Raw genomic sequence first — 108,806 nt, 5'->3', positions numbered from 1 at the left:
GCGGCCGGTTGTACCGATCTGCAAGGCTTCTATTTTTCCCGCCCGATGGCGGGCGTAGATTTTGACCGGATCATTGCCAGAAACGAAGATGGCAATACCAGGGCCGCAAATACCGGGTGATCCTTCCGAGCACTGTGTTTCCCGGCACCGTACCCGCTAAACGCGCAAGCCAAGCTGTCAGTAATCATATACTCCAGTCGACCGTTCGTAATTCTGAGCGCCAGGCCTTCGTTCCGTTTAGCAACCCTACTCTTGCGATTCAAATCACATATTCCATCTTCTCGATCAGCTGACCTCGTGACAGGCTGGCCGGCCACTTGCCTTGTGACCGTTTCGCATTTTAATGACTGCAACAGTAACCCATATGAAAACAATCGCAGATGATGATGAGCGACGCGGAGTTGACGATGGAGAAATCGCAGAGGAAAGACACAGGTCCCATTCTCGCGACCGAGCTTGAGGTCAGGCGGGCCGAAGCCATCATCGAGATGCTCGTACGCACCATCGATATTCTGCCGTCGGAACCCGGCGACCCTGTCCGGCCATTCGCAATTGGTCTTTTCGACGAGATCAGGGGCTTGCTCAAGCCCGACAGGACCGTATCGAAGCTTCGGCGCGTCACCTCTGGCTATGTTCACTCGAAACGATACTACCTTGCCTGCGCTCGGCCGAACGCTGAGCGTTTCGATCTGGCAGGTGTTGCCGTCGGCAACGTGAGTGAGGCAGACCGGGAAAGTGCGCTGCAGAGCCTTGTTGCTTTGCAGTCAGCCCATGCAAAGCCTACCACCGCGCCAACGCAAGAGGACAGGGCCTCCAGAATTCGTGGGGGTCTCCTGCCACGAAAGTGGGAGTAGCCCACATCGCGCGCCAACGCGTAATCCGCCCGCCGATTTCCAACGACAACGCCGTTTCCGGCGGCCATCACTTGGACAGAGGTTTGGGATGTCGGCAAGGCTCTGAGTCTACCGGACAACATCATCAAAGCCTTGGCTTCGGCTTCTTAACGCCTGATAGCGGAGGTGCGGACATCGTGATTCACATCTCGGCACTTCAGGTTTCAGGCATCCAGTCGCTTCGGGAAGGCCAGAAGGTATCTTTCGACACCGAACCGGATAAAAGGCAAGGGACCGAAGGCTATGAACTCGAGCTTGAGACCGCAGAAACCTGGAAACCGGCAGTCTTGTCTGGCGGTCATAGTGCCGCCACAGAGTTCGGTGCAATCATCTGGTAAACATCGGGTGGTGCGAATGAGACTGCTGGCCTTCCTATTCTCGTTTTTCGTGCTAACAGCGGCTCACGCTAAGGCCCAGGTCTATGCGTCATACGATGGCTATGATGAATACAGCGGCTATAGCTACGACGATCCATACAGTCCCTATCCACCGCCTCCCTATTACGAGGACGAACCGCAGTATCAAGAGCCCGAGTTTCGGGAGCCGCACTATCGTCTACCAGACAGGGAGCGTCGCCAGCCTTTCCTACGTGCCGCGAGGGGAACCATCACCATCTCAACACGCCAGCACGTGCTTTCCTACACGACCTCGCAGGGACAGAAGTTCGTCTATCCGATCGCTGTAGGCCGCGAGGGCAAACAATGGTTCGGAACGACGAGGGTCGTTTCCAAGCGCCAACACCCCGAATGGCGTCCGACCGCCAGCATGCGTGCGAAGAACCCCAGGCTCCCGGCAGTGGTGAAGGCCGGGCCACAAAACCCGCTGGGTACACGCGCCATCTACCTTGCCGACGGTCTACTCCGAATTCATGGCACCAACGACCCCTCGTCTATCGGTACCAATGCCTCAAGTGGATGTTTCCGCATGTACCGGCAGGATGTCGAGGAGCTTTACGAGATGGTGCAACCTGGGACGCAGGTCATCGTGGGGAGATGATCCGTGGGCCGTAGCCGACCGTGAGTGCGCCACAAACGAAAAAGCGCCCACCGAATACCGGCAGGCGCTCGGGAACTGGTTGTGCGTTTACCGGCTAGAGGAAGCGGCACGGGCGATGTTGCGGATGTCGCCGCGATCAATGCCGAGATCGTGAAGTTCGCGATTGGTCATACGGCCCAGCTCGGAGACCGTCTGACGATACTTGCGCCAATTGTTCAGAGTGCGTGCTACGTTCATGATTATCCCCTTTCGTGGGCTTTCGAAACACAGCTGCCGGTGCTTGGCGCTTCGTTTGTTTCGATGACCTTTATGTAATGGAGTGACGGCTGATTTTGCAGCGCTAAGGCGCGATCCCAGCTATGCAGAGAACACATGACCTGACTAAAAAGTCATCAAGCCGCCACGTGATTGGCTAAACCATCGCTGAAGCCTCGCTGCCACTGCCGGAGTTAGCTTCGATCTGCGTCCCGCATGACCGGTCCGGATACAGCACGCAGCCAGATAACCACAGCCACCGCACCTGCATCAGGGTTCCCGATCGCACGCTCACCGAGATAGCTTGCCCTTCCTAGTTTAGGATGCATGGAACTGGTTAACCTCATACCTTCGGCTCCGGCGTCAACAGCGGAACGCCATGCAATATCGGCAGGGATGCCGGCTGCGACTTGGGTTGTGAACGTGCGAGCCATCGGGTGCAAGGCATCGACCATCGTACGATCGCCCGGCTTTGCTCCACCGAGATCCATAATCGCTTGGACCGCGTCCGAGAATGCGTCAGCGATGTCGAAGGCCGTCGGATCGGCAATGCCCTGAAGCCGGCGTGCAGCGCGCATCAACGCGGTGGCATAAAACGGCCCCGAGCTACCAGCGATGGCCTTCCTGATACGATCGGCGGCATCACTGAGGGCCGTACTGGCGGTGGAGAAGGAGCCGTTCGGAATGGCGCGCAATGCATCGGCGCCGCGGCGCATACTTGCTCCCAGGTCGCCATCACCGGAAACCCCGTCCAGCCGCGCAAGCTCGGGTTCCGCGCCGGTCAAAGCGTCCGCTATCCGGGCAAAGATTTCGCGTAGATGACCGGCGGCCTTGTTACCGATCGAGCCAGTTTCGGAGACAGTCGCCGGGCTGAACCTATCCCCAGTCGCAGTCACTGCAGGGTTCCTGTTGACCTTTCCGCCACCCGGCCAAGCAAGTGTGTCAACCGGATGATCGAGTAAGGCGAGGTCATCGCCAGAGACCGGCAGGACCGAGATCGAAAAGCCGGGCATGTCGAGGGCTGAGAGGAAGGTGCCAGCCCAGGCGCGGACAACATTGACACCTTCAGCTCGAAGCTTCGCCATTCCTGCCCGTGCCAGGATGGCGAGCTCCAGTGGCGGTGTCGATCCAAGACCGTTGATCAAGATCACTGCATCGTCACCCGACTTAGTCCTGCCGTCTGCCAGTATGGCATCAACGACGATAGCCACGAGCTCATCGGCGGGAGCAATATCCATTCTGCGAACTCCGGGCTCGCCATGAATGCCGAGGCCAACTTCAATTTCGTTCTCGCCAAGCACAAAGCCCGGCTTGCCGACGGAGGGAAGCGTGCATGACCCGAGCGAAATTCCCATTGACGAAACGCGAGTTGCCGCAGAGTTCGCCACCGCCACAACCTCTGCAAGCGGCAAGCCAATGGCTGCCGCCGCGCCCGCGATCTTGTGAACCAGGACAGTGCCGGCGATTCCCCGTCGGCGGTCCTCGGTCACGGTGTCACGAAGAGCGACGTCATCTGCCACGACGATGATCTCGACCGGAATACCACTTGCTCGGGCCATTTCCGCGGCCATTCCGAAATTAAGCCTGTCACCTGTGTAGCTTCAATGCCTACATCTCACTCAACGAACGCGCTGCGCGCTCGGCGCTCCTCGATATCCAGAAGGCGCTGGCTCCGTTCCGCAACGAGCGCGTGGTCGCGGCCACCAGTATCACCGACATCGACATCGCCTCTCTGCAGCGGCGACCGGTCACAATCTATCTCGCACCCAACATCACCGATATGACCATCCTTCGACCACTGCTGACACTCTTCGTTCAGCAGATCATGGATCTCCTGACCCGCGAACATAATCCGGCTGCCGTGCCCGTCTACTTTCTTCTCGACGAATTCCGGCAGTTGAAACGAATGGACGAGATTCTCAACAAACTGCCCTATGTCGCGGGCTACAATATCAAGTTAGCCTTCATCATTCAGGACCTGAAGAATATCGACGAAATCTACGGTGAAACCGCGCGGCACTCGCTGCTCGGCAATTGCGGCCTTCAACTCATCCTCGGCGCCAACGACCAGGCAACTGCGGATTATACCTCTCGTGCACTTGGGAAGCGGACGATCCGCTATCAGTCAGAATCGAGGACGGTCGAGTTGATGGGGCTTCCGCGCCGCACCAAGGTCGAGCAGATTCGCGAGCGCGACCTGATGATGCCGCAGGAGATCAGACAAATGCCGGAGGAGAACGCGATCCTGCTGGTCGAAGGTCAACGGCCAATCCAGACCAAAAAGATCCGCTACTACAAGGTCGAACCGTTCAAAACCGCTGCTGCTGCTCCGTATCGCATGGTCGAAATTCCTGAGGTCGAACTCACAGCGATGCCGATGGTGCCGGCCGTGCTGCAGGACGACGGACAGTCCCCGACTGAAAACCTTGAAAAGCCTGAACTCCCACAAGCAACCGACAAAGAAGCGTCTCCTTCGATAACGCCGAGATGGAGCGGCACTGCTGATCAGATTTCGAACGGCAGCATCCCGATGCAACAGGCGCCTGAAAAACTCGTGACAGCAGAGCTGCGTCTCATGAAGACGGCACAAAAATTGAAGGCCGCGGTCGAAAGAGTAGTCGATGACAATCCCAATCTGTCGCCAAAGCAGCGCAAGAGCATAGACGACATCCTTGCAAACACAGTCCCTGATCTGGAGGAGATTGGCACCTAGCAACAGCACGCAGCCTAGTACGGAACCTGCGCTGGCTCGCCGCTGGCACCATCATGCGTGAGAGCGCCGATTGCGCTACACCTTGGGAACGCTGCCGTTAGCTGTCTTGCGCCATAGGTTTGTCCCGTTAACGGTAAAAAAGGCACGCGGAAAGTCTGGCATCAGCTCTTTTACTTGAGTTCGACAAGACATCCCGCATCACGTCGGGCCTCCTGCCTAGCCGGTCGTCAGCGTAGCTCTGCATCAATCTGTTGAGCCAGGAGTGATTGAGACGAGACGTGACCCCTTATCTGCCATCGAAGCGCGAGAGCATGTCTCTCAATTGGTCGTTCTGTGTTTCCAGTTTTTCGGCAAGTGTGGCCCTGAGCTGTTTGATATCATCATCCAAGCTGAACGCTGCGGTGACATATTCCCCACGCTCGTCACGTGGCGGCGGCTCAACCAGTTTGGCTGGGGCTTTGGCCCCTGCGGACTTCAAGGAGACCCGAGAGGCCTTGGCCGCTTTCTTCTTAAATCGAAGATCGTAGGTAGGTCGAGTATTGCTGATCGTTAGCGCATCCTCGAAAACTTGATGCGCATCTCCGGGCTCTTGCGCTATCTCGGTGTGCGTCAGCTGTTCAGTCACCGCAGAGTTTTCGGAGGATACGTGGTGGGCCGAGACCCTGACGACAACGCGCTCATGCTCGCGTACCATTGCATCTGCAACCGGGGCGGCCTGTGTGGTCCTCACCTCGTCAGAGGCAACGCTCGACGAGGCCTCTTCGCGAGGGGGAATTGCCGGCTCATGAGCTGGTTTTGCAGCTTGAGCCGGGGGCTTAGACCTAAATTTCGAGATAATGTTCCATGGCGACATAGACGTTCCCTCTCGCTTGACGCGCCAATATACGCGGCGCAGAGACCGGATCGGAAAGTCCGATCGGGCGAACGATTCTCTACATGGAGTTTAACCGATGGCGGATGCGAAGCAAACCATCCGCCATCGACAGGTGATCACTTCAGTCCAAGACGGCTGCGAAGATCAGCGTTCTCACCGCGAAGCTTTTCTGCCAGCGATTTGCGGAGGCGCTGATTTTCTTCCTCGAGCTGGAGAAGTTCCGCGAAGTCGTCTGCCAGAGGAGATGTGGCCGCTGTTGGCTTCGCAGAACGGTTTGGCCCGCGTTTGCCTGTCGTTGGGCTTGCTGCTGCGCGCTTACCGCGGGTCGCTGTGGCGCTGGCAGCTGCCGGCGATGCGGCAACTTCGCTTCGCTTGGGACGACCACCACGGTTTTTCTTAACGGGCTCCGCAACCGTTGCAGCGGCCTTGGCATCCACCTTTTTGGCACGCGGTGCACGTTTTTTCTTTGCCGGGGCTTCCGGCGCTACAGCGGCTGCGTCTGGAGCGATGCTTGGATTGTTTTCGTCGGCCATTGGCGTGTCTCCTTGTTTGGCAGTCTCGTTGTCGTTTGTAGATTCGAGGCTGTCAATATCGCATGCGATACTTCAGCATTCGAGCATCATGCCTAATGGAGTTTGCAATTGTCTTGATGGCACTTTGGCGATCTCACATCGGCACCGGATGTCGGGTGACAATGTTGAGTGCGATGACACAGGACACTACGCCGCCTCACGCAGACCATACGAACCTCAGTGGAACTGGCCCGCAAAGTAAAGCCCTGGCTTAGGCTATCCGCCTCCGCTCGGCCTCCGCTTTGATAGCGGCGTCCTTTGCCATTTTGATAAGGTAGACGACAAACGGTTGATCGCTGAGTTCAGCGAGTTTTTTGGCTGCTTCCAGATGATCAATCAGATGAACCTGCGACATATAAACCTCCGTTGCAAAGCGCATATTCAGCATTGCTAATGAAACTTAACCAAGGCTTACTATGCGAGGTTTGGTCCGGCACCGTACAACTACAGAGGCTGTGGGTAACGTCTGCACTGCTAGGACCGGCGGCCGCTCTGACGGCCCTACTTTGATGCAACGACCGCGGATGAAGATACATTCGAACTGCAAACATCTTTGTGCGCGCAAACCTGTTGGCGTAACGGCTCGTGCGCTACCTAGATACTGCGGTCTGTTTTCCAGCGCGCTTGCTGCGTCAGAACCAACATGGGCTGCTGTCGACGTCCGAACTCAGAGCGCCAAATAGTGCGGATGATGTTTTTCGCCGGCGACACACATTTCGGCGATCCGCGTGTCCTCCGTCTGGATCGAGGGCCTCTCTCCAACAAGGAGGAACACGACGCAGCGCACATCCGGAACTGGAATGAGAGGGTCGGGTCCGCCGAGGCCTGGCATCTTGGAGACGTCGTGTCGGCGAAGGCCCGCAGTTTGCAACTAACTCCTAAGGAAGTTCAACGGCAGCAAGCACCTGACCGTCGGCAACAACGATCCTGAGACGACGCCGCAGTCGCGAGAAGGGGATAGCGCGCAACACTATGCCGAGCTCCAGCAGGGCGGTCACCACCTGATCCTTTGCCACTATGCTTTCCGGACATGGAAGCAGATCGGAAAGCAGTCTATAGATCTGCTCGGCCACTCACATGGGCGGTTGAAGCCCCTTCCCCGCCAATCGACGTCGGAGTTGGCGCACAAGGGCTGCGTCCAGTCACCCTCGATGTGATCCTTCGGAGAAGTCGGTGGCCGACGAGGAGTGAGATATCGTTGAGGACGATTAGCACGCGAGACGTCGGAGGACGAAAGCTGCCGGCGACCATTTTTACAGGCTATGGCGCCATTACGGCGAGTTATCGTCTGGCTCCGGTTGAAGACGGAACATTCAACGCGCGTGCTCGTTCGCTCCTAACCAAAAGAGGAGGAGCATTCATGACCAACGTTTACAACGAAAGCGCGCCCGTATATGCGGGTGACCTGGCCAAAAGTACTTTGACTGCATTCTTTGACAGCCGGAGCAACGCCGAGACTGCCATCGAAAAGCTGAGGTCGGCAGGCGTTGCCGACGTCCGTCTAATGCCGGGCTACGAGGCTGACGGCGAAAACGTTGCAAGCGAAAGGGAAGGTTCCGGGTTCTGGGCCGGGCTGGCCGACTGGTTCTTTCCCGACAATGACCGCGACGTCTATGCCGAGGGCCTTCGTCGCGGCGGCTTTCTCGTCTCCGCTTCAGTCGACGACAGCAACTACGTCACGGCCCACGACATACTTGACGACGAGGGATCGATCGACATGGACGAGCGGGCCGACCTGTGGCGCGCCGAAGGCTGGTCGGCCGGCGGATATAACCAGCAGGCTGTAGCGTCCAAGGAGGACGTGTTCCAGGCCGATGCGACCGCAGGCAGCGCGACCGGCATCGGCCGATACAGCAGGAGTTCCAAAGCGACTTCGCCAAGGGTTCGCGGATATGATCTGGCTGAAGACATTTCGAGCGACGTTGTCGACGACGTTATCCCGACCGGCCACCAACGCGACGTGTCAGAGGGCGACCGCAATGCTAACGAACGGATGTCGCAGAGCCAGTCGATCGACGACTTACGGCAGAGCCAGAGCCTGCCAGGCAGTCGCTGACGCCGAAGACTTTCGAAGCCGCGCACGGTCAGCGCGGCCTCGTATCACTGTATCTGTAAGTGCGTTCGATTTCCGCTGCCTTTGATGCCAGCGAGCGGCGGCTATGCGGCGAGCCCGATCAAGGTTTGAGCCAACTCCTTCCGATTGTATGGCTTTGTGAAGAAAATTCCGCGCTCCGGCATCTGGTGGAGGAGCGGTTTCGTCATCGCTGATACAACAAGTATCTCAATCGGCGGATATCGTTCACGTACGGCCTTTGCGAACACGAGGCCATTCATTGAGCCGCGGATGTCGATATCCGTCCAAATTATTCGAATACCAGGCTCCGCTTCCAATAGCCGAAGAGCGTCGTCGGCGTTGTTTGCTTCGAAAACCTCGAAACCAATATCTTCGACAAGGTCCAGCGCCATCATCAAAAGAAGCGGCTCGTCTTCAACGACTAATACTTGGATCACCGGATCCTCCCCATTAAGTAGTGCGAACTGCCAGCCCGCAAGGGAGTTCCATAGCTTAATGACTATAATCGAAGGATGGCATTATCGAACCTGAGGTCGCTGTCTGCGGCGTTCCGCGAGCTTGAAGCTCTGGGCCGCTCAACATCCACGTACGATGCGACGGTTTTGCTTGCCACTGGATGAAAGTAGACCGTTGCTGCCGAACAAGCCTCAGGTCGTCTCAAATTCAGTGAAACCCGCGCAGAAACCCTGCACACGAGCGCTTTCAAAAGTGTTGGGGAACACCATATTCGCAGTATTATTAGTGTTGGGGCGGGCAGGTGAACGAAAACTTCCAAAAGGACATCGATAAAGTCCAGCGAATTTCCGCGGTTCCATCGATACTCGATGTCGTTTGCCGATCGACCGGAATGGGGTTTGCTGCCGTAGCCCGCGTGACGGAAGAGCGATGGATCGCATGTCAGGTCTTGGACAATGCCGATTTCGGGTTGCCGGCGGGTGGTGAGCTGAAGGTGGAGACCACTCTCTGTCATGAGATCCGGCAGCATCATGAAGTCGTCGCCATCGACGATGTGGCTGAAGACCCGATCTACAGTGACCACCACACACCGCGGATCTACGGCCTCCAAAGCTACATCTCGGTGCCGATCATCCTTCCCGACGGAACTTTCTTCGGCACTCTGTGCGCTATCCACTCCAAGACAGCGAAGGTCAACAACCCCGAGACAATAGGTACCTTTAAGCTGTTCGCAGAACTGATCGCCTACCATCTTGACGCCAGTGACAGGCTAGATGCCGCACAAATTGATCTTGACCACGAAAGAAAGCAGTCCGAGCTGCGGGAACAATTCATCGCCGTGCTCGGCCACGATCTTCGCAACCCGATCGCCGGCGTGGACGCCGGGATCAATCGGCTTCTACGTCATGGCTGGACCGATAAGTCGCCACAACTCTTACGCATGATGAAGGCAAGCCTGGTGCGCATGGCGGGACTGGTAGACAATGTCATGGACCTGGCGCGCGCGAGGCTCGGCGGCGGGATCAATCTTGACTTCGATCCCGACCGAACCATTGAGGACACGATCGAGCACGTCGTTCAAGAGTTCAAAATCGCGCATCCCGAAAGAGAGATCGAGGTGTCGGTGGAAATCGAAGCTCCGCTGCGGATCGACCATGCGCGAATAGGACAGATGTTCTCCAATCTCCTTGGAAACGCCCTAACGCACGGTGCGCCAGACCATCCCGTGCGGGTGAAGGCAATCACCACGGATGACAAATTCGAGTTAAGCGTCGAAAATCGTGGCGAGCCAATTCCGCAGCAATCTCTCAATAAGCTTTTCCAACCTTTTGAAAGAGCAGAGGGTTCGAAGGGCCAGGGGTTGGGGTTGGGCCTCTTTATTGCTTCAGAAATTGCCCGCGCCCACGGAGGGACGCTGGGGGTTCTGTCCGACGAGAAGATGACTCGCTTCAGCTTCTCCATGCCCAACGAGTTTGATCTCGTTGCAAGATCGGCTCCGAAATGAGCGCCGTTGGACACCAGGGCATTGCTGGCACCGTTCAGGCTGCTCGCCGCCGCCGGACAGATACCGCGCCCACTTCCCTTTCTGGACGTTAGACCCCGAAACAGATCGCATTGGCCATGCATCGGGACGATGCTAGCCCACCGTACCTTCCTCGCAAGTGCAAACCTCGGATTTAATCACCGCTGTATCGAGGCAAGGACCGAATATCTTGGGCCCAAGAAAGCTCCGATGAGCACCAAAACTGTGCGCGTGGTCTGAGATCTTGCCGCTGCGTTATGGTCCCAAGCCGGATTCCAACCTGATTGGCATCCTCGAGTTCGCCGGTCGTATAGATCGGCGAGCCGCAGTTGGAGCAAAAGTATTGCATTCTTCTGCGGCCGTTAGCGGCGGTCTTCACGTACAGCGTTGGATGGCCAGAAGTTAGGCGGAAGTTATCACGTAGGGCCGTTACGGTCACGCGGTACGCCGCACCCGTAAGCCGCTGGCAGTCGTTACAATGGCAAATCGTGACGTCCTGGGCTTGGACCTTAGCGACGTACATGACCTGTCCACACTGGCACGCGCCGTCGATGTCGATATGCATCTCATCTTCAACCACTCATATCTTTGACGAAATAGGGGTTGAATGCCAGATGTCGATGTGACTGTGTCAGATTTCCAGACCCCTCACTGATAAAAATCGGAGTTCTTTGGAGCACTTGCAATCCCAACGAAACTCAGCGGGTCCGAAAGGCGTGGCGGACACCTTGGCAGTATCAAAACACGCACTATATGCGTCGTGGGCATGATGACTTCTTCCCTCTTCGTTGTCTTGTCCGCTCCTATGCTCAATTCCCGAGCACAATTCAGCGCCACCTCCCAGCGGCGCTATTTTTTTCCTTGAATTCTGGGCTATTCGGATCCCCGTGTGGAATTGCCAGTGTCGAGCGGCCGATCCTGAGCGGACAGGTTTATGGGGCCCCCTGAGAAACAGGACAGCGCCAATGCACCGGTTTATGAGTTCACAACCGAGGAATTAGCAAGCCGCTTCGCGAGCAAACCGGTATCGACTTGGTCTTCACTTCACGTCGTCCCCCGATTAGTCAGCCCGCTCGACAAAAATATGGACTTAACATAATGATACGGGATACCTCTTGACGTTGGACCGACACAATCGGCAGACCCGCAGCGGTCTTCCCACGGAAGCTAAACTCATAGAGGCCTTGGCCGCGGGAGATCTGCCATCCATCATGCCGCCTGACTAGCTTGTTGCAACCATGCAAATGGATATCGAGGGAACGGCATCGCAATCCACGCGTCCACTTTGGACGCCATCAACATGTGGAAGCTTGAACTGAGGGTGGTCGCGTGATGATGGTCGGTGCGGCCCAATTTAGCCGCACCGCGTAGAAGGCAAATCGCCGTGCATATCTGGCTTCAGAAGCCCCAAGACGCGGTCTACCAGTCTGCAGCGACGTTCAAAGCCGTCTTTGATTTGGTGTCTGCCTTCGCCAAGCTCTGGAGAATTCGCTCGTCGGAAAACGGCTTCCCGATTACATCGACTGCGCCGTCAAGACCGTGACCGACCTCTCGGGGCGTTCCGGTCACGAAGATCACTTTCGTTCCATAGCGGTCGATCAACCTTCTGGCCAAGGCGGCTCCACTCAACCCATCCGCTAGACCAAGGTCGACCAATGCGGCCTCGACACGAGGGGCGTGAGCGAGCGCCTGTTCCACTGTGGAAACTGGACCAACCGTAGAATGCCCGGCGTCCGTAACAATCCGCTCAAGCTCCATAGCAATGAGCGCCTCATCTTCAACAATCAAAACCCGCATATTCTCCTCCTGAACATCCGACGAGTTAGGTCACATTTCATGCCCGTCGAGGTTTGTTCACGGGTTTTTGACGGCGAGCCAGCAGCCCGATGAGGAGATGTGTGACCGCTCGCAATGGTAGGACCCGACCCTCCATATGCTACGGCGCTCTAAGCCCTACCTTTCAGCAAGGCTGTCGCCGTAGCCTTCCCGGCCAACTGCCCGTCATCAGCCCCGCCTGGAGCAAGGTTGCTTGCATAAGAGGTAGCTCATAAACTTGGAGCCGCGCGATGCAAATTGTCATAGACACCATGTCGGGCGTTGATCGTAGAAGCGATCGATTGCGACGGCGTTGTGCTGACTGTTCGGCGCAACGCGAGGGATATCCGAATTCCACTCTCCGCTATCGCAGACTGGAGCCCGATAGGCGGTGAACAAGGATCGCTTCCGCTTGATCGCTGGATCAAACGACGATCCGATGTCGTTTGCTTCTGACGTTGTTTTTATGGTTGCAGGCTTCCAAAAGCCATTGCATGTTGCTGCCCGTAAAAATGCCAAGGGGAACAAAAATGGCAACAGGTACAGTCAAATTTTTTAACATGGACAAGGGGTTCGGCTTCCTCACCCCGGATGGCGGCGGTGCGGATATCTTCGTCCACATCTCCGCGCTTCAGGCGTCCGGCATCCAATCCCTGCGCGATGGCCAGAAGGTTTCGTTCGATACGGAGCCTGACAAGAGGGGTAAGGGCCCCAGAGCCGTCAATGTGCAGCTTGAGACCGCATGAGGCTGTATGCCTCTGCGGTGCTGCCACAGAATTCTGTCGCAAGTAAACGGTGCCTTAGAACGATAATCTTGGTCGGTTTCGGCACTCTACAACTACGCTTCGGAATTGAAAGCCGGGGGATTGGGCGTCTTCAAGCCAAGGCGAACGCTTTGGCCTGATGCCCACGAAAGTGCAAAATGAATGCCTGAAAAATCCTGCTCGGTGACCTTGCCAAGCTCGGTCACCCGAACGATGTATCTGTCTCCCCGAAGGATGAGATCAACAGCCGACTGTTTCATTTTTTCGTCCCATGATCAGTGGAAATACAGTGTCGTGCGTCGGGATCGTGCGAACCACTAAGGTTGACGCGCTTCGCCCAACGCAGCCAGCAACTCGCTTTTGGTTGTGTATCCGGCCTGCAAAAGGTCGAAGAGGCGCGATACCAACGAGCATCCCTCCTGGCTGTTCGGACTGACGCGGTGAGTTTCACACCACTCAGCCATGGCCTCAAATACCGGTGTCACGTCATCACTGAACGAAATCGCGCGGAATAGCTCCGACATAGATCGCCCTCCTTGTTAGAGGGGCGAGAGTTCGTATTAACTCCCAAGCGGCCGTTGCCATTGCATTCCAGCCGACGAACAAACATACGCTTATCGGTCGATGCCGCCAATTAATTTTGACATGGTACGGTCTCACAAATTGCCCAACCTCAGAAAAGACCCTGAACTCTGCCGTGACGTCATGGTCAATGCGCTCGTTTGGGGATCTTCATACATTGGAGGGCAAAAAGTGAAACGGATCGAGCCTCGGCGTACAATTTTGTCGCAATATCGCCCATCGATAGTGAAAAGCTAACTAACCGAAACCAAGTCCGGAGTTGCCGATGTCCGACAAATCCTGCCCAGTCCCAACGCCCGAAGAGCGAAAATACATTGAGATCAAGGACGCCGCAGAGCGCGCGATGCTCGACAAGGTTTTCGCGGCTATCAATGACGCTACCGCGGAGGTCGCGGACAGATTTAGAGAGGCCGGACTGGCGTTCGAGCCAACAAGCGCCGACTATTTTAAGTTCACGGTCCAGCAGGTCATGTTCGTGAGCTTGAGCGGGGGAGATCCCGACACTTTGGAGGGCGGCGATGTCGAGATCGGCCAGCGCATTGTCAACAACGGTCAGCATATTATCGACCACTACTGGCGGAGCGCTGGCGAGATAACTAACGACGGCTAGAGCCTTGGCGTCATCCGTTCCGGCATGAAAGCCATATCCTCTTCGTCTGAGCTACCGCGCCGCTTCTCCACGAGGGGCCTGATGTCCTCGGTAGCCACGTAACGGAGCCTGTCGATACCGTCAGTCGCAGCGTCGTATATGACATTCGCAACCTGTTGCTCGTCGCCAAGCCACGCTTCTGGGCCTCAGCAATTGCTGGCCTCTTGGTCGACCTGCAGATGATTGACTTTGGTCTCACCGAATACCGCCGCAGAACTGATCTCTACCCCACGGTCACCTTGGAGCCGGGATCGCTGATGGTCGTTCACACGGAAGGCGAGCAAGCATACGCTGACATGGTAAGAGGCAATCCTCCGACCTTCAACCGTTCAGGGCGGGCGGCAGTCGATCGACTGAGATCAAGATGTTCTGTCAGCGCGGACCACGGTGGTCGCTTGAATGACGCTCTGAACGGCGCTCACTGCCATCATCGATTGTAGGACTTGGCTGGAACCGTACATCCGCAGGCAGGTCGCTGCGTGAAACATCCACCCTTTATGACGTCACCGCGATGCCAACGCGGTGGATCGGGCTAACCAGCATCTTCGCGAGGTCAATGCCGCTCAGTCCGCCGGGCATATCGACATCGGTGAAAACCGCGTCGATATCGAGCACGTCTGCCAAGAAGAGGCGGATGAGCGGCTCATGTTCTACGACGCGTTACAGCTTATTCATCTCGGTTCCCCGTGGTTGTTCAGGGAGGTAACGCGATACGGGGCTCGGCTCCCAGGGGATAACAGTTTGGTGGTCCCGTTGTTTTCTAGCAACGTCGTCTGATGCCCCCGAGAGCGCGCGCGCTCCTCGCCCCAATAGCGTCTGTCGCAGTCTGCTACCTTTTCGCATGACCTGTTTCCGGACCCTACCCCCAACGCTCCCCGCCCCGCACCGCGCCTCTTAGACGATTGCCCGACGGTGCCAGTGGGCAGACGTAACGGCTGGAGTACGAGCAGGACGGGAAATAAGCAAAGTTGAAGTCGAGAATGGCGCTTCCGTCCGGGCGCAACGTACCGAGGTCTGCGCCCTTGATCGTATCGAGAAGGTAGCGCCCGCCTCCGTAAGTTTCGTTGCCTGAGGTGGCGTCAGTGAAAGGTAGGAATACGCCGCCGCCGTAGCCCTCGATCCAGTAAAGCGTCAGTTCTCCTCCGAGCACATCCTGTAACCCGCCGGTACGTGCGAAGGCGCGCATGGTCAACTCGCCATCAGCGCCCGTCGCAACGGTGATCCGCTCCTCGCGTGTCTCCTCGAGGCGAACAGTCAGGCGCAGCGAAGGATCATAGGGAAACACAGCAGGCCCCTGATAACCTTGTCGGTCCTGGGCCTCGATGGGTGATTGGGGATGCCCCCGGAACAGTTGGGAACGGGTGTCGCACCACGTTTGCCAGGCGATCGCGGGGTCTTCGCTCGTTCGGATATTACAGTAGAGATCCGCAATGGTTTGCCGCCACTCCCACAGTTGCTCGATCGAGTTCACCGGACGCTCCTTTTGTAAAACCTTGCCTTCGCCGCCCGACCCGGTGGTCGTCGCGATCACTTGGGACTCGGCTTCATCAAACATAGGAACGGCCATCCGAAAGCCAACCGGATTCCCGCTAACTTCCGGTCTGGTCGAGACCAAAAAAATAGGACTCATAAAGCGGGAGAGGTTTGCCGGCGGCTTTGGCGAAGGCGCGACCGCTATCGCCCCCTGAATCCCGTGATGCTACGCGAAACCTTAGAGCCAGCGCAAACACCTCGATGGCTATTCCTTTTGGCAGTAGTTCGGAATCTCTAGTTACAACGTGGCGGTGTTCTCAAAAGAAGGCGTGTCCACACGAAAATCCGAATAGCCGATCAGCGGCGATCAAGGTCATCGGGCGATTGCTTTCGTCTTCGGCTATGATCGTAATCGTGTCATGCGCGTCCGTCGACGCTCTTTACACTTCGCTACGCTTCAAAAGGTAGTCCAGGCCGCCGGATCGATACCAACGGAAGCCGTACGGCTCGAGCACCATTCGATGCTTTCCGCCTTGGTCGATATGGCTATCGTGGCCGTCGAGAATGTCGATCAGCACCGAAGCGTCCTCGTTGTCTTCGATCCGGAAACTGATCTCGACAGGCTTGTCGTGGAAGCTGTGGATGATCGCCAATACGTTCCTCCTCCATTCGTAACGCAGGATCAGGACACCGGGATCACCGCAGTCGATGACTGCGAATTCGCCCCAGCCGATCTCCGGTGCCTCTTTCCGCATGCGGATCATCCGCTCGGTCCAGTTCAGCATGGATTCGCTGTCTCGGCGCTGAAACGCGACATTGACGTGATCGTATCCATATGGCCCATCGGAAATCACCGGTAGGACCGGCTTCTCGCCTTTGGTGAAACCTCCTTGCGGTTCGTTGGACCACTGCATCGGGGTGCGCGCGCAATTCCGCTCGGGAAGCGTCAGGTCATCGCCCATTCCGATTTCGTCGCCATATCGGAGGACGGGTGTGCCAGGTAGCGAATACATCAGGCTGTACGCCAGCTTGAGCCGGCGGACGTCTCCCCCAAGCATGGGCGCAAGCCTGCGCCGAATGCCGCGGTCGTATAGCTGCATGTCCTTCTCTGGCCCGAACGCGGAAAACACTGTTTGCCGCTGACTTTCCGTGAGCCTGCCGAGGTCAAGTTCGTCATGGTTCCTCAAGAACACGCCCCACTGCCCGGTCTTCGGCAGGTCTCCAGTGTCACGCATCGCTTTGACGAGCGGTCGAGTATCAGCACTTGCCATTGCATAGAATAGCGCTTGGTTGACATGGAAGTTGAACATCATCTGCATTCGGTCGCCGTCATCGCCGAAATATTCAAGGTTTTCCTTTGGCACGACATTGGCCTCGGCGAGGATGATGCTGTCCCCCTTCCGCCACTGAAGAAATTCACGGAACGCTCGGAGCATTTCGAACTGCTCCCTGGGTTTCTTGACGTCTGCGCCCTTCTCGGCGATGACGAAAGGCACGGCGTCCATGCGAAAGCCCGAAACGCCGAGCTGAATCCAAAAACCCATGATTTTCAGAATTTCAGCCTGGACGAGCGGGTTCGCGGTATTCAGGTCGGGTTGGAAATCGTAGAAGCGGTGGAAATAGTACTCGCCGGATTGCTTGTCCCGCGTCCACGTTGACTTCTGGACTCCTGGAAACACCATCCCTTCGTCGGCGTTTTCCGGCTTCGTCTTCGACCAAACATACCAGTCTCGGTAACGGGAGTCCTTATCCGCCCTTGCCTCCTTGAACCAGGGGTGCTCGTCGGACGTATGGTTGACGACGAGATCGATAAGAACGCGAATGCCCCGTTGTTTTGCGCCATGCGTGAACTCGACAAAATCACCGAGCGTGCCGTAACGAGGATCGACGTTATAGTAGTCGGACACGTCGTAGCCGTCATCTCGTCCTGGTGACGTTTGGAACGGCATGAGCCATATCGCTGTGATGCCAAGGCCCGCCAAATAGTCGAGACGGCGCTGCAGCCCCTGGAAATCGCCGACGCCGTCACCGTTCGAGTCCATGAACGTTTCGACCGACAAGCAGTAGACAACGGCGTTCTTGTACCAAAGATCGTTAATCATGCGTGTTGCTCCCGCCACCGAAGATGGTGACGGAAGCGCTTTAGAGCCCGAAAGGTTCCGAGCGCGCGCGCGGAGCGGTTCCTATCGGTGAGTGTCTGGCGACTACATCTTTGAAGATGCGACCTTCTGCCTCGTTACTCGCCGAAGGTCACGAGGCCGTCGATGTCGCATGCGTGGCCGTCGGCGTCGTCGACGTACCTACGAAAGCCCCGTGGCCGGGCGCGTCAACTTTGCGGATGAGCGTTCCCCCAGCCTGCACCAACTTTCGAGGAGCGGCTCTACTTCGTCCTGTCTGGGGACGTTGTGCGAAAGCGATGTTGCTGCTGGACCGGGACCAGCCTTGCGAGAGATGTCGTCCTTCAACGACGATCTGCGGAAAGTCCGAGGACGAACCCGTTTTTTGGTAGAAGACTATTTCGTGGTTCTCAAATATCGGCTTCCAGCCGAAGCCCTCCGAGAAAATCGGTGGGAGCGTTTGAGGTTGGGAACACAAAGCGCGAAATAGCGGAAATTTTCTGTTGCATGACCAACACCTCTCATTCGTGGCGCACACCGTCGATTCACGGGCAGAATCCGTGGCTTACGACCTCTCATTCACGGAATATAGGAAGATCGGACCAGCTGTGGCGGGAGGTCTGTTTCCCAGTCAGCCAGGTGAAACCGGCGATCGCCAGCTAAGCGACGTGCCGATCGGCGCTCGGCTTCAGCTCGAAAAGGTCACACCCTTAACAGCTGGTCAGCGACAGCGGCGACATCTTCGCCGAGAGGGCGGTCTTCCTCAGCGAACGGCGACAAAATGCGAACGAACGAATGCGTCTTTGCCGTCTCTCGACCACACCGATGATGCGGACGCAGGTCGACGGCCTGAGCGGCGGCGAGTAATTCGCAGGCAATGACAAGCCGCCACAGGTCGAGCATCTTGCCGAATTTTCGAACGGCAAGCGCCGATTGCGTCGCATGGTCTTCCACGCCCTCGGACACGGTGAGGAAATCGAGCATCACCGGGTTGGCCTTGTGCCGGATATCAGCCATCAGCGCCGCGACCGTCTTCTGCAAAGGCACGAAACCGGCCGATGGTCCGCCGGCGAGAGAAAGGTAGCGCGGCAAGCCATTTCGGGCCGAACCGGTCAGCTGGATGAAACGGCCTGCGGAGGCCGAAGCCGCTTGAGCGACCGCGAGGCCAAGTGTCTCGAAAGCCAGTGCAAGCGATGGTGTATGAAAATTTCCGCTCGACAGAACCCGCTTTTCGTCGATCAGCACCACCGGGTTGTCGGCCGCCGCGTTAAGCTCGGTCTCGACAGTGGCCCTGGCTGCAGAGAGCGCCGTCGCCAGGGAACCATGAATGGGTGCGAGGCAGCGAAGGCTGAGAGGGTCCTGCAGGGCCGTTGTTGTCTCGAACAGTGTCGATCCTTCGAGCGCGCTCAGCAGGCGCGCCGCTTCCTCTGCCTGCCCGGCTGCCGGACGGGCGGACTGTATTCCCGGAGACAGGATAAGCGGATTTCCACCAAGCGCCTCGAATGTCAGGCTGGCTGCCTTCCGCTGGGCGTCGAAAATGCGTTCCGCATCGAAGAGAAACAGAGCGCCTGTTCCGACGGATAAGGCGGATGCGTTGATGAGGGAAATCCCATCCTTCGGCAGCAGCCGGGCAGGCGAAAGGCCGGCCAGCCGCAAAGCCTCCTTCGCAGGGTGGAGCGTCCCCAGGAACTCAGCCTCGCCCTCACCCACAAGCGAGCGGGCCATGGCAGAAAGGACGACGAGATCGCCCGCGCCGATCGAACCCAGCGACGGCATGACAGGATGCACCCTGGCATTCAGCATCGCAAGCAGCGCCTCGAAGGCCTCAAGCGAAATGCCCGAGCCGCCAACTGCCAGCGTGGCGATCCGCGTGGCCAACACCGCGCGCGTCGCGTCGCGTTTCAGCGGCTCGCCGACGGCCATCCCCCGTCCACGAATGAGGGTCAGCTGGAAAGCCTCGAAATCGCCAGTGACCGCCGTCTTGAGGTTTGCCCCTAGGCCGGTATTCATCCCGTAGATTTGTTGCCCGGCTGCTGCCGCCTCCTCGAGGATGCGGCGAGCGGTCAGCAGACGGCCGCGAACGGTTGAGGATGCGGCGACCTCCTGATCATCTCTGGCAATCGCGGCGATATCCTCGATCGTGACATCTGCGCCGGAGAACTCGATCGTCATGCGAATCTGAGCCTCTGGCCGATGCCTTCCCTATGGGCCTTCATCAACAATGCATGCCCAAGGGCTATATCGCTCAGCGACAGGCCACGATGCCAAAGTAGGATCGTTTCGTCGTCGTTCGCGCGCCCCGTCTTTAACCCGGCGACGACCTGGCCAAGCTCGGCATGCAATGTTTGTTCCGAGAGGCGGCCGGTCTCCACGTGAGCCCTCAGCGAGCCGAATTTGCCGGATTTGCATTGGCCCCAGTCATCAACGACCAGCTTGTCCATAATATCCGTCAGCGATAGTTCGACCGCGCTCATCGTCCCATACGGGACGACGAAAGCACCCTTCTTGATCCATTCCGTCTTCAGCATCGGCTCTGGTTCGGAAAGACGCGATGCCTCGACGACGATGTCGGCGTCCTCCACGCAGTCGCGCCAGTTGTCTACGACGGTTATCTTCTTCCCGAGATCGGCTTCCAGCTTAGCACCGAAGGCTTCGCGGCTTTCAGTTCGTCGCGAATGAACGCGAATTTCGTCGAAATCGAAGAGATGGTCGAGAAGACGGACATTCCAGTAGGCCGTACCCCGCGCACCGATATGACCAAGCACCTTGGAGTTCTTTTTCGCGAGGTGTCGTGCGCCGATCGCAGTAACCGCCCCCGTGCGCATATCGGTAATGACAGTCGCGTCGAGGATGGCTTTCGGCACGCCCGTGCGCGGGTCGAAGAGGTTGAGCACGCCGAATTCGGAGGGATAGCCAAGTTTATAGTTGTCGACGTAATCGCCGACGACCTTGACCCCTGCAAGGCCGATCGGTGCAACATAGCCGCGCAACACGTTGAAATGTCCGTGGAAACTCGCGTCGGGCTCGAGGTGGACCCGTGGCTCGATGACGGTCTGGCCATTGCCCTGGGCTTTGAGCGATGTCTCGATGGCGGCGAGGATTTCAGCGTCCGTCAATGCCAGTGCTTCGATGTCGAAGGCGTTCAGGTAGTCGATATAGATCGGGTCCATTGTCATCTCTTTTATCGTTTGGACGGGGCACCGACGCCGAGGTTTTGGCGCAGGGTGCTGCCTTCATAAGTTTCGCGGAAGACGCCACGGCGGCGTAGTTCCGGCACAACATGGGTAACGAAATCCTCAAGCCCCGAAGGAAACAGCGGTGCCATGACATTGAAACCGTCAGCAGCCCCTGCCCTGAAACGCTCTTCCATCGCGTCGGCGATCTGTTCGGGTGTCCCAACGACCTGCCAGTGGCCGCGCGCACCGGCGAAATGGCGAGCCAATTCGCGAATGGAGAGGTTCTCGCGCCGTCCGAGATCGATGATCAACTGCTGCCGGCTCTGGATCAGATTGGTCGGTGGCATGTCGGGTAGAGGCCCGTCGAGCGGATAGGCCAAGAGGTCCTGGATACTGAGATAGCTCGCCAGCAAAGCGACGCCGACCGCGTCCGGGATCAGTTCCTGGAGCTCGCGATATTTGGCCTTCGCCTCGCCTTCGGTGGACCCAATGATCGGCGAGATGCCCGGCATGATCTTGATGTCGTCGGGCTGGCGGCCGTATTTGGCCATCCGCGCTTTGACGTCGTCGTAGCAAGCCTTGGCCTCCCCCAGCGTCTGCGACGCGGCGAACACCACATCGGCAGTACGCGCCGCCAGTTCCTTGCCGACGTCGGAAGCTCCTGCCTGAACCATGATGGGGCGGCCCTGCGGCGACCTTTGGCTCTGGAGCACCCCCCCGACGGTGAAGTGCTTTCCGCGATGGGAGAGCGGATGGAGCCTGTCGTGGTCGAAGAACCTCCCTTCCCCCCGCGGAAGATACGCCCCCTGGTCGACGCCATCCCACAGAGCGAGCGCCGCGTTGGCGAACTCTTCGGCACGCTCATACCGCTCCGAATGCGGACGCAAGCCGCTGCTTGCGAAATTCTCGGCCTCCAGCTCGCTCGCCGACGTCACGAGGTTCCACCCCGCCCGACCGCCGCTCAATTGATCGAGCGAGGCGAAGGTCCGGGCGAGCCCGTAGGGATCGTTGTAGGTGGTCGACGCGGTCGCGACGAGGCCGACATGCGAGGTGTTGACGGCAAGGGCGGCCAGCAGGCTCAAGGGCTCGAACCCGGTGGAGCGGGCCGCCTGGCTCGCCATATCCGGATTGCGCTCGCGGATTGCGGCTGCGTCCTCCACGAAGATCATGTCGAACTTGCCACGTTCCGCTGTGCGCGCAAGCTCGATGAAATGGGCAATATCGACACCAGCGGGCGCGTGAGCGTCGGGATGACGCCAGGCAGAGATATGATGGCCGCCGGCCATCAGAAAGGCCCCAAGACGCATCTTGCGATCGCTGCTCATGATGCGCTCTCTTCAGTGGCAGGATGGGGAGGACGTGGAAGTCCAAGCTGCGACCGCAACGTCTTGCCTGTTTTTGCCTCGATCAGCCCTCGCCTGCGCAATTCCGGCACAACGTCGGCAGTGAAAGCGTCCGCGGCCGACAATGTCGGCGGCAGGATCGTGAAACCATCGACCTTCGCCGCTATTTGCCACGTCTGAAGCGCGTCGGCGATTTCGGTGAAGCTGCCGATCGGAACAAGCCCCGCGGGCACGTCGAGATTCGTGCTCTGCAGCCTATCGTATTGCGCTTGCGCGATCTCGCGGGTGGCAGCGGCGAAGGGAACGACGTTCGACAGCAGCCGCACATCGCCGCGCGAGCGACCAGCCGCCTCCAGCGCGGCCTCGAACAATTGAACAGCTTCGACTGTGCCTTCTCCCGATGTCTCCTGAAGCAGCACCACTTCGCCGAACTCGGCAGCAAGGGCATAGTCCGCAGTCGTCAAAAGGTGCGCGATAACCGGCCGGCCCTGAGGCGACCTGTTGACGTTGAGCGGTCCCCGGACCGAGAAATGTTCGCCCTGATGATTGAGAACATGCATCTTGGTGGGATCGAAGAAGCGGGCATTCTGCTTATCGTACACGAACGCGTCGTCCTCGAAACTGTCCCAGAGAGCCCGGACGAGATCGATATACTCACGGTCGCGCGCGGGCTCACCCGCTGACGGGATGTTAAACCAGCCGCTGCGGCCCTGGCTGATCTGATCGAGCGATGCAAAGCGGCGTGCAAGATTGTAGGGCTCGTGCTGAAATGTGGCCGCTGCTGCGAGCAACCCGAGGCGCTCAAGCTTGGTGGCAAACGCGGCAACGAGCGTCGTGGGCTCGAAGGGTGTCGCGATAGAAGACAGCGCATCCAGCGGCCTAGCACCATGGAGGTCCGCGATCAGCGCGAAGTCGAAGCCGGCGTTCTCGACCTTTACCAGCTGCGACAGAAGCGCCTCAAATGAAAGCTCTTTGACGTCCGCACCGTCGCGCCACGCCGACAAGTGATGTCCGAAAGGGGTAAGCGAAAATCCGAGAAGCATGGACATCTCCATTTTCAAATCGAAAAGATCGCATCGCGCGTCAGTCTCCCGATGACCTCGTCACCGTCGACGACCGCCAGCTGGTCGCAATCTGCTGCAACCATGAGCGACAGGGCTTCGCGCAGATTGGCGTTACTTGGAACACTGGGGGCCGTCATCGGTGACGGTCCCGCCGTCATCGCGTCTTCAACTGAAAACAGACTGAGACGTTTGATCGCCCTGTCGATGCCGACGAAACTCGATACGAAAGCGTTTGCCGGGCGCGAGAGGATAGCGTCCGGCGTATCGTATTGGACGATCTTGCCCGACTTCATGATGGCGATACGATCACCCAGTCGAATCGCCTCGTCGAGATCGTGGGTCACGAGCACCACGGTCTTGCGAACGCGTTTCAGGATTTGGCGAAACTCGTCCTGGAGGCGTGTGCGGGCGATCGGATCGATCGCTCCAAAGGGCTCGTCCATGAGCAGCACGGATGGATCGGCCGCAAGAGCGCGGGCAACACCGATACGCTGCCTCTGGCCGCCCGAAAGCTGACGCGGATAACGCTTGAGCATTTCCGCGGGATCGAGCCCTACCAGATCGAGTAATTCATCGACGCGCTTGGCGGTTCGGGCTTGTTCCCACCCTAGCAGGTTCGGAACCGCGGCGACGTTCTCGCCTATCGTCATGTGGGGAAAAAGCCCGACGTTCTGGATGACGTAACCGATATGCCGGCGCAGTTTCACGGGATCAGCCTCCGTGACGTTTTCGCCGTTTACGAAAATCCGTCCTTCCGTCGGCTCGATCAGGCGGTTGATCATCCGCATCGTCGTCGTCTTGCCGCAACCGGACGGGCCGATCAACGCGACTGTCGAGCCCTCGGGCACGTCGAGCGTCAGGTTATCGACCGACGGCGCAGTGCTTTCGCCGTAGCGCTTGGTGACGTTCTCCATGCGGATCATACGGCAGCTCTCTCTGAAAAAAGCAGTTTCTCGACGCGCCCCAGCACGAATTCGGTCGTCAGCGCGAGTATGGCGATCGGCACAGCGCCGACCAGAAGGCGGGACATGTCCATCACGCCGATGCCGGTAGCGATGAAATCGCCGAGCCCGCCACCGCCGATGAAAGGAGCAAGCGTCGCACCTGCCAGAACCTGGACGGCAGCAGTGCGGGCACCGGCAAACATCGCGGGCGCAGCAAGCGGAATGCGGATCTTTCGCAATAGCTGGCTGCGGCTCATTCCCATGCCGATTGCAGCTTCGACCGCGTCCGCGTCGACGTCGCGCAGGCCAACAAAGGAGTTCAGGAGGATAGGTGGCAGCGCGAGCACAGTGAGAGCCACGATTGACGGCATGAGGCCAATGCCCAGAAGCGGCAGCATGATCGCCAGGATCGCCAGGCTCGGGACCGTCCTCAAGCCGTTGATGACATTGATCACGGCGAACGCCAGTCGGCCATAGGTCACGATCAGTACCGCGAGCGGCAACGCAATCACCAGCGCGATGGCAAGTGAAATGCCCGACATCAGGAGGTGCTGCCCAAGGGCGCGGAAAAACTCCGTCTGATGGTCGACAATCCAGAAGAAGGCCGTGCTCAGCATCGCCAACCTCACTGCCAGCCAACGAGCCGCTTTTCAGCGCGCGTCAGAAGGAAATCGAAGATGATCGCGAGAAGCGCCGTCAGAATGCCACCAACAAATATTTTCTCGGGATACTCCTGGTCGATGCCGATCAGGATGATGGTTCCAAGCCCGCCACCGTCGATGAACGCCGCAACCGTGGCAATGCCTATCACCGTGACAAGCGCGATGCGCGTCCCTGATATGATCAGCGGCATCGCAAGCGGCAGCTCGACCCGAAAAAGCCTCTGCCAGCGGCCGTAGCCCATGCCGTCTGCAGCCTCGAGCACGTCGGCCGGAACGCCGCGAATGCCTGTAACGACGTTTCGCAGGAGGATCAGCAGACAGTAGGAGGACAACCCGATAAGCGCCGGCTCCATGCCAAGCCCGACGAATGGGATCAAGAGTGCAAACAGCGCAAGGCTTGGAATAACGAAGATGATATTCGTCACGGTCAGTGCAAAGGCGTAGAGCCTTGGACGCCTCGCGCAAGCAATTCCGAGCACAAGCGCAATCACCATGCCGATCAGCACCGACGTGATCGACAGGAGAAGGTGCTGCCAGACGGCAAGCGCTATCTCGGGAATGTGCTTAGGTGCCCAGTTCAAATGGAAACGATCCTGCCTGCTGTCACGCCGATACGGCCAAGCAGAGAACTTGGCCGCATTTTGCTTCCGGGGGAATGAAAACCTTCACCGCAATCAGATGCCCTGCGACTTCAAGAATTCCGCGGCGACGTCTGCCGGTTCTTCCTTGTCGCGGTCGACCTTGGCGTTGAGACCACGCATCGTGTCATTGTTGAGCAGCGGGCTGATCTTGTTCAGTACCTCGGCAATCTTGGGGTTCTTAGCGAGAGCGTCCTGGCGGACCACAGGCACGAGATAGTAAGGCGGGAAGAGGTTCTTGTCGTCGTCAAGGATGACGAGCTTGTTGTCTGAGATCTGCCAATCCGTCGCGAAACCGTAGGAGACATCGAGGTCCTTGCTGGTCAAGGCGCTGTAACGAATTCCGAGCTTTGCGAATATCTTGAACTCCTTGAATTCGATACCGTAGGTCTGCTTCAAGCCCGGCAGACCGTCCTTGCGTTCGCTGAACCCGCCCTCTGCGCCGAAGGTCAGGTCCTTGGAAACAGGGCCGAGGTCGCTCAAGGTCTTGAGCTTGTACTTCTCGGCCGTCTCCGGCAGCGTAATAATCGCGTAGCCGTTATTGATCTTTGTCGGCTCGAGAAGCGTCAGCTTCAGGTTCTTCTCGTAGTAGCCCTTGACGTCGGAATAGATCTTGTCGGCGGAGCCCGACAGGTCGCCCTTGACGACTGCCGCGAGAGCGGTGCCGGTATATTCCGGATAGAGATCGATTTCGCCGTTGGTCAAAGCGGTGTGCGCAACAAGCGTCGCGCCAAGATTCAGATGACGATCCACTTCAACGCCCGCCTTCTCCAAAGCCTGGGCATAGATTTCAGCGACGACGAACTGCTCGGTAAAATTCTTGCTGCCGATCTTAACCGCATCGGCATGGGCTGGTGCGATGGCTGCGACAGCAACGAAAGTGCCCGCAATCATCGCTGCCAAGGTCTTCGAAATCATTGCATTCCCCTCTTCGTTGAACTTCACCACGTGTTTTAAAAGCTCTGAATGACTTCGGCGCGCAAACGCGTGCCAATTTCTGCCTATCTAGGAGAAAATTGCCTTTGGGCCAGAGCTCGGCTTTCATCCGCGGTGACCGACCCGTGGGGGTTCAAATTTGGTTCTGCCGGCAGAATTGCTTCGCAAAAATCATGATATGGTAGAATCGACTACATCTTGCGTGTTGATGACGGGTGGACGGACTCGGCGGCGGCGATCTTCATGAAAGCCTACTCCCATAAGGGTTTCGCTGTAGCCCATTCGTCGCTAGGACAATTTTATGACTGCACACTAGACGCTTCGCTGGTCCAACTAGCGAATGCAACACTAATCCAGGTGATTTCGAGACAGTGACCGGTCGGATTTGTCGTCTCATTGTGCCCGAAGGACTGCCTATCCGGTTCTGCGTCTGATCCCATATTCCAACACATACAAATAACCAATCACTGAGGGACTGAACCTATGCTCTCCAACGATCAGAAGCTTTCTTTCGCAGAGCTCTTCACGAGCCGCCGTCCGACGACCGAAGGCGAGGCAGATGCCTATCTTGAGGTGGAAAGCTTTCAGATGTTCGCCCCCCTTCATGACGGTAGCCATTTGGCCCGGCTTGCCTTGTCCAGTACAGAGACCATGGACATCGCGGTCAATCCGATCTGTGCAGTTCGACTAGCGGCGACCCTTCTTGATCAGCTTGCCAAGTCAGGAGACTTTGTCGTCGATCTTTCGATTTACGATGCCGAGACGGGAGATCAGTTGGCACGTGTTCGCCCTTCAGGCTCCATCATTTCGTGAGCTTCGCCACATGTGAGACACGTCCACTTGAGAAGTTTCTATTTTGGGATGGAAGACAGACATGCTGCCTGTGCAAAAAGTGATAATCGGACGACTGGGCGTCTCCAGAGTATTCAGCCTGGATGCGGAAGCGGCAAAACGCATATCTTTCCTGGAGAACTACATGCGGGCATCGGCATGCCGCGTTTATGTCCTGGGTATCAGTGGAGGCGTCGACTCCCTCACCGCCGGGTTGTTGGCACAGCGCGCAGTCACGAATCTCCGAGCTTCTGGCTACGATGCGCGGTTCGCCGCTGTGAGGCTGCCTTACGGCGACCAGGCAGACGAGGTCGACGCGCAACTGTCGTTGGATACCATCAAACCCGACAGGATCGTCACCATTGATGTCAAGCCGGCCGCCGACGCTATGATGGCGGCCATATCAAAAGACGCAGGTGACCTTCTGGAGGTTGACCGCTTCCACTTCCATTTGGGGAACGTTAAAGCTCGCCAGCGCATGATCGCCCAGTACGCTCTAGCGGGTGCCACGCGCGGCCTCGTAATCGGCACCGACCATGCAGCGGAAGCATTGACGGGCTTCTACACGAAGTTCGGAGACGGAGCGGCCGACATCCTACCCTTGTCGGGCCTCAACAAGCGTCGTGTTCGTGCCCTCGCCCAACATCTCGGCGCACCCGAGCAACTCGTGTTCAAAACACCCACGGCCGACCTAGAGAGCGATGCTCCGTTGAGGCCCGACGAAGATGCCTACGGTGTAACCTACGACGAGATCGACGATTTTCTGGAAGGCAAGGAAATCAAACAAAGCTCGCTGGACCGCATCGTGACGATGTATCGTGCGTCGGAACACAAACGCGCCCTGCCCGCTGCACCATCGGAGTAAGCGCTAGACGATGGCAGTCCAAGGGGGCCAATCGCTATTTCGGATAAATTTTGGCGGCCATTGCGTGTCCCAAACGGTTTTGGCTGTGACAGGATCATTCGCGATCGCCGCCGTCTGAGCACTGACTGGCAATCGTGCCCACCCATGGAGCCCAGATAGATAGCGGCTCCACGCCCCTGGCGAAATCTAGGGATACCGGAGCCCGCTCGTTCCGTTACGTTAGGCGACGACAGTGTCCGCTGTCAGTCGGCCGATGGCGACCTCCATTGACCGATCTCCTGATATTTACGGCCCTCTTCACCCCCCGTGAGAGGGCCTTTTTTTCGGCTATTGGCCTTCTCCGAAACCAAAGGGTCCGAGGGCGCTCGACCTTCAGGAAAGGGAGCGACCCTCTCACCCCGCGCGCAAGCCTCACGCATGCGCCGGCGGACGCTGCTTCGGAGGCTCGTGTGACGTGGGGTGGCCGATCTAAAATGGGGTCTTGGCGCTCCCTTCTCAAGACCGTGACGTGACGCGTCCGTTACTGGACAAAGCGTGTTGATGCGTTTGAAGGAGCGGCCACACCTTCCCATATGGACGAAATCCCCAAAGGAAAAATTATCATGGTGAGCAGGATCAGAAAGACACTGACTGTGGAACAACGGGCGGCAGCTTTCGAACATACCAACAAGATTGCTACGGACTTCGCCGACGAAGAGCGCCGACTTCGCCACGAAAAGAGCGAGCGTCTAAGACGGATGAGGCTCGCCGCGAACCAAAATCCGACCTCGAAATAGTTCGGCGGAACCAGAATTCTGCTTCGCCGTTAAATGCGGCGAGAAGGAGCATTAAAATGGATCAAATTTCGCAGATACCGCAGTCGACAGCTGCCAGCCTGAAGGCGTCTCGTATAGCCAAAAACTACAGCTTGGAGGACCTCGCGATCGCCACTGGACTGACCGTATCCGAGATTTCAGTCGCCGAGGATGAGCTGGGCACAGCTCCATCATCTCATGTTGAGCGCATCAAACACGCGTTGGCATGAACTTATGGCGCCAACTCGATTGGCGCTATCCGCCCCACACCCTTATGGGACACCCAAGGGGAAGTCTTATGCCCGGCACTTTTTCTTCCATCAGCGTATTCGCATTCGACCTCGATGACCGCGGCCAGGCCGTACAGGCTTGGGAGACTGTTGTTGACGCCTCCGACACTGAAGGGATCGAGGAGGCGAAACAGATGGCGTCCAGCCACGCTGGCGTCCTTGTCGTTCGTCGTGATGGAAATCCGGTCGTCGGCGAAGAAGGCGACCCGGTTGTCGTGTATCGCTCCGGAAAGACGGACGGTTTCGACTGACGGTCTACGGCCGCTGCTCTTGAGGGCAACGACACCTTCGTACTCAATGTCATGAAAAGGCAGCCATATTGGACCAAACTGGGAACCGTCGATGGGGATTGCCGATAGGCAGTCTCGAACCATGGAGAATAAGATGGCACAGGAAACTACTCTCGGAAATCCAATCCCTGTCGGAGTTATCAGCTCTGGCGCTGATGACACCCAGCCTGCACTTCCCGCTCCTAGAGGACTGGAGGGCCTTGCTTGGCCGGAGTTTTTGGCCGCCGACACACTGTGGCTCACGCCGTTGAAAATCGGCCTCGCGACGACGCTGGCCGCGACGGCATTTGCCCTCAACCCGTTCTTCGCTTTCAATGTCGGTGATTCCGATAAAATCGCACCATGAGCTGTGGCGGGCAGGAATGGATGGTATCTGGGCAGGAGGCCGTATCCTCGCGACCTTCGAGCGGAATCGAATAATCGTTCACCAAGATAATTACGTTGTTGGAGTTCATTAGACTAGCTGCAATTTATTTCCGCAAAGACAGCGAGTACCGGGTATGCCGACGTTCGCCGGTACGCGTCAGCGCACCGATCTCCACGAGCTGCTGAAGATCGCGTGTTGCTGTAGCGCGGGATGTAGCTGTGATCGAGATGTAGTTTTCGGCACTTAGCCCCCCCTTGAAGCCTGCCGTGCCTTCCTTGAAGATGCGCGCGACTACCTTTTCCTGGCGCTCGTTGAGCCGGCCCCGGAAACGATCATAGAACTGTGCTTTCTGAATGAAGAAATCGATGCGCTCAAGCGTCGCCCGTTGAGCATCCAGGATCGTTTTCGAGAAGAAAATGATCCAGTCTGTGATATCAAGTTTGCGTTGGTGCCGCTCAAGCTCTGAGTAGTAGGCCTTCCGGCTCTTCTCGATTGTGAAGGCGAGTGAAATGAGGCTTGGCTGCCCTATGTTTTGCGCCAGGGATTTCTCGGCGAGCGCGCGCCCAATTCGGCCGTTGCCATCCTCGAATGGATGTATGCTTTCAAAGTAAAGATGGCCTACTGCTGCGCGCGTCAAAGCTTGAAGCGACATGTGGCCATCTGGCCCGGATTGATTGAACCATGCGATGAAGGTCTCCATCTCAGTGGTAACCTGGCGGGACGGGGGAGCCTCGAAGTGGATTGTGGGCTTCTCGAATGGACCTGACACGATCTGCATAGCGTCTTCATGCTTGCGATAAGCGCCAACCGTTTCAATATATCGATTTCCGGCCATCAGCATTGAATGCCACTGGAACAGTCCCTCACGACGCAGCGGCCTACGCCAACTTCGATAGACATCCGCCATCATCTCGGCGATCCCCCGCTCTTGTGGGCGGATCTGTCTGCCATCAGTGTCTAGCCCGAACTGCCAACGGAGCGATGACTGAACACTCGCGCGGTCCAGAAATTCCCCCTCAATCTCTGAGGTCTTGACCGCTTCGTCGCTCAGCAACTCAATGCGAAGTTGGTTGCTGTCGTCATCGTTGAAATGTCGAACAGCACCGATAACCTCGCCGGCGGATTGCAAGAATTTCTGCTCCAATGGTACCAGGCTTGCGGTATCGTACCTGAAGTTTGGCCAATCGGGGTTCTGCCAGTTCCATTTCATGAGTTATAGCCGCCTTCTCTATAACTCATAATTATTGCCATAGGTGAGTTATTGCAAGCCTATCTATGCCTCAGCACAAAAATCTGCAGCGCCCCATTCAAGAGCCAGCGATCGACAGGTAACCACTTGCCCTAAACATATTTTGTCAACGGGCGCCCCTATTTCCGCTTGGTGTCGACAGAAACGGAATGAGCATGACAAAACACGACCCGTCATCACGTCAGTGAAAAAGTTCGGAATTCTGCGAGCTTCGCATCGCCCCAATCACATCAAGGCGAGTGTTGGTGAATATACGGCCATCTCTGGCCAGATTGATCACCTACCGGAAATCGCCCCCGCTTCTGAATGGCCGTATCGACTGGACGATGTTCATTCAGGCCTGTGGGATCGAAGCAGGGTTGACGGCAGAACTGAAAAAGTAGCTCCGGCCAGGCCCAGATGCAATCATCCACGGACCATCCAATAAAAGGTGGGTCCCTGGATACTAAGCATGCCGGGCCTTGCGGGCGGCATAACGTCTGTCGCGCTCGGCTTTGCGAGCGGCCTCATCTTGAACAACCCGTGATATCCGGGCATTCTCTGCCGCCTGTCGCGCCTCGATCTCTGCCGCAGCTGCTGCCTCGATCGCCGCCTGTTCTTGAGCCGCAAGGGTCTCGACCCGGGTAAGCTCCTCATGCTTTAGCCGATCCCGTTCCGCACGGCGCGCCTCGCGCGCTTCAACAAGAGAGATGCGCTCGGCCTGTCTGGCGGCCTGTGACGGCTCAGCCGCCGTCTTTGCAGCTCGGTAGCTCGTGAGAAGAGCTGTCTTGGCGTCCGCAGCAGCGGAGCGTCGGTCGGTAAGTTCGTTGTTTCTGGCGTGTCTCAAATTTTTATCCTGATAGTTGTCGTTGGGATGATCAGCCGGCCTTGGCTCGTTTGGCAAGCAGCGCAGATGTTGCAGATATCCGGTCGGCTTGCTCCTTGGCGAGGCGCGCTTCGCGCAGCCTGAACGTCTTGGCATCGCGCGCCTGGGCCACGGATTCAAGCTCTTCCGCCGCATTGTTCTTGGCGAAGAACTCCGTCTGAAGATGGCCGAAGGCGGTCTCGGCCTGCTGGCGAGATTTACTATATGTCTCTGTCATTGAATGTCCTCGATGTCAGCTATGACGCCAAAACGAAAAAGGCCAGGCGAATTGCCTGGCCTCAAACTGATAGTTGCCTCCGGCGATGCCAGTACATCCGTGGTCAAAGGGAAGCAGATATCTATTAAGCGTTCTGCAGATTGCAGGCCGACATCTTGCCCGACTTGTTGTCGCGCTCGAGTTCAAAGCCGATCTTCTGGCCTTCGACCAGCTCACGCATTCCTGCGCGTTCGACGGCAGAGATGTGGACAAAAGCGTCAGCGCCGCCATTGTCAGGCTGGATGAAGCCGAAGCCCTTGGTTGAATTGAACCATTTTACTGTGCCAGTGGTCATGATGAACCCTTTCAAAGCATAGAGTGAGGAACCGCGAAGCTTATGCCACGCAGACGAAAACCGACTATTTTTGAAAGGGAAGTTCGCTTAAAACGCGGTGCCAATCGCGCGGTAGACAAAGCTCGGCAAGCAAAAGATCGATAAGCTATCTTATACGACAGGGGAGCGGGTTCGTCAACGGTTAGTTTTCGAGGACCGTGCTATTCGTCTTCTGGTTGAGCTTTCGCGCGCAAGACCCACGCCTAGTCGGGCGATAGACCGACGTTCCTCTTCTTAGCAGTTCCTTCAGATTTCGTTCAGCTTTTCCTTCTTCAAGGTCCAGAGTTATACGCCAGTGTGCATCATGCAAAATGGTCGACGCTGTTTGGCCAGAAAATGAAAGATCGACCTTTGCCAAGCACTGCAATGCTCTTAATCGTGCTGCAGTGTGAAAACTGGTCAGACAAATGGGATCGAGGCTTCCAGTGAGGCTGCAACGAAGGCCTGCCGGGAGAGCTCCAGATCCCCCTCCGTCTCAAGCGCGGCGTGACACCGGTTTATGGCGCGTTCGAAAAACCAGCCGCCCCCTGCCGGCCACTCCCGTAGCGACCGTAAGGCATCTGCCGGGCCGTATATCAATCGCGCTGCCCCGTCACCGAGGCCAAGTTGGACGGGCCGCGCCCAAGATAAGACTTGCTGCATTGCACAATTCCTTTCTGTCAAGAACATTCCGGCCGGGCGAATGTTCCGTGAACGGCTTCCAGTTAGATGAAGGGTGGTGCTTCCTGGACGGAAGCAAATCCGTTTTCGGTATGACGAAGGCTTGCTCTGATCACCGCGACGACGTTTGAGCCAAGTTCGAAATCTCAGTTGATGCCCTGGTTCGCACAGCCCGAGAACTCATCGGTAGCGCTTGCGACGGAAAATCCGGATACCCGGTTGAATGACCAATTTCTCTCCGGGAACTTAACGACAGGCGGAAGGTTTGGGTGCCTCTGAAGGTCTGCCGATTTGCAGGACAAGCGCATCGGAAGCGTTCAGAAGAATCTACGCGCACGCGCACAGCAGACTAAGGAAGATGGCGCGTAAACGCGTTATCCCGCACTGTATGCGGACGTCAGGTCGCTCTGTCAGAGGCCGCAATAAGCACGAAAGGTATATCCTATGACGAAGACAATAATACCGCCGGAGACTGATGACGCCCGAGCTTTTGACAGCGCGGATGCCGACCGGCGCCGCGAGAAGCTTGGGAAGGAGGCTGGAAAGGGTCTGCGCATAGCCATGCCAGACAAGCGCGACCGGGACACGGAAAAGATCAAGACACCTGTCAAAACCGCTGCTTCCTCCGCGATCGGCACGCCAGCCGAGGGAATGGTCGAAGATGGGGAGGGGTAATCTCCCAACAGTGCCGGGTCCCAGTCGTCAGGAGGGTGCCGGCGATGACAGAAAGCCATCATGGGCTTGCTGGTAAAGCGAAACAGGCGGGTGAGAATCCTATCGGAAAAGAGGATGGAGGGATACCGATAGTGACAAGTGAGCCGGATGGGAGATCAGAAGCGAGAGCTTCCCGACCGTTGAAAGTCGAAGCGCTGTTACAAATCCTGACTCACTGAGTCCATCGATGACCAACCTTTTGAACTCAGTCTACAAATGCGCCAGTGCTTAATACTGCACTCTGGATTTTCCCAAAACCCACGAAGGAGCGGAAAATGCCCAACCGATCTGCGTTCGAAGTAGCAGGACAAAACATAACCGAGGACAAGCGCAATATAGCCGCTTCTGAGGCCGAAATCGCCGAGGGTTTAATTCGCGGCGAAACTACCGCGATCGCTCGTGCCGACCTCTTAAAATGGCGGCAGTCTCTTCGATATCACTTGTTTGCGCGCGATCTAATGCAGGCAACCACCAAATCAAAGCTTCGCCGGCCGCCTGAAACCTGATTGTCGCTGTCACGCAGGTTGAACCACCTGCCAACTGACCTTTAGCACCACTCTAATTCTAGTGATGCAGGCCTGCTGTAGGTTTGTTTCAGCGTCACTGTCGCCGACTCTAACTCTCGAACCACCGCTGGCGATTTCGTCCATTTACCTGGCTTCTTCGCCGACGGCATGGCCCCAGCAGATCATAGACGTCGTCTTCGGCTTCATAATGAATTTTTGCCAATGCAGCGCGCCAGATACCATGACTGGCGCCTTCGTTTCGGGAATGACCTGGGCAACCTTTGCAATGACGAGATGGAGCGCTGTTGCTTTTCAGGCGGGAGCATCTTGACCGTTTTATCTGGTCCACCTCGCGTCAGGAAGATATTCGTCGAACCGCTCGTTTGCCGACCATATCGGGAGACACGAGACCGAAAATACTTGAACTCCGTGACGGTATTGGGGGCCCCAGCGCGCTTTCCCTACGCGGTACGACGAAGCATGCGCGCGAGTGCGATCAGGATACAGGCGCCGATGAAGCCAGCGATCAGGTAACCAAGCCAGCCGCCTAGCGCGACACCGAAGAGCGACAGGAGAAAGTTGGCGACGATCGCGCCGACAATGCCCAGGATGACGTTCATCAGGACGCCCATGTTCGACTTCATGAACATCTCGGCGAGCCAGCCTGCGAGGCCGCCGATAATGATGGCCGCGATCCAGCCGATTTGTGCGTTTTCCATGTTGATCTCCGATGATTTCGAATGCCGCCGGCCGCGAAATTGCTGATCGGTCAGCACCGAAACACACGCAACCACCGTTTGTTCCGCCCGAGGGCGTTTCAGTCGCAGTGGGCCAGTCGTTTGCAGTGTCGACTCCGTCGCGCTACCTCGTTGCCATACCCGGAGTTCAAGTTTGAGGTGACCGGTCTGCGCGCTACCCGGAAAAGCACCGGGTTTGGAGAACGGCATGACAATCGCGCTCAAGGGCCAAGTCGTTTCGCCCGGTGACGCCACCGTGGTCGAACTCCGCGCGGTCTCCGCCGTTGCTTCCGTTGGAAGTCGTCTGAGCCCCGAGGGTGACGTCTCGCTACCGGGTCTCGCCTTCGTTCATGTTGGCTGGATCATAGTTGATGTCCCAGTCCTTGACGGGCTTCTTACCTGGCGGCGTCTTATGCTCCGTCGCGTCTTCCGATCCGGTGACGACGGTTGGCTTGGCGCTGGCCACACCGGTTGCCTTTCGATTACCGACCGACTTCGCATATTGGCCGTTCGCATCCTTTTCAACGTCCGTCATCTCATTCGCCCTTCTGCTTGAGGCCGTGGGAAACTTTCTTGACCACTGGATTGGCATTGGTTTCCCCATTGGCATCTTCGGCGCGGTCCGGATCGTCCTTCGCGGGCATGTATCCTCGCGGCGTGTTTTCCTGTGGGCCCTCCCAACGAGGAGACTGGTCGGTGGTGCCTGGCGCACCGTCTTTCGGCTTATTCATTCCCATGATGCTTACTCCTTCTGCGAGGCTAACCTTCATCGCGAACGGATGTTCCGCTCTCGCACCTAGGTCGGACTTTCTAAAAGAATGGCCAGACCACGATTTCTTTCCGAAGCGACGGCGGCGATGGAACCTCAGCTCTTGGGCGGACTTCCTGAGCAGACAGAAGAATGACGATGCCCGACCGAAAAATTCCCCAGCAGTGCAGTCTATTGAAATCGAACAGGCCGAAGAGCGCGACGCGTCTTGAAGGAATGGTTGAAGAGCCCCTCCGATCATCCGGGAGCGCCGTCACTCGGATCGCTTCTACGAGAGTCGCGATGCTCTTGGTGCGCTTCAACGAGATGTAGATCGCATGGCGGGCGGCCCTGCAACAGAGATGGCGTCCGGCGCGACATCTCCCGCCATGTCGGAGGCTCGCACGTTTGTGAAGAGCGTCGAGGACAAGATCCGCAAGAGGCCGATCGCAGCAGTCGCCGTCGTATCAGCCCTCGCGTTCGTGTTCGGTGCGGCGCCTAGAAGCGACTCGCATCACAGCGAACGGATGTTATTCATGCGGCCGGGACCTGCCTCAGGGCTTTATAGAGGAGGCAGCGATGGCGGACGATCTACAGCTGGCGCGGCGCACGTGGTTTAAGACGCTCAAATTCGTGCGCTCCCGCAGGAGATCGTCTCGCTCCGGGTGGATCGTAGATCGCGGCCTTTCCCTGTAATACTGCTGGGAAGGACCAAGCTCGTGCCACTGTCAGCAAGTTCTGCGCGCTCGCGCGACGACGGCGTCGCATAATCGGCGCGTGGTCGACGGCGAGGAGCCACAGCGGCGGTCGGTGACGGCGGCGACCGCCGCTATTTCTTCCGGCTGAGGAATGTCGACACTTCGAGCGCTGGTGTCGGCGCTTGAAAAACGGGCGGCATCTTCTGTAGACCCCAGACCGCCACTACACCGTCGTTGGCGGGATACTTTGGCGAAGGGCAAAACTTCGTCTCCTAGAGAAAGAACGGAAACGCTTTATGTCAGAGCTGATCTCGGCGCGCAGCGCAGTGAAGGTAGCCGCAGGCGTGGACGAGCGGGTGCGAGCCGCGCGGAAGGCCGTGGACGCGGCGAAGATAGTCGTGGAGAGCGCGGGCCAGGGTGATGGACCGACGGAGCGCTGGATCTCAAGTGGCATCTGGCGCGCACGACTGAGTATGCGGACTAGTACTCGAAACAGCATATCAGTGGCTGTTAGACGAACAAAAAGTGGTCTTCGAAGGTCTCTGCGCGTTTATTCGAGGGGGGTCTCCGCCCTCATCGTCGTCGGTGGTCGCTCGCTTAGCCTTGGCAGGCTCAGCGGGTCCACTTTTGAAGACATCATTTGAAGGCCTTCTCTTGCATTTTTTGCTAAGTCGTCTGGGCGCTTGTTAGATTCCGGGGTATCCGACGATCTGGTATCGTCGGTTTTCCCGGTTCGCGGTCTTTTCGGTCACGATGCCTTTTTTGGTGAGGCTCGGCCCTTTATTTGGAGGTAAGGCCTTGGACGCGAACGAGATGCATCCGCAGATCGGGCAAAATCTTTCCCGCGGTGTTCTTAAGCTGTCCATCCGGACCAGATTTTGAGTATTGTTCGAAGAGTTTGACGGCGTCCTGATGGGCCGTAAGCTGAGTCGAGAGATAGGCCTGATCGAGATTTGCACTGTCGGCAGACGCCAGGGCATCCACCTTCTTTTTGCTGTCGGCATCGATCGAGGTGGGGACGGTTACGCCGTCGGCCTTCGCGGCGGCTTCCAACTCCGGGCCGGCCTTCCCGTAGGTCCTTGAGCATGTCCGCAGCAAACTGCTTTGCGGGGCCGTCCTTGCCTTTTGCGGCTTCGACTTTCGCAGCCTCGATTTCGAACATGTTGGCGGAGGCTGCTTTCGTGGCGAACTCCTGAGCTGCCTGCTTCGGTCGTTCAGCCGCGAGGCAGGCCGTGCCTGCGAGGGTTGCTGCAATCATGACGGGTGCGATCTTCGAGATATTCATGGTGCTTTACACTCCGTTGCGCTCCTAAACCTCCAGTAGAGAGCGATGTTCCCGCCGCCAGGCATTCTTTGGTCTGCGCCCCCGGCCATTAGAAAAAGGGCCGGTACCTTGAAGTTTTGAAGGTTTATCGTGGAACCAGAGGATGGAGGAGCTTGCTGCCCTAGCCTCCCGGCCCGGCAGGCGGGCCTCACCGCGCGCCGAGACCCAGCGAACGTTGGATGCCTCCGTTAATATCCGAAAATCGATTTTGTAGGGGCCGAAGAGCGCTCTGGTCGCAACGAACGCGGCGCGCACGGGGGTCGCGGTCTGCCGGATGAATCTTTTCAAACAAATGCACGAACGTCAGCTCCCCGTTTCCTATAGCCGGCACCCCTTTTCATCCATCACCAGCGTGTCGTCGTTGACGTCTCACGTCCACAGCGCGACTCCCGCGGCTTTGGCGCCGCGAAGCTGAGAGAGTTCGATTCGTTACTGTTTGTTACGGACACTCTTCTTGTGGGAGTACGCCTTCATTGGGAGTGGCACGAACGTAAAGAAAACACCTTTTGCGCGTACCGTTGAATATCGGTTGCTGACGTCTGGCGCGACCGGCTGGGAGACCGTTTTGCTCTTGCCTCATCAGGAAGAGCGATATGCAAAATCCCAACTCGTCCCCTTATCGAAACAACCTGCTGATCCGAATGAACCCAGAAGACTTGTCGCGCATAGCGCCGCACCTTCAGTTCCTGGATCTGCCCCGGAGCCTGGCCCTCGCCGAACCTGGTAAAGCGGGGGACTTCACGTATTTTCCCGAGAGTGGGATCGGATCTGTCGTCGTTCCATCAACGACCGAACCAGAAGCCGAAATCGGTCTGTTTGGCCGGGAGGGCCTGACACCTGCCGCCGGCGTCTCCGGTGTTCTTTCCAGTCCGTACCACGTCTTCATGCAAGTCCCGGGCGCCGGACACCGTATCGAGAACGTGCGCCTCCAAGCAGCAATGGCCGAAAGCGTCACCCTGCGGAATCTCCTCACCCGCTATCTGCATTCGGCGTCCGTACAGGTCGCCGATACGGCCTTCTCCAACGCCACCCAGCATATTGAGGCGCGTCTGGCCCGATGGCTGCTGATGTGCCACGACCGATCCGAGGGCGACGATATCGAACTGACCCACGAGTTCATCGGCATCATGCTGGCGGTGCGCAGACAGAGTGTGACGACGACTATCCATATTCTCGAAGGCAAACGCCTGATCACGGCCTCCAGAGCGTCCATAACCATTCGCGACAGAGCCGGTCTGAAAATGCTTGCGGGGGACGCCTATGGTATACCGGAGCGCGACTACGAGGCGAATGTGGGCGGCCTCGTGACGAAGGAGTGAGCGCGTCAGCCTCGATTAGACTTCGTTTCCGTTGACGTCCGGCTAGAAACAGCTCTATCGGCCTCCTGCTGTCGTCTGAAGATGCGTGCGACGATCATGACAACCTCCGTCGTGGACGTTCCCTTTTCCATTTCGGCCCCGATACGGGCCATAACGAGCCGGTGATTGTCGGTCATGCTCTGACACCCGTCATCGCCACGCCTATCGCCTTGACAATGTCGGCCGAAATCGACGGCTTCGAGAGCCAGTATCCCCTTGCGAAAGCCGGTTCCTCTTCCACTAGGGAATGGTCGTCGCCCGAGTGGACGACGAAGGGTATTTTGCTCTCGGCCAGCAGCCACACCTCGGCGTTGCAGAAGCAATCGCGGAGACCGAGATCGATGATCACGACGACCGGTGCCCTTGGCCAGCCAGGTGGTGGCGTCGCCAGACGACGATATGATCCGCACGACATTAACCGGCCTCGTTGAGGACGTCCTCGACGTCGAGCGCAATCGTTGGCTCGTCCCTCAAGCAGCAGGACGGTGCCTGCGCTGCACTGCAACTGCTGATGCATCGATTAAACTGACTGGCACACGGTGCCTGCTGGGAAACGTTCGCACGACGCTTGGGACGCCGTCGTCAAGTCAGCATTCAACCGCCTCGGTGCACCCCATCGGTGCGGGGAGGCAAGCTCGAAAGACCGCTTTCGATCTTCTCTCGGCCACCGGAGGATGCTCGATCAAACGCACGGTACCGGACATTGCTTTGAATGTCACTGACAATCGGTCGAGCAACCACCCTGCTAGCGTCCTGCGCCGCCGTGGAGGACGTTCACCTTACGACGACCGTCGTCGTATTGGCGAAGGCCCAGGAGCGCCACACCGCGAGCTTGGCATCTTGTTAAGAGCCGCGTTCGTGTCGCGTGTCCCACGACAGCAATCAGTACGGGAAACACCATCCACCGACCGATTAGATCTTAGAAAGCCGGGCTGGAATATGGGGCTGCATGCGCCCCCCGGTGCAATAGGGTGCGCCCCTCTTCTTTCGCATTCTGGGATTGACGCCGCGCCGCAATCAGCTGATGGCTGCCTCCGGAAGCTTCCTGCTCCCGGTTCCTATTCGGCTGGCTGCGAGGGGCGCTCGTGCTCCCCTTCCGGGCTGCTGTTTGGCTTCCCAAATTCGAGCGTGTGTTTTCTGATTTTGTCGATAGCTATCGCCTGTTCTCTGTAATGAGGGCTTAGTTCGCCTGTCCATCTCGGCAAACACTACGATTCACTGGCCAATCTGGCGGAAGTCACATTGAGACGGGCTCTTGTCCGGCCGCCACCGCAAGAACTTGGTGCCATGTCGGAAACGATGTCCCGTCACCTGGTCAAAGCGCACTTCGACAACAAGCTCCGGTTTCAGCGGCTGCCAGTCGGATGAACGCTCGGTGCTCCACCGACTCGGTCCGCCGGGTGCCTTACCCGTGAATCCCGGCGGCTCGCGCAATGCCTCCAGCCGCCTTGTCAGTTCTGGCTTCTCTGCATCCAAAATGGCTGACGTGAAGCCCACGTGGTCGAGCTCGCCATTATCATTGTAAAGTCCGAGCAGAAGCGAACCCACTAGGTGACTATCATTCCCGTAGCGAAATCCACCGACCACACAGTCGGCGGTACGCACTCGCTTGACTTTTACCATTGCCCGTTCGCCAGGGCGATAGGGCTCATCTAGCCGTTTGCAAACAACGCCATCGGTGTCGCCGCCGGACCCTGAAAGCCAGCTCGCAGCCTCCTCACGATTGCGCGTGAACGGGGATACCACGAACTGACGGGGATTAGCGGGGATTGTCTTGCAAAACTCTTCCAGCCGAGCTCGGCGATCGGCAAGATGCTGATCGAGAAGCAGTACGCCGTCTTTGCCCATGAGCATATCAAAGGCCACAAGCCGCGCTGGCGTCTCGTTAGAAAGCTTGCGAATTCTGCTTTCGGCTGGATGAAGGCGCGCCTGGAGAGCGTCAAAGGCCAACCTCCCGTCGATCTCAACGACCAACTCGCCGTCTATGACGAAGCGGTCAACCGGGAGACTGGCCAGGAAGGCGATCAGTTCCGGAAAATAGCGACCCAACGGTTTTCCAGACTTTGATCGAAGGTCGACACGGCCGCCACTCCTGAACGCGATGCACCTGAAACCATCCCATTTCGGCTCGAACTGCCATCCCATGCCAGTTGGCAGGGCCTCCGCAGACTTGGCCTCCATCGGTTCAATCTCGACCGACATGCCGAGGTTGGCCTGTTTTTCCGCCGACTGTCTTGCCATCACGCCACAACTTTCATTGCTTCACCGTTTGTTGCATCGAAATGTCAAACTTTCAGGGCGAGACTGAGCATCTCTGCTAGTCTCTTGGCATTTTTGATTGAATGACCATCACGATCGTTGTTGAAATACGCCCATATCGTTTTCGCTCCGCTCCTGCTTATGCGCTCGGCCCAAACCATGAGCTCATCGTCAGAATAGTCGTGGCGATACCATTGTTCGATCCCGTGGAACCGAATGTAGATATCATCGGCGGTACATACGAGTTCGTCGGGCAACCGGGGACCGCTGCAAGAGCAAAAGATTGCCCCCGCTGCCTTGAAGGCGTTGAAAACCTCTTGGTTCCACCAGCTTTTGTGACGAAACTCGACGACATTCCTATGGCGTGAATCAAGCTGCGCCAGAATGGACTGCAGCATGTTCGGATTGTAGTGGACGCTCGGCGGCAGCTGAAACAGAAAGCATCCCATCTGCGGGCCGAGAAGATCGGCGATATAGCCGAAATCCTCAATCAGGGTCTTAGTCTTCTCAAACCGCTCAATATGGGTGATCAGCTCGCAGACCTTGATGGTGTAGACGAAGCCCGGCCTGGCTTGGCGGATCCAGGTCTTGACCGAACTGATGGTCGGCCAGGAATAGAACGGCGCGTTGAGCTCGACTGTCGCGAAATGCTCTTGATAGATCGAGAAATATTGGTCCGACGAAACATCCGAGGGATAGAAATTCCCTTTCCAATGCCAGTAGTACCAACCGGAGCAGCCGATATGGACGCGACCTAGGAGGGGATCCTCGGGCATTGGTTTGCCAGTCGGAGGAGCGGCAATCCGCACCTGATGCATCTTGGCGGCGCGATTGATGTTGGCCTCGCGCTGCTTCAGCCGCCGTTCAGCGCGTCGCACGCGTCGTGCCGCGATTTCCTCCGCGGTTCGATCCTCGACCCCAGCCGTCATCACGGTTGGCTCGCAGAGGCGTCGGTAGTTTCGCGCAGAGCAAGGACATCATTCATCTTGTGAGATTTCCTCAAGCGCTTCAGTCGCCAAATTGCCCTGATGCTCTATCGCTATGTCGCCGAGTGAGATGATGCCGGAAAGCTCGCCCTCACTGTTGAACACGACGAGCCGGCGCATCTGTAATTCGGCCATTCTCCTCGCAGCCTCAGCAATGTCGTCATCCTCAAGGCAGCTTTCGACCCCCTGCGTCATAACTTCGGAGACAGGCGTGAAACCATCCTTGCGCTCAGCGATGACGCGTATGACGATATCGCGATCAGTGATCATCCCAATGACGAGGTCATCTTCAATCACCGGGATGGCGCCGCTATCTATCTCAGACATCATCCTTGCCACATCTTCGACGGTATCGTTCGGTTTGGCAGCGACCACCTGAGCAGTCATGAATTCTCGTACTTTCATCCAAAATCTCCTGTAGGTTGCGTTCTCGGTTCGCTGGCGATGCGTCGAGCCATTGGCGACAGTAATGCCCGCCGAAGCGGCTTGCGATCGCTCTGTTACTTTGAGTTATTGTGGCTTTGTTCGCCCGCTTTTACGTGCTGCTCGTGCGAGCCACCCTGCTTGCCTGACGACGAGCTTGAGCTTTCCTTCGAGGACGCACTCTTGGCGCCACCAGACTTGCTACCGGCTTTGCTGCCGTGCGATCCCCTTGTCGATGCCATGATTTTATTTCCTCCATGAGAGATCGGATTGATCTCGGAGCACTAACCCGGGCAAGAGCACAGTGTTCCTTCGGGCTGAAAGTCACCACACAGTGTGCGACGATCGGAATAGACAAGCGACCAGATCTTCAAGTGAATGTCGCCATTGCCGGTCAGCGTGCTGAAGACCAGGCGGCGGATGAACTCGGCCACATCAGCCGTGCCCGTCTCGATTCCCAGAACACGACTGATCATTCGGGCGCTGTAGGCCGACGTCGTCCTGGCAGCCGTAAAGCGTGCAACGACGAGGAACTGCAGAAACGCGTCATGGATGGCGCTTTGTTCGATACGCCGACGCCGGTCATCATCAACCGCGGAAGGCGGCCGCTCTCGCCCAATTACAAATCGATAGTGCTGGCATATCGGCGCCTGGCTCTTCTCCATTCACCCGCTTTCGCGAGAGCGGATCGACCATCGTGACGGTGACGCGAGACATGATCGAGCCGAGCAGCATGCCAATATTCATGGCGCACTGAGAGGACGCCGTGGATAGCGGCTGATGCAATCGTCGGTGATAGACTGCTGCAGGTTCTGCACGACTGGACGCGGCATTTCCTGGCTTGTGCCTCCACTACCCGCAGAACGCTATCTCGGTACGAGCATGCAATCCTTCCTCAACTTCCGAGCGTTTAAAAGGGCTCGATGACGGCAGCCCGAACGCGACGGCTGTCATGGTGCGTCCGGCCCGTTGTGTCAGCAAGGTCAAAACTAGCTGGATCGTCAAGAGCCTCAGGCTGCGATATCCCGGACGGCAGTTGTGACGATCGCGTTCATCTGGCTGCTCATTCCCTATTATAGCGCTGTCTTCTGGGCCGTCATCCTCGCAATCATTTTCTTTCCAGTGCATAAGCGGCTGGAGCATTTGTTAGGCGGCCGCCGCGGCATTGCCGCCCTGCTGACGGTGCTGATGTGCATATGCCTCGTGATCGTGCCTGCAATGATCATTCTAGGTTCACTTATCCAGGAAGGAACCAGCCTGTACCAACGTATCAGCAGCAACGAAATTGATCTCAACGGATCTCTGGTCCGGATCCAGAATGCCCTGCCGCCCTTTATAGACAACTGGCTGACCTCATTGAAGCTCGGCGGGTTTCCCGAATTGGGCACGAACATTTCGTCTGCCGCCGTACAGGCGAGCCGGTCGATCGGCGGCAGCGTGCTCAGCTTTGGTCAAAATACCCTGCAGTTGTTCATCAGCTTCGGCATCATGCTTTACCTGCTTTTCTTCCTGTTCAGAGATGGCGCTGACCTCAGCGGCAAAGTCCGGCATGCCATCCCGCTCAGCGACGATTACACGCGGCAGTTTCTCGACAAGTTTTCCGCAGTGGTGCGCGCTACCGTAAAGGGAAACGTCATCATAGCGATCATCCAGGGCACGATCGGCGGCGTGGCATTTTGGGCTCTTGGTGTAGAGGCTGCTCTGTTGTGGGGTGTGACGATGACGTTCCTATCGATGCTTCCTGCAATCGGAGCCGCACTTGTATGGGGTCCGGCTGCCATCTGGTTGGTCCTCACAGGTGCCTGGCTGAAAGCATCGATCCTGGTCCTCGTCGGCATCTTCGTTATCGGGCTGGTCGATAATCTGCTGCGCCCACCGTTGGTGGGAAAGGGAACGCGGCTGCCCGATTACGTGGTGCTGATCTCGACAGTCGGCGGCATCTCCCTCTTCGGTATCAACGGCTTCGTCATCGGCCCCTTGATCGCGGCTTTGTTCATCGCCGCATGGTCGATTTTCGCCGAACAGCGCAATGCTGACCGATCAATGGCAAAACTATTGAATGAGGGTTCACCGACCGCCCGGCACTTGGCACGACGAGAGTGATGAAGGCAGGTGATCGGACGAGCTTGCGAGCCTGTCCGATAGATCTGGCGGCGGTTCGCCTCCACGCTGACGCCCGGCAACTGGGACCAGTAATCACAAATCCGCGGCGCCATCGCAGATCGAAAACATCGTCGTCACGATCGGCGACGCGCTGAACCGGGTTGCGTAAGAGCTTGATGCGGGCCGATGACCAGCCCGCACCACAGCCACACGACCGGAGAAAAGGTGATAGCACCTCCGCGCCGGTGCGCCGACTAAACCGGCCCGGCAAATGTCCGGCCCCGAAAAATTAGGCGGGGTCTTAGCTCGTTTCCTGCCGAGCAAGTTTGATACGGCGGCCCTCGCCTCGTGCCCCAGATCGCCATCCGCCTACATGCTCGCCTTGGACGGTTAGAACCGGCGACCTTTGTTATCGATCAGGCGCATCAAATCCAAAATACTCGGCAATGGTCGTTATGATCAATTACCTCTCGAACGCAGGCATACCGTTATGATTGACAGTAGTAAGAGTCTGCTGGTGCACGAATTAGCCACGCGCCCTCGGGATAGAGACGAGGGAAAAAGTATCGAGCGCCTGGACCGGAAACCGCAGCCACACGGCCCCCTTGTCGGTAATTGACGCAAGCAGGCCCTCATCGGTCAGCGACTTCAGAACGCGCCGTGCCGATGGATCTGGCAGACGGGTGATACGCGAAGCCTCTCCGCGCTCGAATTCGCCGCGGGCAGGGCCTCCTGAAGCAAGGGCGCGCATTCGTCTGGCAAAACCTCCTGACGTTGGACATAGCGCTTGAGGCGTCCTCCAAGTGTCTATTAAGCGTTCTGCAGATTGCAGGCCGACATCTTGCCCGACTTGTTGTCGCGCTCGAGTTCAAAGCCGATCTTCTGGCCTTCGACCAGCTCGCGCATTCCGGCGCGCTCGACAGCGGATATATGAACGAAGGCGTCAGCGCAGCCATTGTCAGGCTGGATGAAGCTGAAGCCCTTGGTTGAATTGAACCATTTTACTGTGCCAGTGGTCATGATGAACCCTTTCAAAGCATAGAGTGAGGAACCGCGAAGCTCGTGCCACGCAGACGAAAACCGACTACTTTTGAAAGGGAAGTTCGCTTAGAGCGGTGTCAATCGCGCGGTAGACAAAGCTCAGCGCGGGCGTCCAACGCTTCGCGCAAAGGACTGGGCTCGCTAATTTGAGTGGATGACGCGCATGCATGTCGGATTCCGTATGTGATCGCAGCCCTGGTTTTCCTTGCCTTGGCACAGTTCGCGGTCGTCGGCGCTAGCGTTGCTGGATAGCTCGGCACTAGGCCTCATCGTATGTGCCTGCTACACCGGTGGCGGCGCAATAGTATGACCGACGGAAAGTGCGAGATAGAACAATCCAACGATGGCGACTGCTGCAACTGCAAAAAAAATCGTTTGAGAGAGACGCATTGGCGACCTCCTATCAGAAGAGACGGGATTCGAACAAATAAGACGCTTCACGTTCCGTTCAAGCCTTTTTCAGAAGGGCCAGTGCCTGCCGATTTTACTAGGCGAATCTCTCTCCATTCCTTAATTGTAAGACAGGCGTGTGCTGCGTGCGCTGGGGATTTCCCTGATTGACGGAGACTGAGATCAACCTTCATCGAGGGCGCGAACCCATGTCGAAAACAATCCGAGGCCGCATCAAATCCACCCTCCGGCAGTTTCTCGACAGCGAGGCGTCGGGCGGCCTGATCCTGATGGCAGTGGCCGCGCTTGCGATTGTCGTCGCAAACTCTCCGGTCGCCGACGTCTACTTCCACGCCCTGCATGTCTACCTGGGTCCGCTCAATCTGCAGCACTGGATCAACGACGCCCTAATGAGCGTCTTCTTCCTTCTGGTTGGCCTTGAGATCAAGCGGGAGATGCTGGACGGACAACTGTCGAGCTGGAGCCGACGAATCCTTCCGGGTGCTGCCGCGGCGGGCGGAATGGCACTACCCGCACTGATCTACATCGGCTTCAATCTCTCAGACCCTTCGACCCTGCGCGGATGGGCCATTCCGACCGCGACCGACATCGCGTTCGCCCTTGGCGTCCTCTCCCTTCTCGGCGACAGGGTGCCAGCCTCGCTTAAGATCTTCCTTGCGGCACTGGCGATCATCGACGACCTCGGCGCGGTGATCGTCATCGCTATTTTCTACACTGCAGACATCAACGTGCTTGCACTTGCCGTCGCAGCCGTCCTGATCGCGAACCTGGTAATCCTGAACCGATCCAGCGTTAAGAACATCTGGGCCTATCTCGGGCTTGGGGTTCTTCTGTGGATTGCCGTCTTCCTGTCCGGGATTCACGCCACGCTCGCGGGCGTCGTCCTGGCGCTTGCCATTCCGCTGAAAGTCACCCCAGGCACGCCCGAAGCCGCGCAGGAGGACTCTCCGCTCCACAAACTGGAGCACGCACTCCAGAAGCCGGTGGCTTTCTTCATCGTGCCAATATTCGGCTTCGCCAATGCCGGCGTCTCCTTTGCGGGCGCTTCGGCAAGCGTCCTTGCGGAGCCAGTGACCTTGGGAGTCGCCGCCGGCCTTCTCTTCGGGAAGCTTGGAGGCGTACTTGGAACGGTGGCGCTTCTGGTCAAATCCGGGTCGGCGCAACTTCCAGCGCGGGCGACCTGGTCGCAGATGACAGGTGTGTCGTTGCTTTGCGGCATCGGATTCACGATGAGCCTGTTCATCGGACTGCTGGCCTTTGCGGATGCGTCGTCTCAGGATCACGTGAAAATCGGGATCCTTGCGGGCTCGTTCGCCTCCGGCGTGGCCGGGGCCGCCGTCCTGATGGCGTCGGCCCGCAGGAGACTGCTGGCGTAGACCCGCAAGCGTTACAAGGTCCGATCGGCGTCAGGTATGTGACGCAAGCAGTTCTTGCAGTCTGCTCATATCGGTCACGCCGCCCTGAAACCACTTCAGCAGTTCACGCGCAGCGTCCCGCGCCTCCTCGCTATCCGGATCGATCGCATTCGTCAGGCAGTGGTTTTTCACCAGAGTCTGCATCATGGAAACGTCGTCTGGCTCAAGGGATGGCGATCCCCTCCCGAATGCACTGAACATAACGTCCTCCGTGGTTCGGCACGGAGCGATCCCACCCCGATCCCGCGCTTTTTCAATTGTGAGGGGTGATCTTCGGGCGCCTTTGGCATTAAAAAGGTTTTCAACCGTCACGTACCGAGTCTGCCATGCCAAGCCGTTACCGCTATTCCAAGCTCCTTCGCCGCTCCCGCGTGATCTGGGGTTCGTTTTCGGTTTGGAAACCGCGACTGGTGTTCTGGTGCGGGGCGCTCGCCATCGGCGTGATCAGCGTCGGCTTTGCCAAACTTGCGGATTTGGCGCAAAACGCATTCGGATCCCTCGCCTCTTCCAGTCAATGGACCTTCCTGATGCCACTGCTGCTGACGCCCGCTGGCTTCATCCTGTCGGCCTACCTGGCGGCGACGTTAATTCCGAATTCGGGTGGAAGCGGCATTCCGCAGGCGATCGCGGCGCGACATTTGCATGACGCAGAAGAAAGGACGCGGCTCTTGTCGCTGAAGATCGCCTTCGGCAAGATAGTGCTGACGGTGCTCGGATTGTTCTCCGGCGCCTCGATCGGCCGCGAGGGGCCGACGGTGCAGGTCGGCGCGTCGATCATGCTCGCCGTCGCCCGCTTTGGCGGCATGGCGCAGGCGCGCGGGCTGATCCTCGCCGGTTCGGCGGCAGGCATTGCGGCCGCTTTCAACACACCGCTTGCCGGTATCGTCTTTGCCATCGAGGAGATGAGCCGAACATACGAGTCGCGTGCCAACGGCCTTGTGCTGACCGCGGTGATCCTCTCTGGCCTGGCCGCACTCGGGCTTTCGGGCAGCTACAATTATTTCGGCATGGCGTCGGCTGCGCCGACCGAACTTCGCGACTGGGGATTGGTGCTCGTCTGTGGCATCGGCGGCGGGGCGCTGGGTGCTGCCTTCAGCGGCTTTGCCCTGCATTTCGGCCAGAAGATCCGCCGCTGGGCGCAACCGCAACCCTTGAAGCGCATGCTTGTGTTGGCCGGCACCTGCGGACTAGCGATCGCCGTCATCGGCATCCTCTCCGGTGGCACCACCTTCGGCACCGGCTACGAACAGGCGCGCGGCGCCGTAGAGGGCCATGCGCTGCCGACCCTGTTCTTCGTCGAGAAACTGGCCGCCAGCTTCCTGTCGATGCTTTCAGGGATACCAGGCGGCATCTTCGCGCCATCGCTTGCCGTCGGCGCCGGGTTCGGCAGCACGGTCGGCTCGGCTCTCGGCGCCAGCATCGCGCTGGCGGCGATCCTTGGCATGGCCGGATATTTCGCCGGCGTCGTGCAGGCGCCGATGACAGCCTTCGTCATCATTCTCGAAATGACAGGCGATCACCAGGCCGTCATCCCGATCATGGCGGTGTCGATGATCGGCTACGTGACCTCGCGCATCCTTTCTCGCGAGCCGCTTTACCATGGGCTGTCGCGGGTGTTCATCGCCGCTGCCATCCGGGCGCGACGCGCGGCGGAGAAAAAATTGGAAACAACTCGAACCTGACACACTCGGCCGACGACCATGCGCGACTATCTCACTGACCGGTATTCTACTCGCCGCGGACATGACGGCTCCTGGACGATCTTCGATCTGTTCACCGGGCTCGCTGCGGACTACCACGGACGCCCGACAACTCAGATGGACGGGGACGGATCAACGTCCCTGTGTATCGTCATGAATGCACTCGACAAGCAACGGCGGCGACAAATCTCGAAATAGCTCTCGCAGCGCCTTTGGGAGCGACAGAGGTCATATGGAGGAGCACACAATGGTGCCAGTGAGACGAAAAGCTCGTTGTTCCTGTGGCCAGCTTTCGATCACCACCGAGGGAGAGCCGGTCAAGATCTCCGCCTGCCACTGCCGGGAATGCCAGCGACGCACGGGCAGCGCATTCGGAGTGGCGGTCTTCTTCGACAGGGAAAAGGTGGCGGTTTCCGGAGCCTCGAATAGTTACACAAGAACTGGTGACAGCGGGAGATCGATCGAGTTCAGGTTCTGTCCAGCCTGCGGGTCGACGGTCTTCTGGATACCTGAGTTCCGAAAAGATTTTGTCGCGGTCGCATTGGGATGCTTTAACGAGCCGTCGTCCCTGGTTCCGACACAGAGCGTCTACGAGGAAAGTCGCTTGAGATGGGTGGGGTTCGACCTGCCCGGCGGAGACTGACATTCCAGCGAGTTCTTGACTGACGCATGGCTCCGTTTGCCCAACCAACGCGACCGCTCGCGGTATTGTCATTTCCCTCACGTCAAGAAATGAATTAATATCATATCATGATATTTTCAGCAGCAGCGATAGGCCTGAAGGTCATCGGTTTCATAAGCCCTGCCTTCCGTCGTCGACCGGACGTCCCAGGGACGGACGCCCGTGAGCTCGTGGCTGCGAGCCTTCTGCTTGACGAGTGGTGCAGGCGTTCGTCGGTCAACCGAAGCGATCCGATGGCCTATGCCACTATTGCAAAAATCGTCGCGCTCCAAGTGGCCGGCAAAACCATCAAGGACGTGCGGTTCGAGATTCTCTCGGAAGCTGCGTCGGACGCCGAAGACATCGAAAAGGGAAAACAGATGCAAAGATTCGACCTGGTCGACAGCCGAACCGCCTCGGCCTATCCGGGGCACGTCATCGTCGTCGCGGGCGACAACGTCAGGACAACCGGCGAACTCGCAATTAGAGGCCAACCTCATCAAAGCGAGGCGGAACCCCTCGAAGCCGCAATCCATCACGCCCTGTTGGTCAGGCAGAGGGACGCGTTGCCAGTTGCGGTGCAAGACGATCTGGGACTGTGGCCTTCAAGGCTCGGAGAGCTTGTTCCCTGGACGCCTTAGCGACGTTTGCAGACGGCAGAAATCAAGACGCACAGTTCTGCCGCTAAGCCGCGATAATGTTCTGCCTATCTAGATGAGAACATAAAGTTGACGTCGAATTTCGCGCGCACTATATCATGCCATGATACAGAGGTTCGCATGCGAAGAGAGACGACGATCTTATTGGGCGTGGTGGCGGGAATCATGATCACCGTTGTGGTCTGCCTTGCGTTGTGGATGTCCTCGGAACCATACCAGCCTCAGTGGGAACCTCCGATTTCGGCTAAAACGAATGAATGAGGCGCCGTGTGCGACAAAGCACCCCTTTAGTGGTGCATGCTGATATCCCAGCGCTTTCGCTCGCGGCCATGTACTCCTCTACCCGGTGCTCCCTTATGGAAGGCAATTGCTCTGGGTCTGAAATCGGGCTCGAAAGAACCGCTTCAGGGGAGCGTTCCGCGGCGGCGCTTGTCCAGCGCATTTACGACGGCACAAAGGCGATCGGCAACGCCCTCTTCCAATCCGTCGAGGGACCGTCCGAGATAATCCGCTGGCCAGCCGGTGAAGACGTCGAACACCGTCCAGGTGCCATCCCCTTCGACCCGCACACCGAAACGATCGGTCTCAGATAGCTGCGTTCTCGGCCTTCGGTTACCAAGCATGATGTAATTTTCTCGCGACGTCACGAAATTGGCACAGTCTTTTTGCCACCATCGGGAGAATATGGTCTGCGAGCGACCCGCCGACGCCGGTGCTATGCACCGTCTCCCGCGTCGGCAGCACTCGCGAACCGTTCTCCTGGCGTGGTTCGTCATTTATATCATATCATGACATTTTGGAAGGACTAATGAATGCCTCGATCGGGACGCCGGACATCCGGCCTGGCTGACGAAGTCTATGATGGCCTCGCAGGCTTCCGGCTCGCCATGCGGCGGTTTTTGTCGTTCAGCGAGGCGGCGCTTGCCGAGGCTGGCGTGACGTCCCATCAATATCAGGCTCTGCTCGTCGTCCGAACGGCGCCCGGCCGGCAGATTAAGCTTCGTGATCTCGCGGGTCAGATGCTGATGCACCACAACGGCGCGGTGCAGCTCGCGGACCGGATGTGTTCCGCGGGTCTTGCGGAGCGGATCCCCGCCGAAGACGACAAGCGGAGCGTACTGATCGGCATGACGACGAAAGGCGAGAAGGTTCTTGAAGCTCTGGCGAGGATCCATGTCGACGGCATGCTCGAGAACGAACCACTCCTGGCAGAATCACTCGCGCGACTGCGTCAGGTGACCGAACTCGCCTGATCGGCGTCACCATTTTTTGATCACACCGTGATTGACCTCTGTTCTCAAATTTGTATCATGCTATGATATAAACCAGAGGAGAACAGCTATGCAAAATGGCGAAAGGGGCTGGTCGGGGTACCGGCCTTCCAAGACTCTTTGGGGTTGGTCGATCGTCGGCGCCTCGGCATTGACGATGGTGCTCGGCTTTACCTGGGGCGGTTGGACGACATCAGGCAGGGCGAACGTCATGACCGAGATTGCCGTCCGCAACGCGAAGGCAGATCTGGTCGCCAGCATCTGCGTCCATAACTTTGTCACCGCGACCGACGCGGAGCATAATCTCAAGGCCCTGCAGGCAAAGTCCTCGTGGCAGCGCGACGACTTCATCGCCGAGGGCGGCTGGGCCAAGATCGCGGGGATCGACGGCACAGTCACGAATGCCGCCGATACCTGCGCCGACCAGCTCGTCAAGATGAAGGAATTGCCGCAATCGGGAGGAGATGCGGGAGTGACCGACAGCTAGGCTTCGACCAGGCGTGATGAGATACCTGGTTGGCGCGAGGCCCGTCCGAAATGATTTCGGGCGGGCCATTTTCTTTTGAAAATCCCCTCACCGTCCAGCGCCCATGGCCTCTTGCAATGCCACCAATATCTCTTTGGTCATGAGATGGGCTGCCATCAAAACTGCGGGAGACAACGGTCGCCCCTCGCGGGCGTCGCGGCAAATCTTGAGGAGACCGACGAGTTCGACCGGATCCTCGATGAAACCATCCAGCGCCTCTTCGACGTCTCTTGGGAACCGAGATCCTGCATCGCAGACGACCTCGCCGTCCTCGTTCAGCACTCCCCGTTCGATCAGAATGGTTTCCAGCCTGCCCAACCAGAGACCGAGTTCTGCACGTCTGTCGATCATGGTATCGACCCCTCCTTCACGCGAAGACACGCATCCCTTCCGGCGGTGAGCCGGGCGAGCCCTCGCGAATCGCCCTTAGGTAATCGAGAACGTTGCCAATTAGCTTTGGCTGGGCGGGTTTCGATATCATGCCGATGACTTTCGACAGATCGGTGGCGATCATTTCCGGATCGGCCGTGACCATGATCACCGCGACGCCGAAGTCGTTTGCGAGATACTGCGCAATCCTCGGCCCGGTGGCCCCGTCGCGAAGGTTGACGTCGACCAGGGCAATGGTTGCGAACGGAGCGAGCCACTGCGCGCTCGCGAAACTGTCGGCAATTCCCACGACCTCGTAGCCGGAACTCGCGACGATATCTTGAACATCCATCGCGATCAGTGCGTTATCCTCCACAATCAGAATCTTTTCCAAAAAACACCACCTCCCAAACTCGTTCATCCTGCATTCAGGATTGACATTATGAGCGAACAGTTAAAGAATGTCATCCCATGATATAATGGAGTGAACCATTGACCAGGAGCGCCATATTCTCCGCCGTGTTCGCAAGCTACGTGGCGGTCTTGTTCGCGGTCGCGTCGATCCCCGGCGGCCCCTCGTCCGAAGCGTCTCAGGCCGCACCGATCCAGACGTTAAACTAAACGCCAGGATGTGCGGGGCACTTGACGGGACCGCGCTGACGATTGCTCATGTTCCTTGACGTCAAACTCTTCCTGGCGGGCGTCGCCCTGCTCGTCGCAGCAATCTGGGGCGGCGCGATTTACGCCCTCCTCCAGATTTAACTGCCATTTTCATCATGATGTGATATATTCCACGTTACTTGGAACCGTACGGGCATCGGGTCCATTACTCCTTTAAAGGAGTTTTGATCATGCAGCGTTCCCAACAAGAACTGAGCCCTCTCCCATCGGTGAACGAGACCGAGGTCGAACCCAGCTACGATGTGAGCAGCCTGCGGCGACGTTACGGTATCGGCCGACATGAAGCGGAGCGCCTTCTGCAAAGGTTTGGAAATTCGAAGCACGAACTAGACCTGCTACTTTCGGGCAAGGGGAGAACCCCGTCGCACCGTCTTCGAGAATTCGCGACGCCCGATAGCAAAGCGGCGTTCGGGATCGGTTGAGCCCCGCTTCACTTACAGCGAGCGACCCGCTCCAGAGCAGCCGTGACCCCTGATAGCGAATAGTCGTAGCTGGTACGCGTTCCTCTCGCCGAGGTCGCCTGCAAGGTCATCCGGCTCCCTGATCGAAGCGCGGTGATGAGTTCGGGTTCCTGCGCGGCGTCCGCGACCCAGGCCGTATTGTCCTTTACGAACATCTTGAACGTCTTCTCGCCAACTGAAATCTGCACCGGCGATCCGGGCCTGACCGCATAGCCAAGGATCGCCTCCGGCTCGTTGCCGCCGCCTTTTTCCGCTGGCGCGATCAGGAAGTAATTCTTTCCATGATCGACGTCAGAGGGTCTGGCTTCCTTGGGCACCGAGAGCGCGTAGCAGACGGGCTTTCCATCTCTTTTGAAGGAGTAGACGCCCCAGTCGCCGGTCTGGGAGACCATTCTGGCCGCAGCATGGGCGGTAAGAGGTATCGACATGGCGACGAGGAGGCCGGCAAGCTTCTTCATTGTTTTCCTTTCTGAAAGTCAGGTCAGGGTCGGCGGCGGACTATTTAATTTGGGCTGCCCGCCCGTTTGCCGCGGATGAACCTGACCTCTTCGGTGGTGACGCTCCCGTTCACGACGACACCTTCCCAGATCCTGTTGCCAAGCTGGCAGGTGACCAGGATCCCGTCATTTCCGGTCGCAGCAGTGGTCGAAACCGAAACGAGGTTTTGCATGCGGTATCGCTGGAATTCCTTGGTGGAGAGGCCCAAGCGGTCCGCAAGGACCTCGTCGGACGGCAGATGCCTGGTTTTGATTGCGTCTGACACGACGTCAAGCTCCAGATAACAACAATATCATGCCATGATATAAAACATTACGCATTGACGGTTCAACGGTCTCGAACAAGAAAATTGCTTACGTACTATTCTCACGTCGGCCGTACGAACCAGGGAAGCTCCTAGCCAGCCCGCATCGTCCAGCATATCGGCCGTTGTCGTGCGCATGAGATGATCATCCTCGACAAGCAAGACTGTCAAACGGCCGGCCGATATCGGGAGGCCGTTCCTTCGCCTTCCTTGCAAGCTCGGGGATTTCAGCGTGCCGGGCATGACGACGTCGGTGAAGAGCAGATCGATCGGAATGCCACTATCGATGACCGTCAGCGCGCTCGCAGCGTCCACAGCCTTGAGGGTGCGATAGCCAAGATCTGTCAGCAAGCAATGACGGTATCGCGCACCTCTGCGTCGTCCTTAACGACCAGCTCGGTTTCCGTCCCACCCACCACCGGCCATTCTTGATGACAAGCGCTACGTCCTCAGCCTCAAGGCGGCATACCCCTCTACGCGCCGCGAGCGCTTGACACCGGTTTCGAGCGTAGGCGTATGAATTTCGCCGGGGCAGACAATCTCATCGCTGAAAAGGCGCCTAGATCGGAAGTGAAGCGTACGCAGACTGCCACTCGCCTCATGGCCGGCGCTCAATTGCGGGCGGCATCGGCACAGAGGGCTATGGCGTCTACGATGCGACGAAGGCAGCAGTCCGTGCGTTTACACGCACCTGGACAAACGAACTCGCTCCAAAAGGTATTCGCGTCAACGTCGTCAGCCCGGCCCAACTGACACGGCGATGATGCCAAGTGCCTCACAGAAGGTACGATATGCATTGTACAGCATGATCCCTCTTGGACGCATGCGTAGACAAGATGAGGTTGTGGCAGCAGTGCTCTTCCTTGCTAGCGAGGAGAGCAGTTTTACCGCCGGAGCGGAACTGGCTATCGATGGAGGTATGGCCCAGGTCTTACGCCTGACCAGACCACATTGGCCGGTTGCGAGCTGGCCAATGTCTTCGTGATCAGGCAGTTGCTCGATGAACGGGCATGGTCGACCCGCGATCAAAAGACCCTGACGATCAGGACGGCGCCAACAATCAGTCGGACGATCTGACATCGACGGGGGGAACTCCGAATTGAGCTTTGAACGCTCGGCTGAACGCAGCCTCGGATTCGTACCCCACCTGTCTTCCAACATCACTCACACGCGCATTGGCCTGACGTAGCATTCCATGAGCGAGGGTGAGCCGCCAGCGGCTTTGGTACGACAATGGCGCTTCCTTGACCAGAAACGAGAACCTTTCAGCAAAGGCCGACCGGGACATTCCCACCGAGGTTGCGAGATCAGCCACGCTCCAACGGCGGAACGGCTCGTCGTGAATGGCTTTGAGGGCGCGGCTGATGCGGGGATCTGCCAAAGCGCCCACCCATCCGGTGTCACCGGGATTTTTGGTCTGCGCCCAGGTTCGGATGACGCGTATGATCAGAACGTCGATGAGGCGGGAGATCATGACTGAGGAGCCAGGATGTACCGCCTGGGCTTCCATCATCATGAAATGCGCCAGCCCCTCAAGCCATCCGGCTGTCTGGCCGCCCGATTTTTCAATATGGATGACGGCCGGCAGCACCGAGACAACCCAGGGCACGGACGTGCTTTCGAAACGAAACACTCCGCCGATTGTCTTGGTGCGTTCGCCGTTTCCGCCATGGTGCAATTCCAGCCGCTCGGCTGTGAACTGGTCCTGCATCAGGTTATCGGCATTCGCTGCTATCGCCTCCCAGCCATCATCGAGAATATGCCCAACACCGCGCGGCAGCATGATCAAGTCACCGGCGACCGCCTCAACTGAGGGTTCCCCCGCAAGCCGAACCGTCAGGCTCCCTTCCAGGACCACGAAGAAATAAGGCGATCCGGGTTCAAAGCTCATTGCCCACGGCCGGTTCAGCTCGGCGGAAAATACCAACTCTCCCCTTAGCCTTACCAACTCGAGCATCTGCGACAAAAGATCGACGCGCGAAGCGAGCATGGCGGGCAGGTTGGACGATGGAGCATGCTTTTCGGGGTTCCGGTCATGGCCCTTCATAGGATCTTTCCATACGTTCATAAGGTCTTCAGAACAGAAATATGAAGACAATACAGGATACTGTCCATAGAGATTGGTTTTTCCATAGCTCCTTGGTGCAGGCGTCTAGTGAATTGCAGATAATCCGAAATAAAATCAATCGCTATCAAGCGCTACCTAGAGGAGCCCACCAATGAAAACTCTTATCATGTCCGCCCTCATGCTCTCATCCACACTGGGCATCGCCCCGGCCTTTGCCCAGACCAATTCCACGAAGGCTATCAAGAACATCGTGCTGGTCCATGGCGCATTCGTCGATGAGACGAGCTGGGACGGCGTCGCAGCCATCCTGACCGCCAAGGGCTACAAGGTTACAGCCGTCAAGAACCCGCTGACATCGCTAGCCGATGATGTCGCTGCCACAAATGCAGCCCTTGATGCACAGGATGGCCCGACTGTCCTCGTCGGACATTCTTGGGGCGGCGTCGTGATCTGTGAAGCGGGCAACAACCCCAAAGTAACATCGCTGGTCTATGTGTCCGCGTTTGCGCCGGACAAGGGTGAGACGATTTCCGCGCTCGCAGCGAGTGGCCCTGCCACGCCGGGCGTCAAGGCAATCCGGCCCGACGCGAAGGGCTATCTGACCATCGACCCTGCCGTGTTTCCAGGCGCGGTGGCCGGCGATCTGCCGAAGCAAATCGGCGAACACCTGGCGGCCCACCAGATGCCCATCAATCACACAGCGTTCGATGCCGCCGCCGAAGTGGCCGCCTGGCACGACAAACCGAGCTGGTACGTTCTGAGCGCTCAGGATCTTACTCTCGATCCCCATGCACAAGCGTTCTTCGCCGAGCGTATCAAAGCCAAGCTGACGACGGTCGACGGTAGCCACGCTTCCTTAGCATCGCACGCGGCAGAGGTCGCAGCCGTTATCGAGGCCGCAGCCGGCGCCAAGTAATTCCACCATTCCGACAACGCCGCCGATCTATTCGTGAGAGAACCCGCCAGATTGGCCGACACCCAGGCGTTGAGGTCCGAGAACCTGTCGTCGGCCGCCTGAAGCTTGAGCGGCGCACTGTATGGTGACTGACCTCCCGGCTGCTTGCCAACCACGACGAGTTCGCGTGCCACAGCAAGCGCGAGAGCGCGGCCGTGATCTCCTTCAACCACCAACAGGGCGAGATCGATGCCTGCCGTAACACCTGTGGAAGTCCATATCACCCCGTCGCGCAGAAAGATCGGGTCGCGTTCAAGGCCGACCTGCGGATACCGCCCGGCAAATTCATCGCAGCGGTGCCAGTGCGTGACGGCACGGCGACCATCCAGCACTCCGGGCTCGGCCAGCAGAAACGCGCCGCTGCAAACCGACGCCTTCCTCCGGACCCGGGACGCGCGGTTGCGGACCCATTCAATCAGTGCCGGCCTGGTACAGGCGATATTCATCCCGCGGCGGCCTGCGACATTGGCCGTGTCCAGAACGATGCCGGACGCCGGCGAGCCTTCGGCCAAGAGCCGGCACCGTGATTGGAATGTTCGGTCAAAAATTTTCTACGCCATCTAGACAATTGGGTCTTTTAGGACTAGATGTGGACAAAAGGGAACGTCAATGCTGAATGTAATCAAAATTGGTGAGCCTGAACCGGAAGTCGGGTTTGAAGCCAACTACGCGCTCGACGAGATACGTGCGATGCAGCGAACGGTCATGAACATTTTCGACAGATGGGGTGTTTCCGACGTGGATGCAGCTACGATTTTAGGAGGAATTTCGCCGAAGACCTATAGGCGCTGGAAAGATGACGACTATGGCCGGGTAAATCGCGATCTGGCCGACAGGATGTCGAATATTCTGGGCATCCATAAGGCGCTTAGGATCATCTTTGCAGAGCCTCAAACAGGATATGCATGGGTGGACGCCAAAAATTCCGGCTTCGCGGGCCTGTCTGCGCTCGACGTGATGAAGCGTGGCAGTATGGAAGATATCATGCGCATTCGACGCTACCTTGATTCAGTGCGCGGTGGCTGGTGAACGTCTTCAAAAGCCGGGTAAATTGGCCGCAGACCCATCGCCTGGTTATGTCCCATTATCCGGCGATAGATCTCTATGACGATGTGGCCGATCCACGCGACTGGGAAGCGCTGGCGCAGGCCCAAGCGAGAACTAATCCGAGAATCTACGAGCAGATCGGCGACCTGTCACTGGTTCCATCTGATCGGCGCATTTCGGGTGACGGAGCGTCTTGGGTCATGGCGGCGTTCACACACATATCTCCACATCGGAGCTCTCGCTTCAGCGATGGCTCCTATGGTGTCTACTACGCAGGAAATAGTCTCGAGACGGCACTACGCGAACACACCTTTCACATGGCACGGTTTTATGCAGCCAGCGCGATACAGCCCGGATGGGTCTCGCAGGTTCGACAACTGATCGGATCGATCGATGCTGACTTGGTCGATCTGCGCGGCGGTGAACACATCGACATACTTGGCCCTGACCTCGATACCTATTCCGCTGCGCAGTCGTTTGCAAAAACCGTAAGGCATGATGGCACAAACGGCATTGTATACCCCAGCCAACGACACACTGCGGGGCAATGCATTTGTGCCTTCTATCCGGATGTCGTTACCGCGCCACGCCAGGGAGATCACTTTCGGTATCATTGGAACGGGCAGGACGTCGATTTCGTGCAAAAGATCACAGGTCAGCGAACGGTGTTTGATCTGACCTTGCAATGAACGAGGTCAAAACTTGTGTTTGCCGACTGTGCGATCGACGCTAACCTATCGCTACATGGTGGGGAGCGCTGACTGGAGACGGTCTAGTACTCAGCATTTGCCATCATGGCGACCAGTACGCAAAGACGACTAATGCCAGCCTCCCACCCAGGTACGGGGCCGAATGAGCGGCCCATTATTTGAGCTTCCGCCGCCCGGTCGCGACAATGCCGACGAAGTTCCAAAGGCACCCGCCAAAATCTCACCCGTTCGACATGAAGAACTCATATCAGTGACCGATCCGGCCCCCATTACATCGATCTTCATGTCGGCAAACGGATCGGACTGCTGCGAATCCACCCCGGGCTGTCACAAGTCGAGTTGGCGAAACAGGTCGGCGTGAGTTACTAGCAATTCCAGAAATACGAGAGCGGCAGAAATCGCGTCAGTGCCCGCATGATGCACGAGGTCGGCGTTGCTCTCAGTGTGCCGGTGGGTAAGTTCTTCGAAGGGCTGCCCTCCCAAGATACATTAGAGTACCCCTCCCTGACCCTCGAACGAAGGATCGCCTACATCGGCACGTCAGAAGGACAGCGCCTGATCGATGACGTGCTCGGCATTGCCCCGCCGTTAGGAAGGAAGCTCCTGGCCCTGATCAGCAAAATGACCGAAGGCGAAACCGAGTTACCCATGAAGCTGGGTGACCGTAGCTTCGAAGAGAGCCCACGCGGTTCGATCGAGATCAGTCCTGCTTTGCAACAGTATTAATCACAATTCTACTTCCGGCGCTTCAGAGCCGGTCGGAACAAGGCCTTGTTCAGCTATTGCAGGCTTAGTGCTCCCAACGTTTTGGGGGCAAGAATATGAAGTCAACGATACACCAATTTCTGAACGATCGTCGCGGCAACTTCGGGATCCTGAGTTCGCTTTTGCTACCTGTCCTCCTCGGCGCGGCTGGATTGGCGGTGGACGTCTCAAGCATGATGCTGGCCAAGCAGGACGCGCAAAATTATGCCGACGGCGCTGCGCTGGCGGCATCGTCCGCTCTCGCCGACGACGACATCGGCGAATCGGCGGCCAAGCTGCTTGCGGGGGATTTCCTGAAAGCCCAGGGTACGGCGTTGGCGGGGACGACGCCGACGATTATGGTGCAGACGACGCCCGGCGCGAACAATAGCAAAACCTTTACGGTCGATGTCAGCTTCAACCAGACGATCAGCCTATCGCCGCTTATGAGCATCTTCGGGAAAAAGACCGCCACGATCGCCATCAACAGCAGGTCCGTCTCAAACCGCGGTGCCAGCAATTCCCTGTCGATGTTCCTGGTCCTCGACCGCTCTGGCTCGATGCAAACGAGCACCACTACCGTGAAGTCGACCACGGTCGCCTGCCACTACTACTACATGCCAAATACTTCGACAGTGAAGGATGGCGGCAGCAAGACGCCCTGCTACTACCAACGCATCGAGGGGTTGAAACTGGCCGCCGACACCCTGTTCGCGACGTTTGCATCCGTCGATCCCAATCTCAACCTTATCCGGACCGGAGCAGTCTCTTACAACTCGGGCAAGCAGACAGAGTCTCAGCTGGCATGGGGATGGAGTGCAGCCGACAACTATATCGACGCATTGACGCCGACCGGCGGCACCAGCTCGACCGGTGCGTTCAAGGTCGCGCTCGACGCGCTAACCGCGACGACCGAGGATGCGGCCCACAAGAACAAGAACGGCCTGGCGCCGAAAAAGGTGATCGTGTTCATGACCGACGGGGAAAACTCGGCATCCTCGGATGACACGAGTACCCTCACCCACTGCGCCACCGCGAAGTCGAAGGGCATCACAGTTTATACCGTGGCCTTCAGCGCCTCGGACCAGGGTAAGAACCTGCTTTCCAAATGTGCTACGTCGTCAGCGACCTTTTTCTATGCCGACAGTGCGAGCGAACTGACTGCGGCGTTCAAATCGATTGGCCAAGTCGCCGCAACCGGTCTGCCACGGCTTACACAGTGAATTTTGATCGATGACCATTTACGGCTATGTTCGCCAAACTCTCGGTAACGATGACACTCATAGTCAGGAACGCGCGCTTAGGGCAGCCGGCTGCGCCGAAATCATCCGTGATGATGCTGTCCAGGCCGTTCTCGCCGGGTGTCTTGAAAACTTCGTGCCGGGCGACCAGCTCACAGTGACAGCGTTGGACCGCCTCGCCTTTACAATAGCGGACCTCAGCATCTTCATCGACGCTCGGTTCAACTGTCAATTCATATGCAAGAATTGCGTCTCACGGGGACTTACTAAGCGGGGCTCATGGGAGCCGACGCTGCCGTTGATCTCTTAAGTTATAACCTAGGAGACATCTATAAACGAATTTCCCGATCGGGAAATTCTTCTAGACAAGACGCCTGATATCTTGCTGTTTTCCCGATCGGGAAAATGAAGATGGCAAAACAAGTCAGAAATACTATACGCAGCGCACGCAAGGAGCAAAACTTGCGGCAGGATGAGCTTGCCGGAGTTGCTGGCGTCGGTCTTCGCTTCATTGTCGATCTCGAAGCCGGCAAGCCAACGGCCCAGATTGGGAAGGTCTTGCAGGTTCTGCAAACGCTCGGCTGCTCCGTCGATATTCTGTCCCCTGGCGAGCGGCAATGACGGCAAAAACTCTCAACGTTTGGTGGGATGGCAGCTTTGTCAGTCAGTTCACGCAAGACAGGCACGGCGACATTAGTTTCACCTTCTCAAGCTTGGCTTGATGACGAGAAAGCGCTTCCGCTTTCAGCATCACTCCCGAAGCGGCCAGAGCAATTCTCCCGCCGAGAATGCCGCCCGTTCTTCGGCGGCCTTTTGCCCGAGGAGAGCCAACGCCAAGTCGCCGCCCAGGCATTGGGTGTTTCACCTGCGAACGACTTTGCGCTTCTCGACCGCTTAGGTGGTGACGTTGCAGGCGCTCTTCAGCTCCTGCCTGAAAATCAAAAGCCAATTGAGATAGCGCCGCTTGCAAAGCGACTGCCGACTCCCCTTGATGATGCAGGAATCGTTCGAGTTTTGGACGCACTTCCGATGCGACCTCTCCTGGCCGGCGAAGAAGGCTTGAGCCTGTCTTTGGCCGGTGCGCAATCCAAGGTGCCGATTGTTCTGATCGGCGAGCAGATAGCACTTCCGCTTCCCGGCCAGGCGACCACGCATATCCTGAAATCGCCTATCGCTCGCTTCGAGGGACCGAAAACGAAGCATTTGTGATGAGGCTCGCCGCCACCATCGGCCTCGATGTAGCCCCAGTGGAGCCAAGGTCTGTTGAGGGGCGTTCGTTTCTCTTGGTTGAAAGATATGACCGCGCGGGCGATGGACGCGGCGTGGTGCATCGCATCCACCAGGAAGACTTCTGCCAAGCGCTCGGCGTGCCACCTGAAACGAAATATGCGAGTGAAGGCGGCCCCACTTTCAAGGACTGCTTTGAGCTATTGCGGCGAGTGTCGGCGCGCCCTGCAACTGATGTGCTTAAGCTACTGGACGCCGCGATCTTCAACCTGGTTGTAGGAAACGCCGACGCCCACGGCAAGAATTTTAAGATCCTCTACGACGATCAGGGACCAAGAATGGCCCCGTTGTACGATCTGCTTTCTACGATCGCCTATTCAGACTTTTCACCGAAAATGGCCATGAGGATCGGGAAACGTGCCACGCTTGCCGAGATGGACGCTGATGGATGGCAGACTTTTGCGAAGGAAGCTGGAGTTGGCTTACCTTTGGTGCGCCGCAGAATTACAGACTTGGTCGACTCCACCGCTGAAGCCGTAGCGAGAGTAGTGGAAGACATTTCAGACCTCTGCATCGATTCCGCTAGGATAAATCACTTTGCGGATTTGATCGCAGGCCGCGCCAAACTCGTCAGGGTGTCGATTTAGCCGCCGTCCTCCACGTCGGAATCTGGGCACAAGAATAGGCGAAGGCTTTCCGGACGACAGATCGGGATGCCGCGGCTCGTCTTCGGGTGCGCTTTCATCGCGGACGCGGTCGATTTCTCCGACCACACGCGCGGCGGAGTCGCGAGAGCCGCCGTCCGCCGTCATAGCTAAGAGCTTCCGCCGACGTTCCGTCGCTGCAACGGGAAGCACGTCGAACGCACCGCGCCAGCAAGCGGCGGCTGCTGGTGTGACCGGACGAACTCAAAAACGAGTTCACGAACCTCTGGCAGAAAGCTGCTGTGGAAAGGCCTCAGCTTTCGCCGCGTCTTTTGACCAGCGCGGCCTTAGCCTTGGCTATCGCCGATGCAATCCCAAGTGAACGCCAGTCGGCCTGTGCTTGGTCCCTCTCCCGGATATGATCTAGGTACGCAGCACGAGCTTCCTTCATCGTGATGTGCCCATCTGCCCAATTCTCCAGAAGCTCAGCGAACCGAAGATCAGCATCGACTTGGATCCCCAGCGACTGCGCCCTTGCAAGTGCTTTATTGATCGTGACCCGTCGTCGATTTGAGACATCTCCTTCGTCGGTCATGATGTCCGATCTTCGTTCGTCTTAGCGATGAGGCCAGCTTCTCTTATCAACTCTTGCCGCTCAACACCTTGTATAATAACGCGAGCATGGTGCTCGCCGTCGGATTGGACGTCGAGGGCGATGCTGGGTTCCATTAAGATCTTCGCTAGCGCTTTACGGGAAGCGCGGACTTCGTCGTCAGCTTCAACGAGTATTGTCGCAGTCACGAGAAACGCGGGCAAGTTCACCTCTCAAAAATTGATTTCTACGATTATCAGATTCTCGACAACACATAGAGGGCGCCTGACGGCTTAACACTGCCTCGGTTCGGTTTAAAACGCGATTGTCAGATCTGCGCGCTCTTTCCATGCTGATCAGGCGCATTTGCAAGTCTGGCCATTGGCGATCAAACGGCAAGGGTGACGCTGCTGTGGTCAACGGTCAGCTCAATGTGACCCTAAGCCTTTGGCCTCCCCCGGCCGCCGTTAAACCTACTTTCGCGGCGCCTGCAGCCAGCGCAAACAATCATCACCGTGAAAGTTCAACGTCTCCTGCGCACCTGCTCAACGCTCAATGCAACGCATTGAGACATTTGATTGGGTTGGCTGAGATCACGATATGAAGCGTCCACTTGGACGCTGCCTGCACGACGGATCAATCAATTCACCGTTGTTGTCGCACTTGCCGGCCGCTGTGGGTCACCTGGATGAACCTTGTAAGAGTACCAACCTGCCAGCGCAAAAGCGACGACAACAATTGCAGCAACGTAGGCGATCATAGTGCGGTAAGGTCTAGGTCGATCGTTCGCCAAATTAATCCTCCGGCAGCTACGCGGGCTCAAGTCGGCTGACCCGGCCCTGATGATGAGAACCCAGCGCTCGGCACAATGTTCCGTGAAGCCTCGGTATCCTGCAGCACCGACTTGAAAGTCGGCCTGATCAGTATACTTCGCCACTAAGGCCTAAGGTCATCGGGGCGTCAGGAAAAAATTGTGTTCACGAGCGGTATCATTAACCCCGAAGGACCCATCGCTTCAGCCGAGGCAAAGATACTGTTCAATGCCACAGCCATCATGTTGGCGGTCATTATTCCAGTCATAATTGGGACGATCGCTTTTGCTTGGTGGTTCCGCGAGAGCAACAAGAATGCCCGGTACCGGCCAGACTGGACATACTCTGGGCATATCGAACTTGTCGTCTGGTCCGTCCCCACATTGGTTGTTCTCTTCCTCGCGGGAATAACCTGGCTCGGCACCCACCAGTTGGACCCTTTCAAGCCGATCGCTTCCGACCAGAAAGTCTTGAACGTCCAAGCAATCTCGCTCGATTGGAAATGGCTGTTCGTGTATCCCGACGAGGGCGTAGCAACCGTCAACCACCTCGTCATCCCAGTCGGTCGCCCCGTGCACTTTTCAATCACCTCGGCTTCGGTAATGAACAGCCTGCTGATCCCCCAGCTAGGGAGCCAGATTTACGGGATGGCCGGGATGGTGACGCAGCTAAACCTCCAGACCGACCACGCCGGAACGTTTCGCGGGCTGTCGGCCCAATTTAGCGGCGAAGGCTTCTCGGACATGGTGTTTGATCTTCAGTCACTTGCACCAGACCAATACAAGACCTGGTTAGATCAGTCCCGAGCAAGAAACGATATGCTGGACGAAGCTGCTTACTCTGACTTGATGAAGGACCGCACACCCAGGCTGGTACAAACCTTCGGGAAAATCGAGCAGGGTCTGTTCGACAAGGTTGTCAAGCAATCAGGCGGCACCGCCCACTTTCCCAATCAGGCAACCGCCACCCCAACCGCCATGGAGATGCGCTGATGCTCGGCAGGCTTGATTGGAATGCGATCCCGCTTGATCAGCCTATTCCGCTAATAGCCGCGGGCTTTGTCTTGCTGGCGGCCTTGTCCCTCTTCGCCACTATCACTGGGAAAGGGTGGTGGCCCTATATCTGGAACGAGTGGATCACCAGCGTCGATCACAAGAGGATCGGCGTCATGTACGTGACGCTAGCGTTCGTCATGCTTATGCGCGGATTTGTCGACGCCATTATGATGCGGACCCAGCTGGCAATGGCGGCCAATGGGGAGCCAGGGTACCTTCCACCCGAGCATTACAATCAGATCTTTTCCGCCCATGGGACGATCATGATCTTCTTCGTGGGAATGACGTTCATGGTCGGCTTGATGAACTTTGCGGTTCCGCTGCAACTGGGTGTCAGGGATGTCGCCTTCCCAGTCCTCAACTCGGTCAGCTTTTGGCTAACGGCGGCAGGCGTGCTGCTGATCAATCTGTCGCTGGTCATCGGGGAGTTCGCCAAGACCGGATGGCTAGCCTATCCACCGCTATCTGAACTGACCTACTCGCCAGGCGTAGGCGTCGACTATTACCTTTGGGCCCTGCAGATTTCTGGAGTAGGGACGCTGCTGTCTGGGATTAACCTGACGGCGACGATCCTGAAACTGCGGGCTCCAGGAATGGGCTACATGCGCATGCCGATCTTTTGCTGGACGGCGCTGGCCTCTAATCTGCTCATCATCGCGGCGTTCCCAATCTTGACCGCAACTTTCGGGATGCTCCTGCTGGATCGATATCTCGGCTTCCACTTCTTCACGAATGACCTTGGCGGGAACGCCATGATGTACATCAACCTCATTTGGGCGTGGGGACATCCCGAAGTCTACATCCTCATTCTACCGGCCTTCGGGGTTTTCTCGGAGGTAATCGCGACGTTTTCGCGCAAGTCCCTTTTCGGGTACCGTTCGATGGTGGCCGCAACGATGGCAATCTGCGTTTTGTCGTTTCTGGTTTGGCTGCACCATTTCTTCACCATGGGAGCCGGTGCCGACGTCAATGCCTTCTTTGGCATCATGACGATGATCATCGCGATACCGACCGGCGTAAAGATCTTCAACTGGCTGTTCACGATGTACGGCGGGCGCATCCATTTCGCCCTCCCGCTTTATTGGGCGCTAGGGTTCATGGTGACCTTCGTGATTGGCGGCATGAGCGGCGTACTATTGGCGATCCCGCCCGTGGATTTTAACCTGCATAACAGCCTGTTCTTGGTTGCGCACTTTCATAACGTCATCATCGGCGGCGTCCTGTTTGGAGCCTTCGCCGGATATAACTATTGGTTTCCCAAAGCATTCGGTTTCAACCTCAACGAACGCCTTGGCAAGGCGGCGTTCTGGTGCTGGTTCGTCGGCTTCTATCTTGCCTTCATGCCGCTCTATCTGCTTGGCCTGATGGGCGCGACCCGGCGCATGCAACACTACGACGATCCGACATGGCAGCCATTGATGATCATTGCTCTTTGGGGGGCAGGGCTTATCCTGCTCGGGATCGTCTTTATTGTGCTCCAGCTCGTCGTCAGCATCAGGAACCGTGATCAAAATCTCGACGAAACGGGCGATCCGTGGAATGGCCGCACGCTCGAATGGTCGACAGTCTCCCCGCCCCCGGCCTGGAACTATGCTGTCCTTCCCAAGGTGACGAGCCTGGATGCCTTCTGGAAGACAAAGCAAGACGGCGATAACCGCGACCGCAGCGAACCGGTGGAGGCCATCGACGTCCCGCAGAACACCATGATCGGTATCACGCTCTCCTTCTTTGCGGTCATCCTGGGGTTTGCAATGATCTGGCATATCTGGTGGATGGCAATCGTCGGCGGGCTCGGCTTTGTGGTGGCCTGCCTAGTCTATGCCTGGCGGACGTCCACGGAGACCAAGATTCCCGCTCATGACTTGATTGCCACCGGAGTGCTTCGAGGATGAGTGACGCCAGCGTAACCGGTGACGAAGCCACAATCCCGCTCTCTGAGCGTGGACCAGCTTCCAAGGAGATGGTCGTCCGGTTCGGGTTCTGGCTATTTCTTCTCAGCGATATCGTTGTCTTCGCTGGATTGTTCGCCGCCTATGCGGTCTTGTCGAAGTCGACGGCGGGCGGACCGACCGGGCCCGAACTGTTTAGCCGGACCCATACGTTTATCGAGACCACCTGTCTTTTGCTGTCGAGTTTTGCCTGCGGTTTGATGACCGTTGGGGTCGAGATCCGCCAGCGGATGCTAATCTACCTATCGGCACTCGCCACCTTTGTCCTTGGCACTTGTTTCCTTGGACTTGAGCTGAGCGAGTTTATCGATCTCGTTGCACGAGGAGCCGGGCCGACACACAGTGCGTTTCTATCCGCGTTTTTTGCCCTGGTAGCCACTCATGGACTGCATGTTACCGCAGGGCTGCTGTGGCTCATCATCATGATGGCGCAGGTAGCAACCCTTGGGTTGCGAGACATGGTCTTAAGGCGCTTGTTCTGCTTCACGCTATTCTGGCACGCGCTGGACATCGTCTGGGTCGCTGTCTTCACCATTGTTTATCTGGGAGCGAGCTGATGGTTGACACAACTGGCCACCGAGACAATGAGCAAGCGAAAGCTCCCGGAGAGCACGGCAAAGGGAAGGCCGCGATCAAAAATTACGTTGCGGGTCTGATCCTTGCCTTCCTTTTGACAGTAGCTTCCTTCTGGGCAGCGCAAACAGACCTTATATACGCCCCAGCCGTTCCGGTCTTGTTAGCCGCTTTGGCCATCGGACAGATGGGGGTCCACCTGGTGTTTTTTCTGCATATATCGAGCGGGCCAGAGGACACGAACAATGTTTTGGCGCTCGCGTTCGGGGTATTCGTGGTCGGATTGGTGGTTCTTGGCTCGATGATTATCATTCACAATCTCAACGTCAACATGATGCCGCCCGGGCATCTCATGGATATGGGATAGCGAAAGGCACCCCACTTGCTTAGCCCATTTTGAATACGATGAGGTCGACAAGTCGCAGTCAGTTGTGGCGTCCAGCGCCACTTCATCTCACTCGTACTAAAATCTGCATGGCTTGGACTCTTCTCCGGCAGCCAGCGGACGACCCGCATGCCATTCCGACACCAATGTCCCATCATTCGGCGCCATGGTGATGGCGTGTTCAGCCACTGAACGGAATTTTCCTTAAGTCTAAGCTTGGCGAGCATTGCCGGTATGGAGTTCGCTTATCAGTTCCGGGAGCAGGGGCTTGGATAGGATATAGCCTTGGAGATCGTCGCAACCTAGCTCACTGAGCCATGCTTTCTGCTCGATAGTTTCTATGCCTTCTGCCGTAATCTTCAGTCCTTTGGCGCGGGCAAGACTAATCATCGCCTGGACGATCGCGTCATTGTTCTCTGCGGTCCCATAGCTTGCAACGAAGCAACGGTCGATCTTGATGCGGTCAACATCGAGCTGCTGCAAACGTCCAAATGACGAGAACCCTGTTCCGAAATCGTCGAGTGCGAACCGAACGCCGATTTGACGCAGAGCGTTGATATTGCGGCGACAGGTGTCCTCGTTTTCGAGCAGCGCGCTTTCGGTGATTTCGATCTCTAACATCGCAGGATCAAAACCCGTCTTTTCGAGAGCCGAAATTACACGTAGCGCATAGGTTTCCCCCCGCAACTCGACCGCCGAGGCATTGACTGCCACAGAAAGGTTTGGCCAAGCTCTGGCGTCGCTTAAAGCCGTTGCTAGTACGCATTCGCCCAAGCTATCGATAAGGCCCGCCTCCTCGGCGATCGCGATGAACGTGTCCGGGGAAATCAGCCCTTTTGACGGGTGCCGCCATCTGGCAAGCGCCTCAACGCCCACCAAATGATTGCTTTTTGCGCCGTAGACGGGTTGATAGTGCACTTCAATCTGGCTTCCGCTTTTAATAGCCGTGCGTAATTCCTGTTCCAGGTCGCGCCGCGTTTTGACCATCTCGTCCATATGCGGCCCGAAAATCACGTAACGATTGCGGCCGGTGCTCTTGGCGCTATAGAGCGCGATGTCAGCCCTCCGCAAGATGTCGGTGGTATCCGACTTGCCGCCAGATGAGAAAGCAATACCGATGCTCATACCGATCAAGATTGGCTGACCATCGATCTCGAAAGGTTGACGAACCACAGAGATAAGCTTTTCCGCCAGCTGTTGGACCCCACTTGAAGTTGGTGCCTCAATGAGGATGGTAAACTCATCGCCGCCAATCCGAGCGACCATTATGTCGCTTCCAACCGTCGCCTTTAGCCGCGCCGCCACATCGACGAGTAAGCTATCGCCGGCCGGATGGCCCAATGTGTCATTGACCTGCTTAAAACGGTCAAGGTCGAGGAAAAATACAGCTGCCGCGGATTTCGCCAGGACCTGGTCGACCTTGGCGTTGAATGAAATACGGTTCGGAAGTCCGCTTAGAGCGTCATGATGGGCGAGATGGAAAAGCTCGCCCTGGCTTTTGCGCAAACGGTCCGCGCGGCGCTGTAGAAGCATGACGAAAGCTGCAACTGCCCCCAGCATCAAGAGTGCTGCCAGCGCGAAAACGGGCCTGGTCGCTTCAAGCACGGCCTTTCCAGGCAGGAATGGCTCCCAACTGAAAAATCCCATACTGCTCCCGTCACGTGCCGTCAGTGGAAAATAACGGCGGTTGGGATTGCCTCTGCTCCAGTCGAACTGCATTCCGGTAAACAAGTAGCGCGAACCGAGCATCTGAGTGAAGTCGCCGTCCAGATAACGTACCGCGATGTGGAGTGGCTGTTCGCCTGCGAGCTGTTTAATCTCGCCGCTATCGGAGATGATCGGTTTGACGCTTACAACTGCCGGGCTACCGTTGATGCTTACTATATCGCTCTCGCCGATGCTGAGTGTCCGGTCGGAAGTGCCGGATGTATCACCAGCAGCCAGGCGTCGACGAAGTTCATCGATCAGCGTTCGGACCTTCACATAGACAGTCGGATAAGCTTTCTCCGGATCGTTGTCGGCGTCCGAAAATCCATATACCAGGTTATTGGCGGGGCCGATCACAAATGCAGCGTCGTGGCCAAAGTAGGTATGCATCCACTTGCCGAGATTTGCTTGTATCCATTCGCGATCCCCCTCACCTACCTTGCGAACAGCATCGTCCCAAACGGTTGCACTTTCCTGGTCATGAGCAATTCTATCCTGCATCTCGCTGACGATCCGGCTGACGAGACTTTCCTGGCGCTGGACCGCCGTTTCGTCACTTTGGCGAGTGGCCCATACCATTGTTCCGTAAATCGCCCCGACCACGACGGCCCAGCAAGCAACCGATACAAGGAATTTTAGGGAGACAGAGACAGACGTGTTTGATGGAGACATTTTGACGACTTCCGGCACACAATCGCCTATCACTAGCCCTTATCTGGTTAAGAACATGCAAAGATGCCAATGTATGGTTGCTTACCGAGCCGTCGCAATCGGGGCCATTTTGGCTGTGACAGGCTAAGACAGATCGAAGCGCCGAAGCATTTGTTTGAGCTGATCGTCCTGCAGCCTCAGTTCGTTCGCAAGTTGACGCCGAAGCCGATTAATTTCTCCGTCAACGCGGAGGTGTTTTTGACTGCCGATGTCTGTGAGTTCACACGTGTAAAGTTGGTCACCACCACCGTGCCGAAAGAGCTGATGCTCCGATCAGCTCTTGCAGCGGCAGTCATAAGTGAAATGATCCAGGACATCATCACGCCACACAGCGAAGTTGTAGCTTGCCCGTGACGGAGCGTCCACCATATATCAGCCTGATGACCGTTTCAAAGATCTTCGTTGGCATTCGGCCAATACGCGCTAGCCGCCAAAAGCACACTGAACAAAGCGGCCCCAAGTGTCAGTGGGAAGGCTGCGAGAATTTTGGCACCCAGAGGGCTCCAGTGGGTGGCGCTGCGGAAGGGCTGTATCTTCTGTTTTGTGCTGAGCATTCACGCCAATACAACAAAGGCTACGACTATTCGCCAAGCAAGTCTGACCCAATTGTTGCAAAGTACCAGCTCGATGCCGCGAGCGGCAAAATTCCGGCGCGTGGTGTGAGGACAAATGCGCATAACTTGGAGACACCGCTCCCTTCATCAGTTCCCTCAGGCTCAGCGAAATCACTCAGGGCACGCGGGAAAGCCAGCTATTCAGCAGGCACCATTTCCTCGGCTCAGCAACGCAGGCTACGGCCGCTTGAAGCTCAAGCTTTTGACACACTTGGGCTGTCACATAATGCAAGTCCGGACGATATAAGACTCCGCTACAAGGAGAAGCTGAAACTCCATCATCCAGATGCCAATGACGGCAGTCGACACTCCGAGGATCGGTTGCAAGCTACAATAAAAGCTTATAGAGTGCTGAAAATAAACGGCTTTTGCTAAACGAATATCACTTCGCCGCCCTGCCCGCTGTATACTTCGGTACTCGCATCTGGTCGTGAAGTGGAAATCTGCACCAGCGTTCTCCGCGGCAACAATCTCGGCGGCAATGGCCAGTGTCACCGTCCCAAGCCTATGATGCCGACGCCAAGGTGAGAGGCATCGCGTTTCAGCGATTACATCCTGAAAACGATCTCGTCGCCCTCCTCACGACCAAGGAGATATCAGCGGCTTTTGCTGGTACCCATATCCAGCTCATAGCGAGCGCACCATCATCTTCACCGCGTGAAACTACCACGTCAGCATCGACCTCAAGCTCGTCATCTGTGTCTACCGCAGCGATAAAGGCTGCTGCCTTGGGATCTGGCTCCCTCCGAAGCTTTTCCGCTCGCGGACCAGTCGGGATCAATGAGAGTATGAGGTCGATTTCGTCGGTCGGCGCACCCATATGGCAATATCTCAGTTTGACCTTCGAAATCCTGACCGCGCGTTTGCTCGGCGGCAACTACGTCACGCAAGATACCGCTGACAATCCTCTATTAGCCAAACCTGACCAGCATGCACTTAAGCAGCCGATTTTCAGCGATGAGCCTATCCTTTCGGGCCTGCGCCTCATGACCACAGACGGCGGCCTTCTCACTTTTGCGCGATCTGGCAAAATCCTTTTCCATCTTGAGCTTTGCATGCTGTGGCGCCAGGGCACTTGCCGGTTGCCGAACGGCTTTGCTGTTCGTCGAACCAATGGGCCTGCCTAGACCAACCAGACTTTGGGATATCGCGCCAGGTAAACTTCTAATGTTGCTCGCGGATAGATCAGAGACATCATCGAGTTGGCCTGTGGTCGTCACTAACGCATTCGAGTTCTCATCTTGCGTTGGCAAAACGGCGCTAGCGATGATTTCATCCAACCGTCGAATCCAATCTCTATATCTTTCGCGGAGGGGATTACCTTCGGGAAGAGCGTCAAACTTTGCAACCGCCAAACGGCGTTGATCGCGATGGAGTGCTATATCGAATTTCATGTCGCCACCTGCCTTTTCAATACGAGTAGCAAGAAAAGAACATAAAGGGAACAGAATTTATACCCTTTGGATTCAACAATGACGCCAGCTGGCCGATTCCAGCTTGGCACCTCGTAGTCTTGCAGTGCTCGGAACGGATAGCAGCGTCGCGAATTATCACCGCAAGAACGGAAACGGAGTCGATTATGTATAGGTTTGCACATGCAATCGCCATTTCGGCATTTCTCGGCCTCACCCCGATGGCAAATGCAAGCATCAACCCTACCCCCGATATGCATGACGATGTCAATTTCAACGACAACATCAGTCTCACCTTTACCGCGCCAGTGGATCCTGAACGTTCGGAAGTTGAGATTTTCGGACCAAGCGGCCCCATTCCCACAGGTACGCTCGGATATGGAGCGGATCGGACGAATTTGTTGATCCCCGTTTCGGACAAGCTTCAGCCTGGCCTCTACATCGTGCAGTTCACGGCATACTCGACGCTTGGGCAGCCGGTGACAGGAACATCCGCAATTACAGTGCCAGAGCGACCTTCGCTGATAAGGTACATCGAATTGCCATCGGCAGCGGATGCTACCAGCCGATAACACGCCCGCGCTCATTTTTCGCTTACAGGAATTCGTCGGCGACGTGGCAAATTCGGGACCACGATGGGGCCCGTCCGGCCAGGAACCGTTTTACAGCCTGCTCGTTTACGAGCGGCGGGGAGATCGAAAAATGAACGAACCAAAGTTTGAATGGCTTGCCCGAGCGGGCTACAGCGCCCGAGGGATTGTCTTTTTGCTTGTGGCAGGGCTCGCTCTGTTTTCGAGTTTTGGCGGTGGTAAGCCGGACACCAAATCTGCGCTCGACTCACTGCTTGACCAGCCCTTTGGCAAATTATGGCTCGGACTGATAGGGATCGGTTTGCTGGGGTTTGTGGCCTGGCGACTTGCTCAATCAATTGCCAATGCCGACAATCACGACGCAAGTGCGAAAAGTTATCTGATCCGGGTTGCCCTTCTCGGGAGTGCCGTTACGTATATCGGCCTGGCAATTTACGCTTTCAAAGGCGCGCTGGGCGTGGGATCAGCAGGCGATGGTGGCGAAAAAGATCTTGCCGAGTGGGCGATGTCGCAACCGTTTGGTAGATATCTGGCCGGTGCCATTGGCGTCGGGTTTTTGGTGGGCGGTATAGCGACCGCACTCAAAGGGATTTCTCGTAAGTTCGAAAGGTACCTGAAGCTCGGTCAGAGCCGACCGCTGATACTAGTTTGTATCTACGGGTTGGTTTCACGCGGGATCGTCTTCGCGATCGTCGGGGTTTTCTTCTGCTACGCAGCATTTAGCGTTGACGCCGATCAAGCTGGGAGCACGAGTGATGCACTGACTTTCGTGAGGCAGCTTCCGCTTGGCGGGGTGTTGTATCTTGCGGTTGCCATAGGCCTTGCCGCCTTTGGGATCTACAATCTGGTCGAAGCGCGATATCGAACCGTATCCACACCGAGCGTTTCCAAGGTGAAACGTGAACTGCCGCTGCGTCATAGGTAATAAGCTCTAAGGATTTCGACGCAAGTCCGGGCGAAGATGGTCTTTGGCCTTTGCCTGCTGCATGACCTGGAAATTGATGTCCGCGACCTGGCGCCTTTAAGTCCCGAACTTGAAAGGCCGCATAAGTCTGCATCTCCTCTAAACCTGAGCTACTGGTTCCTACCTGTAGCCCGTCATCTCAAGGTAGCCTACGCCGGTGGTGGAGCCTTCGAACGAAATAGGGCCCTCCCAGTACGGGGTGGACGTTGCCATCCACGACTGATCGTTTAACGGTCGCGTTTGGATGTCCAGTGATTTTGAGGGGATCTCTATTCGCCATGACACCGGAAGCTGCCTCCCATCGACCGTCGCGGTACGCAATGGCGTGAGATGAACCTGGTCTTTTGTTAGCCGCAGTGTTTGTCCATCGGGAGAGATCCAGTTCGCTGAAATAAACCCATCCTTGTCGTCACGGAGACGAAACGCCATCAGCTTCTCTCCGCTGGCCAAGTGCAGCGAAAACCAATCCCACCCCGTTTGGTTCGAAGCCAAGGGTTGAGAAGACCATTCCCTGTCGAGCCAAGCGTTACCGCTGACCGTGATGCGCCTCCCCGATGCCTCAATAGTTCCGGAGACCTGATAGAACGGCTGGGAGTAGTAGTAGCTCGCCTGCCCGCTTGCCGACTTAATAGAAAAGCCTTTATCACCCTGGAGAACGAGTGGGCTTTTGGCCGTAAGGTCCAGAGCGTAACTAAAGTCCTGCCCAGCGGCTTTTAGAGAGAGATTTGCCAAAGCATCGGAGTTTAAATTGTCAGCGGCTGACATTGTCCAGTCGTCTATCCAGGCGCGGAAAGGCGCGGCCGTCACGCCCGCCTGACCAACGCCGCCACGGCCCAACCGCTCTGCGACGTATTGGTGGTCGGACGTCGTTATGGCCGCATGTCCGATCCAGATCTGAGGATCAGCGAAGCCAGCCTTACTTTCCGGGGCAAGCGCTGATCGGAAAAGCGTCCACTGTGCTCCATATTGCGTGCCGTCTTGCCCCTTGAGATTGGCGGTCACGTACCACCATTCGATGCGATAGTCCGGGTGCGCTCCGTGGTCTCTTGGAAACGATAATTCGGAGCCGCGCTGAGGAATCGCAAAGCCTTTGGCGTCCGATCCCAGTCCGGCAAACCCTTGCCCCAGCGTATTTCCCGCTGAACCCATCATGGCAGCGCCCAGCAATATTAAAGCAACGGCTTTACCGTTCATTGGCAAAAATCCTAAGCAGATCGCCCGGATTGATCGTTGCAAGGCGATGGACTGGAAAGAATACCGACGCAAGTGCCGCGAGAAAGGCGACAAAACCGAGCAATAGCCAGTCCATGGGGAACACTTGCATGGGTAGTCGCCATCCGAATGCCTCAACGTTGACACGGGCCAGCAGCACCAATGCCAACACAAGACCCAAGGGTATCGCTATGACGAACGTGGCGAGCCAAAGCGCCAGCGTTCGGGCGACCTCATACAGTGCCAGATCACGCCGACGCACCCCCATCGCCCAAACGGGCGCCAGTTGGGGAAGCCGAATTCCCGAGAGTGTCAAGAGACTGGAAAACATGGCGAAACCGGCTACAGCCAAGGTGAGCACGTTAAGGGCTCCTGTAACCTTGAACGTCTGATCGAAAATCGCTCGCGATTGCCTCTTGAGCGAGGCTTGATCCACGACGGCGGTTTCCGGGAGACCAAAATCCTCGATTAGCTGTCGCTTCAGCTCCGTCGACCGTTCAAGCGGAACACGTACGCCGTATCGAAGCTTGGCTACCTGAGGGTAATGGGCGACCAAGGTGTCAATCCCGATGATAACCTGCCCATTTGGGTTTCCGTAATCAGAGTAGACTCCTACCACCTTAGCATTCCAGCCTCCAGGCATGGCTACGAGCTCTCCCATCCGCGCTACCCCGCGCCGCCACATCTGCTCGTTGATCAGAGCACCCTCACCTTTGGCGATCTTATCCCAAACCTCATTCTGGGACGCGATCAGGGGCCAATGGTCGCGGTAGGTCGGGTCGTCCGCAACGCCAAAGACCTGGACCTCCTCGCCGGTAACGTCGCCATCCACGCTCCAGATTGGAAGGACCGACGTGGAGTGTGATGGAAGCCAGGCCCGTAACCTCGCCGCCTCGGCTTCGTCTTTGGCCGTAACGTATAGTTCGGCGGCCAAACGTTGATCGAGCCATCCGATGAATGTCAGCCTGAAACTGGAAACCATCGTGCCGACGCCGATATTCGCCGATAGCGCCAGTAGCAATGCCATCAAGGCAAGTGAAAGCCCCGGAAGCTGAAGGCGGGTGTCCGCCCAAAACCATTCGACAAGTGCGTTATGCGACGTACGTTGCATGGCGGCGAGAAAGGTTGCCAATATGGCCGGAAGCATGAGGGCCGCGCCCAAAAGCAAGCATGCGAGCACCGCGAAACCTGCCACTAATCCGGACGCGGCTATCGCCAAAACACCTGCAAGGAGTAGAAGCACCCCTCCCAGCGCCGCCTGGATTAGCAATCCTTGCATAGACTCTCGCGCCCATGCTCGTGGTTGCGCGGCCGCAAGGATGGAAAGTTTCCAGACCCGATAGAGGCTTTGAGCGGACGAAATTGCTGTCCCGGCAAGCGCCATCGCTAGCCCTGCGAGCCACCAGTCTGGGCGTATGGAAAGTGACCCGGAGACGTTCGCGCCGTACAGTCCGCGAAGGGTTGCGGCGACCCCTGGCATGAGGACCCACGCAATCAGGTATCCAAGCACGACCCCGATGACGCCGGATGCGACAGCAAGTATCGAAAGCTCAACAACGAGCATCGCAGTCAACTGCCGGAGGGAAATGCCAAGGGATCGTAGCGTTCGAAACGTGCTGCGACGTTGTTCGAAGGTGAGCCCGGTAGCGGAGTAAACGATGAAGAGGCCAACGATGAAGGAAAGAAAGCCAAAAGCAGTCAGATTAAGGTGAAAGCTGTCAGTTAATTGCGCGACGTCGGGCTGCTCAACCGGTTGCCGGATCAGGAGCCTAGATGAAATCTGTTTGACGGCGATGGCGCTGATTTCCTGGTCGGAAGCGACTGTCAAACGATCAATCCTGCCATGCTTGTCAAGCAACCGATCAGCGACCGAGATGTCCACGAATGCCGCGCCTTCAGGAACGTTTTCGTCGATCCGAAAGCTCATGTCCGTGTTGCCGCGCAGCCGTTCCGCCGTTTCGCTGGACAACACCAGCTCTCCAACAGGAGAGATGAAGCCGGTGAGGTCGCGTCCGCTCGTCACCCTCAGCGCATAACCCTCTTTTGGCATCGTTAAAGGATCTATGCCGATTAACCGGATGCGGATCGTGCCAAGGCGCAGATTCCCTTCGATAACCGGCGAGACATCGAAGCCGAGGCGTCGAAGGCTCCCATAGATCTCGTAGGGAATCCCGGTGCCGTCATCAGCCACAATTTGAGCAAGGGACCCTTGCTCCAGAACAGATGCGGCGCGAGCATAGCTGGCCCTCGCCTCAGAATTGATTGCTTGCACACCAGACCAAAGCGCTGTCGCAAGCGCGATCCCCAGCACTAAAGTGAGCAGCTGCAGAGGTTTGCGGCGCCAGTGCGATAAAAGCGCGGAAAACGCGACCCAGCTCATTAAGCGATCTTTCCACCACGAAGATGCACAGTGCGGTCCAGCCGAGCCGCGAGCCGCGTCGAGTGGGTAACAAGAAGCAATGCCGACCCCGCGCTGCTCGCCAGGTCAAGCATCAGGTCCAGGACGGCGTCACCTGTCTGCTCGTCAAGATTTCCTGTCGGTTCATCAGCAAGAATGAGCTTCGGTCTTGCCGCCAGAGTGCGGCCTATGGCGACACGCTGTTGCTGGCCTCCTGATAGCTGCTCGGGATAACGGGTTGCGTACCGCTGCAAACCCAACGCCTCGATCAAAGTCTTTTCCCAAGCACCGTCGTGGCGCTGAGCCAACTTGGCGTGAAAAGAGATGTTTGCCGAGACGGTCAAGGAGGGGATCAGGTTGAACTGTTGAAAAATAAGCCCGACCTTGGTCCGTCGATACTGGGCTCGCTTGCTCTCGGAGTATTTGCTGAGATCATCGCCATCCATGACGATGGCCCCACAGTCTGCACGATCGAGGCCTCCTGCTAAGTGGAGAAGTGTGCTTTTCCCACTACCGGATTCCCCAGTGAGAGCGACGGTCTCACCTGACGCCACACCAAAGTCGATCCCTTTCAAAATTTCGATTGTACCTTCTGCTGTCGGGTACGATTTTCGAACATTGTTGAGGGTAAGGATCATTATTTGCTCAGGTCACTTCCGAGAATTAGCCGATCTAAATGACTATGCGGGAAGGCGCCGGTCTACAAGATCAGAGTTGCTTATTGCAGAGGCCACGGGACTGTGGCAATTCGCGAGGACCTTCGGTACCGACTACCTGCCGCAGCCGTGCGCAGGAGCCGGCTCCGCGTCTTACGGTACTGGACAACAACCCTAGCTTCATCGGGTTCCATCACCCAATCGAAAAGCCGTGACGACTGCGAATGTCTGTGGAATTTAGTCAAGGCGTCAGATCACAAAGTAAAGCCCATGAGGTGGAAGGCATAACAAAAGGTCTCCGTTGAAAGGAGTCATCAGAGCGAGCGAGATCCTCGGGTTCACCAGTACGTTCACGCTCATGGCTAGCCATCAAAAGAGGTCCCTCACGTCCCCCGGAAAAGTTCGCGTGCTCTTTCATTGCCTCCTGATTCTATCGAGAGAAACCCATCCAAAGGCTTGTATGAATTGAGGTCATAGAGCCGGTGAGCTAGACTGCGGAGTGTAAAGGTCGGTATAGCGGACATTTTGCCAAGTAGCCGTCACTGACATAACAATACTTTGGATAACCGATATTGCTGATTGCCTAAATTAGGATGCGCTATCACTTTGTGGTGCCACAGAACTCGGAGGAATGGGACTTGCTCAATCGCGTGCTATCAATCGTCACGGTAATCACCCCGTTGCTCGCCGCCACGCTCGCCCTGGCCCAAAATCTCCCGCCAGCCGTTGAGCTTCAGCCTGGCGTTTCGGCCAAGATCCTCGATTTGAAACGCGTCCCTGGTCAGCAGATCGTGCAGCTGGATTATGAGATCAGCAACACCGGAGACGCCCCTGTGAACCTGGCGGAGATCGGCATCGGGCGTGCAAGCTACGGTCTTAATGACATCACCTTGTATGACTTTCCCAACAAAATCAGTTTCAAGATAGGCGTCGCGAGCGAGTGCCTTTGCACACAGCCGCCAGAAGCGCCACTAAAGCCAGGTGAAACATTCAAGGCATGGGCATGGTTCGCACCGCCTGAAAGCAACCCGGGTCCGTTTGCCGTTCGCTTCGGATCAACGCTTCCCGTGATGGACGTTCCTGTTCAATGATAACCAGGCTAGCAATTCGAACACTCTCTTTGTTAGTGGTCACAATAGGCACAACGCAAGCACAAGAAGCCCCTACCGTGGCGCCGCCGAATTTTACGGCCCGCTCGCCGAGCGTGGGCTTCGTGTCACCCTCGATCGGCTATTCGTCACCCCGCATCGAATATCGGTCACCACCAATGACGCAAGAAGAGCTAGCATTGGGACCAAGGCCCAAGGCGCCTCCCTCGCCGATCGTCAAGGGCTTAGAGGTGACCGAGGTAGGAGGCGGCGTTCGATACACGCTCTCGGCGGACATCCTCTTCGACTTCGACAAGGCGACACTGCGTCCGAAGGCTACCGAAGCCCTTCAAGCGATGTCCAATGATGTCCGTCAGCGTTTCAAGGAAGCAAGCTTCGTTGTTGACGGATACACGGACAGCAAGGGAAGCGACGCCTATAACCTCAAGCTGTCACTCCGAAGAGCGGCGGCCGTCAAGGACTACCTCGCGACGGCGGCGAATTTCAATCCATCGACTGTCGCAATCGAAGGACGCGGTGAGGCCAACCCAGTTGCCCCCAACGAGACCCCTGACGGGCAAGATGATCCCGACGGCCGTCAGAAGAACCGACGCGTCGAAATCTTGGTCAGGCCCACCGACTAGAACGATAAGTGCGAAGGCCGCCTGGTGCCGTGCAAACAACATTCAGAGCTCTTCCCAAAGCTTCAGTTATTCCCCATTCCAGGCGCTGCCACCTTCGCGTGCTGCGCGGCGAGAACAGATACGGGAGTGACATCTAAAATTTTCCTTGCCCTTGCGCGGGTGTTCTTCAATCGCCTAGACGAAGAACACGCCGCCAGGGCCCCGCCATTTGACTGGAAGCCAAACTGATTTGCGGGATCTGTGGATCCTTCCTCAGATTATGGGAGGGAGCTTTGGGCCACGCGATATCTACCGCTCTTAGCCTGCCCCTTGGCGATCGATCGTCCAACAGTGTTGCAGGGTTGCACTATGCCAATCCATTAGCGACCGCTAACTTGAACGACTGGTGGGGGCCAACTGCGAGCGCTTCGGTGGGGTTGCGCTCGTCCAACGTGACGGTCGCTTGTTTTGCGTATCTGCGGCCGTCACGTTCTTGACTGCTGTGGTCGGCACTGCCTGCTACAGCAACGGTTTGAGGACATCCTGCCGCATCGCCGATAGGCCGAATCGTAGCAATAATTCCCTCCGACGACACGGCAGCGCCGATGCCGGCTTCGAGCGTATGGCTGTCCTGCCAATCTCCAGCAATGTGGAACAAGCGAGAGTGCACGTCCGAGCCCTGGGAAGCGGAATATCGTTTCCGGAACTTCCATCGTGAATGACCTCGGGGAGGTTTAGAGCGGTCCTGCAGGTCGTTTGTCGACAGGGCCAAGGAACATCATACTGACAGCGAAGTTCATTGGACGAATTCTCGAGGAGTCCATGGATCCTATTTCTCTCGTCGGCTACGCCGCCTCTTTCTGCTCTGTCGTGAGCTTCATTCCACAAGCCTTAAAGGTCGCGCGCACCAAGGACACAGCGGCAATCTCGATCCGCATGTACTTTCTGACGGTAACCGGCTTTGCCCTTTGGACCGCGTTCGGCTCAATGAAAGGCGAGATTCCGATCATTCTCGCGAACAGCATCTGCTTCTGTCTTTCAGCTTTTATCCTCGCCGCGAAGCTACGAGGGCGTCGAAAATGAGTGACCACTTGCAGATCAGCCATCACGAGGTCTTTCGTCGGCCTGGTCATTTTTCGGCGTGGCCGGCCAACTATGGTCTTTGGGCTTGGGATGAGGAAATCGTGGTCGTCTTCGCTGACGGAAAACTGGGCGAGCAAGGTGCGCTCCACGCCCGTGACAAGAGTCAAGAGTTCAAGCCAATGCAGGCGAGAAGCGTGGACGGCGGCGCCACATGGTCGCCCGAGACTTTTGCGGGCTTCGTGCCGGGAGGCAAGAGCCTTTCCGCCGACGAGCATCTCGCCGTACCGTTGCGCTCAGGTTCCAAGCTTCGTGGGCAAGACATTCCAGCTCTTTCTACCCCTGTCAATTTTCTGGATCCTGAAATCGCAGTGTTGGTCGCACGTACCGGCCTTGACGGTCGCGCCCATAGCTGGTTCTACCTCACGAGAAACCGCGGCCGGCGCTGGGAAGGACCATTTTTATTCAAGGGGCTCGACCTCAAAGGCCTGGCCTCGCGGACCGATATCGTCCCCCTATCAGACAACCACGCCCTCTTCATGATGACCGCAGCAAAGTCCGACGGCAACGAAGGTCGCTGCCTCTGCGTCGAGACAACCGATGGGGGATTGACGTTTCATTGGAAGAGTTCCCTCCCGTTCGATGGAGACGGGTACGCCATCATGCCGTCGAGCCTGCGGCTTTCTGACGGCGCGATAGTCAGCGTTGTCCGACGCGGCCGGGGAATTGATCAAGCGGGCTGGCTGGAAACATTCCGCTCTAAAGACAACGGTGCCACGTGGCATCCGTTAGGCATTCCAGTCGAGGATACCGGACCTGGCGGCAATCCCGGAAGCCTTGTTCGGTTGGGCCCACAGCGCCTTGCTCTTGTCTACGGGTTTCGGGGCGACCGCCCTGGCATGCGGATGGTCACCAGTTCAGACGGCGGACGGAAATGGTCGGAGGCGATCGACATCCGCAGGGACGCAGTGCTGCCGGACATAGGCTATCCCCGTTCCGTCGCCCTCAACGACGGGCGTATCCTCGCTATCTATTATTACAATTTCGGGAAGGAACGCTTCATCGCGGCGTCCACCATTTCGGGCGACGGTCATTAGTTCGGCCCTCGTGCCCACCCGATGTCGGCGTGGAGATCGCCCATGCCAATATCGCAGTCGCCTCGCCTCACCGGGTCGACCACAGTCGCAGGCCTCTCCTCCGCTAGTAGTCAACTGGATGACGGCATAACGAACTACAGACTGTCGAGGAAGAGCTTGTCCGTTGCAGCGAGAGGCAAGGATTATGATCTAGTGGGGACGGCAGCGGCCGGGCGAAGCCCGACCGCTGCTTTGTTCACGCAAATGGGAAGACTCACCGGTTGGGCTCTCCGCCGCGCGAACCATCGATCGCCGTTTCATCGTCCACCGAATGTTCGAACTCGTCATTGGAAGGGTCACGGTCGTCGCTGAAAGTTGTGATTTGAATGAGGACGGCCTTAGCGTGACGTACGGCTGCATCGCCATCGAGTGATCCGTCGGAAGCGAGCTTCACAGCCACCAGCTCGTCGCCTTCTCCACGGAACTCGACCGTGATCATCCCGTCATTCAAATTTCCGATATGGGTTTCGATAAGCTGCATCTGACTACCTCTGTTGTGGTCGGAGAAAACTAATTTACCGCTGAAGAGGTTCCCGTGCGGAAGTAGACAGACATGCGGTCATTGCCGATAGTGCAACTAAAGCGTTGCGCCGGTACGGGCGGATGTCGATCACACTAAGGCTGTGCCGAGTCGGTCGACAGGTTGCGCTGAGAGACTTCCCCGTTCTAACGACGGCACCGTCACGGTGGGTGGGCTCTGTTTATCAGGCGACCCTACTCGGTCATCCAAATGTGGCGTTGATGGACCTTTACGTGCCTTATTGGGGGGCCTCTGTCCGAAGGTGATACTCGGGCCGCTTTGCGTAATGAACGGTACCAGCGCAGCCCAGTGCGAACAGGGGTAAACCTTCGAACATTCTGCGGAACAAGGATCAAGGTGCCGAAGTTTCTAAACGGGACCATGAAGGTCTCAAACAGAGGAGAAAACACCATGGCAAATCAAGGCGGATCGCACGAGCAGCACGCGAAGGCTGGTCAGAGTAAGTCGGGCTCCAAGCAGGCCTCCCCTGGCAAGTCTTCGACTTCGAAGTCGGCGTCGCCCGAGACGGGCAGCACGTCCTCCGGTAAGCAGGGCGGCTCGCATGAGCAGCACGTGAAAGCGGGCCAGCAGAGCCATAAGAACAGCCATTGACGTTTTGAGGCCCGCGCTTATGGCGCGGGCCTTATGCATTAAGGCGAAGAACATGCGGTATTTTCTGAACATCCGGGACGGCCGAAAACTGCTTGTCGACCCAAACGGCACCCAATTCGAACCTGTCGACCTTGCAATCTAAAGCTAGGGCGAGCGCCAGAGATTTGTTGGCCGAAAAATTCGCAACGGCGAGCATGTGGACGGGCAGCGTTCCGAAATCAGCGACCCCGGTGGAGCAGTCGTCGCTACGGTCATCTTCAAGGACGCCCTTCTCTTTTGTCGTTCCCGGCAATCGTTGAAACTCTTGCCCCAGAGCCGATAAGATTCCGATGGGAACTCAAGCGCCGGGCGGTCGCGCATGGTGATGAACTTCGGGTTGACGTGATAAATCGATTACCTATCAGCAAACTTGTGCGTAGGGCTCATGCGGTCTCCGTCGGTCCTGCTTAAGAGGAGGTCCGGGGAACAGCTTCCGTGTCTGCGAGTTCCTTCTGAACAAGGAGAACGACCATGACTGCCAAGTCCATTCCAGGCTCAGTTAAGCTTCCTCCGAAGTCTCTGAACAATGATACTCAGGACGACGAGCTGCCCGAGACCAACGTCGACGACCGCCGCGCGCCGCCGGTGAACATAGGCAACAGCCGCGAGGCGGGCGACGGTCTAACTGAGGCCGATCCGACCACGGGCCGCGCCGACCCGAACGACCGAATTCCCGCTCCGCAGACGGCCAACCGGGATTGATGCGATGGAAGAGCGCAAGGGATATGCCAATGCCGACGAGGTGCAAGCCGACGACCTCTGCTGGCGGAGAAGATGTTCGCCGACAAAAGTCTGGCAACGAAGGCACCTTAGACAGGTCGGACGACGACCAGCGGCTTCCGCAGCCCGCGCCATCCGAAGAGGAGCTGGAGATGACTAAGATCACAACCGGCCCCAACGACGCCCCGAAGGACGCGACGATCGCACAAAGCGCCCCCGGCCTTCCCGAAGATACCAGCCTTCCTGTCGAAGCGACGGAAGAAGAAGCTCTCTGGATAAAGGCAAAGGTCAAGGGCACAAACGACGAAGGACGCAAGGATGACGCCCGCGATCTCGCAGCGCAGCTCGCCCGTCCCAAACACGGTACCGCCTGATGCCGGGAACGTTCTCCTCGCTCAGCATCTTCGCCTACGACCTTGATGACCGAGGCGAGCCCGTCCAGGCATGGGAGACCGTAGTCGGCGAGACGGAGGCAGAGGCCATCGGCGAAGCAAAAGAAGCAGCCGGCCACCACGCCGGCGTTCTTGTGGTGCGGCGAGATGGCCGTCCCGCAGTCGGAGAAGAAGGCGACCCCGTCGTCGTCTTCCGGCTAGGTAGAACCGGCGACTTCGACTAGAGATCTATCATGAACGTGTTCCTCGATTTCGAAGCTTCCTCGCTTGGCAAGCACAGCTACCCGATCGAAATCGCATGGGTGTTCGAGGACGGCCGGTCACGGTCCCTCCTGATCGCCCCGGCGCCGAACTGGACGGATTGGTCGGCAGCGGCCGAAGGCATCCACGGCATATCCCGAACGGCGCTAGCCAATGAAGGCGTTCCGGTTACCCTTGTCGTCCAAGAGATGATGGCGACGCTCGCAAATCATGATCTCTACGCGAGCTCACCGTCGTGGGATGGGAAGTGGCTCAGCGTCCTCCTTCGCGCTGGTGGCGTTGCGAGACACGCGCTTCGCGTTCGCAAGTCGGACAATCTCTTCGTTGAATTTGCTTCGAAGCGGCTTCACGACAGCCAAATGCGGGGCGTCGACCCTGCTGCGCTCGTCTCCGAAGTTATAGCCGGCTCAGAGCCCGCTAGGCCTGCCCATCGCGCGCTCCCGGACGCCGCCCTAGAACTCAAGAGATTGCACATGGTGCAAGAGGCTGTCGAGAGCTTAGTCGCCGCGCCGTCGCGTACCCAAAACGCCGAAGGGTGAACCAACCGACTCCGGCTTTGAGACTGGTCGGCGAATTCTAAGAACCGACGGCGCAACCGATATCTTTGAGATGAAAGGAGGCAACATCCTCGATCCGCCTTTCCGCGATGACAAGCTGGGCGTCGCTCATCCCCGCTTCGTACGCGGGCATATCCCCGACCCGCTACATGTGGTGCGCAACATGGCATGCGCGTCGTGACCGGGAGGACGCGTCATCCGTGCGACGACGACTAAGACGGACTACTGCTCTGGCCCGAGCCACCGGGGATTTCGCCGGTCTGGCATGCGCACCAGCGAACCTATGATAGGCATGGAAACGATCCCGTCGTCGGTCGTCGCCTCGTGCAATTGCCTCATCAAGCTGGCTTAGTTCCTCGCCGCAACACATTCGTCTTCTTCGGCGGCTGCGCAGGCGATCGCGATTTCGAAGACCTAGTCCGGAACATAGCGAGTATCGTCGACGAAGCGATCGACGACATCATCGCAACCGGGCTTTCGCGAGACGCCGTCACAACAGCGCTCGACGCTTTTATCGAATGGAGCAAGTCCCCGGATTCCGCGGTCTGGCGGGCCGCTGAACGTCACTGGCCTGCCGGTGTTGCGATGCGGTTCGACACCAGTAGCGAGGGTCTTCAAATCAGCGGCCAGATCGTCGGCCTATGGCAAGCCGAGTCAATCATCCTCCGTTGCTCGCTGCTGAAGAGTATCAGCTCGACGCGCGGCCTTTGTTCTCAACTCTGAATGTTTACATTGATGCGGCACGGCCTTTCCGAAATGGGCGCCGTGCCGGTCTGCCATAAAGTCTATCAGACGCCGCATCTTCGCTAGCCGCTCGCCTCGATCACGCTGGTGATTACCGCCGAACGGAGGGACGCGGCCCAATTTACCGGCACCCTGGATGGGCCGTGTTCTTGTCGACGTTTGGCCTTGGAAGTCGGCTTCGGGCATTGAAAAGGAATTGCGAAGCAAACCCGCGTCTTGCAACGGCATCAGAGAACGAGAAATCCCCTCTAGGACTACTGCTCTAGGGACAAGCTTGTCATCCTGCCAAGTGAGATGCCGCCAGCCTGTAAGCGCTTCACTGTGCAATCCAGGCAAAGCGCCATTCGTCGGGTTGACCTAGCGCGTAATTATATCTGGCCGTACCGGTCAAATCTTGTCTGGCCTTCATCTCGTCCATCAGCCAGGCTGCAGATGGAATTCCCGGCAGCTGACAACGATGCACCGCTCCTGCCACTTCATCAAGGGTTCCCACCCCGATGTTGGGAATGGCTCCAGGCCTCATCAGGGTCCAACTGTACTGTTTCATGCAAGCTCCACCATGACGTGTCACATAGCGCGCCCTCCACACTTTGGGGGGCTCGGCCGCGCGGCCACGTGCACACGACAGAATACAAAAATGCACTTGGCCGTGTTCTGGTTCCTGCCCGGCTACACTGAAGTCCAGCACATTAAGCGTGTTGCCATGTCTTCGGCTTGATGGTTCAATCGGCACGGCTGAAACAGGCATCAGCCTTCTGGACCCATCCAGCTCTTGGCCCGCCCGGCGTTCTCCGGCGGGCCTTTTGCTAGATTGGCGAATCTCAATAGAGCATTGACGTCATCGTTTGACGGGACGCCCAAGACTTTGCATTGGCCCACGCTTGTACGATCTCCACACGTGCGGCTGGACGGAATAGGCATGATCGTCGGTAACTACGGCCGCGCGAGGTTCACCCGCGAGGCCGTGGTCGATCAAAGCAAGCCAACAGCGCCCGGGGTAAACGACAACGCTTCTGATTAAGCACGGGCCGCGGGGCCTCGAGCCTTGCCCGCAATATGCGCTGCGCGGTCACGATGAGGGCAGTTCCTTGAGACTTAGCGGGGTTTGATCACCTGCCATGTCGCTCGGTTGCCGCCACCATCTAGGCGGCAGCCGAAACCCTAAACGAAATCGCTACCACAGGAAGTGTGTGTCTGCATTCCAGCCTTCGTGTCGGCTCTCACGGGCAACGTGTCGCCACATCGATACCGTCGTTTCGATGCACGGCTTTCGAACACCGTGCATCTCCTCGACCACAGGGCCAAATCCTCATCTTTTTAAACCGCAGTCCGGCATCCCATTGGGGAAAGGTCCGTACTTCCGGTGTGGTGCACGGAACTAAGAATTCCGCAAATCGAGTTCTATTAGTGCTGACTGAACCTCATCGATTAAGACCGGTTCTGGCGTTCCCGGCAAGTGCCGAAGCGCTGGCTTCGAGTCGACCGCGTAAAGGTCGGACGCCCACGCAGCAAGGATCGTCCGTTTGTCATCGGTCGAGAGAGACGACGCCTCTACAACATCTGTCGGCCGTCTAAGATGCATCCCCCGCATCAACACAATCGGACCCATTGTTGCTGCATTGTCGATCAACTGCTGCAACACGATGTGCCTCATAATACTTGACCTTACTGCACGTGGGGATCGCGGTCGCTTCGCGCGCGAGACGCCACGACAGCAGATGTTTGAGGCGCAAGAAGTTCATGCTTCTGCGCGAATGCTACAAACAAACCACGCGCCGTCTCCGCTTCGATCTCGCCACGAAGCGCGGCCTGGCATGCTTTAAGGGCGACTGAATGCGCCGTGTCCCTGAACGAAGTGGGCCACTCAACAAGATGTCGGTAAGCATCCATGACGGTGCGAACTTCTGCAGGAAAGCCAAGGCCGACGAGAATGGTGACAGGTTTTCTGAACATATCGGGTTTCATCGTTCTCTCCTTTCCAACCCGGAATGTCGATGGGCGCCATCGCGATGGCGCCGCTGACCATTGAATGAACTAAAAGGTCACGCCGCCTTCTGCGCTTCGATCTGCGCCGAAGCAGTCGACGTCAACGCAGGCGTACTCTGGATTGAGATCTTCCTGGGCTTCAATGCTTCAGGGATCTCACGGACCAACTCAATCGAGAGAAGACCGCTGTTCAAATCTGCTCCGTTCACCCGGACATGGTCGGCAAGCTCGAACCGGTGTTCAAACGGGCGTCCGGCGATGCCGCGATGCAGGTAGCCATCGGCCGGTGTCTCCTGCTTCTTACCGGTGACGGTCAGCAGATTGGACTGGAAAGTGATATCGAGATCGTCCTGTGCAAATCCAGCCACCGCAATCGAGATCGTATAGGTGTCGTCATTGTTCTTGACGATGTCATAAGGCGGCCAGTCGTTGGTCGACCGGGCACGCTGGGCGTTCTCCAGAAGAGTGAAGATCCGGTCGAAACCTACGCTCGAGCGGTAGAGAGGTGCGTAGTCGTAAGATGTTGCCATAGCCATATCCTCCTTGAAGCAACATGGGTACGAGAGTGCCAAAAGCGGCGCTCCCGGCGAAGTCAGCCCTGTCTCAGCGGCTGGCAATAATCGATTTGGTTTTAGCGATTTTCCATTTCAAGATCGGCTGCGCATTTTTTTCGCCGATCGCAAGTTGCCCCATCGTCAGTGCACTGAGCGACTGAGAACGCGATGCGGGTACGCTGCTTTGAACTTTGAAATCATCGCGCAGGCTTGCTGCAGTACCCGTTCGGTCGCTTCGGGATTGTCGCGCGCAAGTTCGTCGGCGTTTATGCGGATCGCTTGCGCCATATTCGCCGACATCACAGCAAAACGGCCCTCACCGTAGACAAGTGCATCTTGCGAAGCAGTCTCGAGCCAGCGCGCGAAATCAACAATGATCTTTTCCCTCTCCGGGATGCTGGCACCTTTGATGACTTTAATGTTTTCTTCCATGTGGTCTCACTCCATACAGACGTGGAAAGCGACCGGACTGATCAAGCCCCGATCGCCGGGTGAGCTAGGAAGCGGAAATATCAAAATCAAGAGTTCAGTGAAGCTTGAACTCGCCTTCGACACGGCGCCATTCGTTCGGTCCAATCAGACGTCGGTGTGTATAGCGGACGGAGTGTAGCGGTCCGTCGAGGCTGTTGCGCCAGAAGTCCAGGAATTTGCGCATTTCTGGAAAGTCCGGTGCAAGATCGTAGTCCTGCCAAACGTAGGTTTGCAGGACGGATTCAAAATCGGGAATGCGGTAGAGGATGTGCGCGGTGGTGAGGCCGTAGCCGTTAAGCTGACGCTCGAAATCCGACGAGAATTGCATGCTTTATCTCCGTTTCATGACACTGCGAAGGTGACGTAAAATCATCCATCTATCAACGGTATTCTTAAACCATCAAAGGCGTTTATTGTTCCTTTCCAGCATGTTAGCAGCCGGCGACATCGAGTGCTAATTTTTTCTCCCGCCCCTCTTGAAATCACAAAATCTCGAAAATAAATTTTGAACGCGAACGCTCAGATGAGGTTCGCCCCGTCCGGATTGGTCACCCGGTCCGGCAGGGGATTTTGCGTCATCTTTTTTGTCCAATGGAGGAAAACATGTCGTTCCGACCGCTTCATGATCGCATTCTTGTCCGTCGGGTTGAATCCGAAGAAAAGACCAAGGGTGGGATCATCATCCCTGACACTGCCAAGGAAAAGCCGCAGGAAGGCGAAGTTGTCGCCGCTGGCCCTGGTGCACGCAACGAGACTGGCCAGATTCAGGCGCTCGACGTCAAGGCTGGCGACCGCATTCTGTTCGGCAAATGGTCCGGCACCGAAATCAAGATCAACGGCGAAGATCTGCTGATCATGAAGGAAAGCGACGTCCTGGGCATTATAGAAGCTCAGGCCGAGCAGAAGCGGGCCGCGTAATCACGCATTACCGCCCATGAGTCAAAAAGCTGCCTATTGAAGGAGTGAACAAATGGCTGCGAAAGAAGTCAAATTCAACACCGATGCACGCGAACGCATGCTGCGTGGGGTCGATGTCCTTGCCAACGCCGTGAAGGTCACGCTTGGCCCAAAAGGCCGCAACGTTGTCATCGACAAGTCCTACGGCGCGCCGCGCATTACCAAGGACGGTGTTTCGGTCGCCAAGGAAATTGAACTAGAAGACAAGTTCGAGAACATGGGCGCCCAGATGCTGCGCGAGGTGGCATCGAAGACCAACGATCTCGCCGGCGACGGTACCACCACCGCAACTGTCCTCGCCCAGGCGATCGTCAAGGAAGGCGCCAAGGCCGTCGCCTCCGGTCTGAACCCGATGGACCTTAAGCGCGGCATCGATATTGCCGTCGACGCCGTCGTTAAGGAACTGAAGACCAACGCCCGCAAGATCACCAGCAATTCCGAAATCGCCCAGGTCGGCACCATCTCGGCCAACGGCGACGAAGAGATCGGCAAATATCTAGCAGAGGCGATGGAAAAGGTCGGCAACGAAGGCGTCATTACCGTCGAGGAAGCCAAGACCGCCGAGACCGAGCTCGAAGTTGTCGAAGGCATGCAATTCGACCGCGGTTACCTCTCGCCGTACTTCGTAACCAATCAGGACAAGATGCGCGTCGAGTTCGAGGACCCCTATATCCTCATCCACGAGAAAAAGCTGTCGAACCTTCAGTCCTTGCTGCCGGTCCTCGAAGCCGTCGTGCAGTCCTCCAAACCGCTGCTGATTATCGCGGAAGACGTCGAGGGCGAAGCTCTTGCTACGCTCGTCGTCAACAAGCTGCGCGGTGGTCTGAAGATTGCGGCTGTCAAGGCGCCGGGGTTCGGCGATCGCCGCAAGGCGATGCTCGAAGACATTGCCATCCTGACCGGCGGCACTGTCATCTCCGAAGATCTCGGCATCAAGCTTGAGAACGTAACGCTCAACATGCTCGGTCGAGCCAAGAAGGTGGCGATCGAGAAAGAAAACACCACCATAATCGACGGCGTTGGCTCCAAGTCCGAGATCGACGGCCGCGTCGCCCAGATCCGGGCGCAGATCGAAGAGACCACGTCCGACTACGATCGCGAGAAGCTGCAGGAACGTTTGGCCAAGCTGGCAGGCGGCGTTGCGGTGATCCGTGTCGGTGGCTCCACGGAAGTCGAGGTCAAGGAGAAGAAGGATCGCGTCGACGACGCGCTTCATGCAACGCGTGCCGCCGTCGAGGAAGGCATCCTGCCGGGCGGTGGTGTTGCGTTGTTGCGGGCTGTAAAGGCACTCGACGATCTTGCAACCGCCAACCAAGACCAGAAGGTTGGTATCGAGATCGTCCGCAGGGCGATCGAGGCCCCCGTTCGCCAGATCGCCGAAAACGCTGGTGCCGAAGGCTCCGTCATCGTCGGCAAGCTGCGTGAAAAGACCGACTTCTCCTTCGGCTGGAACGCTCAGACCGGCGAATACGGCGATCTTTATACACAGGGCGTCATCGATCCGGCCAAGGTCGTGCGGACCGCACTCCAGGATGCGGCCTCGGTCGCCGGCCTTCTGGTGACGACCGAGGCGATGATCGCCGAGAAGCCCAAGAAGGATGCCGCGCCGGCGATCCCGGCTGGGGCAGGCATGGATTTCTAAACAATCTGGCCAGGCTCGCCCCACTCGCTGGGGCGAGCCAATCGCGGAGTGGTTATGAGCTTGCCATCGAAAGAAGACGCGCGTCTGTGCGCGAGTGTTGTCAGGGAGATCGCACGGGCCAAAGGAATAACGGGCGACCCGACCTCCGTCGGAGCGCTGACGGTAGCAGTCGCCAGACTCTTCAATAAGGGTCTGCGGGACCGCGAAACACTTCTGTCAGAGGCAATGACAATCGTCGATGAGCTGATGTCTGATAAGGAACGTGACTCGCTTTCCGGCGTGCTCCGACACATGAACCGAGGTGCCATCGATCGTCTATCGAGCCAGACGATGAGTGAGGACAACCAGCAATAACAGCCAAGCCGGCCACTTAGCACTGCTTCATCCGGTGAACATCATCCCCGTCAGACGTCTCGACGACGTATGCGTCTGCCGCCTTACTCTCGGATGAACATAACCGTGGATAAGGGCGGCAAGTCCGCCTCTATAGAAAACGATCGACCATTCGCGGCATTGGTTTGGGACTGAGCGTCTGAAGTTGCCATGCCGGAGCCACCATATACTGTATCATCGGTGCTGAGGATTCGGCGCCAAAGGCCGTCCAACGGCACGCCTATCCGGTAACGGTGCCGTGGTACCGGGGTAAAGTTTGATACGATGAGGCAGACGGCCTTTTGCTTTTCGTCGTACCGGATCATCGCCAGCACAGAATGTTCAGTATCGTCAGCGACAGCCCACTCGAATCCATCCGAATTCAGGTCTCCGTATTGTAGGGGTGGAAAATAAGAGTACACTCGGTTCAAATCCCTGACCAATCGCTGGAGCCCGCCATGGCGAGGCTCGTCGAGCAGATCCCACTCGACTGAAGTGTCGTGGTTCCACTCGCTCCGCTGTCCGATGTCGCACCCCATGAACAAAAGCTTTTTGCCTGGATGGCCCCACATGAAACCGTAAAGCGCTCTTAGGTTTGCAAGCTTCTGCCAGTCGTCGCCCGGCATCTTCGTCAGCAAGGAACCCTTACCGTGCACCACCTCGTCATGGGAAAACGGTAAGACAAACCTTTCCGTGTAGGCGTAGATCATCCCGAATGTCATAGAGCTGTGATGGTATTTGCGATAGACGGGATCATCCGACATGTAGTTGAGGGTGTCATGCATCCAGCCCATGTTCCACTTCATATCAAAGCCTAGGCCGCCATCTTCGGGCGACGCCGTCACCTTTGGGAACGCCGTTGATTCTTCGGCGATCATCAAGACGTTCGGGTGGCGTTCATGCACGACGCTATTAAGATGCTTGAAAAATTCGATGGCTTCCAGGTTCTCGCGGCCCCCATACCGGTTGGGTATCCATTCCCCTTCTGGCCGGCTATAGTCTCGGTAAAGCATCGAGGCCACGGCGTCGACACGAAGTCCGTCAACATGATACCTGTCCAACCACTCCAAAGCGCTGGCGATCAGGAAGCCTTTCACCTCGGCCCGGCCCAAGTTGTAGATCAGTGTATTCCAGTCGCGGTGATACCCTTCTCGCGGGTCCTCGTGCTCGTACAAAGCCGTTCCGTCGAACCGAGCGAGGCCCCAGACGTCACTGGGGAAGTGAGCTGGAACCCAGTCCAGAATGACGCCGATATCACTATCGTGGCAGCGGTCTACGAAATATCCGAAGTCCTCTGGCGTGCCATACCGTCCTGTCGGCGCAAACAGCCCTAAAGGCTGATATCCCCATGAACCGCCGAACGGATATTCCATGATCGGCAAGAGCTCGACATGGGTGAACCCCATTTCTTTGACGTACGGTATCAGCCGCTGCGAGAGCTCGAACCAGTCGAGTGACCTGCCCCCGTCGGTCATTTCCCGTAGCCACGATCCAGCATGGACCTCGTAAATCGATATCGCACGATCCAAAACGTTTGTGCTTGCGCGTTTCTCCATCCACCGAGCGTCGCGCCACCTGACGGGTTCAGGGGACGCAACGACGGAAGCCGTAGACGGCGCGGCTTCAGCAGCTCGTGCGACTGGATCGGCCTTCTGCGCGAGCACGCTCCCCTGACCATCCAAAATCTCGAACTTGTAGCGCTCTCCAACCGTCAGATCCGGAATAAAGATCTCCCACACGCCAGCCTCGCGCCTCAGGCGCATAGGATGTCGTCGACCGTCCCAGGTGTTGAAGTCACCAACAACCGACACCCGACGGGCATTCGGCGCCCAGACGGCAAAACGGACACCCTCAACGTCTTCGACCCAAATCGGATTCGCGCCGAGCGCCGATGCAAGTTGATAGTGCGTTCCCTGGGAAATCAGATGAAGGTCGAGTTCGCCGAGCAGCGGAGCAAACCGATAGGGATCGTCGGTTTCCTGCGCGCCACCTGGCCAGAGGATTTTCAGCCGGTACTTTGCGCCGCTTTCGACCGAAGCTTCGAAGACTCCAGCCGGGTGCACTCGCGCCGATACCGCGAGAACCGTGCCGCTGAGGCTGTCAAGCAACTCGACGCCGAGCGACCCTGGAAAAAACGTGCGGACCTTCGTCTCGCCGTCGGCTGTTTTATGCGGACCGAGAACGCCGAAAGGGTCCCCGTGCCGGCCCTCGACGATCGCAACCAGTTCATCGGGATCAAGATCCGATGTCATCGCTACTGCTTGCTGTGTCATGCAGGCTCTCCTTGGAGCCGCGACACGATTTCGCCGAAACCAAACAGAGGTATCGGAAGCCACTTCGGCCGGTTGCGGGCCTCGTAGGCGATTTCGTAAGCGGCCTTCTCCAAGAGAAAGATGTCGAGGAGTTCTTGTACCGTCTGGGGATCACTTGGCAGGTTCGACGATCCAGCCAAGGCATGAGTGTAATTTTCAAGAAAAAGTCGTTTGGCGGAAGTGCCGAACCGGACGATAAGTTGGCGCCGGCGTTCATCGTGATGGTCGGAAACAGCGTCGTTCTCGAGCGTCGCGGTTGCCACCAGGTAGTCTAGCGAGCGTAGTAGTCCCGCCGCGTCCCGCAGGGGGCTCGTCTTGGCACGACGCTCCGCGAGATTGCGCGCAGGTTCGCCTTCGAAGTCGATGATGACGGCGTCGCCTTCGGTCACCAAAATCTGACCCAGATGGAAATCGCCGTGGGCGCGCGTAAGAAGCGTCGTCGCAGATTTTTCAGATCGCCGAGCCGCGAGATCTAGGATCTGGTCCCTCTCAGCTAGCAGCGACCGAACGGCATCTTCGAGCGGGCCCTCAATAGTATCAGCGATCTCCTGCAGTTTCGAGAATGCATACGCGATTTCCCCGGTGACCGATCTTTTGATCGTGTCGACGTCCGCCAATCCAGCCCGGCGGGGTGCGAAAGACGGATCTTCGGTCGGCTTGGCTAGCAGCACATGCAGCTCCCCGAGGCGCTGGCCGATCATGGCCACGAAACTGAGAAGTGGCCTTAATTGATCGTCGGCAGCGTCCAGCTCGGCTTCGGTGGTCGCAACCTCGTCGGCAACGCGACGCAGATTGGCGAGCATCCAGTTCCACGCGTCTCCCTGGTTGCGGATAGCGCCTTGCACGACGATAAGTGTTGAGCGGCGCCCTTCTCCGTCGGTGCGAGCGACCTCGCCAAGAAGGGGTGCAGTGTGTTCATATCCCTGCAGGGTTAGATGGCGCGTCATCTCTACTTCGGGATGGATGCCTTCAAAGACGTGCCTAATGAGTTTTATCATTGCGACGTCGCCAACGATGAGAGAACTATTAGACTGCTCGGCTGATAACCACCTGATTTCCATCTCGTCGTTGATATCCAGGCGGTCAAGGAAATCGGTTCCAATATACTCTATGGTCCCGGACCGACCGGTGATCTTAGATCGATTTTTCAGACCCTCGATGATCCCCCGCGCCATGGGCTCGACGGTAAATCCATCCGTCAAGAAACCGACACGCCGCCCTTGCCGAATTCTCGCGAGGGCCAGTTGTTGCCCGAGGATGTTGGGCGTGGTGTCATCCCATTCGATCGCGAGCGGAAGCTGATAGCTTTCGACGTGATCGGGCAAGACTGCCTCGACTTCACCGAGCACGACGCCGTGGGCGAAGGGTATGGAGCTCGCCGAAATCAGTCTCGCCGACTGAAGCGGCTGGTCCTTTGCGCCGAACCATCGCCGTCTCGCCAGGTACGCCGGAAGAATGTCGCCGGCCAGCACGGCTTGATGTGGAGTTTCATCGAAAAGTTCGGTGAGGCTGCGCCGGATCACAACCGTATGAAAATCTGGAAGTTGCTCCGGCGGAGCGGTGCGCCATGCGGGACCGTCCGATTGAGCGTTGAGTTGAAACCAGAAGAATCCGTAGGGTGGCAGCGTCAGAAGATAGGTGAGCTGCCCGATCGGCGGAAAAGGCGACATACCCGTAAGCTCGACAGGCACTCGACCCTCGTAAGCCGAGAGGTCAAGTTCGACGGCTTGAGGGACTCGCGACAGGTTGGCCACGCACAGTATTACCTCGTCGTCATGCTCGCGGATATAGGCCAGAATGCGCCGGTTCTCCGGTGTCAGAAATCGGAGCGATCCTCTGCCGAAAGCGGGATGGCGACTGCGCAAGGCCAGCATTCGGCGCGTCCAGTTCAACAACGAGTGCGCGTCTGAAGTCTGGGATTCGACGTTGAGGGCCTCATAGCCATATTGCGCGTCCGAAACGGGCGGAAGCACCAAGCGCGCAGGATTGGCTTTAGAAAACCCGCCGTTACGATCGGGGGACCACTGCATCGGTGTGCGAACGCCGTCGCGATCTCCGAGATAGATGTTGTCGCCCATTCCGATCTCGTCGCCATAGTACAGCACAGGTGTGCCACGCATCGATAGAAGAAGTGCGTTCATCAGCTCGATCCGCCTACGGTCGCGCTCCATGAGCGGTGCGAGACGGCGCCGGATGCCGAGATTGATACGCGCCCGCTTGTCGGACGCATACGTGTCCCAGAGGTAGTCGCGTTCCGCATCGGTCACCATCTCCAGCGTCAGCTCGTCGTGATTTCGCAGAAAGATCGCCCACTGGCATGTATCAGGAATGTCCGGGGTCTGCCGCATAATGTCTGTGATCGGAAAGCGATCCTCCTTTGCAATTGCCATATACATCCGCGGCATGAGGGGGAAATGAAACGCCATGTGGCACTCGTCTCCATCCCCGAAATATTCGCGGGTATCCTCCGGCCACTGGTTGGCCTCGGCAAGCAGCATGACGCCAGGATGGGTTTCGTCGAGCGCCGCTCGGATCCGCTTCAGGATTGCATGCGTTTCCGGCAGGTTCTCGTTATTCGTCCCTTCACGTTCAACCAGGTAAGGGATTGCGTCCAGACGAAAACCATCGATTCCCGTCTCCAGCCAAAAGCGCATCACAGACAGCAGTTCTTTCATTACGAGTGGATTGTCGAAATTAAGATCGGGCTGGTGCGAGTAGAAGCGATGCCAGTAGTATGCCCCAGCGGTCTGATCCCAAGTCCAATTGGATTTCTCGGTGTCTATGAATATGATGCGGGTCTCGGGGAATTTACGGTCGTTGTCAGACCAGACATAGAAGTCGCGTTCGGGGCTCCCCGGAGCAGACTGCCTCGCCCGTTGAAACCAGGGGTGCTGGTCGGAGGTATGGTTGATGACCAGCTCCATAATCACCCGGATGTTCCGATCGTGGGCTGCTGCAACGAATTTGCGGAAGTCGTCAATCGTGCCGTAATCGGGACTGACGCTGCCATAGTCTGCGATGTCGTAACCGTCGTCGCGCCGCGGTGAAGGAAAGAAGGGCAGCAGCCAGATGGCATTGGCGCCAAGCGCCGCAATGTGATCGAGCTTTTCGAAGAGTCCTTCGAAATCCCCTATCCCATCGCCGTTGGCGTCGTAGAACGACTTAATGTGCAACTGATAAATGATGGCATCCTTGTACCACAGCGTGGAGTCCGCAGTCTCGGTCCGGTTCTCGCTTGTCGACACGGCGTCCATTTCAAATCTCTCCTGTTCTGACGCGCCAGATTGCGAACGGCAAATGCCACGGATCCAGCCGGAGCGTCTGCCACTTGCCCGTAAGCAAGAACCTTCGGCCGCTGACCAGGTCCTCTAAGTCCAGTGTGCCGCCATCGTCTTTTCCAAACTGCCATAACGGGATCTCGACAGTACTTTCCTCGATTCCGTGAGGGTTGAGGCAAATCCCAACGAGCAAAACATTGTGACGGCCGGGCGCCGCCTTCTCAAAAAACATCACATTGGGATTTGAAGAACTGAGGAGTGTAAGACCAAGGTGGGAATGGAGAGCGGAATTGTCGCGCCGAATGCGGTTCAACATCGTGATTTCAGGTTTTATGTTGCCGGGACGGTCATAGTCCCAAGCGCGAATTTCATATTTCTCGCTGTCAGCATATTCCTTGCGCTTGACGTCCGGACGGCCCTCGCAAAGTTCGAAACCGTTATAGACGCCCCAGAGCCCTGACAGCGTCGCAGCCAAGGCAGCGCGGATGGCGAATGCTGGCCGTGGAGCATCCTGGAGAAAGTCCGGATTGATGTCGTGCGTGTTGACAAAGAAGTGCGGCCGAAAGAATTCCTTGGCCTCGGTCTGGGTAATCTCCATCATGTACTGCTCGAGCTCCCACTTGGTGTTGCGCCAAGTGAAATAGGTGTAAGACTGCGAAAAGCCGACCTTGGCCAAGCGGTACATCACCTTCGGTCGCGTAAACGCTTCCGACAGAAACACGACGTCTGGGTGACGAGCGCGGATGTCGCCAATCAACCACTCCCAGAAGGGGAACGGTTTGGTGTGCGGATTGTCCACGCGGAACAGTTTGACGCCCTCGTCCACCCATAGCTGGACAATATCGCGCAGTTCCTCCCAAAGGGCGGGCACCGCGTCTTTGGAATAGAAGTCGACATTGACGATGTCTTCGTACTTCTTAGGCGGGTTTTCGGCGTAGCGGATGGTGCCATCCGGGCGCCATTCGAACCAGCCTGGGTGATCCGTTAGCCAAGGGTGGTCCGGGGATGCTTGGATCGCGAGGTCCAACGCAAGTTCCAATCCATGTTCTCGGGTTGCCTTGGCAAGACGCCTAAACCCTTCGAAGCCACCGAGCTCCGGATGTATTGCATCGTGGCCCCCCTCCGGCGACCCGATTGCGTAAGGGCTGCCGGGATCGCCCGGCTCCGCCCTAAGACTGTTGTTACGACCTTTCCGGTTCGTACTTCCGATCGGATGAATGGGGGGAAAATATAGGACGTCAAATCCCATGTCGCGAATTGCCGGTAGTCGGCTGATGACGTCGTCGAACGTGCCGTGACGCTCGGTGTCACCGCTTTGCGACCGCGGAAAGACCTGGTACCAGCTTGCGAATGCAGCCTGCACTCGTTCAGCGTCAACAAGCGAGGGTGGTGAACGGGTGCGGAATGGACGCTCGTCGGCTTCCGACATCAGTGCCGACAGATGAGAAGACAGAAGCACCTTCGTCTTTTCACTAGGGTCGCTATTTGCCAAGATTTTTAAAATTTCAGTGATTTTTTCTCCGGGGGCCGCCATTCTTTCGCTGGCCTTGCGCAAAAGCGCCTCCCCCTCGATCAATTCGAGCGTGAGATCCAAACCAGCTTCAGCTTTCTTTGAGAGTTCATGGCGATATATGGCAAACGGATTTTTCCAAGCTTCAACGCAAAATTCATAGCGACCGATCCTGTCGAGCCGGAATTGCCCCACCCACCGGTCGTTGTTGTCGAGGATGAGAGGAGATTCCGTCCAGTTGGCATCATCAACGGCACGATACAGAAGAGACGCTGCCAGCCGATCATGGCCATCGGCGAAAATGTCCGCTTTGACGGAAACCGTCTCCCCGACAACGCGCTTTGCGGCAAAACGCCCTTTATCGACTTGCGGCTCGATATTCTCGATTGCGATCCGTTCCGACTCATTAGACGCCGCTCCCGGCGAAGACACGCTCTCGCTGACAATCTCGTCGCCTACGGCCGCATTGAGCAGTTGAAGTTCTCCAGCCGCTAGGAATCTAGGTTCGCTTCCGGGAGCTTGGACAAAAAAAGGCGCTGCGGCCTGTGAGACAATTTCCCAGGGCAAGGGACTGGGCCGGCGAAGGTCTCGGTTGATGACCACGATCCCCACCCGCTCCGCCACGCGAAGGTCATCGTGATCGGCTAAGGTTATGGCGGTTGCTTCCGGAGAAGTCACGTATGCCGTCGGCACCATCGGCCTTGAGGAGGCAATGGCGTCGTTGGCCTCCCGGACTGCTGAGGAAATATCGAATGCTCCGCCAGACCGAAGCATGTCGAAGTCTAGTTCTCCGCCACGCGTCACGTCGAGCGGAAGTACGGCACCAAATTCGAAACCCATCGGAATCATCAACCCGTCTCCGAGAGCGGCGGAGAGCCGGAGGGCACGCAAGGATCTTCGTTCTCGTACCTCGCGACCTTCTGTTCCATGGGCTAATCGTCTAGCGAAAGGCGCTTCTGGAAACGCCACCTGCAGGCCTAGCGCTCGTTGTAAACGGTGTTCTTGGAGAAACCATCCCTCGCGCATGTCCCACCAGGCAAGGGAGGAAAATACGCCATCAAAGCCGCGGCCTTCCAATCTGGCGCGAAAGGCGAAATCGGTACCGGGCGTATAGACGAGCCGCAACGGCCGCTTATGCCCGAAATCGAACCCACCCAGGCGTTGCAAATCTAAATCCCCAAGCCGTTCCAGTCCTAGGAACCGAAAGCCGGCGACGCCGAGTTCGGAAAGCTCCGAAACACGTGCAATGAGAGCTTGGGCGTCTAACGTCGCGCTGTCGGCGTGTCGCCATGGAGCAGATGGTGAGTGACGGGGATCAAGAGCCCCTAACCCAACGCCCCCTTCTGTTCGAAAGGTTGCAATCGGTGCGTCCATCATGAGGCCCAGGCCTCTAGATGCCGCGCTTTCACATAGAAACGATAGGGGGTCATTCAACGAGTTGGGAAGTCTCGACCCGTTATCGATAAAGTTGCGATTTGAACCGTTTACGATCCCACCGCAAAAAAGCGGCGCGGTCATCACTGTGTCAAAATGCAATGAGGCGGCGTGATCTAGGGTTTGCAGCCAGCTATTGGCGTCCGAAAGATCGATGAGGTTCACATAGTAAATCCGAGGTCTCGAAATTGGTAGTTGGCGCGCGGGCATCATAAACGCTGTCTCCAAGGTCGGGCATGGCGGGGCGCAGTACGCCAACCAGAGCCAAAGAAACTTCGAAATATGGCTGTTGTTCCACTCTAAACCGATGTTCCGGCGGTATCGCCCCGAAAGCTAGGTGGCTGTCGCCCGCAGCCTGCAACTCGAATGGATCATTTCTGACCGGGGGCGACACCATATCGATGACCCACAGTTGGATTACGGCAACCTCTGGAGAGACTGCAGCACCACTGCCGACAACGTAAACGTCGGCGTTGAGGCAAGGCAGCCGGGACGGCCTGCACATTCGCCTAGGCGGCCATCCGGACCAGTGTTTCGGCAACCATGCGACTGTCATACGGTTTCGGAATGAAAACGCCGCGCTCCGGAATTTCGTTGCTGCCTGGACGCTGTTTGCCTGAAACGATGAGAATTTCGACGGGCGGCCAGCGGTCGCGAACGGCAGCGGCTAACTTTAAGCCATCCATGGAACCCGGCATGTCGATGTCAGTCCAGAGGATGACGATTGCTGGATCGCTCTCAAGAAGCGCGATCGCTTCATCGGCGTTGCTCGCTTCGATGGCCTCGAAACCAGCGTCTTCGACGACCCCGACCGCCATCATCATCAAGAGAGGCTCGTCTTCCACTACGAGGATTTTGGTGCGACTCGCAGTCATTTTCCCTCCTCGCTTTGAACCCGAGCGTCCGCGGTAGCGAACGGTTCCACCGTGAAACCAACTTCAAACGCCAGGCCTTCGGGCCGGTAATCTGGGTTATAGCGGGCTTTTGCGGCAGCAGGAAACGCTCTTTCGATGAGAATGGATCCAAACCCCTTGCGCGTCGGTGCTGAGACTGGCGGGCCGCCTGTTTCCGTCCAGAGCAGGTAAAGCCGCCCGTCGGCGTAAGTCCATTTGATGGAAACCAGTCCGCCATCGCTGCCAAGGCTTCCGTACTTGGTAGCGTTGGTAGCCAGCTCGTGAATGACGAGCGAAAGCGGAAGCGCCAGGTTTGCAGGCAGGGCAACCTCCGGCCCATCAATTCGGAAGCGCTGGTGATCGTCGCCCCCGTGAGACCGCAGCGCGGTCTCGACCACCTCTCGCACGGTAGAGGCGCTCGCGTCTTTCGACAGAAGGAGATCGTATGTCGATGCCAGAGACGACAGTCGGCTCGCGAACGAATGGTAGGCGTCGGGATCGGCCTTGCTGAAGCTCTGACGGGCAATAGCCTGCACAAGGGTAAAGCCGTTTTTGACACGATGCGCAAGCTCGCGGACCAGAAGCATTCGCTCCTCCTCGGCCCGCTCGTTCTGGACGCGACGACAGTCGAGCTCGTCCAGAAGGGAATCGAGCGCAGCGCCCACGGCGTGCATTTCGTCGGTGGGTTTCATCGAGGTGCGGGCCGTAAGCTCGCCCGAACGCCAGCGATCCATGACCGAGGCGACCGAAACCACTGGCGATATCAAGAACCTGGTCCCCACGAAGAAAGCCGCCAGGAAGGCAACAACAACGCCTCCAACGATCGCAAGGACGTTGATGGTCGTCGCCCGGTTGATGGGGGCGAACGCTTCGCCCTTCGAGAAGCCAGCGCTCACATAGAGGGGACTGCCGCCCGGCGTAATTGGCTGATAGCCAAGGACACGCTCGGTTCCATCCTGGCTCACCACCTCGATCACGCCCGGCTGCACGGCGTGGACCAGCTTTTGAAAATCGTGAGGGATGACAGTTCCAACGAAACGTTCCGGCTGTGGCACGCGCGCGAGGATGGTGCCGCCGCTATCTGCGATCGTGACGGCATTGCCTGGAGCGACCCCGCGCTCGGCGATGCGTTTCTGAAGCCAGTCGAGCTTGACCCCGCTAACAACCACCGCCTTCGTGGTGCCGTCGACGACCACCGGCATCGCCACGGGCAGAACGGCCGTGTCCGACATCCTGCTCTTCGGGTACGTCCCGACGACGAAGTCCTCGCCGGTGACGGCAGCCGTGAAGTAATCACGATCGGAAAACGTCACGCTCGCAGGGGCTTCAACGCTTCCGCATACGGGCCTGCCTTCGAGATCGACGACGAAGATCATCCGGATGTTCGGGACGCTGGATGCAACTGACCTAAGGAACGCGTTGCAGACGGCGGGGTCGAGGTTCCGCACTGCCGGCATGGAGCGCACGGAGATGAGAAGCGAGTGCAGTCCTTCGACGATCCGCTCGACTTCTGAGGACGCCTGCCGGGCCGCCTGCGCAGCTTGTGCGCGCACTTCGTCGTTGCGCTGGCTCCGCATCGCATACTCGTTATATCCGAGCATTGCGACGACCGGAGCAAGCGCGGCGACGGCGACGGCGACAAGCTTCCTTCTCATGAGACTCCCTCTCGATAAGGGTGGTTAGCATGCCGAAAGATTGTTGGCTATCGGGGCGCGGCGAGACGGGCTTGGCCCATGGCCGCGTTGCACTAGATACGGTGTCAAATGGAGGAAAACAGAATGACGAAACTTACATACCATGTCGGTGCGCACGACGGCGGCTACGGTTACAGGCTGGGCGACGTCTGGTCGGAGACTTTCGCCGACCATGACGTGGCGCTGTCCGCTGCGAAGTCGGCCGCGGAACGGCAGCATCTCGAAGGTCGCGACGCTGAGATTTCCTATCAACTTTCGGATGGTCGTTGGCACAGCGAGCACGTCGACGGGGGAGATCGTCCGGATACGGAGGTGGTGGACGACGGAACAGGAGCCCCGAAATGACGACACTGACCGGTTCCTGCAAATGTGGAAACGTCCGAGTTGCCCTGCGTGGCAACCCAGTCAGGATCGGCATCTGTCACTGCACCGACTGCCGACAGGAGAGCGGTTCGGCCTTCACGTTTTTCGCAGTGTGGCCGGCTGCTGAATTCGAATCCCAGGGCGAAACGCGCGAGTTCGCTGGACGGCGCTTTTGTCCGAACTGCGGTTCCAGGTTGTTCTCGGCGAACGAGGACGAGGCCGAGATCAAGCTCGGCATCCTCACCGAGGCGCCCACACCACTCGCACCGACGTACGAATTATGGATAAAACGGCGGGAGAAATGGCTACGGCCCATCGAAGGAGCGGAGCAGTATCTCGAAGATCGGACATGAGATCCGATAAGCGGGACTGAAACTCATCCCGGTCTTGGAGCCTGGTTTTCTTGCAGGGAATGAATGCGCGCATCTCTATCCGCTCTCTGTTTCGAAGCTATTTCGGTGTCGTCGGGCCGCTGATTTCGAATGAACTCGGACTCGCGCCTGTTGAATTCGGTTGGCTTGCGTCTGCGTTTTTTGGATCGTTCGCGGTGCTACAAATTCCTGTCGGCATCGCCTTCGATCGCTGGGGCATGCGGTTACCGATGACCTTGATGATGATCACGGGCGCTGCAGGTTCAGCACTTTTGCGGCTTCATCCGATTTCTGGTCCGCCTCCGCTGGTCAGGTTGCGATCGGAATTGGATGTGCGCCGATCGGCGTTTTCTACTATCTCGGACGACTTCATTCACCAGACAAAGCCGCCCGCCTTGCGGCCACGGTGAGTTCTGTAGGTTCCGGGGGAGCGCTGCTCTCAGCGTCTCCGTTATCATGGTTCACGGCAGAGTGCGGGCGGCGCGCTGCATGCTGGCGGCCTCGATGATGATGCTGGGCTGCGCCTTCTCAGTCGCGGCAACCCTACGACAGACAGGCTCGTCGTTAAACGCTGTTCAGGTAAGCGCCGCTAGCTCGTGGAGGTTGTCCCACCTCCTCTATCTTGTACCTATCTGCTTCACGCCCTCGCTCGGAGGCAATTTTCGAAAACGCTTGGGCTGGACCGTACCTTACCGACGTATTCGGGCGCGACACCGATGTCGGCGCAGTACTGACCGGGGTGAGCATATTGGAGTTGCGACTTCGCTCGCATTGCCATTCGTGCTACTCAAATGGCATGCATGGTCGGACACTCGTGACCGCCACCTATGTCATCGGCCTTCTAAGAGCGGTTCTTCTCGCCCTCTCACCGGGATCAAGCGTGTTTGCGGCATCCGCAGGGTTGGCTCTGCTCTACGCCGTGGGCAACATTCATTCGGTGGCGATGACCGAGGCTCAGGCATTGCTCCCGGATCGAATGAGAGGCATCGGACTTGGCGCGCTCAACACGCTCGTCTTTCTTGGCGTGTCGGCTTCATCCGCCATCTTTGGCGCGCTCGCCGAACTTCGTCTCAGCGTCGCCTGGACGTATGGCCTGATCTTCGGAACAACGGCGATGGCCCTGGAAATCGCGCTTGGAATCTACGTGACCTGTCATCCGAAGGCTGTGGGGCAAAAGGCGACGCCCTCGTTGGATTGAAAGCGACTTTCCGATTGCCGCCAACGCTCGTTGATGCCGGTGCCACTGGCAGCGATACGCGCTGAGCGCAGTGGCCGGTGCCACGATCCAACCAAAAATCACTGATCTCGAGCTGGGAACTTCGACTTCCAAAATGGGTTTTCTAGCGGTGACCTCACGGTCGAAATCTCAACAACTAGGAAGACAACGATGACTCTCGAAGGTAAGAAGATCGCGATCCTCATCGCACCCCGCGGCACCGAAGAGCCCGAGTTCAAGAAGCCCAAGGACGCGGTCGAAGCCGCTGGCGCGACGGTTACCGTCGTCGGCATCGAGGCTGGAGAAGCCAAGACAAACAACAGCGACCTTGACCCCGGTAGCTCCTATACGGTCGACAAGAAGGTGACGGATGTCGCCGCAAGCGACTTCGACGGCCTCATCATTCCAGGCGGATGCGTCGGCGCGGATAAGCTGCGAGCCGATGCCGACACCGTGTCGTTCGTCCGTTCGTTCTTTAAGCAAGCGAAGCCCGTCGGTGTCATCTGCCACGGTCCGTGGCTGTTGGTGGAAGCAGACGTCCTGAAAGGTCGTACCGTGACGTCCTACTCGTCGATCCGGAAAGATATCGAAAACGCGGGTGGAACGTGGGTGGACAAGGAGGTTGTCACCGACAAAGGACTCGTTACGAGCCGCAAGCCAGACGACCTGCCCGCGTTCTGCGCGAAAATCGTTGAGGAGTTCGCGGAGGGAAAGCATCCCGAGCAGGCTCGTAGCGCCGTAGCGTAACCTGAGCCCAATTGGCGAGGACATTCAATGTCAGGGATCATCGAAGGCTTCGAACAACGCCATTTTCGAGGTGATGGCATCGGCATCGACACGCTCGTTGGGGGCAGCGGACCGCCGCTGCTCCTTTCTCCACGGCTGACCGCAAACAAGAATGTGCTGGACGGCCGTGGCACCGAAACGACCGATATGTTCACTGTCGTCGTGCCCGACCTTCGAGGCGGTTAAGAATGCGCCGCGTCCTTGAACGCGGAACGAAGGGATCGTGCGTCGCCGCGTTTCGGCGAGATGTCCGTTGAGATCTCTCTCCTCACCACAGGTATTACGCGCGAAACTTTCCGCGATAACCGGCGTTCGTCGTCGTACGTGTGTGCAGCATTTCAGGAGGATCAAATGACAAAAGACAGCGACATCGACACCAATCAGGTCCTGGCTGATTTCGCCGAAGCGGTGAACATGTCGTCATCGGAGCTGGAGAAGTGGCTGCGCACGGAGGAGAGCCTCGTCAACGGGTGGAAGGCGGACGGCCGCAAGGAGTCGATCGATCATCACTCCGGACGACGTATCGTCGATATCAAGCACAAGAAGAGGGCAGATCTGACGGACGAGGACTATGAGCATATGCGAAAAGTCGTAGGCTACGTGCACAGACATCTCGCCCAAGGCGGACCGAAGGTGGACAAGGAGCGTTCGGCGTGGCGCTACTCGCTAATGAACTGGGGGCACGATCCCTTGAAGGAGCGGTAGGAAAAAGCCTAAACCCCGCCGGAACTCCCGGGCACGCTCGCCGTTAATCGTAAAATCAAAGGAGCCACCATGACCTACGTCGCATCCCCAAGCCATTCCGCCGACGATCCCGCCCGGATCGAAGATCTGAAGCAATGCCTGGAAACGGCACGGAGGCACTTGAACGAAACTTCGAGCGCGTCCGATGAGGACAAGGCGGCCGAATTGTTGACATCGGCGGTCGATGCCGGCTGGGAAGAGGCTGAAGTTCGCTCAGCGGTCTCCAGTGCTGCGAGCGAGCGAAAAGATAACGACGTGTTTCTGACGCCGACTCTCGGGATCGTTCCGTCGTCGTCCATGTGAAGCGTGCGGTCAGCTTGGTTTAGGGTTTCGAACTATCGCCAGTCTTGGTCAGGCTACCTGGCTTGTGAGCTGCCCGCTTGGCAGTCTTTTCGCTTTCGACGATGTATTCGGGATTGGATCGCGACGCCTTGACATCGTGACCCTTGATCTTGGTTGGCGTCGTCTGTTTCTTCACGACCTTGCCTTTGGTTTTCCCTTGACTGGTGTCCCAGGTGACTTTGTCGCCCTTCTTGAGGTCGCTCATCGATTTCTCCGTTCGGTTGTTCGTTCGGGCAAATTCGAATGCTTGGGGCGAGACCACTCGCCCCAGAGTTTGCGGTGTTTTGGCGATCCCGATCTATTTAATTTTCTCGGTTCCGGCTGGCGTCGTCACCTGTGTCGGGCCGCTGCCACTGCCACTCGGAGTCGGAGAACGATCGGTCGCTTCGGGCGGACGGCTGCTGCCGTCGGCTGCGTTGTTGTCGAACGTTCCGGCGCCGGACGGCTGTGCGTTGATCTGATCGGCCTTCGTCGAAGCCGTGGGCTCGGCGTCTCGATCGATACTCTCGCCCCAAATCTCGACCCCGCCCCAGGCGAGCAGTGCGAGCAAGATGCCACAAACGAGAACGATGAAGACCGGCTTCCCGAAGCTGCCCTGGCGTGCTTCGATGGCGGTTTCGGTGACCTTGGGCGATTCGGTGTCGTTACTTCTAGTGACCATGTTCGGTCTC

General features: G+C 57.5%; 123 protein-coding genes and 8 pseudogenes (2 of these 131 only partly in view). 64 read left to right on the top strand and 67 right to left on the bottom strand.

Annotated elements, in window-relative coordinates:
- The 4 genes and pseudogenes from AB4Z25_RS13330 to AB4Z25_RS13315 form a co-directional block, all read left to right on the top strand.
- On the top strand, positions 1–120 hold the 3' end of the coding sequence (locus tag AB4Z25_RS13330) for a putative bifunctional diguanylate cyclase/phosphodiesterase (protein WP_442208196.1). Its footprint begins 2,091 nt before the window's first position; the window shows 120 of its 2,211 coding nt (coding positions 2,092–2,211); its start codon lies off the left edge, out of view; the stop codon is at positions 118–120.
- Positions 121–380: 260 nt separating this feature from the next.
- Positions 381–854 carry a ProQ/FINO family protein gene (locus tag AB4Z25_RS13325; protein WP_442208195.1) on the top strand — a complete coding sequence of 158 codons (474 nt, stop codon included), beginning with the start codon at positions 381–383 and terminating at the stop codon, positions 852–854.
- 83 nt (positions 855–937) lie between these two features.
- Positions 938–1,148, top strand: a pseudogene (locus tag AB4Z25_RS13320) (cold-shock protein); the annotation flags it as partial.
- 99 nt (positions 1,149–1,247) lie between these two features.
- Positions 1,248–1,889: a L,D-transpeptidase gene (locus AB4Z25_RS13315; RefSeq protein ID WP_442208346.1), complete on the top strand. Its 642-nt coding sequence runs from the start codon at positions 1,248–1,250 to the stop codon at positions 1,887–1,889.
- Positions 1,890–1,976: 87 nt separating this feature from the next.
- On the opposite strand, the gene AB4Z25_RS13310 is transcribed toward AB4Z25_RS13315, so the two are convergent.
- Together AB4Z25_RS13310 and AB4Z25_RS13305 are read right to left on the bottom strand one after the other, a co-directional pair.
- Positions 1,977–2,126 (bottom strand): DUF1127 domain-containing protein, encoded by a 150-nt coding sequence (locus AB4Z25_RS13310; protein WP_442208194.1) that lies wholly within the window; start codon positions 2,124–2,126, stop codon positions 1,977–1,979.
- 212 nt (positions 2,127–2,338) lie between these two features.
- A complete protein-coding gene (locus AB4Z25_RS13305; RefSeq protein WP_442208193.1) occupies positions 2,339–3,715 on the bottom strand; it encodes a dihydroxyacetone kinase subunit DhaK in 1,377 nt (458 codons plus the stop codon).
- A gap of 26 nt (positions 3,716–3,741) precedes the next feature.
- On the opposite strand from AB4Z25_RS13305, the pseudogene AB4Z25_RS13300 reads away from it, so the two are divergent.
- Positions 3,742–4,857 (top strand): annotated as a pseudogene (locus AB4Z25_RS13300) (type IV secretory system conjugative DNA transfer family protein); the annotation flags it as partial.
- A 286-nt stretch (positions 4,858–5,143) separates the two neighbouring features.
- Here AB4Z25_RS13300 and AB4Z25_RS13295 read toward each other — a convergent pair.
- The 3 genes from AB4Z25_RS13295 to AB4Z25_RS13285 form a co-directional block, all read right to left on the bottom strand.
- Complete coding sequence (locus tag AB4Z25_RS13295) at positions 5,144–5,551, bottom strand: hypothetical protein (RefSeq protein ID WP_442208192.1); 408 nt, start codon at positions 5,549–5,551, stop codon at positions 5,144–5,146.
- Between the two features lie 296 nt (positions 5,552–5,847).
- The gene (locus tag AB4Z25_RS13290; RefSeq protein ID WP_442208191.1) at positions 5,848–6,264 is read right to left on the bottom strand and encodes a hypothetical protein; all 417 of its coding nucleotides are present in this window, start codon (positions 6,262–6,264) and stop codon (positions 5,848–5,850) included.
- Positions 6,265–6,514: 250 nt separating this feature from the next.
- Positions 6,515–6,658 (bottom strand): hypothetical protein, encoded by a 144-nt coding sequence (locus tag AB4Z25_RS13285; RefSeq protein WP_442208190.1) that lies wholly within the window; start codon positions 6,656–6,658, stop codon positions 6,515–6,517.
- Between the two features lie 333 nt (positions 6,659–6,991).
- Between AB4Z25_RS13285 and AB4Z25_RS13280 the strand changes: the two are divergent.
- Positions 6,992–7,477, top strand: a pseudogene (locus AB4Z25_RS13280) (hydrolase); the annotation flags it as partial.
- A 186-nt stretch (positions 7,478–7,663) separates the two neighbouring features.
- The gene (locus AB4Z25_RS13275) at positions 7,664–8,359 is read left to right on the top strand and encodes a hypothetical protein (protein ID WP_442208345.1); all 696 of its coding nucleotides are present in this window, start codon (positions 7,664–7,666) and stop codon (positions 8,357–8,359) included.
- A 101-nt stretch (positions 8,360–8,460) separates the two neighbouring features.
- On the opposite strand, the gene AB4Z25_RS13270 is transcribed toward AB4Z25_RS13275, so the two are convergent.
- Complete coding sequence (locus tag AB4Z25_RS13270) at positions 8,461–8,814, bottom strand: response regulator (RefSeq protein WP_442208189.1); 354 nt, start codon at positions 8,812–8,814, stop codon at positions 8,461–8,463.
- Between the two features lie 320 nt (positions 8,815–9,134).
- On the opposite strand from AB4Z25_RS13270, the gene AB4Z25_RS13265 reads away from it, so the two are divergent.
- Entirely contained in the window at positions 9,135–10,337 is a 1,203-nt protein-coding gene (locus AB4Z25_RS13265; RefSeq protein WP_442208188.1) for a GAF domain-containing sensor histidine kinase, read from the top strand.
- Positions 10,338–10,509: 172 nt separating this feature from the next.
- On the opposite strand, the gene AB4Z25_RS13260 is transcribed toward AB4Z25_RS13265, so the two are convergent.
- Both AB4Z25_RS13260 and AB4Z25_RS13255 read right to left on the bottom strand, forming a co-directional pair.
- Positions 10,510–10,914: a GFA family protein gene (locus tag AB4Z25_RS13260; protein WP_442208344.1), complete on the bottom strand. Its 405-nt coding sequence runs from the start codon at positions 10,912–10,914 to the stop codon at positions 10,510–10,512.
- An 860-nt stretch (positions 10,915–11,774) separates the two neighbouring features.
- Positions 11,775–12,152: a response regulator gene (locus AB4Z25_RS13255; protein WP_442208187.1), complete on the bottom strand. Its 378-nt coding sequence runs from the start codon at positions 12,150–12,152 to the stop codon at positions 11,775–11,777.
- A 548-nt stretch (positions 12,153–12,700) separates the two neighbouring features.
- On the opposite strand from AB4Z25_RS13255, the gene AB4Z25_RS13250 reads away from it, so the two are divergent.
- Entirely contained in the window at positions 12,701–12,916 is a 216-nt protein-coding gene (locus AB4Z25_RS13250; protein WP_112389242.1) for a cold-shock protein, read from the top strand.
- A 92-nt stretch (positions 12,917–13,008) separates the two neighbouring features.
- On the opposite strand, the gene AB4Z25_RS13245 is transcribed toward AB4Z25_RS13250, so the two are convergent.
- Complete coding sequence (locus AB4Z25_RS13245) at positions 13,009–13,194, bottom strand: hypothetical protein (RefSeq protein ID WP_112446080.1); 186 nt, start codon at positions 13,192–13,194, stop codon at positions 13,009–13,011.
- A 57-nt stretch (positions 13,195–13,251) separates the two neighbouring features.
- Positions 13,252–13,458 carry a hypothetical protein gene (locus tag AB4Z25_RS13240; protein ID WP_112389243.1) on the bottom strand — a complete coding sequence of 69 codons (207 nt, stop codon included), beginning with the start codon at positions 13,456–13,458 and terminating at the stop codon, positions 13,252–13,254.
- A 323-nt stretch (positions 13,459–13,781) separates the two neighbouring features.
- Here AB4Z25_RS13240 and AB4Z25_RS13235 point away from each other — a divergent pair, with 323 nt between their 5' ends.
- Positions 13,782–14,126, top strand: a complete 345-nt coding sequence (locus AB4Z25_RS13235) for a hypothetical protein (protein ID WP_442208186.1) — start codon at positions 13,782–13,784, stop codon at positions 14,124–14,126.
- Between the two features lie 898 nt (positions 14,127–15,024).
- Here AB4Z25_RS13235 and AB4Z25_RS13230 read toward each other — a convergent pair.
- The 10 genes from AB4Z25_RS13230 to AB4Z25_RS13185 form a co-directional block, all read right to left on the bottom strand.
- Positions 15,025–15,720 carry a DUF1684 domain-containing protein gene (locus AB4Z25_RS13230; RefSeq protein WP_442208185.1) on the bottom strand — a complete coding sequence of 232 codons (696 nt, stop codon included), beginning with the start codon at positions 15,718–15,720 and terminating at the stop codon, positions 15,025–15,027.
- A gap of 358 nt (positions 15,721–16,078) precedes the next feature.
- A complete protein-coding gene (locus AB4Z25_RS13225; protein WP_442208184.1) occupies positions 16,079–17,740 on the bottom strand; it encodes an alpha-amylase family protein in 1,662 nt (553 codons plus the stop codon).
- 717 nt (positions 17,741–18,457) lie between these two features.
- A complete protein-coding gene (locus AB4Z25_RS13220) occupies positions 18,458–19,927 on the bottom strand; it encodes an HAL/PAL/TAL family ammonia-lyase (RefSeq protein WP_442208183.1) in 1,470 nt (489 codons plus the stop codon).
- The gene (locus AB4Z25_RS13215) at positions 19,924–20,925 is read right to left on the bottom strand and encodes an ornithine cyclodeaminase family protein (protein ID WP_442208182.1); all 1,002 of its coding nucleotides are present in this window, start codon (positions 20,923–20,925) and stop codon (positions 19,924–19,926) included. Before AB4Z25_RS13215 ends, AB4Z25_RS13220 begins: the two co-directional genes overlap by 4 nt.
- Positions 20,926–20,936: 11 nt before the next feature.
- Positions 20,937–22,256: an LLM class flavin-dependent oxidoreductase gene (locus AB4Z25_RS13210; protein WP_442208181.1), complete on the bottom strand. Its 1,320-nt coding sequence runs from the start codon at positions 22,254–22,256 to the stop codon at positions 20,937–20,939.
- Positions 22,253–23,317, bottom strand: a complete 1,065-nt coding sequence (locus AB4Z25_RS13205) for an LLM class flavin-dependent oxidoreductase (RefSeq protein ID WP_442208180.1) — start codon at positions 23,315–23,317, stop codon at positions 22,253–22,255. The genes AB4Z25_RS13210 and AB4Z25_RS13205 overlap by 4 nt, the downstream gene beginning before the upstream one ends.
- Positions 23,318–23,331: 14 nt before the next feature.
- Complete coding sequence (locus AB4Z25_RS13200; RefSeq protein ID WP_442208179.1) at positions 23,332–24,261, bottom strand: ABC transporter ATP-binding protein; 930 nt, start codon at positions 24,259–24,261, stop codon at positions 23,332–23,334.
- Positions 24,258–24,899, bottom strand: coding sequence for an ABC transporter permease (locus AB4Z25_RS13195; RefSeq protein WP_112389526.1), 642 nt, complete (start codon positions 24,897–24,899; stop codon positions 24,258–24,260). The genes AB4Z25_RS13200 and AB4Z25_RS13195 overlap by 4 nt, the downstream gene beginning before the upstream one ends.
- An 8-nt stretch (positions 24,900–24,907) precedes the next feature.
- Complete coding sequence (locus tag AB4Z25_RS13190) at positions 24,908–25,525, bottom strand: ABC transporter permease (RefSeq protein ID WP_112389250.1); 618 nt, start codon at positions 25,523–25,525, stop codon at positions 24,908–24,910.
- Between the two features lie 93 nt (positions 25,526–25,618).
- Complete coding sequence (locus AB4Z25_RS13185) at positions 25,619–26,500, bottom strand: glycine betaine ABC transporter substrate-binding protein (protein ID WP_442208178.1); 882 nt, start codon at positions 26,498–26,500, stop codon at positions 25,619–25,621.
- 501 nt (positions 26,501–27,001) lie between these two features.
- Between AB4Z25_RS13185 and AB4Z25_RS13180 the strand changes: the two genes are divergently transcribed.
- The 5 genes from AB4Z25_RS13180 (at position 27,002) to AB4Z25_RS13160 (ending at position 29,934) form a co-directional block, all read left to right on the top strand.
- Positions 27,002–27,331, top strand: coding sequence for a hypothetical protein (locus tag AB4Z25_RS13180; protein ID WP_442208177.1), 330 nt, complete (start codon positions 27,002–27,004; stop codon positions 27,329–27,331).
- Between the two features lie 61 nt (positions 27,332–27,392).
- Positions 27,393–28,214 carry an ammonia-dependent NAD(+) synthetase gene (nadE, locus tag AB4Z25_RS13175; RefSeq protein ID WP_442208176.1) on the top strand — a complete coding sequence of 274 codons (822 nt, stop codon included), beginning with the start codon at positions 27,393–27,395 and terminating at the stop codon, positions 28,212–28,214.
- An 832-nt stretch (positions 28,215–29,046) separates the two neighbouring features.
- The gene (locus AB4Z25_RS13170; RefSeq protein ID WP_442208175.1) at positions 29,047–29,238 is read left to right on the top strand and encodes an XRE family transcriptional regulator; all 192 of its coding nucleotides are present in this window, start codon (positions 29,047–29,049) and stop codon (positions 29,236–29,238) included.
- Between the two features lie 68 nt (positions 29,239–29,306).
- A complete protein-coding gene (locus AB4Z25_RS13165; RefSeq protein ID WP_112389255.1) occupies positions 29,307–29,549 on the top strand; it encodes a hypothetical protein in 243 nt (80 codons plus the stop codon).
- Positions 29,550–29,682: 133 nt separating this feature from the next.
- Entirely contained in the window at positions 29,683–29,934 is a 252-nt protein-coding gene (locus AB4Z25_RS13160) for a hypothetical protein (protein ID WP_148194382.1), read from the top strand.
- A 124-nt stretch (positions 29,935–30,058) separates the two neighbouring features.
- On the opposite strand, the gene AB4Z25_RS13155 is transcribed toward AB4Z25_RS13160, so the two are convergent.
- The 5 genes from AB4Z25_RS13155 to AB4Z25_RS13135 all read right to left on the bottom strand — a co-directional run bounded on the left by AB4Z25_RS13155 (position 30,059) and on the right by AB4Z25_RS13135 (position 33,301).
- Complete coding sequence (locus AB4Z25_RS13155; RefSeq protein ID WP_442208174.1) at positions 30,059–31,165, bottom strand: Fic family protein; 1,107 nt, start codon at positions 31,163–31,165, stop codon at positions 30,059–30,061.
- Between the two features lie 484 nt (positions 31,166–31,649).
- Entirely contained in the window at positions 31,650–32,030 is a 381-nt protein-coding gene (locus AB4Z25_RS13150; RefSeq protein WP_112389258.1) for a DUF6481 family protein, read from the bottom strand.
- Positions 32,031–32,061: 31 nt separating this feature from the next.
- Entirely contained in the window at positions 32,062–32,286 is a 225-nt protein-coding gene (locus AB4Z25_RS13145) for a hypothetical protein (RefSeq protein ID WP_112389259.1), read from the bottom strand.
- A 124-nt stretch (positions 32,287–32,410) separates the two neighbouring features.
- Complete coding sequence (locus AB4Z25_RS13140; protein WP_037135461.1) at positions 32,411–32,620, bottom strand: cold-shock protein; 210 nt, start codon at positions 32,618–32,620, stop codon at positions 32,411–32,413.
- Between the two features lie 438 nt (positions 32,621–33,058).
- On the bottom strand, positions 33,059–33,301 hold the full coding sequence (locus tag AB4Z25_RS13135) for a DUF982 domain-containing protein (RefSeq protein ID WP_162698826.1): 243 nt from the start codon (positions 33,299–33,301) through the stop codon (positions 33,059–33,061).
- 462 nt (positions 33,302–33,763) lie between these two features.
- Between AB4Z25_RS13135 and AB4Z25_RS13130 the strand changes: the two genes are divergently transcribed.
- Positions 33,764–33,994, top strand: coding sequence for a hypothetical protein (locus AB4Z25_RS13130; protein ID WP_112446145.1), 231 nt, complete (start codon positions 33,764–33,766; stop codon positions 33,992–33,994).
- 314 nt (positions 33,995–34,308) lie between these two features.
- A complete protein-coding gene (locus tag AB4Z25_RS13125; RefSeq protein WP_112540252.1) occupies positions 34,309–34,539 on the top strand; it encodes a hypothetical protein in 231 nt (76 codons plus the stop codon).
- Between the two features lie 461 nt (positions 34,540–35,000).
- Here AB4Z25_RS13125 and AB4Z25_RS13120 read toward each other — a convergent pair whose 3' ends face one another.
- From AB4Z25_RS13120 to AB4Z25_RS13105, 4 genes are all read right to left on the bottom strand, one after another.
- The gene (locus AB4Z25_RS13120) at positions 35,001–35,258 is read right to left on the bottom strand and encodes a GlsB/YeaQ/YmgE family stress response membrane protein (RefSeq protein ID WP_112389527.1); all 258 of its coding nucleotides are present in this window, start codon (positions 35,256–35,258) and stop codon (positions 35,001–35,003) included.
- A gap of 346 nt (positions 35,259–35,604) precedes the next feature.
- Positions 35,605–35,811, bottom strand: a complete 207-nt coding sequence (locus AB4Z25_RS13115) for a hypothetical protein (RefSeq protein WP_112389263.1) — start codon at positions 35,809–35,811, stop codon at positions 35,605–35,607.
- Position 35,812: 1 nt separating this feature from the next.
- A complete protein-coding gene (locus AB4Z25_RS13110) occupies positions 35,813–36,013 on the bottom strand; it encodes a hypothetical protein (protein ID WP_112389264.1) in 201 nt (66 codons plus the stop codon).
- 1,489 nt (positions 36,014–37,502) lie between these two features.
- Positions 37,503–37,775, bottom strand: a complete 273-nt coding sequence (locus AB4Z25_RS13105) for a DUF4142 domain-containing protein (RefSeq protein WP_442208173.1) — start codon at positions 37,773–37,775, stop codon at positions 37,503–37,505.
- 864 nt (positions 37,776–38,639) lie between these two features.
- Here AB4Z25_RS13105 and AB4Z25_RS13100 point away from each other — a divergent pair.
- Positions 38,640–39,365 (top strand): Crp/Fnr family transcriptional regulator, encoded by a 726-nt coding sequence (locus AB4Z25_RS13100; protein WP_442208172.1) that lies wholly within the window; start codon positions 38,640–38,642, stop codon positions 39,363–39,365.
- A 172-nt stretch (positions 39,366–39,537) separates the two neighbouring features.
- On the opposite strand, the gene AB4Z25_RS13095 is transcribed toward AB4Z25_RS13100, so the two are convergent.
- The 5 genes and pseudogenes from AB4Z25_RS13095 to AB4Z25_RS13075 all read right to left on the bottom strand — a co-directional run.
- Positions 39,538–39,819 carry a hypothetical protein gene (locus AB4Z25_RS13095; protein ID WP_442208171.1) on the bottom strand — a complete coding sequence of 94 codons (282 nt, stop codon included), beginning with the start codon at positions 39,817–39,819 and terminating at the stop codon, positions 39,538–39,540.
- Positions 39,820–40,619: 800 nt separating this feature from the next.
- Positions 40,620–41,645: an ATP-dependent DNA ligase gene (locus AB4Z25_RS13090; RefSeq protein ID WP_442208170.1), complete on the bottom strand. Its 1,026-nt coding sequence runs from the start codon at positions 41,643–41,645 to the stop codon at positions 40,620–40,622.
- Between the two features lie 44 nt (positions 41,646–41,689).
- On the bottom strand, positions 41,690–42,592 hold the full coding sequence (locus AB4Z25_RS13085) for a DUF72 domain-containing protein (protein ID WP_442208169.1): 903 nt from the start codon (positions 42,590–42,592) through the stop codon (positions 41,690–41,692).
- A gap of 48 nt (positions 42,593–42,640) precedes the next feature.
- Complete coding sequence (locus AB4Z25_RS13080; RefSeq protein WP_442208168.1) at positions 42,641–43,054, bottom strand: CBS domain-containing protein; 414 nt, start codon at positions 43,052–43,054, stop codon at positions 42,641–42,643.
- 353 nt (positions 43,055–43,407) lie between these two features.
- Positions 43,408–43,551: pseudogene (locus AB4Z25_RS13075) on the bottom strand (type II toxin-antitoxin system HipA family toxin); the annotation flags it as partial.
- A 541-nt stretch (positions 43,552–44,092) separates the two neighbouring features.
- On the opposite strand from AB4Z25_RS13075, the gene AB4Z25_RS13070 reads away from it, so the two are divergent.
- Positions 44,093–45,175 (top strand): AI-2E family transporter, encoded by a 1,083-nt coding sequence (locus AB4Z25_RS13070; RefSeq protein ID WP_112446139.1) that lies wholly within the window; start codon positions 44,093–44,095, stop codon positions 45,173–45,175.
- Positions 45,176–45,701: 526 nt separating this feature from the next.
- Here AB4Z25_RS13070 and AB4Z25_RS13065 read toward each other — a convergent pair.
- Both AB4Z25_RS13065 and AB4Z25_RS13060 read right to left on the bottom strand, forming a co-directional pair.
- A complete protein-coding gene (locus AB4Z25_RS13065; RefSeq protein WP_442208167.1) occupies positions 45,702–45,926 on the bottom strand; it encodes a hypothetical protein in 225 nt (74 codons plus the stop codon).
- 59 nt (positions 45,927–45,985) lie between these two features.
- The gene (locus AB4Z25_RS13060; protein WP_442208166.1) at positions 45,986–46,195 is read right to left on the bottom strand and encodes a cold-shock protein; all 210 of its coding nucleotides are present in this window, start codon (positions 46,193–46,195) and stop codon (positions 45,986–45,988) included.
- A 620-nt stretch (positions 46,196–46,815) separates the two neighbouring features.
- On the opposite strand from AB4Z25_RS13060, the gene nhaA reads away from it, so the two are divergent.
- Positions 46,816–48,003 (top strand): Na+/H+ antiporter NhaA, encoded by a 1,188-nt coding sequence (gene nhaA, locus AB4Z25_RS13055; protein ID WP_442208343.1) that lies wholly within the window; start codon positions 46,816–46,818, stop codon positions 48,001–48,003.
- A gap of 30 nt (positions 48,004–48,033) precedes the next feature.
- On the opposite strand, the gene AB4Z25_RS13050 is transcribed toward nhaA, so the two are convergent.
- Positions 48,034–48,243 (bottom strand): acetyltransferase, encoded by a 210-nt coding sequence (locus AB4Z25_RS13050; protein ID WP_442208165.1) that lies wholly within the window; start codon positions 48,241–48,243, stop codon positions 48,034–48,036.
- 125 nt (positions 48,244–48,368) lie between these two features.
- Between AB4Z25_RS13050 and AB4Z25_RS13045 the strand changes: the two genes are divergently transcribed.
- The 3 genes from AB4Z25_RS13045 to AB4Z25_RS13035 all read left to right on the top strand — a co-directional run bounded on the left by AB4Z25_RS13045 (position 48,369) and on the right by AB4Z25_RS13035 (position 51,044).
- Complete coding sequence (locus tag AB4Z25_RS13045) at positions 48,369–49,724, top strand: chloride channel protein (protein WP_442208164.1); 1,356 nt, start codon at positions 48,369–48,371, stop codon at positions 49,722–49,724.
- Positions 49,725–49,998: 274 nt separating this feature from the next.
- Entirely contained in the window at positions 49,999–50,385 is a 387-nt protein-coding gene (locus AB4Z25_RS13040) for a GFA family protein (RefSeq protein WP_442208342.1), read from the top strand.
- 107 nt (positions 50,386–50,492) lie between these two features.
- A complete protein-coding gene (locus AB4Z25_RS13035) occupies positions 50,493–51,044 on the top strand; it encodes a hypothetical protein (protein WP_442208163.1) in 552 nt (183 codons plus the stop codon).
- Positions 51,045–51,466: 422 nt separating this feature from the next.
- Here the strand turns inward: AB4Z25_RS13035 and AB4Z25_RS13030 are convergent, their stop codons facing one another.
- The gene (locus AB4Z25_RS13030; protein WP_442208162.1) at positions 51,467–51,685 is read right to left on the bottom strand and encodes a hypothetical protein; all 219 of its coding nucleotides are present in this window, start codon (positions 51,683–51,685) and stop codon (positions 51,467–51,469) included.
- A 189-nt stretch (positions 51,686–51,874) separates the two neighbouring features.
- On the opposite strand from AB4Z25_RS13030, the gene AB4Z25_RS13025 reads away from it, so the two are divergent.
- Both AB4Z25_RS13025 and AB4Z25_RS13020 read left to right on the top strand, forming a co-directional pair.
- Positions 51,875–52,315: a MarR family winged helix-turn-helix transcriptional regulator gene (locus tag AB4Z25_RS13025; RefSeq protein ID WP_442208161.1), complete on the top strand. Its 441-nt coding sequence runs from the start codon at positions 51,875–51,877 to the stop codon at positions 52,313–52,315.
- An 88-nt stretch (positions 52,316–52,403) separates the two neighbouring features.
- A complete protein-coding gene (locus AB4Z25_RS13020) occupies positions 52,404–52,820 on the top strand; it encodes a hypothetical protein (RefSeq protein WP_112517408.1) in 417 nt (138 codons plus the stop codon).
- Between the two features lie 87 nt (positions 52,821–52,907).
- On the opposite strand, the gene AB4Z25_RS13015 is transcribed toward AB4Z25_RS13020, so the two are convergent.
- From AB4Z25_RS13015 to AB4Z25_RS12995, 5 genes and pseudogenes are all read right to left on the bottom strand, one after another.
- A complete protein-coding gene (locus AB4Z25_RS13015) occupies positions 52,908–53,210 on the bottom strand; it encodes a hypothetical protein (protein ID WP_112517407.1) in 303 nt (100 codons plus the stop codon).
- Between the two features lie 16 nt (positions 53,211–53,226).
- Complete coding sequence (locus AB4Z25_RS13010; RefSeq protein WP_442208160.1) at positions 53,227–53,622, bottom strand: response regulator; 396 nt, start codon at positions 53,620–53,622, stop codon at positions 53,227–53,229.
- 717 nt (positions 53,623–54,339) lie between these two features.
- A complete protein-coding gene (locus AB4Z25_RS13005; RefSeq protein WP_112517406.1) occupies positions 54,340–54,828 on the bottom strand; it encodes an invasion associated locus B family protein in 489 nt (162 codons plus the stop codon).
- A 44-nt stretch (positions 54,829–54,872) separates the two neighbouring features.
- The gene (locus tag AB4Z25_RS13000) at positions 54,873–55,133 is read right to left on the bottom strand and encodes a hypothetical protein (RefSeq protein ID WP_442208159.1); all 261 of its coding nucleotides are present in this window, start codon (positions 55,131–55,133) and stop codon (positions 54,873–54,875) included.
- Positions 55,134–55,335: 202 nt separating this feature from the next.
- Positions 55,336–55,594: pseudogene (locus AB4Z25_RS12995) on the bottom strand (hypothetical protein); the annotation flags it as partial.
- 189 nt (positions 55,595–55,783) lie between these two features.
- On the opposite strand from AB4Z25_RS12995, the pseudogene AB4Z25_RS12990 reads away from it, so the two are divergent.
- Positions 55,784–56,157: pseudogene (locus tag AB4Z25_RS12990) on the top strand (SDR family oxidoreductase); the annotation flags it as partial.
- Between the two features lie 75 nt (positions 56,158–56,232).
- Here AB4Z25_RS12990 and AB4Z25_RS12985 read toward each other — a convergent pair.
- Entirely contained in the window at positions 56,233–57,219 is a 987-nt protein-coding gene (locus AB4Z25_RS12985) for an AraC family transcriptional regulator (protein WP_442208158.1), read from the bottom strand.
- Between the two features lie 172 nt (positions 57,220–57,391).
- On the opposite strand from AB4Z25_RS12985, the gene AB4Z25_RS12980 reads away from it, so the two are divergent.
- Positions 57,392–58,156, top strand: coding sequence for an alpha/beta fold hydrolase (locus AB4Z25_RS12980; RefSeq protein ID WP_442208157.1), 765 nt, complete (start codon positions 57,392–57,394; stop codon positions 58,154–58,156).
- A gap of 263 nt (positions 58,157–58,419) precedes the next feature.
- Here the strand turns inward: AB4Z25_RS12980 and AB4Z25_RS12975 are convergent.
- Positions 58,420–58,641 (bottom strand): annotated as a pseudogene (locus AB4Z25_RS12975) (AraC family transcriptional regulator); the annotation flags it as partial.
- 163 nt (positions 58,642–58,804) lie between these two features.
- Here AB4Z25_RS12975 and AB4Z25_RS12970 point away from each other — a divergent pair.
- The 7 genes and pseudogenes from AB4Z25_RS12970 to AB4Z25_RS12940 all read left to right on the top strand — a co-directional run bounded on the left by AB4Z25_RS12970 (position 58,805) and on the right by AB4Z25_RS12940 (position 63,811).
- Positions 58,805–59,224, top strand: a complete 420-nt coding sequence (locus AB4Z25_RS12970; protein WP_442208156.1) for an MbcA/ParS/Xre antitoxin family protein — start codon at positions 58,805–58,807, stop codon at positions 59,222–59,224.
- Positions 59,221–59,931, top strand: a complete 711-nt coding sequence (locus AB4Z25_RS12965) for an RES family NAD+ phosphorylase (RefSeq protein WP_442208155.1) — start codon at positions 59,221–59,223, stop codon at positions 59,929–59,931. The genes AB4Z25_RS12970 and AB4Z25_RS12965 overlap by 4 nt, the downstream gene beginning before the upstream one ends.
- Positions 59,932–60,366: 435 nt before the next feature.
- Positions 60,367–60,678: a hypothetical protein gene (locus AB4Z25_RS12960; protein ID WP_112444040.1), complete on the top strand. Its 312-nt coding sequence runs from the start codon at positions 60,367–60,369 to the stop codon at positions 60,676–60,678.
- A gap of 95 nt (positions 60,679–60,773) precedes the next feature.
- Positions 60,774–61,919 (top strand): vWA domain-containing protein, encoded by a 1,146-nt coding sequence (locus AB4Z25_RS12955; protein WP_442208154.1) that lies wholly within the window; start codon positions 60,774–60,776, stop codon positions 61,917–61,919.
- A 10-nt stretch (positions 61,920–61,929) separates the two neighbouring features.
- On the top strand, positions 61,930–62,247 hold the full coding sequence (locus AB4Z25_RS12950) for a recombinase family protein (RefSeq protein ID WP_442208153.1): 318 nt from the start codon (positions 61,930–61,932) through the stop codon (positions 62,245–62,247).
- Positions 62,248–62,348: 101 nt separating this feature from the next.
- Positions 62,349–62,558, top strand: coding sequence for a helix-turn-helix transcriptional regulator (locus AB4Z25_RS12945; RefSeq protein WP_112540245.1), 210 nt, complete (start codon positions 62,349–62,351; stop codon positions 62,556–62,558).
- A pseudogene (locus tag AB4Z25_RS12940) lies at positions 62,555–63,811 on the top strand (type II toxin-antitoxin system HipA family toxin). Before AB4Z25_RS12945 ends, AB4Z25_RS12940 begins: the two are co-directional and overlap by 4 nt.
- Here the strand turns inward: AB4Z25_RS12940 and AB4Z25_RS12935 are convergent.
- Together AB4Z25_RS12935 and AB4Z25_RS12930 are read right to left on the bottom strand one after the other, a co-directional pair.
- Positions 63,725–64,021 (bottom strand): hypothetical protein, encoded by a 297-nt coding sequence (locus AB4Z25_RS12935; RefSeq protein WP_442208152.1) that lies wholly within the window; start codon positions 64,019–64,021, stop codon positions 63,725–63,727. The pseudogene AB4Z25_RS12940 and the gene AB4Z25_RS12935 overlap by 87 nt on opposite strands.
- A 100-nt stretch (positions 64,022–64,121) precedes the next feature.
- Positions 64,122–64,403, bottom strand: a complete 282-nt coding sequence (locus AB4Z25_RS12930) for a hypothetical protein (protein ID WP_112444032.1) — start codon at positions 64,401–64,403, stop codon at positions 64,122–64,124.
- 970 nt (positions 64,404–65,373) lie between these two features.
- Between AB4Z25_RS12930 and cyoA the strand changes: the two genes are divergently transcribed.
- Genes cyoA through cyoD form a run of 4 tightly spaced genes read left to right on the top strand, consistent with a single transcriptional unit; the run spans position 65,374 to position 69,156 of the window.
- On the top strand, positions 65,374–66,204 hold the full coding sequence (cyoA, locus tag AB4Z25_RS12925) for a ubiquinol oxidase subunit II (protein WP_442208151.1): 831 nt from the start codon (positions 65,374–65,376) through the stop codon (positions 66,202–66,204).
- Positions 66,204–68,159 (top strand): cytochrome o ubiquinol oxidase subunit I, encoded by a 1,956-nt coding sequence (gene cyoB, locus AB4Z25_RS12920; RefSeq protein WP_442208150.1) that lies wholly within the window; start codon positions 66,204–66,206, stop codon positions 68,157–68,159. Before cyoA ends, cyoB begins: the two co-directional genes overlap by 1 nt.
- Positions 68,156–68,773, top strand: a complete 618-nt coding sequence (locus tag AB4Z25_RS12915; protein WP_112444024.1) for a cytochrome (ubi)quinol oxidase subunit III — start codon at positions 68,156–68,158, stop codon at positions 68,771–68,773. The genes cyoB and AB4Z25_RS12915 overlap by 4 nt, the downstream gene beginning before the upstream one ends.
- Positions 68,773–69,156: a cytochrome o ubiquinol oxidase subunit IV gene (gene cyoD, locus AB4Z25_RS12910; RefSeq protein ID WP_442208149.1), complete on the top strand. Its 384-nt coding sequence runs from the start codon at positions 68,773–68,775 to the stop codon at positions 69,154–69,156. The genes AB4Z25_RS12915 and cyoD overlap by 1 nt, the downstream gene beginning before the upstream one ends.
- Positions 69,157–69,384: 228 nt before the next feature.
- Here cyoD and AB4Z25_RS12905 read toward each other — a convergent pair whose 3' ends face one another.
- Entirely contained in the window at positions 69,385–71,571 is a 2,187-nt protein-coding gene (locus AB4Z25_RS12905) for a putative bifunctional diguanylate cyclase/phosphodiesterase (protein WP_442208148.1), read from the bottom strand.
- A 132-nt stretch (positions 71,572–71,703) separates the two neighbouring features.
- Between AB4Z25_RS12905 and AB4Z25_RS12900 the strand changes: the two genes are divergently transcribed.
- From AB4Z25_RS12900 to AB4Z25_RS12880, 5 genes are all read left to right on the top strand, one after another.
- The gene (locus AB4Z25_RS12900) at positions 71,704–71,946 is read left to right on the top strand and encodes a hypothetical protein (protein WP_162706042.1); all 243 of its coding nucleotides are present in this window, start codon (positions 71,704–71,706) and stop codon (positions 71,944–71,946) included.
- Between the two features lie 26 nt (positions 71,947–71,972).
- Positions 71,973–72,581, top strand: coding sequence for a J domain-containing protein (locus tag AB4Z25_RS12895; RefSeq protein ID WP_112389359.1), 609 nt, complete (start codon positions 71,973–71,975; stop codon positions 72,579–72,581).
- A 413-nt stretch (positions 72,582–72,994) separates the two neighbouring features.
- Complete coding sequence (locus AB4Z25_RS12890) at positions 72,995–73,333, top strand: hypothetical protein (RefSeq protein ID WP_442208147.1); 339 nt, start codon at positions 72,995–72,997, stop codon at positions 73,331–73,333.
- Positions 73,334–73,785: 452 nt separating this feature from the next.
- Positions 73,786–74,190: a copper resistance protein CopC gene (locus tag AB4Z25_RS12885; RefSeq protein ID WP_310295244.1), complete on the top strand. Its 405-nt coding sequence runs from the start codon at positions 73,786–73,788 to the stop codon at positions 74,188–74,190.
- Positions 74,191–74,320: 130 nt separating this feature from the next.
- On the top strand, positions 74,321–75,133 hold the full coding sequence (locus AB4Z25_RS12880) for a DUF1206 domain-containing protein (RefSeq protein ID WP_442208146.1): 813 nt from the start codon (positions 74,321–74,323) through the stop codon (positions 75,131–75,133).
- 159 nt (positions 75,134–75,292) lie between these two features.
- On the opposite strand, the gene AB4Z25_RS12875 is transcribed toward AB4Z25_RS12880, so the two are convergent.
- From AB4Z25_RS12875 to AB4Z25_RS12865, 3 genes are read right to left on the bottom strand one after another with little or no spacing between them, the layout of a single operon-like run.
- Positions 75,293–76,366 (bottom strand): lipocalin-like domain-containing protein, encoded by a 1,074-nt coding sequence (locus tag AB4Z25_RS12875; RefSeq protein WP_442208145.1) that lies wholly within the window; start codon positions 76,364–76,366, stop codon positions 75,293–75,295.
- Positions 76,356–78,764: an ABC transporter permease gene (locus tag AB4Z25_RS12870; RefSeq protein ID WP_442208144.1), complete on the bottom strand. Its 2,409-nt coding sequence runs from the start codon at positions 78,762–78,764 to the stop codon at positions 76,356–76,358. The genes AB4Z25_RS12875 and AB4Z25_RS12870 overlap by 11 nt, the downstream gene beginning before the upstream one ends.
- Positions 78,764–79,420 carry an ABC transporter ATP-binding protein gene (locus tag AB4Z25_RS12865; protein ID WP_442208143.1) on the bottom strand — a complete coding sequence of 219 codons (657 nt, stop codon included), beginning with the start codon at positions 79,418–79,420 and terminating at the stop codon, positions 78,764–78,766. The genes AB4Z25_RS12870 and AB4Z25_RS12865 overlap by 1 nt, the downstream gene beginning before the upstream one ends.
- A 656-nt stretch (positions 79,421–80,076) precedes the next feature.
- On the opposite strand from AB4Z25_RS12865, the gene AB4Z25_RS12860 reads away from it, so the two are divergent.
- The 4 genes from AB4Z25_RS12860 (at position 80,077) to AB4Z25_RS12845 (ending at position 83,326) form a co-directional block, all read left to right on the top strand.
- Positions 80,077–80,529, top strand: a complete 453-nt coding sequence (locus tag AB4Z25_RS12860; RefSeq protein WP_148194380.1) for a DUF1573 domain-containing protein — start codon at positions 80,077–80,079, stop codon at positions 80,527–80,529.
- 248 nt (positions 80,530–80,777) lie between these two features.
- Positions 80,778–81,170: an OmpA family protein gene (locus AB4Z25_RS12855; protein WP_162698823.1), complete on the top strand. Its 393-nt coding sequence runs from the start codon at positions 80,778–80,780 to the stop codon at positions 81,168–81,170.
- Between the two features lie 801 nt (positions 81,171–81,971).
- On the top strand, positions 81,972–82,232 hold the full coding sequence (locus AB4Z25_RS12850) for a SemiSWEET family sugar transporter (protein WP_112389539.1): 261 nt from the start codon (positions 81,972–81,974) through the stop codon (positions 82,230–82,232).
- Positions 82,229–83,326, top strand: coding sequence for a sialidase family protein (locus AB4Z25_RS12845; protein ID WP_442208142.1), 1,098 nt, complete (start codon positions 82,229–82,231; stop codon positions 83,324–83,326). Before AB4Z25_RS12850 ends, AB4Z25_RS12845 begins: the two co-directional genes overlap by 4 nt.
- 253 nt (positions 83,327–83,579) lie before the next feature.
- Here AB4Z25_RS12845 and AB4Z25_RS12840 read toward each other — a convergent pair whose 3' ends face one another.
- On the bottom strand, positions 83,580–83,846 hold the full coding sequence (locus tag AB4Z25_RS12840) for a hypothetical protein (RefSeq protein WP_112444004.1): 267 nt from the start codon (positions 83,844–83,846) through the stop codon (positions 83,580–83,582).
- A 450-nt stretch (positions 83,847–84,296) separates the two neighbouring features.
- On the opposite strand from AB4Z25_RS12840, the gene AB4Z25_RS12835 reads away from it, so the two are divergent.
- Complete coding sequence (locus AB4Z25_RS12835; protein ID WP_112389371.1) at positions 84,297–84,497, top strand: hypothetical protein; 201 nt, start codon at positions 84,297–84,299, stop codon at positions 84,495–84,497.
- Between the two features lie 31 nt (positions 84,498–84,528).
- Here AB4Z25_RS12835 and AB4Z25_RS12830 read toward each other — a convergent pair whose 3' ends face one another.
- Positions 84,529–84,789, bottom strand: coding sequence for a hypothetical protein (locus tag AB4Z25_RS12830; RefSeq protein WP_112444002.1), 261 nt, complete (start codon positions 84,787–84,789; stop codon positions 84,529–84,531).
- 218 nt (positions 84,790–85,007) lie between these two features.
- Here AB4Z25_RS12830 and AB4Z25_RS12825 point away from each other — a divergent pair, with 218 nt between their 5' ends.
- From AB4Z25_RS12825 to AB4Z25_RS12805, 5 genes are all read left to right on the top strand, one after another.
- Positions 85,008–85,238, top strand: coding sequence for a hypothetical protein (locus tag AB4Z25_RS12825; protein WP_112389373.1), 231 nt, complete (start codon positions 85,008–85,010; stop codon positions 85,236–85,238).
- A 170-nt stretch (positions 85,239–85,408) separates the two neighbouring features.
- Positions 85,409–85,630, top strand: a complete 222-nt coding sequence (locus tag AB4Z25_RS12820; RefSeq protein ID WP_112389540.1) for a hypothetical protein — start codon at positions 85,409–85,411, stop codon at positions 85,628–85,630.
- Complete coding sequence (locus AB4Z25_RS12815) at positions 85,630–85,872, top strand: hypothetical protein (RefSeq protein WP_112389374.1); 243 nt, start codon at positions 85,630–85,632, stop codon at positions 85,870–85,872. Before AB4Z25_RS12820 ends, AB4Z25_RS12815 begins: the two co-directional genes overlap by 1 nt.
- A gap of 9 nt (positions 85,873–85,881) precedes the next feature.
- Positions 85,882–86,448 carry a transcriptional regulator gene (locus AB4Z25_RS12810; RefSeq protein WP_112389375.1) on the top strand — a complete coding sequence of 189 codons (567 nt, stop codon included), beginning with the start codon at positions 85,882–85,884 and terminating at the stop codon, positions 86,446–86,448.
- A gap of 342 nt (positions 86,449–86,790) precedes the next feature.
- Positions 86,791–87,189 carry a hypothetical protein gene (locus AB4Z25_RS12805; RefSeq protein ID WP_442208141.1) on the top strand — a complete coding sequence of 133 codons (399 nt, stop codon included), beginning with the start codon at positions 86,791–86,793 and terminating at the stop codon, positions 87,187–87,189.
- A gap of 337 nt (positions 87,190–87,526) precedes the next feature.
- Here the strand turns inward: AB4Z25_RS12805 and AB4Z25_RS12800 are convergent, their stop codons facing one another.
- From AB4Z25_RS12800 to AB4Z25_RS12775, 6 genes are all read right to left on the bottom strand, one after another.
- Positions 87,527–87,757: a hypothetical protein gene (locus AB4Z25_RS12800; protein WP_112444000.1), complete on the bottom strand. Its 231-nt coding sequence runs from the start codon at positions 87,755–87,757 to the stop codon at positions 87,527–87,529.
- Between the two features lie 831 nt (positions 87,758–88,588).
- Positions 88,589–88,864, bottom strand: coding sequence for a hypothetical protein (locus AB4Z25_RS12795; protein ID WP_112389376.1), 276 nt, complete (start codon positions 88,862–88,864; stop codon positions 88,589–88,591).
- An 11-nt stretch (positions 88,865–88,875) separates the two neighbouring features.
- On the bottom strand, positions 88,876–89,175 hold the full coding sequence (locus tag AB4Z25_RS12790; protein ID WP_112443998.1) for a DUF982 domain-containing protein: 300 nt from the start codon (positions 89,173–89,175) through the stop codon (positions 88,876–88,878).
- Between the two features lie 77 nt (positions 89,176–89,252).
- Positions 89,253–89,726 (bottom strand): Hsp20 family protein, encoded by a 474-nt coding sequence (locus AB4Z25_RS12785; RefSeq protein ID WP_112389378.1) that lies wholly within the window; start codon positions 89,724–89,726, stop codon positions 89,253–89,255.
- A 165-nt stretch (positions 89,727–89,891) separates the two neighbouring features.
- Positions 89,892–90,182: a hypothetical protein gene (locus AB4Z25_RS12780; protein WP_442208140.1), complete on the bottom strand. Its 291-nt coding sequence runs from the start codon at positions 90,180–90,182 to the stop codon at positions 89,892–89,894.
- 94 nt (positions 90,183–90,276) lie between these two features.
- On the bottom strand, positions 90,277–90,549 hold the full coding sequence (locus AB4Z25_RS12775; protein ID WP_112389380.1) for an usg protein: 273 nt from the start codon (positions 90,547–90,549) through the stop codon (positions 90,277–90,279).
- Between the two features lie 275 nt (positions 90,550–90,824).
- Between AB4Z25_RS12775 and groES the strand changes: the two genes are divergently transcribed.
- Genes groES through AB4Z25_RS12760 form a run of 3 tightly spaced genes read left to right on the top strand, consistent with a single transcriptional unit; the run spans position 90,825 to position 93,174 of the window.
- A complete protein-coding gene (groES, locus tag AB4Z25_RS12770; RefSeq protein ID WP_112445381.1) occupies positions 90,825–91,139 on the top strand; it encodes a co-chaperone GroES in 315 nt (104 codons plus the stop codon).
- Positions 91,140–91,191: 52 nt separating this feature from the next.
- On the top strand, positions 91,192–92,820 hold the full coding sequence (gene groL / locus AB4Z25_RS12765) for a chaperonin GroEL (RefSeq protein WP_112389382.1): 1,629 nt from the start codon (positions 91,192–91,194) through the stop codon (positions 92,818–92,820).
- A gap of 54 nt (positions 92,821–92,874) precedes the next feature.
- Positions 92,875–93,174, top strand: a complete 300-nt coding sequence (locus AB4Z25_RS12760) for a hypothetical protein (RefSeq protein WP_112540241.1) — start codon at positions 92,875–92,877, stop codon at positions 93,172–93,174.
- Between the two features lie 83 nt (positions 93,175–93,257).
- Here AB4Z25_RS12760 and glgB read toward each other — a convergent pair whose 3' ends face one another.
- From glgB to AB4Z25_RS12735, 5 genes are all read right to left on the bottom strand, one after another.
- Positions 93,258–95,465, bottom strand: a complete 2,208-nt coding sequence (gene glgB, locus AB4Z25_RS12755) for a 1,4-alpha-glucan branching protein GlgB (RefSeq protein WP_112540239.1) — start codon at positions 95,463–95,465, stop codon at positions 93,258–93,260.
- Positions 95,462–98,758, bottom strand: a complete 3,297-nt coding sequence (gene treS, locus AB4Z25_RS12750) for a maltose alpha-D-glucosyltransferase (protein ID WP_112445385.1) — start codon at positions 98,756–98,758, stop codon at positions 95,462–95,464. The genes glgB and treS overlap by 4 nt, the downstream gene beginning before the upstream one ends.
- A 1-nt stretch (position 98,759) precedes the next feature.
- Complete coding sequence (locus tag AB4Z25_RS12745; protein WP_442208139.1) at positions 98,760–101,939, bottom strand: alpha-1,4-glucan--maltose-1-phosphate maltosyltransferase; 3,180 nt, start codon at positions 101,937–101,939, stop codon at positions 98,760–98,762.
- A 296-nt stretch (positions 101,940–102,235) separates the two neighbouring features.
- Positions 102,236–102,601 (bottom strand): response regulator, encoded by a 366-nt coding sequence (locus tag AB4Z25_RS12740; RefSeq protein WP_112389387.1) that lies wholly within the window; start codon positions 102,599–102,601, stop codon positions 102,236–102,238.
- Positions 102,598–104,274: a sensor histidine kinase gene (locus AB4Z25_RS12735; protein ID WP_442208138.1), complete on the bottom strand. Its 1,677-nt coding sequence runs from the start codon at positions 104,272–104,274 to the stop codon at positions 102,598–102,600. Before AB4Z25_RS12735 ends, AB4Z25_RS12740 begins: the two co-directional genes overlap by 4 nt.
- Positions 104,275–104,397: 123 nt before the next feature.
- Here AB4Z25_RS12735 and AB4Z25_RS12730 point away from each other — a divergent pair, with 123 nt between their 5' ends.
- From AB4Z25_RS12730 to AB4Z25_RS12695, 8 genes are all read left to right on the top strand, one after another.
- Positions 104,398–104,658, top strand: coding sequence for a hypothetical protein (locus AB4Z25_RS12730; RefSeq protein WP_112389389.1), 261 nt, complete (start codon positions 104,398–104,400; stop codon positions 104,656–104,658).
- Entirely contained in the window at positions 104,655–105,029 is a 375-nt protein-coding gene (locus AB4Z25_RS12725; protein WP_442208137.1) for a GFA family protein, read from the top strand. The genes AB4Z25_RS12730 and AB4Z25_RS12725 overlap by 4 nt, the downstream gene beginning before the upstream one ends.
- A gap of 59 nt (positions 105,030–105,088) precedes the next feature.
- A complete protein-coding gene (locus AB4Z25_RS12720; RefSeq protein ID WP_442208341.1) occupies positions 105,089–105,457 on the top strand; it encodes an MFS transporter in 369 nt (122 codons plus the stop codon).
- Between the two features lie 404 nt (positions 105,458–105,861).
- Positions 105,862–106,245: a hypothetical protein gene (locus AB4Z25_RS12715; RefSeq protein ID WP_442208136.1), complete on the top strand. Its 384-nt coding sequence runs from the start codon at positions 105,862–105,864 to the stop codon at positions 106,243–106,245.
- Positions 106,246–106,434: 189 nt separating this feature from the next.
- Complete coding sequence (locus AB4Z25_RS12710) at positions 106,435–107,010, top strand: type 1 glutamine amidotransferase domain-containing protein (protein ID WP_112389391.1); 576 nt, start codon at positions 106,435–106,437, stop codon at positions 107,008–107,010.
- A gap of 27 nt (positions 107,011–107,037) precedes the next feature.
- A complete protein-coding gene (locus AB4Z25_RS12705) occupies positions 107,038–107,235 on the top strand; it encodes a hypothetical protein (protein WP_442208135.1) in 198 nt (65 codons plus the stop codon).
- Between the two features lie 165 nt (positions 107,236–107,400).
- Positions 107,401–107,754 carry a DUF3140 domain-containing protein gene (locus AB4Z25_RS12700; protein WP_112389393.1) on the top strand — a complete coding sequence of 118 codons (354 nt, stop codon included), beginning with the start codon at positions 107,401–107,403 and terminating at the stop codon, positions 107,752–107,754.
- A gap of 69 nt (positions 107,755–107,823) precedes the next feature.
- Positions 107,824–108,096, top strand: a complete 273-nt coding sequence (locus tag AB4Z25_RS12695; protein WP_112389394.1) for a hypothetical protein — start codon at positions 107,824–107,826, stop codon at positions 108,094–108,096.
- Positions 108,097–108,115: 19 nt separating this feature from the next.
- On the opposite strand, the gene AB4Z25_RS12690 is transcribed toward AB4Z25_RS12695, so the two are convergent.
- The 3 genes from AB4Z25_RS12690 to AB4Z25_RS12680 form a co-directional block, all read right to left on the bottom strand.
- A complete protein-coding gene (locus AB4Z25_RS12690; RefSeq protein WP_112389395.1) occupies positions 108,116–108,340 on the bottom strand; it encodes a DUF2945 domain-containing protein in 225 nt (74 codons plus the stop codon).
- A 93-nt stretch (positions 108,341–108,433) separates the two neighbouring features.
- Positions 108,434–108,796 carry a hypothetical protein gene (locus tag AB4Z25_RS12685; RefSeq protein ID WP_442208134.1) on the bottom strand — a complete coding sequence of 121 codons (363 nt, stop codon included), beginning with the start codon at positions 108,794–108,796 and terminating at the stop codon, positions 108,434–108,436.
- Positions 108,786–108,806 carry the end of a DUF6894 family protein gene (locus AB4Z25_RS12680; RefSeq protein ID WP_112445393.1) on the bottom strand. Its footprint extends 258 nt past the window's final position, so 21 of the gene's 279 nt are visible here — the last part of the coding sequence; the start codon falls outside the window, past its right edge — the gene reads right to left on this strand; its stop codon occupies positions 108,786–108,788. Before AB4Z25_RS12680 ends, AB4Z25_RS12685 begins: the two co-directional genes overlap by 11 nt.

Origin of the sequence: Rhizobium sp. RAF36 (assembly GCF_052114105.1) — a bacterium.
In the GTDB taxonomy this organism is placed as follows: Bacteria; Pseudomonadota; Alphaproteobacteria; order Rhizobiales; family Rhizobiaceae; genus Rhizobium.
The sequence above is the reverse complement of the archived record's forward strand: the minus strand, read 5'-3'. Positions and strand labels throughout refer to the sequence as shown.

What these genes read in the sequence shown, in the direction of transcription:
- AB4Z25_RS12730 (WP_112389389.1), top strand. Translation starts at nt 104,398, where the DNA reads ATGACGAAACTTACATACCATGTCGGTGCGCACGACGGCGGCTACGGT.
- AB4Z25_RS12740 (WP_112389387.1), bottom strand. Translation starts at nt 102,601, where the DNA reads ATGACTGCGAGTCGCACCAAAATCCTCGTAGTGGAAGACGAGCCTCTC.
- AB4Z25_RS13050 (WP_442208165.1), bottom strand. Translation starts at nt 48,243, where the DNA reads ATGTTCAGTGCATTCGGGAGGGGATCGCCATCCCTTGAGCCAGACGAC.
- AB4Z25_RS12790 (WP_112443998.1), bottom strand. Translation starts at nt 89,175, where the DNA reads ATGAAACCCGATATGTTCAGAAAACCTGTCACCATTCTCGTCGGCCTT.
- AB4Z25_RS13310 (WP_442208194.1), bottom strand. Translation starts at nt 2,126, where the DNA reads ATGAACGTAGCACGCACTCTGAACAATTGGCGCAAGTATCGTCAGACG.
- AB4Z25_RS12885 (WP_310295244.1), top strand. Translation starts at nt 73,786, where the DNA reads ATGTATAGGTTTGCACATGCAATCGCCATTTCGGCATTTCTCGGCCTC.
- AB4Z25_RS12825 (WP_112389373.1), top strand. Translation starts at nt 85,008, where the DNA reads ATGACTGCCAAGTCCATTCCAGGCTCAGTTAAGCTTCCTCCGAAGTCT.
- AB4Z25_RS12690 (WP_112389395.1), bottom strand. Translation starts at nt 108,340, where the DNA reads ATGAGCGACCTCAAGAAGGGCGACAAAGTCACCTGGGACACCAGTCAA.
- nhaA (WP_442208343.1), top strand. Translation starts at nt 46,816, where the DNA reads ATGTCGAAAACAATCCGAGGCCGCATCAAATCCACCCTCCGGCAGTTT.
- AB4Z25_RS13275 (WP_442208345.1), top strand. Translation starts at nt 7,664, where the DNA reads ATGACCAACGTTTACAACGAAAGCGCGCCCGTATATGCGGGTGACCTG.
- AB4Z25_RS12835 (WP_112389371.1), top strand. Translation starts at nt 84,297, where the DNA reads ATGGCAAATCAAGGCGGATCGCACGAGCAGCACGCGAAGGCTGGTCAG.
- AB4Z25_RS12945 (WP_112540245.1), top strand. Translation starts at nt 62,349, where the DNA reads ATGGCAAAACAAGTCAGAAATACTATACGCAGCGCACGCAAGGAGCAA.
- AB4Z25_RS12745 (WP_442208139.1), bottom strand. Translation starts at nt 101,939, where the DNA reads ATGATGCCCGCGCGCCAACTACCAATTTCGAGACCTCGGATTTACTAT.
- AB4Z25_RS12815 (WP_112389374.1), top strand. Translation starts at nt 85,630, where the DNA reads ATGCCGGGAACGTTCTCCTCGCTCAGCATCTTCGCCTACGACCTTGAT.
- AB4Z25_RS13200 (WP_442208179.1), bottom strand. Translation starts at nt 24,261, where the DNA reads ATGATCCGCATGGAGAACGTCACCAAGCGCTACGGCGAAAGCACTGCG.
- AB4Z25_RS13180 (WP_442208177.1), top strand. Translation starts at nt 27,002, where the DNA reads ATGCTCTCCAACGATCAGAAGCTTTCTTTCGCAGAGCTCTTCACGAGC.
- AB4Z25_RS12795 (WP_112389376.1), bottom strand. Translation starts at nt 88,864, where the DNA reads ATGAGGCACATCGTGTTGCAGCAGTTGATCGACAATGCAGCAACAATG.
- AB4Z25_RS12895 (WP_112389359.1), top strand. Translation starts at nt 71,973, where the DNA reads ATGACCGTTTCAAAGATCTTCGTTGGCATTCGGCCAATACGCGCTAGC.
- AB4Z25_RS13030 (WP_442208162.1), bottom strand. Translation starts at nt 51,685, where the DNA reads ATGCTTGGTAACCGAAGGCCGAGAACGCAGCTATCTGAGACCGATCGT.
- AB4Z25_RS13185 (WP_442208178.1), bottom strand. Translation starts at nt 26,500, where the DNA reads ATGATTTCGAAGACCTTGGCAGCGATGATTGCGGGCACTTTCGTTGCT.
- treS (WP_112445385.1), bottom strand. Translation starts at nt 98,758, where the DNA reads ATGGACGCCGTGTCGACAAGCGAGAACCGGACCGAGACTGCGGACTCC.
- groES (WP_112445381.1), top strand. Translation starts at nt 90,825, where the DNA reads ATGTCGTTCCGACCGCTTCATGATCGCATTCTTGTCCGTCGGGTTGAA.
- AB4Z25_RS13100 (WP_442208172.1), top strand. Translation starts at nt 38,640, where the DNA reads ATGCAAAATCCCAACTCGTCCCCTTATCGAAACAACCTGCTGATCCGA.
- AB4Z25_RS13065 (WP_442208167.1), bottom strand. Translation starts at nt 45,926, where the DNA reads ATGCGCGCCCTTGCTTCAGGAGGCCCTGCCCGCGGCGAATTCGAGCGC.
- AB4Z25_RS12775 (WP_112389380.1), bottom strand. Translation starts at nt 90,549, where the DNA reads ATGCAATTCTCGTCGGATTTCGAGCGTCAGCTTAACGGCTACGGCCTC.
- AB4Z25_RS13135 (WP_162698826.1), bottom strand. Translation starts at nt 33,301, where the DNA reads ATGCAGCAAGTCTTATCTTGGGCGCGGCCCGTCCAACTTGGCCTCGGT.
- AB4Z25_RS12980 (WP_442208157.1), top strand. Translation starts at nt 57,392, where the DNA reads ATGAAAACTCTTATCATGTCCGCCCTCATGCTCTCATCCACACTGGGC.
- AB4Z25_RS13115 (WP_112389263.1), bottom strand. Translation starts at nt 35,811, where the DNA reads ATGACGGACGTTGAAAAGGATGCGAACGGCCAATATGCGAAGTCGGTC.
- AB4Z25_RS12890 (WP_442208147.1), top strand. Translation starts at nt 72,995, where the DNA reads ATGAGGTCGATTTCGTCGGTCGGCGCACCCATATGGCAATATCTCAGT.
- AB4Z25_RS13015 (WP_112517407.1), bottom strand. Translation starts at nt 53,210, where the DNA reads ATGATCGACAGACGTGCAGAACTCGGTCTCTGGTTGGGCAGGCTGGAA.
- AB4Z25_RS12810 (WP_112389375.1), top strand. Translation starts at nt 85,882, where the DNA reads ATGAACGTGTTCCTCGATTTCGAAGCTTCCTCGCTTGGCAAGCACAGC.
- AB4Z25_RS12845 (WP_442208142.1), top strand. Translation starts at nt 82,229, where the DNA reads ATGAGTGACCACTTGCAGATCAGCCATCACGAGGTCTTTCGTCGGCCT.
- AB4Z25_RS13085 (WP_442208169.1), bottom strand. Translation starts at nt 42,592, where the DNA reads ATGACGGCTGGGGTCGAGGATCGAACCGCGGAGGAAATCGCGGCACGA.
- AB4Z25_RS12955 (WP_442208154.1), top strand. Translation starts at nt 60,774, where the DNA reads ATGAAGTCAACGATACACCAATTTCTGAACGATCGTCGCGGCAACTTC.
- AB4Z25_RS12700 (WP_112389393.1), top strand. Translation starts at nt 107,401, where the DNA reads ATGACAAAAGACAGCGACATCGACACCAATCAGGTCCTGGCTGATTTC.
- AB4Z25_RS13005 (WP_112517406.1), bottom strand. Translation starts at nt 54,828, where the DNA reads ATGAAGAAGCTTGCCGGCCTCCTCGTCGCCATGTCGATACCTCTTACC.
- AB4Z25_RS13110 (WP_112389264.1), bottom strand. Translation starts at nt 36,013, where the DNA reads ATGGGAATGAATAAGCCGAAAGACGGTGCGCCAGGCACCACCGACCAG.
- AB4Z25_RS13225 (WP_442208184.1), bottom strand. Translation starts at nt 17,740, where the DNA reads ATGATTAACGATCTTTGGTACAAGAACGCCGTTGTCTACTGCTTGTCG.
- AB4Z25_RS13080 (WP_442208168.1), bottom strand. Translation starts at nt 43,054, where the DNA reads ATGAAAGTACGAGAATTCATGACTGCTCAGGTGGTCGCTGCCAAACCG.
- AB4Z25_RS13285 (WP_442208190.1), bottom strand. Translation starts at nt 6,658, where the DNA reads ATGTCGCAGGTTCATCTGATTGATCATCTGGAAGCAGCCAAAAAACTC.
- AB4Z25_RS13245 (WP_112446080.1), bottom strand. Translation starts at nt 13,194, where the DNA reads ATGAAACAGTCGGCTGTTGATCTCATCCTTCGGGGAGACAGATACATC.
- groL (WP_112389382.1), top strand. Translation starts at nt 91,192, where the DNA reads ATGGCTGCGAAAGAAGTCAAATTCAACACCGATGCACGCGAACGCATG.
- AB4Z25_RS13195 (WP_112389526.1), bottom strand. Translation starts at nt 24,899, where the DNA reads ATGCTGAGCACGGCCTTCTTCTGGATTGTCGACCATCAGACGGAGTTT.
- AB4Z25_RS12785 (WP_112389378.1), bottom strand. Translation starts at nt 89,726, where the DNA reads ATGGCAACATCTTACGACTACGCACCTCTCTACCGCTCGAGCGTAGGT.
- AB4Z25_RS12840 (WP_112444004.1), bottom strand. Translation starts at nt 83,846, where the DNA reads ATGCAGCTTATCGAAACCCATATCGGAAATTTGAATGACGGGATGATC.
- AB4Z25_RS13145 (WP_112389259.1), bottom strand. Translation starts at nt 32,286, where the DNA reads ATGACAGAGACATATAGTAAATCTCGCCAGCAGGCCGAGACCGCCTTC.
- AB4Z25_RS13235 (WP_442208186.1), top strand. Translation starts at nt 13,782, where the DNA reads ATGTCCGACAAATCCTGCCCAGTCCCAACGCCCGAAGAGCGAAAATAC.
- AB4Z25_RS13045 (WP_442208164.1), top strand. Translation starts at nt 48,369, where the DNA reads ATGCCAAGCCGTTACCGCTATTCCAAGCTCCTTCGCCGCTCCCGCGTG.
- AB4Z25_RS13315 (WP_442208346.1), top strand. Translation starts at nt 1,248, where the DNA reads ATGAGACTGCTGGCCTTCCTATTCTCGTTTTTCGTGCTAACAGCGGCT.
- AB4Z25_RS12800 (WP_112444000.1), bottom strand. Translation starts at nt 87,757, where the DNA reads ATGAAACAGTACAGTTGGACCCTGATGAGGCCTGGAGCCATTCCCAAC.
- AB4Z25_RS13095 (WP_442208171.1), bottom strand. Translation starts at nt 39,819, where the DNA reads ATGTCGTGCGGATCATATCGTCGTCTGGCGACGCCACCACCTGGCTGG.
- AB4Z25_RS12950 (WP_442208153.1), top strand. Translation starts at nt 61,930, where the DNA reads ATGACCATTTACGGCTATGTTCGCCAAACTCTCGGTAACGATGACACT.
- AB4Z25_RS12705 (WP_442208135.1), top strand. Translation starts at nt 107,038, where the DNA reads ATGTCAGGGATCATCGAAGGCTTCGAACAACGCCATTTTCGAGGTGAT.
- AB4Z25_RS13240 (WP_112389243.1), bottom strand. Translation starts at nt 13,458, where the DNA reads ATGTCGGAGCTATTCCGCGCGATTTCGTTCAGTGATGACGTGACACCG.
- AB4Z25_RS13160 (WP_148194382.1), top strand. Translation starts at nt 29,683, where the DNA reads ATGGCACAGGAAACTACTCTCGGAAATCCAATCCCTGTCGGAGTTATC.
- AB4Z25_RS12970 (WP_442208156.1), top strand. Translation starts at nt 58,805, where the DNA reads ATGCTGAATGTAATCAAAATTGGTGAGCCTGAACCGGAAGTCGGGTTT.
- AB4Z25_RS12960 (WP_112444040.1), top strand. Translation starts at nt 60,367, where the DNA reads ATGATGCACGAGGTCGGCGTTGCTCTCAGTGTGCCGGTGGGTAAGTTC.
- AB4Z25_RS12875 (WP_442208145.1), bottom strand. Translation starts at nt 76,366, where the DNA reads ATGAACGGTAAAGCCGTTGCTTTAATATTGCTGGGCGCTGCCATGATG.
- AB4Z25_RS12880 (WP_442208146.1), top strand. Translation starts at nt 74,321, where the DNA reads ATGAACGAACCAAAGTTTGAATGGCTTGCCCGAGCGGGCTACAGCGCC.
- AB4Z25_RS13250 (WP_112389242.1), top strand. Translation starts at nt 12,701, where the DNA reads ATGGCAACAGGTACAGTCAAATTTTTTAACATGGACAAGGGGTTCGGC.
- AB4Z25_RS12985 (WP_442208158.1), bottom strand. Translation starts at nt 57,219, where the DNA reads ATGAAGGGCCATGACCGGAACCCCGAAAAGCATGCTCCATCGTCCAAC.
- AB4Z25_RS13255 (WP_442208187.1), bottom strand. Translation starts at nt 12,152, where the DNA reads ATGCGGGTTTTGATTGTTGAAGATGAGGCGCTCATTGCTATGGAGCTT.
- cyoB (WP_442208150.1), top strand. Translation starts at nt 66,204, where the DNA reads ATGCTCGGCAGGCTTGATTGGAATGCGATCCCGCTTGATCAGCCTATT.
- glgB (WP_112540239.1), bottom strand. Translation starts at nt 95,465, where the DNA reads ATGACACAGCAAGCAGTAGCGATGACATCGGATCTTGATCCCGATGAA.
- AB4Z25_RS13120 (WP_112389527.1), bottom strand. Translation starts at nt 35,258, where the DNA reads ATGGAAAACGCACAAATCGGCTGGATCGCGGCCATCATTATCGGCGGC.
- AB4Z25_RS13220 (WP_442208183.1), bottom strand. Translation starts at nt 19,927, where the DNA reads ATGACGATCGAGTTCTCCGGCGCAGATGTCACGATCGAGGATATCGCC.
- AB4Z25_RS12710 (WP_112389391.1), top strand. Translation starts at nt 106,435, where the DNA reads ATGACTCTCGAAGGTAAGAAGATCGCGATCCTCATCGCACCCCGCGGC.
- AB4Z25_RS13165 (WP_112389255.1), top strand. Translation starts at nt 29,307, where the DNA reads ATGCCCGGCACTTTTTCTTCCATCAGCGTATTCGCATTCGACCTCGAT.
- AB4Z25_RS13130 (WP_112446145.1), top strand. Translation starts at nt 33,764, where the DNA reads ATGACGAAGACAATAATACCGCCGGAGACTGATGACGCCCGAGCTTTT.
- AB4Z25_RS13125 (WP_112540252.1), top strand. Translation starts at nt 34,309, where the DNA reads ATGCCCAACCGATCTGCGTTCGAAGTAGCAGGACAAAACATAACCGAG.
- AB4Z25_RS12865 (WP_442208143.1), bottom strand. Translation starts at nt 79,420, where the DNA reads ATGATCCTTACCCTCAACAATGTTCGAAAATCGTACCCGACAGCAGAA.
- AB4Z25_RS12695 (WP_112389394.1), top strand. Translation starts at nt 107,824, where the DNA reads ATGACCTACGTCGCATCCCCAAGCCATTCCGCCGACGATCCCGCCCGG.
- AB4Z25_RS13325 (WP_442208195.1), top strand. Translation starts at nt 381, where the DNA reads ATGATGATGAGCGACGCGGAGTTGACGATGGAGAAATCGCAGAGGAAA.
- AB4Z25_RS12685 (WP_442208134.1), bottom strand. Translation starts at nt 108,796, where the DNA reads ATGGTCACTAGAAGTAACGACACCGAATCGCCCAAGGTCACCGAAACC.
- AB4Z25_RS12780 (WP_442208140.1), bottom strand. Translation starts at nt 90,182, where the DNA reads ATGGAAGAAAACATTAAAGTCATCAAAGGTGCCAGCATCCCGGAGAGG.
- AB4Z25_RS13230 (WP_442208185.1), bottom strand. Translation starts at nt 15,720, where the DNA reads ATGTTTGATGAAGCCGAGTCCCAAGTGATCGCGACGACCACCGGGTCG.
- AB4Z25_RS13090 (WP_442208170.1), bottom strand. Translation starts at nt 41,645, where the DNA reads ATGGCAAGACAGTCGGCGGAAAAACAGGCCAACCTCGGCATGTCGGTC.
- AB4Z25_RS13035 (WP_442208163.1), top strand. Translation starts at nt 50,493, where the DNA reads ATGATATTTTCAGCAGCAGCGATAGGCCTGAAGGTCATCGGTTTCATA.
- AB4Z25_RS12930 (WP_112444032.1), bottom strand. Translation starts at nt 64,403, where the DNA reads ATGACCGACGAAGGAGATGTCTCAAATCGACGACGGGTCACGATCAAT.
- AB4Z25_RS12735 (WP_442208138.1), bottom strand. Translation starts at nt 104,274, where the DNA reads ATGAGAAGGAAGCTTGTCGCCGTCGCCGTCGCCGCGCTTGCTCCGGTC.
- AB4Z25_RS12870 (WP_442208144.1), bottom strand. Translation starts at nt 78,764, where the DNA reads ATGAGCTGGGTCGCGTTTTCCGCGCTTTTATCGCACTGGCGCCGCAAA.
- AB4Z25_RS12720 (WP_442208341.1), top strand. Translation starts at nt 105,089, where the DNA reads ATGAATGCGCGCATCTCTATCCGCTCTCTGTTTCGAAGCTATTTCGGT.
- AB4Z25_RS13020 (WP_112517408.1), top strand. Translation starts at nt 52,404, where the DNA reads ATGCAAAATGGCGAAAGGGGCTGGTCGGGGTACCGGCCTTCCAAGACT.
- AB4Z25_RS12915 (WP_112444024.1), top strand. Translation starts at nt 68,156, where the DNA reads ATGAGTGACGCCAGCGTAACCGGTGACGAAGCCACAATCCCGCTCTCT.
- AB4Z25_RS13170 (WP_442208175.1), top strand. Translation starts at nt 29,047, where the DNA reads ATGGATCAAATTTCGCAGATACCGCAGTCGACAGCTGCCAGCCTGAAG.
- AB4Z25_RS13025 (WP_442208161.1), top strand. Translation starts at nt 51,875, where the DNA reads ATGCCTCGATCGGGACGCCGGACATCCGGCCTGGCTGACGAAGTCTAT.
- AB4Z25_RS12725 (WP_442208137.1), top strand. Translation starts at nt 104,655, where the DNA reads ATGACGACACTGACCGGTTCCTGCAAATGTGGAAACGTCCGAGTTGCC.
- AB4Z25_RS13305 (WP_442208193.1), bottom strand. Translation starts at nt 3,715, where the DNA reads ATGGCCGCGGAAATGGCCCGAGCAAGTGGTATTCCGGTCGAGATCATC.
- AB4Z25_RS12820 (WP_112389540.1), top strand. Translation starts at nt 85,409, where the DNA reads ATGACTAAGATCACAACCGGCCCCAACGACGCCCCGAAGGACGCGACG.
- nadE (WP_442208176.1), top strand. Translation starts at nt 27,393, where the DNA reads ATGCTGCCTGTGCAAAAAGTGATAATCGGACGACTGGGCGTCTCCAGA.
- AB4Z25_RS13060 (WP_442208166.1), bottom strand. Translation starts at nt 46,195, where the DNA reads ATGACCACTGGCACAGTAAAATGGTTCAATTCAACCAAGGGCTTCAGC.
- AB4Z25_RS13215 (WP_442208182.1), bottom strand. Translation starts at nt 20,925, where the DNA reads ATGGACCCGATCTATATCGACTACCTGAACGCCTTCGACATCGAAGCA.
- AB4Z25_RS12850 (WP_112389539.1), top strand. Translation starts at nt 81,972, where the DNA reads ATGGATCCTATTTCTCTCGTCGGCTACGCCGCCTCTTTCTGCTCTGTC.
- AB4Z25_RS12760 (WP_112540241.1), top strand. Translation starts at nt 92,875, where the DNA reads ATGAGCTTGCCATCGAAAGAAGACGCGCGTCTGTGCGCGAGTGTTGTC.
- AB4Z25_RS13155 (WP_442208174.1), bottom strand. Translation starts at nt 31,165, where the DNA reads ATGAAATGGAACTGGCAGAACCCCGATTGGCCAAACTTCAGGTACGAT.
- AB4Z25_RS13290 (WP_442208191.1), bottom strand. Translation starts at nt 6,264, where the DNA reads ATGGCCGACGAAAACAATCCAAGCATCGCTCCAGACGCAGCCGCTGTA.
- cyoD (WP_442208149.1), top strand. Translation starts at nt 68,773, where the DNA reads ATGGTTGACACAACTGGCCACCGAGACAATGAGCAAGCGAAAGCTCCC.
- AB4Z25_RS13210 (WP_442208181.1), bottom strand. Translation starts at nt 22,256, where the DNA reads ATGAGCAGCGATCGCAAGATGCGTCTTGGGGCCTTTCTGATGGCCGGC.
- AB4Z25_RS13205 (WP_442208180.1), bottom strand. Translation starts at nt 23,317, where the DNA reads ATGCTTCTCGGATTTTCGCTTACCCCTTTCGGACATCACTTGTCGGCG.
- AB4Z25_RS13295 (WP_442208192.1), bottom strand. Translation starts at nt 5,551, where the DNA reads ATGGTACGCGAGCATGAGCGCGTTGTCGTCAGGGTCTCGGCCCACCAC.
- AB4Z25_RS13140 (WP_037135461.1), bottom strand. Translation starts at nt 32,620, where the DNA reads ATGACCACTGGCACAGTAAAATGGTTCAATTCAACCAAGGGCTTCGGC.